Source organism: Duganella guangzhouensis, from assembly GCF_009674535.1.
Classification (GTDB): domain Bacteria; phylum Pseudomonadota; class Gammaproteobacteria; order Burkholderiales; family Burkholderiaceae_D; genus Rugamonas; species Rugamonas guangzhouensis.
On record NZ_WKJK01000014.1, the window covers coordinates 1 to 115,343 of the forward strand.

The window sequence follows — 115,343 nt, forward strand, 5'->3', positions numbered from 1 at the left end:
CGCCTCCCGCGCGCGCGTCGGCGTGGGGCGCCTCGGATGCCGGCGGGCGGGGCGTGTCGCTCATGGCTGCTCCTGGCCAAACAGCGCCAGCGCGCGCAGGCAGGCGCTGCGATGAGCGTCGCCCAGCGCCGGCCCGTAGTCATGCTGGCCCAGCTGAAAGCGATAGGGCAGCGCGCGCTGCTCGGCCTCCAGCACCCAGCCCGTCAGCCGCGACAGTTTGAGCTCCAGCGCCATCGCCACCGGCAGCGCGGCGAAATCCAGCGCCAGCTCGGCCACCGCGCCGCCCTCGAAATGCTTGGTCACCAACTGCCCGCCCAACGCCGGATCAACGCGCGCGATCTGCCGCCACGCCAGATGCCGCATCGGATCGCCGGCCTGATAACTGCGGATGCCGGCAAAATTATCCAGCCCCACCGTGCCATGCCCATCCTCGCTGGCCGCGCCCGACGACGGCAGCGGCGCCGGCGGCGATTCCGGTGCCGGATACACTAGCACCCGCGCATCCGGCCGCCAGTAACTCCAGGCCCGGAACAGCCCCAGCGGAAAACGCGTCACCAGCCGCACCCGTGGCGCCGCCAGCCAGCCGCGCTGCGGCGCCGGCGCCGACAACTGCAGCGTGGCGACCGCGCCCGCCGCCACATCCACTACCTGGCGCGGCTCGCCATCCGCCTGAAAGCCCAGCCACAGCGCATAGCGGTCCTGCCGCGTCGGATTGACCAACTGTAGCGCAAACTGCGCCTGCTCACCGGCAAACACCGGCGGCGCCCGGCCCGGCGCCAGCTGCAGCAAGGCCAGATTACGTGCGGTCAGATACATATCGGCCACCGCGCAGGCGCCGGCAAAAAAGGTCAGCGCAAAGCCCAGCCCCAGACTGTAGTTGATGGCGCCAATCAGCATCACCAGCAACAGCACCGCAAACGCCAGCCCGGCCTTGGTCGGCAGAATGAACACCCGGCGCATGCCCAGCGTCACCGTGCCCGGCTCGCTATCGCGCAACTGAAACAGCCACTTGTCGCGGCCCCGGCGGTACAGCGCTTGTAACGCGGCCACCATGACGTGTCAGACCGGCACCGACTCTTGCAACTGCAACACCAGATCACGGCTGGCCAGCGCCACCCCGTGCGCCGACTTCAGCGGCCGCAACCGGTGCGCGCAGACCGGCACCAGCACCGCCTGCACATCCTCCGGCAACACATGATCGCGCCCCTCCAGCGCGGCCCAGGCGCGCGCCGCCTGCAACAGCGCCAGTGCCGCGCGCGGACTCAGCCCCTCGGCAAACATCCCGTTCTGACGCGAGGCCGCCGCCAGCGCCTGCACATAATCGATCAGCGCCGCCGAGGCGTGAATTTGCCGCAGTCCCTGCTGCGCCTGCGCCAGCTCGGTCGGCGACATCGCCGCCGGCAGCGACTTCAGCAGCACGCGCCGGTCCTCGCCCAGCAGCAGCGCGCGCTCGGCCGCCGCGTCCGGATAGCCCAATGAAAGACACATCAGAAAACGGTCCAGCTGCGACTCCGGCAGCGGGAAGGTGCCGATCTGATGGGTGGGATTCTGGGTCGCAATCACAAAGAAAGGCTCGGGCAGGGCGCGCGTCACACCATCGGCGCTAACTTGCCGCTCCTCCATCGCTTCCAGCAAGCCCGATTGCGTCTTCGGCGTGGCGCGGTTGATCTCGTCGGCCAGCAGCACCTGGGTGAAAATCGGCCCCGGATGGAACACAAAGCCATTCCGCTCGCGCTCATAAATTGAAATGCCGTTGACATCGGCCGGCAGCAAATCGCTGGTGAACTGGATGCGGTTGAAGCGCAAGCCCAGCGAAATCGCCAGCGCATGCGCCAGCGTGGTCTTGCCCACGCCCGGCACATCCTCCACCAGCAAATGACCGCCCGCCAGCATGCAGGTCAGCGCCTGCCGGATCTGCAAGTCCTTGCCGACGATGATCTCGCCCACCTGCCTGGCCACCGCGTGTAAGTTTCTGTACATGTAGGTATGATAGATTAGCGCCTAAGCAGCGATTCTATGCGAGAACGCGCCAGCCGCAGCAAAAAAAAGCAGAGACAACCAAGCATGAGCACAGCCATTTACAGCCATCCCGATTGCCAGCGTCACGACATGGGCGATTGGCATCCCGAATCCCCCGCGCGCCTGCAGGCGATCGCCGACCAGCTGATCGGCTCCCACATCAGCGATTTGCTGGAACACCGCGAAGCGCCGCTGGTGGCGCTGACCGACCTGCAACGCAACCACAGCGCCAACGCCATCGCCATCGTGCGCGACAACGTGCCGGACGAGGGCGACACTTACCCGATCGACGGCGACACCTCGCTCAACGCCTGGAGCTGGCGCGCGGCCCAACGCGCCGCCGGCGCCGCCGTCGCCGCCACCGACGCCGTCATCGACGGCGACATCGCCAACGCCTTTTGCGCGGTACGCCCACCCGGCCACCACGCGCGGCCGGTGGAGCCGATGGGCTTCTGCCTGTTCAACAACGTCGCCATCGCCGCCAAGCACGCGCTGGACGTGCGCGGGCTGGCGCGGGTGGCCATCGTCGACTTCGACGTCCACCACGGCAACGGCACCGAAGAAGCCTTCCTCGACGAACCGCGCGCGCTGATGGTCAGCTTTTACCAGCACCCGCTGTATCCCTACACCGAGCCGCAGCCGATCAGCGACCATCTGGTCAACGTGCCGGTGCCGGCCCACACCAAGGGCGACGTGGTGCGCCAGATCGTCACCGAACAATGGCTGCCGGCGCTGCACGCCTTCAAGCCGGAGATGATCTTCATCTCGGCCGGCTTCGACGCCCACCGCGAGGACGACATCGGCGGCATGGGCCTGGTCGAAGCCGACTACGCGTGGATCACCGAACAGATGATGGCCGTGGCGCGCCAGTACGCCCAGGGCCGCATCGTCAGCTGCCTGGAAGGCGGCTACAACCTGTCCGCGCTGGGCCGCAGCGTGGTGGCCCACGTCAAGGCGCTGGCCGAGCTGTAAGCCCGGCGCCGCCTCTCACTCGGCCGACTTCAGATTGCGGTCGAGGAAGGTGTCCACCTGGCGCCAGAAGTCGATATTGGTGTCATCGTGGCTCCAGCCGTGCCGCTCGTCCGGATAGACCAGATAGGTGACGTTGCGGTTGCCGCGCTGGGCCGCGTCGCGGAAGCGCGAGGCGTGTTCGATCGGCACGCGCCGGTCCTGACCGCCGTGCGCCATCAGCAAGGGCTGCTTCAATTCGGCCGCGCGCTGCAGCGGCGAGGTGCGCGCCAGCTGCGCCGCGTCCTGCTCTGGATCGCCGATCAAGGTGCGCATGCTGTAGTTGCGGTTTTCGCGATTGGCGTCGGAGCGCGCCACCGTGAACATCAGGCCGATGTCGGTGACGCCGGCCCACTCGACGCCGGCGCGGAACAGCGTCGGCTGCTCGATCAAGCCCATCAGCGTGGCATAGCCGCCATAGCTGGCGCCCATGATGCCGACGCGCTTGGGATCGGCCCAGCCCTGCTTGATCGCCCACTGCGCGGCATCGGCCAGATCGTCCTGCATCGCCAGTCCCCATTGCTTCCAGCCGGCGTGATAGTGATCGTAGCCATAACCGGCGCTGCCACGGAAATCCGGCTCGATCACCAGATAGCCGCGCGAGGCCAGGAATTGCGCCTCGGCGTTCCAGTTCCAGTAGCCGCCGCGCAGATACGGGCCGCCGTGCACCAGCACCACCGCCGGCCGTGGCCCGCTGGCCTTGCCGGGTGGCGTGGTCACATAGACCGGAATCTGGCGGCCGTCGCGCGCCGCGTAGCGGTGGAAGTCGCGCAGGCCCATTTGCTTGGGATCGATGTCCGGATGGGCGTTGCCCAGGCTGACCAGCGTGCCGCTGGCGCGGTTGTACAGCAGATAGCTGGTCGGCTTGCGGTCCGAGCCCGATTCCACCAGCAGCACCGGCGTGCTGGCGCAGCCCTGCGCGCAATGCACCTGGTTGATGGCGCCGGGCAGGGCGGCGTTGATCTTGGCCTGCGCCGCCTGCATGGCCGGATCGAACCACACGGTGGTGCCGGCGTCGGCCTGCAGATGCACGCCGGCCAACCGCTTGGTCTCCCAGTCGAGTTCCGCGTGGCCGTCGAAATCGAAGCCGGGAATGGCCAGCACCGGCTCCTTGTCCAGCGTTCGCGTTTGCAGGTTGTAGCGGAACAGCGCCTCGTAGCCCTGATAGCTGGCGCGCACATACAGCGTATCGGCGCCATCGAAGAACAGCGGTTGCCAGCGCGTGGCGCCGGGGCACGGCGTGTTGGCGATTTCAGTCCAGCTGTCGCTGCCCGGCTGGCGGTAATGTGTCATGCAGTGGCCCTGCACCAGCGAGGTGACGATGCGCGGCGTGTCGCTGCCATCCATCACCCAGTGCGAGCTGGAGGCCGGTTGTGTGCCCTCGACCGCCGGCCGCAGCTCGCGGGTGCGGGTGTTGAGCCGGTACAGGCGATTGTGCTGCGGCGCCGGATCGACATGGTTCCACACCAGCTGCGCCACCAGGATATCGTCCGAACCGTCGTGCGTGGCCGCGTAGTACAGATAGTCGGAGGTCAGCGTTTTGTTCTTGACGATCTGGCCCAGCTTTTCCTGCTCGTGGCCCAAGCTGCCGGCGATCAGATGGGTGAAATGCTCGCCGTTGCGATCGACCGCGAATTCATCGTAATTACTCTCGAACTCGAACTGGCGGTTCTTCACCGTGAGGCCGATGCGCTGCTCGTTAATCCAGTGCACCGCGATGATCGGCTCTTCCTTGCTGGCGGTGGTGACCACGTGGCCTTGCGCCGGCGTGGCGCTGTCGCGCACCACCAGCGTTTGGCGGCCGTCCGGCTCTTGCATCACCAGCGCCACCGCGCCGCCCTTGGGCGACAGATGGACCATGCTGATGGCGGGGGAACGGAAGAAACTCTCGGCCGGCGGCAGCTCGGCCGCGACAGCCTGCTGGCACAGCGCGGCCAGCAGCAGGGGAAGATGGAAACGGCGCACAGATATCCTTAAGGTTGCATTTTTTGATAATCTTAAATGCAACCGTGGGGAATTGTCTATGCGCCCGAGGCGCTGCCGTTGACTACTGGCCGTGCACCGCCTGGCCGTTGCGGGCCGACCAGCGGTACAGACCCCAGACGATGGCGATGCCGACGATCAGCGCGATGGTCATGGTGGTGCCTTCGCTCATGCTGTTGGCGATCGCCAGCGGCTCGCCTTTGCCGGACAACACAATCAGCCCGGCCAGCGCGACGTTGAACAGACTCTCGCCGACGATGAAGCCCGACATCACCAGCACGCCAATGCGCTTGGCCGACTCGCCGCCAGCCTTTTTCTCGACCGCGCGTTCGAACAGCCAGCCGGTGACGGCGCCGATCACCACCGGCGTGATCACCGCGCTTGGCAGATAAATCGCCAGACCGACGCCCAGCGGCGGCAGGCTGTATTTGCCATCGCTGGATTTCTTCAGCGCGAAGTTAATCAGCACCAGCGCCAGGCCGATCAGCACCCCGTAGCCCAGCAGATTCCAGTTCAGATTACCGCCGATGACGCCTTTGGCCAGCGTCGAAATCAGCAGCGCCTGCGGCGCCGCCAGCGGCTGGTCCGAGATCGAATCCATATTCGGCGCGCCCTCGAAACCGTTGGCGTGATTCAGCAGCTCCAGCACCGGCGGCACCACGCAGGAACCGGCGGCGACGCCGATCAGCAGGCCAACCTGCTGCTTCCATGGGGTAGCGTTGACCAGCTGACCGGTCTTCAAATCCTGCAGATTATCGTTACCGATCACCGCCACCGCCAGCACCACGGTGGTGACGAACAGCGCGTAAGCGATCAGCGCCTGCGCCACTTCCGGGCCCATCACCGAGCGACCGACCATGCCGACGCTGAGCGCGGCGCCCAGAATGGTCAGAATCGCGATGCCGGACACCGGCGAATTCGACGAGCCAATCAGGCCGGCCATATAGCCGCACACCGCCGCCGCAAAGATGCCGGCGATCAGAATGTAGGCCACGCCGACCGCCACCAGCGGCACCGACAGCGACGCCAGCGGGCCGCCTTGCAGGAAGCTGGCCAGCAGCCAGCCGGCCGGCACCAGCGACAGCAGCGTCACCAGGCCGACGATGAAGATCGGCATATCCATCTCGGTGCGGTCCAGCACCGCGCCATCCAGCTTGGCCTTGCGCGCGGTTTCCATGGCCGACTTCAGGCCACCCAGAATCGGCTTGGCCAGGCCGGCCAGCGTGATGATGGCGGCGATGCCGATCACACCGGCGCCCATCATGCGCACCTCGTTCTTCCAGATGCCGAGCGCGTGGCCGGCGGCGTCGACACCGGCGGCGGCCGGGGTCAGGCTGCTCATCAGCGGCACCAGCACGCCCCAGGCGATCAGCGTACCCACGCCCATCGCCACGCCGACCGTGATGCCCATCAGGTGACCAGCGCCGACCAGTGCCAGCGAGCTTGAAGCACCGATGCCGGTGGCGCCAGCGCCGGTGCGGAAGTAGATCGACACTTCGGCGGCCAGCAGCTTGGCGGCGGCGGCGGCGGCAAACAGCGCCGAGGTCACACTGCCCCAGATCACCGCGCGTAGACCGGCTTTACCTTCGGCCGCGCCGGCGCGCGACGCCATGCCCACCTTCAGCACCTCGGCCGCCGCCACCCCTTCCGGATAGGGCAGGTCGGACTGCGACACCAGCGCGCGCCGCAGCGGCACCGTGTACATCACGCCCAGCACGCCGCCGACGGCGCAGGCGCCGAAGGTCGGCCAGAACGGCACGTGCGCCCACCAGCCGATCATCAGCAGGCCGGGCAGCACGAAAATCACCGAGGCCAGCGTGCCCGCTGCCGAGGCAATGGTCTGGACGATGTTATTTTCCTGGATGGTGGCATCCTTGAAAGCGCTCAGCAGCGCCATCGAGATCACCGCGGCCGGGATCGAGGTGGCGAAGGTCAGACCGACCTTCAGGCCCAGATAGACCTGCGCCGCAGTGAATACCAGCGTAATCAGAATGCCCAGAATAATCCCGCGAAGGGTGATTTCCTTCGGGTTGGACGGTGCAGCTATGCTCATCTTCAGCACTCCGGAGTTGTTGTTTGATTAATCAATGGGGTAAAGCGAGTCATGATAAACGAATCCCGTCCGGGTTAGCAGGTAAAATAGCGGGTTGTCAGAACGATTTTGAAGGTCACAGCATGTCGATACAATGGTACCCAGGGCATATGAACGCCGCCAAGAAGAAGGCGGCGGAACAGATGGAGAACACCGATCTGGTGATCGAAGTGGTCGACGCGCGCCTGCCCGAAGCCAGCACCAACCCGATGGTGGAAGAGCTGCGCAAGTTCCGTCAGCGACCGTGCCTGAAGATCCTGAACAAGATCGACCTGGCCGATCCCGCCGCCACCGCCGCCTGGAGCGCCTACTACAACGCCCAGGAAGGCGTGACCGCCTACGCCATGACCACCAAGAAGCCGGCCGACGTGGCGCGCATCCCGGAGCTGGCCAAGCAACTGGCGCCGCACCGTGGCGTACCGACCAAACCTCTGCGCATCATGATCATGGGCATCCCCAACGTCGGTAAATCGACCTTGATGAACGCCTTGCTGAAAAAGCGCGTCGCCAAAGTGGGCGACGAACCGGCCGTGACCAAGCAGCAGCAAAAACTCTACCTCGACAAAAACACCGTCCTGGTCGACACCCCCGGCATGCTGTGGCCGAAGATCGCGCTGCCGAGCGATGGCCTGATGCTGGCCGCCAGCCACGCCATCGGCTCCAACGCGCTGATCGAAGAAGAAGTGGCCGAATTCCTGGCCGGCGAACTGCTGGTGCACTACCCGGAACTGCTGGTGGCCCGTTACGGCTTCAAAGAGCTTGAAAAGATGGACGCGATCGGCGTGGTCGAAGGCGTCGGCATCAAGCGCGGCTTCCGCCAGAAGGGCGGCGACCTCGATTACGAAAAAGCCGCGCACACCTTCCTGGGCGACTACCGCAGCGGCGTATTAGGCCGCATCTCGCTGGAAACGCCGGAAACGCGCGGCGTACGGCTGGCACAGCACGCCGAAGAAATGGCGCAAAAAGCCGCCGAAAAAGCCGCCATCGCCGAAGAAAAAGCCCGCGCCGCCGCCAACGGCAAACGCGGTACCTGATTAGCCGAGGCGGAAGCTGGTGACGGCGAGGCCGCCCATGAAGGCGTCTTCGTGATACGGCACGCTGGCCGCTTCGTCTTCCGCCGCGCCGGTGACCACCATCAACGGCAGCAGATGCTCTTCGCGCGGATGCGCCATGCGTGCCGCCGGTGCGGATTCCCACTGTTTCAGCTGTGCGCTGCGCTGTTCCGTCGGCAGTGCCATGGTCGCGCGCAGCCAGTCGTCAAACGCGTGCGATGCCGCCGCGCCGGCCGCGTTGAAGGCGCGCAGATTGTGGAAACTCAGCCCGCTGCCGATGATCAGCACGCCTTGCTCGCGCAACGGCGCCAGCAGGCGGCCGACTTCCAGGTGGGTTTGCGGGTCCAGCCCATACTTGAGCGACAGCTGCACGATCGGCACATCAGCCTTCGGATAGACCGGATACATCGCGCTGAAGGTGCCATGGTCAAAGCCGCGTTGCGTATCCAGCACGGCGCGATGACCGCCGGCTTCCAGTAACTGCTGCACCTGCGCCGCCAGCTCGGGCGAACCGGGCGCCGGATACTGCACCTCGTAGGTGTGCGGCGGGAAGCCGCCGTAGTCGTAAATCATCGGCGGCTTGGCCGATGCCGATAGCGTGAAATCGCGGCCTTCCCAGTGCGCGGTGATCACCAGCACGGCTTTCGGCGTGACGCCGAGCTGGCGCGGGATGTCGCGCAGCGAGGCGTCCAGCTTGCCGTACAAGTGGCCGACCTGGTCCATCATGAACGGCCACGGGCCGCCGCCGTGCGACAGGAAATAGGTAGGTAGCTTCATGGTGAGAGTTCCTTTCTACCTTCACTATATGCACTCACTCCTGCGCAATCAATGGGGTAAATATAGATGGATCATATCGAAAATGTGAATGATCTGACTGCGCCCCTTGTCAGGCGTATAATGCGCGGGTCTGGCGCCAGGGAAACACGTAACCCCAGTGTGCTGCCCCCGCAACCGTAACCAGCCCGGATACCGGCCAGACCAGGGGGAAGCTGCAAGCAGCTTCCGTACGCTTCCGATCTGCGGGGACGCAGGGCGGATGTCTTCTTGAAAAGAACGATAACCATGACTGCCTCCATTTCCCGCCCGCGCCTGCTGGCCGCCGCCGTTTCCCTGTGCTTTGCCGCTCCTGTCGCCGCCTTGGCTGAAGATGTCGCCGCGCTGCCCGGCCAGGCCTTGACCTCCGTGGTCGTCACCGGCGCGCGCTTCGACGCCGAACCGTCGCTGGCGCCCATCGGCGCCACCATCATCAGCGCCGACGAGATCCGTCGTGCTGGCGTCAATGACGTCAACGCGGCGATCCGCAAGATCGGCGGTGTCTACGGCCGTCAAAGCCTGGACGGCAGCCCGGACTTCGGTCTCGATCTGCGCGGCTTCGGCACCAACAGCAGCCAGAATGTGGTGATCGTGGTCGATGGCGTGCGCTTGTCGGAAAATGAGTTGAGCAACGCGATCCTGTCGACGATTCCGATCGAGACCGTGGATCACATCGAGATCCTGCGAGGCGGCGCCAGTGTGCTGTACGGTGATGGCGCCACCGGTGGCGTGATCAACATCGTGACCAAGCGTCCGCAGGCCGGCGCGCGCCGCGCCAGTGTGTTTGTCGAGGGTGGCCAGTTCAACGCCGGCGAGTTGCGCGTGTCCGGCGCGCAGGCGTGGGAGGGCTTTGCGGCCGATGCCACGCTGGATAGCCAGCGCACCGACAACTACCGCGACAACAACAAGTTCAAGCAAACCCAGTTCAGCGGCGGCGCGCAGTGGTACGCCAATCAGTTCGACCGCATCGGCTTCCGCTACGAGGGCGCGCGTCAGGACATGCGCTTCGCCGGTTCGCTGAGCGAGGAGCAGTTCCTCGCCAATCCGCGCCAGACGCTGACGCCGGACGATAACGGTTCGGTCGATACCGACCGTCTGACGGTGTTCGGCCAATACCGCCTGTTTGGCCACGACCTGGCGGCCGATCTGTCCTACCGCAAGAAGACGGTGGAAGCGACTTATTACTACGGCGGCCTGGCGTCGCCCGCCACTTACGACAGCAAGCAGTTGCAGTTCTCGCCGCGCGTGCGCAAGCTGGGCGCGATTCACGGCATGGTGAATGAGCTGGTGGCCGGCATCGACTTCATCAAGTGGGAGCGCACCACCGATGCGTCCTTCGCTGGTGTCGCGTATTCCAACGCCGACGCCAACCAGAAATCCAAAGCGCTGTATCTGCGCGACGAGCTGCGTTTCGACGCCGCGCATGAGGGCCGCGTTTCGGCCGGCGTGCGGCGCGAGATCTTCGATCAGGATTACTCGAATCCGCTCGGCTTCGCCGCCTACAACGTGGTGCAGGGCTTGAACGCGTGGGAACTGCAGGCCAGCTATATGCCAGTGCCGCAGCTGACGGTGTTCGGCAAGCTGGGACAGAGCTACCGTGTGGCCAACGCCGATGAAAGCTCGTACACGCTGGTGTTCAACCAGCCGCTGGTGCCGCAGGTGTCGCATGACACGGAGCTGGGCGCCAGCTGGGCCAACGCCGCGCAGAAAATCACCGCGCGCCTGTTCCGCCACAATCTGACCAACGAGATTTTCTTCGATCCGACGCTGCCGTTCGGCGGCGCCAACACCAATTTGGACCCGACCCGCCGCCAGGGCGTGGAGATCGATGCCGAGCAGCGCATCAACGCGGCGTGGAGCGTCAACGCGCACTATCAGCATGTGCAGGCCAAGTTCCGCGACGGCGTCAATGACGGCAAGGAGATGGTGCTGGTGCCGAAGAACACACTGACCGCGCGCATCAGCTGGATTCCGGCCAGCGGCCAGAGCGCCGACTTCGGCGCGCAGTGGGTGGACAAGCAGCGCTACGGCTCGGACTTCACCAACACCTGCTCGGGCGAGATGCCATCCTTCACCACGCTGGACGCGCGCTATGCCCGCAAGTTCGGCCAATGGGAGTGGGCGCTGTCGGGCCAGAACCTGGCGGACAAGCACTACTACTCGCAAGCCTTCAGCTGCAAGGCAGGGATTTATCCCGCTGATGGCCGTCAGCTGAAACTCTCGGCGCGCTACGACTTCTGATGCGTGCCACGCGCAAGCTTGCGGTGACGCTGCTGGCGCTGGCCGGCGCGGCCGGGCAGGGTGCCGCCCACGCGGCGATCACGGTGCAGGATGATGCCGGCAATCGCGTCACGCTGGCGGCGCCGGCGCAGCGCGTGGTGTCGACCGCGCCGCACATCACCGAGCTGCTGTTCGCGGCCGGTGGCGGCGCACGGGTGGCCGGCGTGATGAACTACAGCGACTATCCGGAAGCCGCCAAGCGCCTGCCGGTGATCGGCAGCGACGCCCAGATCGACATGGAACGCCTGCTGGCGCTCAAGCCCGATCTGCTGGTGGTCTGGCAGACCGGGAACACCGAGCGCCAACTGGCGCAGCTGAAAAGCCTGGGCATCCCGATTTTCTACAGCGAGCCGAAAAAGCTGGACGACATCGCCACCAGCCTGACCCGCCTCGGTCAACTGCTCGGCACCGACGCCGCCGCCCAATCCGCCGCGCGCGACTACCGCCAGAAGATCGCCAGCCTGAGCGCCGGCTACGCCCAGCGCGCGCCGGTGCGGGTGTTCTACCAGATCTGGGAAAAGCCGCTGTACACGCTGAACGGCGAGCATATCGTCAGTGACGCGCTACGCGTCTGCGGCGGCCGCAATGTGTTCGCCGGCTTGAAGGTGACCGCACCCTCGGTCAGCACCGAAGCCGTGTTGCAGGAAAATCCAGAAGCCATCATTGGCGGCGAACGGCACGACGGCGAGGGCGGCATCAACATCTGGCGGCCCTACAAGAGCTTACTGGCGGTCCAGCGTGACAATCTGTTCATGCTGGACAGCGAACTGCTGGTGCGCGCCACGCCGCGCATCGCCGATGGCATCGCCGTGCTGTGCGAAAAACTGGAAAGCGCGCGCCGGCACCGTCCTTAAAGCTGGCTTAATACTTGAGCCGAACCAGGTAAAAAGTGGTAATCTCCCCGCGTTCGCTCTCACACTTTTACCTCGAAGGATAGTTATGCGTCTGTTCAGCCTCCTGCGCCCCCTGATTGCCACCGTCGCCTTTATGGCCGCCGCCGCTGGCGCCTCCGCCGCCGACTTCAAGGACGGCGTGGACTTCAACACCGTCACCGGCCCGCGCCCGGACACCGGCAAGAAAGTCGAAGTCCTGGAATTCTTTATGTACCATTGCCCGCACTGCAACGCGCTGGACCCGGCGTTGGCCGACTGGGTTAAAAAGAACGGCGACAAGATCGTCTTCAAACGCATGCACATGGGCGACGACGCCCAGGCCAAAGCCTTCTACACGCTGGAATCGATGAACGCGCTGGGCAACGGCATGCATGAAAAGATCTTCCACGCCATCCACGTCGATCGCAATCGCCTGAACACCGACCAGGCCTTGCTGGACTTCGTGGTCAAGAACGGCGTCGACAAGGCCAAGTACCTGGAAGCCTTCAATTCGTTCGGCGTCCAGACCAAGTTGAAACGCGGCCAGCAGATCGCAAATCAGTATAAACTGGATAGCGTGCCTGCCCTGGTGATCGATGGTCACTACACCACCTCGCCAGCAGTCGCGGGCCATGGCCTGACGTCGCCGGCCGCCGCCCACACCGCCATGTTTGCGGTGGTGGACAGCCTGGTAGCGAAGTCGCTGCAGGAACGCGCCGGCAAGAAGTAATCAAGGAAGGATGGGTAAGAAGATGAAATTTCCACGTAACGAGCGGGAGGAGGCCGAAGCCCAGGTGATGAAGATTTATAAGGAATCTTCGCCGGCGCTGGAGACCCTGTTTGAATGGAGCTACATTAACCATGTGGCGTGGAGCCTTGTTATCGTCTTCTTTGGCCTCATCCTGTGGATGGGCGTGGCGCTGGTGAATGCCGAAAACCAGCGCAATGCGCTGCTGACCAAGCAGTGCGTGGATGCGGTGTTCAAGACTGAAGTGGACCGGAAGTGCCTGCGCACCGTGCACTCGCGTGAACATTGGTGGCAGCACATCACCTACGCGATGTCGAATCTGAGTCCGGAAAAATGAAGCAGGTGCTGCTGGTCACCGGCAGTAGCCGCGGCATCGGCGCCGCCACCGCGCTGCTGGCCAGCCGGCGCGGTTACGCCGTCTGTATCAACTATCACAGCAACGCCGTCGCGGCCGAGCGCCTGCGTGCGCAGATTCAGGCCGAAGGCGGCGAGGCCATTGCCGTGCAGGCCGATGTCGGCATCGAGGCCGACGTGCTGCGCCTGTTCGCCACCATCGACGAAGAACTGGGTCCGCTGACGGCGCTGGTCAACAACGTCGGGGTGCTGGAACAGCAGGGCAAGCTGGCCGATATGTCGGCCGAGCGTCTGCAGCGCGTGTTCAACACCAATATCCTCAGCTATTTCCTGTGCAGCCGCGAGGCCATCAAGCGCATGTCCACCGCGCGCGGCGGGCAGGGCGGCGGCATCGTCAACGTGTCGTCGGGCGCGTCGCGTCATGGCGGCGGCAATGTGTATATCGACTACGCGGCCTCGAAGGGCGCGGTCGATGTGATGACACTGGGTTTGTCGAAGGAAGTTGGGCCGGAAGGGATACGCGTGAACTGCGTGCGGCCGGGGATTATTTATACCGAAATCCACGCCAGCGGCGGCGATCCGGATCGGGTCGACAAGTTGGCGTCCACCGTGCCTCTTGGGCGCGGCGGACAGCCGGAGGAGATTGCCGAGACCATTTTGTGGCTGCTCGGCCCCCAGTCCTCCTACGTCAGCGGCGCGCTGATAGACGCCGCTGGCGCGCGCTAGCGTTTTACGCTAGCTCTGCGAAGCGCTGCTGCAGGTACTGGATCAGCAGCGCGACCCGCGGCGGCTGGTAGCGGTCGCGGTGGTAAAGCAAAGTCAGTGGTTCACTATCGGTGAAGTACTCGTCCAGCACCGTGGCCAGTCGGCCGCAGCGCAAGTCATCCGAAATGTCCAGAATCGATTTGTAGGCATAGCCCTGGCCGGCGAGCGCCCATTTGCGCAGGATCTCGCCATCGTTGCTATGCTGGCCGTTACGCACCCGCACCGAGCGGCGTTCGTCCGCCTCGTCGTTGGTGCAGTAGCGCCATTCCTGCAGCGCGCCGCGCGCCGTCACCAGCACCAGCGTCGGCAGGTTGGCCAGATCTTCCGGTGTGGCCGGGCCGCCGGTTTTGGCGATCAGCGACGGCGCCGCGCACACCACGCGCCGACTCGGTGCCAGCACGCGCGCCACCATGTCGCTATCGGACAGCAGGCCATAGCGCAGCACCAGATCCGGATCGTCCTGAACCATGTTGGAGGCGTTGCCGCTCAAGGTCAGCGTGTACTGGATGTCGGGATGGCGGGCGCGGAATTCTTCCAGCATCGGCAGCAGCACATTGCGGCCAAGGTCGGATGGCGCCGAGATCCGCACCAGCCCATGCACGCTGTCGGTGCCGGCCTGCAGACTGGCTTCCGCCTCCGCCATCAGCGCCATCGCCTGCTCGCTGAAGTGGCGATACAGCTTGCCTTCCTCGGTCAGGCGCAGCTGGCGCGTGGTGCGTTCAAACAGTTTGACCTGCAGCGAGTTTTCCAACCGCTGGATGCTGGCGCTGGCCGCCGCTGGCGACAGTCCTTGTTTGCGGCCGGCGGCCGAGAAGCTGCCCAGTTGCGCCGCTTCGAGGAAGAGTTTAATCAGTTCGCTATCCATGAATCACCACCGTGCAGGTCGTGCCGGCCACCAGCTCCAGGTTGTCCGGCTTTTGATCGATGTGGATGCGCACCGGCACGCGCTGTGCCAGGCGCACCCAGTTGAAGGTTGGGTTGACGTCGGCCAGCAGCTCGCGGCCCAGGCTTGCATCGCGGTCGGTGATGCCGCGCGCGATGCTTTCGATGTGGCCCTGCAGTTGCGCCGCGCCGCTCATCATGTGCACTTCCACCTTGTCGTTCAGTTTCAGCAGCGGCAGCTTGGTCTCTTCGAAGTAGCCGACCACATAGAAGGAATTGGCATCGATCAGCGCCAGCTTGGCGGCACCCACGGCGGCGAAATCGCCGGCATGCACATTCAGGTTGGTGACATAGCCGGTGACCGGGGCGCGCACCACGGTGCGTTCCAGATTCAGCTCCGCCAGCTCGCGCGCTGCCATGGCGGCCTGGTACTGTGCCGACGCGGTGCCGACCGCCGCTTCCGCCGTCTCCTTGCTTTCGGCCGAGACGATCGAGCTATCCAGTCCGGCGCGGCGCTTGGCTTCCTGCGCGCGGCGGCCTTTTTCCACCTGCTGCGAGGCCAGCATCGCCTTCGACTGCGTCAGCGCGTTTTCATAGCGCGCCTTGTCGACCACGAACAGCACATCGCCTTTCTGCACCAGCTGATTGTCGTGTACCAGCACTTCGGTCACGGTGCCGGCGACGTCGGCGCTGATGGTGATGACGTCGGCCTTGACGCGGCCGTCGCGGGTCCAGGCCGATTCCATGTAGTGGTCCCAGGCCGAGCGGCCCATCCACAGGGCCGCCGCCAGCAACAGCATGGTCAGACAGAATCGGAAAATTTTAGATGCGCTCACAGAAGGCTCTCACAGAAAAGTTATTTGTACAGGGTGACCAGCAGGGCGCTGAAAATGCAGACGAACATGCATAGCCGCACCAGCGCCGGGTGCCAGCTGCCGCGATAGGCACCGACGTGGCTCAGCACCGCGTCCAGCACCAGTTGCAGTACGCCGCTAAGCAGAAACACCGGCAGCACGCCGGGCAGCAGCACGCCAAAAAAGTCGATTTCACGCGGCATGGAATTCTCCTGATAGCTGGTCCAGCAAGGACGTGTAGATGGAATGCAGATCGGTCAACGCCGTGTGCAGGCGCGCGCGGCGCTCGGCCTGAGTTTCGTGCAGTACGTCGGGCAGGGCGGCGCGCACCGCCGTGCCGGCATCGAGCACGGCTTGCAGCACTTCTTCGCCGGCCGCGCGCGATGGCGCGTGCAGGTAGGCGGCCAGCAGGCGCAGCACGGTTTCCAGGCTGGCGCGCGCTTCGCCCGCGTGCGAGGCCGCGATCAACTGACGCAGCTCGATCACGGCGTGGCCCAGTTCCAGCAGCGTCAGACCTTGGCGCACCACGGCGCGGGTTTCGGCGTTGGGCGCCGGACCAGCGGCGGCGTTCAGTTGACTTAGCAGATCGCGCACGCGGTTGTCGAAGCGGCGCTTCAAACGATACAGGCGCGCGTCGCACGCCTGCTGCGCTTCGCGCCACAGCGCGGCGGCGACGTGGCCGCGATGGCCCATCGTATGCTCGGGCAGCACCACCTTGAACATCAGCCAGGCCACCACCACGCCCATGGTCAGCGACAGTTCGCTGCCGATGAAGGACTCGACGTCGTAACGCATCATATTGGACGGCACCACCAGCGTGGCCGAGAACATGCCCATGCCGACACCGGTGCCGGCCCAGCGCGGACTGGCGATCAGGTAGGCGGCAAAGGCAAACAGCGGCAGCGCCGCCAGCACCATCGGGTAGAAGCTGTCGGCTTTGGCCACCAGCAGGAATTCGGTGGCGAAGGCCAGCGGCATGCCGGCCATAAAGCCCAGCAGCACGCCCTGCACCATGGCGGTGGGACGCGGCGACGACGACGCCAGCGCGCAGAAAATGGTCGCCATCAGAATGGCGTTGACGGTGGCCGGCCACGCCAGCCAGTACCACATGCCGGCCGTGACCAGCAACGTGACGGCGGCGCGGAAGCCACTGGCGGCGATGATGGCCGGCGGCGTCTTCGGCGAATAGGCGCCGGGATCGCTGACCTGCTGGCGCTTCTGCTGCGCCAGGCCGTGATACAGCGCGGCGAAATCGGCCAGGTTGCTGGCGTAGCGCTCCAGCAGCTCCACCGCCGTGTCGAAGTCGATCTGCTGCGCGCGTTCCAGCGCCGGCGCGGCCGCCAGCTGCGCGCGCGCGGCGGTGATGTCGTCGGCTAGCGTGGTGCGCATTTGCGCCAAGCGTGCCGCCGTCAGGTCTTCACCCAGCGTGCGTGCCATGTGCGCGTACATCGGCTCGACCAGATCCAGCACCGGGCCGCTCCCTGCGGCGCGCAGGCGGTGGCTCAGGCGATGCAGCGTGTAGAAAGTGGTCAGCGCCGTCATGAAGGCGGCGTTGAAGGCGTGCAACTGGCGCGTCTGCGTACGCGAATGGCCGGCCTCAAAGAAAGCGGCGGCGCGGCCTGACTCCAGCGCGGCGATATCGGCCGCGAACTTCAGGTGATTTAACTCGGCCGCTTCCGGCGTGATGCGATGTTCCAGCACGCCGCGACAAAAGTCGATGAAGCCGGCGTAGCGCGCCTGCACGGTGCGCATCACCGCGCGCGAGTGACGGCGTGGGAAGATCACATCGTGTACCACCGCCGAACAGATGATGCCCAGCCCGACCTCGGTCACGCGGGTGACCGCCAGCGTGAACACGCTGGCCGGCGCGTCCACCGCCGGCACCGCGATCATCACCGCCGTATAGCCGGCCAGCACAAAGCTGTAGGACTGCTGGTTGCGGTGCATGGCGGCGCCGCCGGTACACAGCGCCACCCACAGCGCCAGGCCGAGAAACAGCACGGTCGGCGTCTGCGGGAACAGCGCCACCAGCGCCAGCGCTGCCGAACAGCCGATCAGCGTGCCGAGAAAACGGTGGAATGCCTTTTCCAGCACCATGCCGCTGCTGGGCATGGCCAGGATAATGGTGGTGGCCAGCGCGGTGTAGGGAGCGTCGAGACCGAGGCGGAACGCCAGCCACAGTGCGGAGAACGAGGCCAGCATGCACTTGGCGACAAAGATGAAACGTTCGCCTTCGGTGCCGGCCCAGGCGCGGGTTTCGTTGCGCAGCCAGTTGAAGGCTCTCCGCGCCGCGCTGTGGTCCGGGGAGGGCGGGGCGGCGGGAGTAGCGTTCATGGGTAGGGTTCTAGGTTATGGCTTCTAAATTATCCAGCTGCCGTTTCAGCAGCGATTCCAACAGCTTTACTTCTTCCGCGCTGTAGCCGTCATAGGCCCGCGTGGTCTTGTTCCATACTTCCGGCAGCACCTTCTCGGCCAATGCGCGACCGGCGTCGGTCAGCGAAATCATCACGCAACGACGGTCGCCAGGGCGATTGCCGCGTGTGATCAAGCCTTGCGACTCCAGGTCATTGCAGACCCGCGTCAGGTTGGCCGGTTTTTCCATGCAAGCCTCGCCCAGCGTGGACGCGGTCGAGGTCTCATTGTCCGAACCGTACAGCACCGCCAATACCATGTAGCTGGCGTCGACCAGGTCATGCTGCCGCAAGGCGGCGTTGCTCAAATCCTTCATCCGCTTCTGGATGTGGTAAGTCATGCGCACCAGACGCATGGCATCCTCAGGAAACTCCGGTATTCGGCCATGGATATTTTTAAGGCGCTTTCTAGTCGCTTCAAAACTACTCATTGCCACTCCTCTAATATTTTTTCGAAAGGACTCGATTGTACTATTTATGTATCAATCTAAATCCAGTTTTATGCCCCCACCCAACGCAGACATCAACAAGGCGAAGTTATCCAGTTGTTTGCTTGCCACTTGCGCCATCTGCTGCTGTTCATTCAACAAGGTCAGTTGTGCGTTGATCACGTTCAGCGAGTCGGTCAGACCGGACGCGTAGGCTTTTTCCGCCAGTTGCTGCTGGCGCCGCGCCGATGTCAGCGCGCGCTGCGCCAGCTGGTCCTGCTGCTTCACCGAGTCGATTTTCACCAGCGCGCCGGCGACGTCGGACAGCGCCTGGATCACGGTGGCGTTGTACTGCTCCACCGCGATGTCGTAAATCGCGGTCTGGTTACCGAGCTGGCTGCGCAGGCGGCCGCCGTCGAAAATCGGCAGGCTGATGGCCGGCGCGATGCCGCGCGTCTGCGAACCGCTTTCCAGGAAGTGGCCAAAGCCCAGCGACTGCTGGCCGATGAACGCGCTCAGGTTGATGTTCGGGTAGAAGTCCTTTTTGGCCGCGTCGATGCGCGCGCCGGCCGCTTCCACGCGCCAGCGCTGCGCCACGATGTCGGGCCGGCGGCCCACCAGTTCGGCCGGCAGGTCGGCCGGCACGCGGTCGTGGGCCGTGCTCAGGGTCAGCGTTGGCCGGACGATGGTGTCGCCATCGCCCGGTCCCTTGCCGATCAGTGCCGCCAACTGGTTGCGCAGCAGCGCAATGGCTTCGCCATGCTGTTCATGCTCGCGTCGTCCGGCCGGCAGCGTTGTTTCGATGCTGATTACTTCAATATCGCTGGCCAGACCGGCCGCCTTGCGGCGGCGCGTGATCTCCAGGATGCGCTGGCGTTGCGCCAGATTGTCGGTCACGCTGTCCTGCAGCGTGTACTCCAGCGACAGCTGGATGTAGGTGCGGACGATGGAGGTTTCCAGCGTCAGCCGCGCCATTTGCGATTCGGCGGCGGCCAGGTGCACCTCGTCCAGCGCTGCCGCCAGCGCATCGCGATTGCGACCCCACAGGTCCAGATCGTAGGAACCGGATAGCGCGGCATTGTTCATCCACGCGTAGTTCCCTGCGAGCGGTGCGGGGATCGTACTGTGCGCCGCGTACAACTGGCGCGTGCTGCTGGCCGCGGCGTCCACACGCGGTCCGGTGGCGGCCTTGCTGACGCCGGCCAGCGCCTCGGCCTGGCGCACCCGCGCCAGTGCCGCGTGCAGGGTCGGGCTGTCGCTCAATGCGGCGGCCACCAGCTGGTTCAGTTGCTCGTCATGCAGCGCGGCCCACCATTGCGCGTCCGGCCAGGCGATGTTGGCGCTGGCGGCGGTGATCGCGCCGCCGGCATTCAGGTCGGCCGCCTTCAGCTGCGTGGCTTGCGGCTTGACCTTGCCCATGTCGGCACAACCGGCCAGCAGCGCCAAGGCGCACGCGGCGGGCAGCAGCAGATGGCGGAACGAACCCTTCATTGCTTACGACTTAGTGTTGAACCACGTGTTTGCGGGTCTGGGCGACGTCGAAGTCAGCCTCGGTTTCCAACAGGGTGCCGTTTTTGCGGGCTTCCAGGAATTCGGCCTGCACTTCGGCGCGGGTTTTGCCTTTAGGCTGTTCCACCTTGGCGGTCGACAGCGCGCTGGTGGCCACGGTGTTCTGGGCGGCGGCGGTGGCAGTGGTCACGGCCGGAGTGGTGGTCTGCGCGAAGGCGTTGGTCACGGTGGTGGCGGTGGCGGCGATGGCAAAAGCGACGGTAGCGGCGGCGGCCAGCAGTTGTTTGGTAGTTGTGCTCATGATTCTCTCCTTGTTTGATGTCTTAACTATAGGGATGAATAATACATTTGTAAAGTAAAAAATTCCTATGGGCACAATAGTCTTATGCGAATTGGCGCACTGACGTGGTGCTGACGCGGTGTTTTAATGAATTTTTAACAAGGAGGACATCATGGCTGACAGCACTCTGGACCCGGACAACCTCCCGGCCGGCGCCGACCGCACCTTGGGGCGCGGCCATGGCACGCGCGCGCTGGGGCCGAGCGACAACTCCGACAGCGGCAGCGATGTCATCGGCGAGCCGGATAGCGAACTGGATAGCGATACCGATGCGGCAGGCACCGGCGAACGCGCCAGCGTGGCGCGCGAAAATCTGGAATTGGACATCGGCTACGACCACGTCGAAACCATCCCGGTGGTGGATGGCGAATTCAAGGACGTGCTGCCGAACGATACGGCGACGCGCGAAGTGCCGCCGCAGCCGGTGCGCGAAGAGCGCCGCGACTGGTCGCGCAACAGTTGATTAGTTTGCGACGCTCATCACGTCGCTGAGCCAGTCGACAAACACGCGCACGCGCGGCGACAGCTGGCGCGCGTGCGGATATAGCACCGATACCGGCATCGCATGCGGGCGCCATTGCGCCAGCACTTCGCGGAACTCGCCGCTGCGCAGCTGCGTTTCGACGTGATAGCGCGGCAGTTGTACCAGACCGAGGTCGCTGGCGCAGCAGGCCGCATAAGCCTCGGCGGTGCTGACCGACACGCTGCCGGGCAGCACGACGCTGCGCTGCTCGCCATCGACGATGAAATCAAACGGGAACATCTTGCCGCTGCTGGCCGAATAAAAATTCACCGCGCGGTGGCCTTGCGCGCGCAAATCCTCCAGCGTATGCGGCGTGCCATGGCGCTCGAAATAGGCGGCGCTGGCGCAGGTGACCTGCTGCAGCGTGGCGACGCGCCGTGCCACCATGCTGGAGTCGCGCAGCTCGCCCACGCGCAGCACGCAGTCCACGCCCTCGCGCACCAGGTCGACCAGACGGTCGCTCATGCCGATCTCCAGCTCGATGTCCGGATAGCGGGCGAAGAACTCCTGCAATCGCGGCAGCACGTAATGGCGCGACAGGGTGCCCTGCAAATCCACCCGCAGCTTGCCGCGCGGCGCCACGCCACTGTTGCCGAAGCCAGCCTCGGTCTCCTCCACATCCGCCAGGATGCGCACGCAGCGCTGGTAGTAGGCCTGCCCATCCAGCGTCGGGCTGACGTGACGTGTGGTCCGCTGCAGCAGGCGCACGCCGAGGCGCGCCTCCAGCTGCTTGATGGTGTAGGTGGCGGTGGCGGCCGGAATCTGCAAATCCTCCGCCGCCTTGCTGAAGCTTTCCAGCTCGACGATGCGGGTGAAGATGCGCATGGCGTTGAAGCGATCCATTATCTGTGCGACGAGGACCCGGCCCACAGATTGATCGCGCCTTCCTGCGCCAGCTGGTCGATCGCGGCCAGTTCCTCGGCGCTGAAGCTGAGGTTTTTCAGCGCGGCGACGTTCTCGCGGATTTGCGCGGCGTTGCTGGCGCCGATCAAGGTCGACGTGATGCGCTGGTCGCGCAGCACCCAGGCCAGCGCCATCTGGGCCAGCGTCTGGCCACGGCTCTGGGCGATCGCGTTCAGGCCACGCACGCGCTGCAGGTTTTCCTCGCTCAGGTGCGACGCCAGCAGCGAGCCGCCGCCGGGACGGTTGACGCGCGCGTCGTCCGGCACACCGTTCAGGTATTTGTCGCTGAGGATGCCCTGCGCCAACGCGGTGAATGTGATGCAGCCGATGCCCTCGTGACCCAGCGTATCGAGCAGCCCTTCGGTTTCGATCCAGCGGTTCAGCATATTGTAGGACGGCTGATGGATCAGGCATGGCACCTTCCACTCCTTCAGCAGACGTGCCGCCTGCGCGGTCTTCTCGGCCGAATACGACGACACGCCGACGTACAGCGCCTTGCCTTGCTGGACCGCGTGCGCCAGCGCGCCCATGGTTTCTTCCAGCGGCGTATCCGGATCGAAGCGGTGCGAGTAAAAGATATCGACGTAATCGAGGCCCATGCGTTGCAGCGACTGATCGAGGCTGGCCAGCACATACTTGCGCGAGCCGCCGCCCTGACCGTAAGGGCCGGGCCACATATCCCAGCCGGCCTTGGTGGAGATGATCAGCTCATCGCGGTAAGGCTTGAAGTCTTGCTTGAAGTGGTGGCCGAAATTGGTTTCGGCGGAACCGTAGGGCGGGCCGTAATTGTTGGCCAGATCGAAGTGGGTGATGCCGAGATCGAAAGCGGTGCGCAGCATCTCGCGCTGCGAGGCGAGGGTATTGGTATCGCCAAAGTTATGCCACAGGCCGAGCGACATGGCCGGCAGCTTCAAGCCGCTGCGACCGCAGGTGCGGTACTGCATCTCATCATAACGGTGCGGGGACGCGAGGTAAGTCATCAAGAATCTCCATGTGTGGGGGCTGAACGATTATAGTCGGCCAGCTACAACTTCACAGGAGTTTGGTTACGCGCGCCAGCACGCAGTCCCTGATCATCTCCGCCCAGGAAACGTAGCCACTCATCTGCCGCAGTGTAGAGACAATGCGCTTTGCCGGCGCCGTTCCGAGATCTCTGGCTGAGGCGAGAAAGCGGCCATCGCTTTCCAGATCAAATTTTGCCCAGCTCATTATCGAGCTCTGCCAGTATGCGCTTGAAGTCTTCCTCCGTTGTTTCCTTGAAGGCGCGCGTTTCGGCTAGCTTGCGATGTAGCTCGACATCGATTTCGTGTGCGTGCAGCGGGCGTCGCTCAAACACCAGCCCTTTGGGTGGTTTGCCAAGGATAGGTGGCGTTTCGTGTGCGGGTAGCTTTTTCATGATGTCCTCCATCCCACGAACTTATCGTAGCACGTCATCCCGGCTTTGTCGCAGCGCAAACGGGCGGTGGCTCAGCTAGTACTTGCTTGTCACGTGAATTCTGGATAACGTTAATATTCCGACGTAAAAGGGGACGTGGACGTGAAATCGGGCAGACGGAGTTTTCTTCGCAAGGCGGTGGCGGGCGGATTGTATGGCGCGCTGCCGGCGGTGATTCAACAGGCGCTGGCGGTGCCGGCGCACAGTGTCAGCGGCAGTATTCAGGACGTGCAGCACGTGGTGATTCTGATGCAGGAGAATCGCTCGTTCGACCACTACTTCGGCACCCTGAACGGCGTGCGCGGTTTTGGCGACCGCTTCCCGATTCCGCTCCAGGATGGACGCAACGTCTGGCAGCAGCACAATGGCCGCCGCGTGGTGCTGCCGTATCGGCTCGATCAGCAGGCCGGCAATGCGCAGTGCCGGCTCGATCTGCCGCATACCTGGCCGGACGCGCACGCGGCCTGGGACGGCGGCCGCATGGGCTTCTGGCCCAAATATAAAACCGACGCCTCGATGGCCTACTACGGCCGCGAAGAGCTGCCGTTCCAGTTCGCGCTGGCCGAAGCCTTCACCCTGTGCGACGCGTATCACTGCTCGCTGCAGGGCGGCACCAATCCCAACCGGCTGTTCCTGTTCACCGGCACCAACGACCCGGCGGCCGCATGCGGCGGGCCCGCCATCGACAACACCAAGGACGGCATGGGGCCATCGGCCGACGGCTTCACCTGGACCACCTACGCCGAGCGGCTGGAGCAGGCCGGCGTCAGCTGGAAGGTGTATCAGGACATGGCCGATAACTACGACTGCAATCCGCTGGTGCTGTTCCGCCAGTTCCGCGAACAGTACGAAGCTGGCGCCGGCGTGCTGCTGGAGAAGGGGCTCAGTTCGCCGCTGCAGGGCGCCTCGCTGCAAGGGCTGAAGGATGACGTATTGGCTGGCCGGCTGCCGCAGGTATCGTGGATCGTCTCACCGACGCAATACTCCGAACATCCGGAACCCTCGACGCCGGTGCAGGGCGGCTGGTACACCCAGCAAGTGCTGGAGGCGCTGACCGCCAATCCCGAAGTGTGGAGTAAAACCGTATTCCTGCAGATGTACGACGAAAACGACGCCTTCTTCGACCACATGCCGCCGCCGGCGCCGCCATGGCGCAATCGCGACGGCACGCAGTTCGGCAAATCCACCGTGGCGTTTGGGGACGAGTGTCACAGCGATGGCCGCAACTACGGCCTCGGTCCGCGCGTGCCGATGCTGGTGATCTCGCCGTGGAGTAAAGGCGGCTGGGTCAATTCACAGGTATTCGACCACACCTCGGTGCTGCGCTTCCTGGAGCAGCGCTTCGGCGTGCGCGATACCGGCATCAGCGCGTGGCGGCGTGCCGTCTGCGGTGACCTGACCAGCTGCTTCGACTTCGCCGCGCCGGATGCGCGTCCACCGGCGCCGCAGAACCGCAGCAAGGAATGGGCCGACACCGTGCGCGCCGAGCAGCGGCAACTGGGCGGCATCGAAGTGCCGTCGGCGGCCAGGCAGCAATTGCCGCGCCAGGCCGCCGGCGTGCGGCCATCGCGCGCGTTGCCATATCAGCTGCAGGTGAGGGCCGAGGTCACCGGCAATCCCGCCGCGCTGACGCTCCAGTTCCGCAACGAGGGCGGTGTCGGCGCCGTATTCCACGTCTACGACCAGCTGCATCTGGGGCACCGGCCGCGCCGCTACACGGTGGAAGCCGGCAAAGCGCTGGACGATCTGTGGCTGCCAGCGCCGCTGGACGGCGGCCGTTACGACCTGTGGATACTCGGTCCGAATGGCTTCCACCGCCATCTGCAAGGCAGCGTAACCGCAGACCTGAGCGCATCGATGGACAGCCGTGGCGCGCTGGCCTGGGTAGACCTGCGCAACAACGGCAGCGCGCCGTGCACAGTCGAACTACGGCACAACGCCTACCGCACCGATGCGCCGCAAATGCTGGCACTAGCGCCGGGCGCCAGCCACCTATGGCGAATCGACACCGCGCCCCAGCAGCACTGGTACGACATCAGCATCATCAGCACCGACTTCCAGCGCCGCTACGCCGGCCGGCTGGAAACCGGCACCCACAGCATCAGCGATCCCGCTTGAAAAACTCCGGAGTTGGGGTGAAAAAAAAGCCCGCGCGGAGGCGGGCTTTCTTGCTTAGGCTGCCGGTGTCGCTCAGGCGAAGTTGGCGGCAGCGAAGTCCCAGTTGGCGAGCTTGAAGAAGGTCTCGATGAACTTTGGACGTACGTTGCGGTAGTCGATGTAGTAGGCGTGTTCCCACAGGTCGATGGTGATCAGCGCTTTGGCGTCGGTGGTCAGCGGGGTGGCGGCGTTGGAGGTGTTGACGATGTCCAGCGAACCGTCGGCTTTTTTCACCAGCCAGGTCCAGCTCGAACCGAAGTTGCCGACGGCCGATTTGGTGAACTCTTCCTTGAATTTGTCGAACGAACCCCATTTGGCGTTGATGGCGTCAGCCAGCGCGCCTTCCGGTGCGCCTTTGCCGTTCGGGGTCAGGCTGTTCCAGAAGAAGGTGTGGTTCCAGATCTGCGCCGAGTTGTTGAAGATGCCGCCCGACGATTTCTTGACGATTTCTTCCAGCGACAGGTTTTCGAACTCGGTACCTTTGATCAGGTTGTTCAGGTTGGTGACATACGTCTGGTGGTGTTTACCGTAGTGGTATTCCAGGGTCTCTTGCGAAATGGCTGGCGCCAGGGCGTCGATGGCATATGGCAGCGGTGGCAGGGTATGTTCCATTATTCTTCCTTTGTCGTTGAGTGGTGTTGAAACCGGGTCATTTTTGACGAAACGTCCACCATTGTAAAGCGGATGGGCCGTCCCTGCTGGAAATCACCCCGGTTCCGTGTGGATACTATAGCCGCCAACCCGGCCGTCAGCGCACCCGGCGCGTGGTCTCGCGCACGATCAATTCCAGCGGCGGCACCTCGCCGCGCGCCTCGTCGCCGTTGATGATGCGCAGCAGCGCCTGGGTGGCGATGCGGCCGATGTCGTACAGCGGCTGGCGGATGGTGGTCAGCGGCGGCGTGGTGTACGAGGAGCCGGGCAGGTCGTCGAAGCCGACCAGCGAGATGTCGTCCGGCACCCGGATGCCCTTGCGGTACAAGGCCAGCCGCGCGCCATAGGCGCTCAGGTCGTTGGCGGCAAACACGGCGGTGAATTGCTGGTGGGTGTCGAACAGCCGGTTCATGGCCAGCATGCCGCTGGCCTCGTGGTAGTTACCCTCGACGATCAACTGCTCGTCCAGCGGGATGTTGGCTTCCTCCAGCGCGCGCTTGTAGCCGGCCAGGCGCTCGTCGGCGTCGCTGTTGTTGGACGGGCCGGAGATAAAGGCGATCTGACGGTGGCCCAGCTCGATCAGGTGATGCACCGCCAGATAGGCGCCGTATTCATTGTCCATCTTGAAGCCCAGCGCACTGCGGGTTTGCAGCGCGCGGCCGGTCGAGACGATCGGCCGCTGGGTCGAAAAGCGCAGCACGGTGTCATCGTCCATGCGGCCGGACAGCAGGATGATGCCGTCCACCTTGCGCGCCAGCAGCAGCCGCATGCGCTCGGCCTCTTCCTCGGCATTCCAGTGGCCGCTGACGATCACCGACGCAAAGCCAGTGCCCTTGAGGCCGTCGTCGACGCCGCGCAGCGTTTCGTCAAAGAAAGGGGAGGAGATATCCTGCACCACGATGCCGATCGTCATCGAACGGCCTTTTTTCAGCCCCTGCGCCATCTGATTCGGCGCGAAGTTCATTTTCTCGATCGCGGCCAGCACCGCCTGGCGCTTGTCGTCCGAGACCTTGGCGGTGCCGTTGAGGATGCGTGAAACCGTGCTCGGGGACACTCCCGCCTGGCGTGCAACATCCATCAGGGTCGATGGGCCGGAAGAAAGAGGAGTGTCAGCCAAGTTGTTACCTTATCGATGTAGTTATGAAAACCTTTTCTCCGAAGATTACCATATTTTGCCAGCCTCTCCATCAGATGAAGCATTGACTTTCGGGGCATGAGCGTATTTAATGAAAAAGCGGCTTGAAAACGTTTTCATATTATTGCATGAAATCGCGTGAAATATAATGCAGAAACAAGCCCGCATCACCAGAGATAGAACGGAAGAGACATGAAACGCGACGCATTTTCGCACCTCGCGCACGGCCCGCGCATTCTGGCCGACATCGGCGGCAGCAGCGCCAGCTTCGGCCTGGAAACCGCGCCCAACCAGATCGAGGCGATCTGGCTGACCGAGTGCGCCGCCTATCCGACCTTGGGGGCGGCGATGGTGGCCTATCTGTCGCAGCCGGCCACGGTGGCGGCGGGCGGCTACCAGGCGCGCTTTGCCGGCATCGCCATCGCCAATCCGATCGATGGCGACTGGGTCACCATGACCAACCACCACTGGTCGTTCTCGATTGAAGCCGTGTGTTCGCAATTCAGCCTGAAGTCGCTGGTGGTGGTGAACGACTTCACCGCGCTGGCCAGCGCCTTGCCGTATCTGGCGCCGGAGTACAAGCGGCAGATTGGCGGCGGCATCATCCGCAGCGGCGCCACCATCGGTCTGGTGGGCGCGGATGCGGGGCTAGGCGTGTCCGGGCTGGTGCCGGCCGGCGAGCGCTGGATTGCCATCGACAGCGAGGGCGGCCACGCCACCTTCGCGCCGATGAACGAGCGCGAGATCGACATCCTGCGTTACGCGCGGCGCTATCACGAGCATGTGTCGAGTGAGCGGCTGGTGTCCGGCATCGGCATCGCGCTGGTGTACCGCGCGCTGTGCGAGCGGGCGCGGGTCGAGCCGCAGAACCTCAGCACGGCCGAAATCATGGAGCGCGGCATGCACCGGCACGATCCGGTGTGCGAAGAGACGCTCTTGGCGTTTTGCGACATGCTGGGCACGGTGGCCGGCAACGTCGCGTTGACGCTGGGCGCCAAGGGCGGCATCTACCTTGGCGGCCGCACCGTACAGAAGCTGGGCGACTTGCTGGACCGCTCCGGCTTCCGCGCCCGCTTTGAACAGAAGGGCCGCTTCTCAGACTACCTGGCCCACATCCCCACCTACCTCATCACCGAACCCTATCCGACGCTGATCGGCATGTCGGCCATGCTGTCCGCCGCGTAAAACCCGGGGTCAATCCTCCCAAAGCTACACGGGCTCTACCGTAGCGGGACGCTACGGTAGAGCCCGTGTAGCTTTGGGAGGATTGACCCCGGGTTTAGATGGCTTTGGCCTGGGCGCTGCCTTCGGCCAGGCGCAGGTTGATGGTGCTGTCCGGCTTCAGCTGCGACGGTGCGCGCACGACGCTGCCGTGGTCGTCCGTGACGATGGCGTAGCCGCGCTCCAGTGTGCGCTGTGGATTCAGTAATTCCAGTTGTGCAGCTAATGCGCTTAGCGCGTCGCGCTTGTGATGCAGCTGGCGCGCGATGCTGGTGGCGGCGCGGTGCTGCAGGCCGCTTAGCGCGGAGCGGCTGGCGCCGGCGTCGGGCTTGCGTGCGCTCAGGCGGCCGCTCAGGCGTTCCAGTTGATGCCGCGCCTGTGTCAGCGGCGCGCGGTTGGCGTGGGTGAGGGCGGTGGCGTGGGCGCGCAGTTTGTGGCGCTGCTGTTCGATCTGGGCGCCCGGATTCAGCAGCCGGCGCTGGTGGTTGTCCAGTGTCTGCTCGGCGTCGTTCAGGGCGCGCCGCATGGCGCGGCGCAGGTCGATGACGTCGGCTTTCAGTGAGCCGATCCAGTCGGCGCGCGGCGTCGCGGCCAGTTCGGCGGCGGCGGTCGGTGTGGCGGCGCGCAGGTCGGCGGCAAAGTCGCAGATGGTGAAGTCGGTCTCGTGGCCGACGCCGGAAATCACCGGCATGCGGCAGTTGGCCACCGCGTAGGCGACGTCTTCTTCGTTGAACGACCACAGGTCTTCGATGCTGCCGCCGCCACGGCAAACGATCAGTACGTCACACTCATTGCGCAGCGAGGCGGTGTCGATGGCGGCGGCGATTTTCTCGCCGGCCAGTTGACCCTGCACCGGCGTCGGATACAGGATCACTTGCACATGCGGCGCGCGCCGCTGCAGCGCGGTCAGCACGTCGCGCAGCGCGGCGGCCTGCGGGCTGGTGACGATGCCGATCGCGCGCGGGAACATCGGCAGCGCGCGCTTGCGCTCGGGGTGGAACAGGCCGGCCGCGTCCAGCTTTTCCTTCAGCCGCTGAAACGCTTCGAACAGCGAGCCCACGCCGGCGCGGCGGATCGCTTCGACGTTGATCTGGTAATCGCCCCTCGGCCCGTACAGCGTGACCAGCGCCCGCACCTCGACCTTGTCGCCCTCGCGCGGCACGAAGTTGGCGTATTGCGCGCGGCCGCGGAACATCACCGCCCGCACCTGGGCGCCGTCGTCCTTCAGCGTGAAGTACCAGTGGCCCGATGCCGCCCGCGTGAAGTTGGAAATTTCGCCAGATATCCACTGCAAGGGGAAGCTGCGTTCCAGCAGCCGCCCCACCGCCTGGTTGAGCGCGCTGACGCTGATGACGGGGGCGGAATCGTTGCGTTGGTCGAAGTTCATAGATTTCAAAAAAGGAAACTATCCACACTATGTGAGATTGGTCACACAGCGGTCATAGAGCAGGTAAAGCACCAGCTATTATAGGTAGGTCCATGATTTTAAAGGGTAAACATTTCTGCCGTATTTGCGTGCAAAGCGGAAAAGTCCTTATGGATCAAGTACTTTGCCGATGGGGAGGGTGGTTACGCACAAAGTTATCCACAAAAGATGTGTGAAACTTTGGTGACCGATAGGCTTTTTCTTGTTGTTGATTTTATCATGCTCAAAATTTATGCACGGAAAGTATATTGTGACGAATCAATGACTTAATCGGTGCTGTGCACGGTTTCGCACACTTTTATCCACAGAATTTGTGCAAAACTCTGGATTTGTCCACTCGGGGCATGGCTGGGTGAATATGTCTGGCGGTGCATCCGCATGCATTTCACTGCCCTGGTCACCCGGCTAAAACGGCTGCTTTATTTTTACGCATGGCAATTTAGTCCTTGTAAATCAACAGCTTGATTAGCTAAGCGCTTCCTTGCTAACAATCTTATCCACACAAAATGTGCAGAAGTGGACGATAGCAGGAACTTATCGGTCGCGTTTCGGAGCGGGGCGGTGGATAAGCCGGTTTTAAGGGGTGAAACGGGGTAAAAACACGGTTCTGCCAATTTTTTACGCAGGGTAAAAAATCCCTTATAAATCAACGGTATTGGCCATTGCCCAGACCCTTGCTCACAATCTTGTCCACATTAAATGTGAGGAATTCCACAGGCCGCGCAACCCCATTTTGGTTGCGTTATTTTTGCGCACGGGAAAAATATCCTTATGAATCAATGACTTTGTATGAAGGCATGATCTTTGCTCACAATGTTGTCCACAGAATGTGGGCATAACTGGGATAAGCTCACCACCAGCTGCGCGATTTTTGAGCTGCACAAGTATTCTGTTTAAAATCATGTACTTGGCATAAAAGGTCTGAGCTTGCTCACATTATTGTCCACAGAAAATGTTGAGAACTCCACCAGGCACTTGCCGACATCGGCCCAACAAGATACATTGCGCCATTCGGGTGTTTCTATCTACAGGAGTTTGTTTTGCTCGCCATCTTCCAAGCTGCAGGTTGGCCTATCTGGCTGTTGTTGATTGCTTCCATCGTCGCCACCGCCTTGATTATTGAACGCCTGATGTATCTGCGCCGTAGCAAGATCATCCCGCGCAAGCTGCTGGACGAGGTGGTTCAGGTCTATCGCGGCAACCACATCACGCCCGACATCATCGACAAGCTGGAGAAAAGTTCGCCGCTGGGCGTGGTGCTGTCGGCCGCGCTGCGCAATGTGGACGCGCCGCGCGAGGTGATGAAGGAATCGATCGAAGAAGCCGGCAGCGGCGTGGCGCACACGCTGGAGCGCTTCCTCACCACGCTGGGCACGATCGCCTCGCTGGCGCCGCTGATGGGCTTGTTCGGCACGGTGGTCGGCATGATCGAGATTTTCGGTTCGCAGAGCGGCACCGGCTCCAATCCGGCCGCGCTGGCGCACGGTATTTCGGTGGCGCTGTATAACACCGGCTTCGGCCTGGCGATCGCGATGCCGACCCTGGTGTTTTACCGTCACTTCCGCGCGCTGGTGGACAGCTTCATCATCGACATGGAGCAGCAGGCGGTGAAGTTTGTGGATATCGTCCACAGCAAGCGCAAATAAGGGCCGGGTATGAATTTCCGCAAAGGCCAGCGCCGCGAGGATCCGGAGATCAATCTGATCCCGTTTATCGACGTGCTGCTGGTGATCCTGATTTTCCTGATGGTCAGCACCACTTACAGCAAGTTCACCGAGCTGCAAATCACGCTGCCGACCGCTGACGCGCAAAAGGCCACCGACAAGCCGTTCGAGCTGAACGTGACGGTGGATGCCAAGGGCAACTACACCATCAATGGCGAGGCGGTGTCGTTCCGCGACGTCAATGGCTTCGCCGAAGCGATGCGCGAGGCGGCCGGCAAGGGCGGCGACGCCGGCAAGTCGCCGGTGGTGATCGTCAATGCCGACCAGTTCGCCATGCATCAGATGGTCATCAATGTGATGGAAGCGGCGCGTATCGCCGGCTACGACAAACTCACTTTCGCGGCGCAAACCGGTGGCGCAAAATAATTCGTCGGCGCTGGAAGCAACGCTGACGCGTAACTGGCTGCGGCGCGGTCCGCTGGCTTGCGCGCTGTGGCCGCTGTCCCTGCTGTTCCGTCTGCTGAGCGGGCTGCGTGCGGCGCTGTTCCGCGCCGGTGTGCTGAAGTCGTCGCGACTGCCGGTGCCGGTGGTGGTGGTGGGGAATATCTACATCGGCGGCACCGGCAAGACGCCGTTGACGATCTGGCTGGTGCAGGCGTTGCAGGCGGCGGGTATGCGGCCGGGCGTGATTTCGCGCGGCTTCGGCAGTTCGGAGCAGGGTGCGCGTGAGGTGACCGCAGCGTCGACGGCCGCGCAGGTTGGCGACGAGCCGCTGCTGATCCATCAGCGCACTGGCGCGCCGGTGATGGTGGGCCGTGACCGGGCCGCCACCGGCCGCGCGCTGCTGGCCGCGCATCCGGAGGTGGATATCCTGCTGACCGACGATGGCTTGCAGCATTACCAGCTGCAGCGCGACGTCGAAATCATCCTGTTTGACGGCCGTGGCGCCGGCAATGGCTGGCTGCTGCCGGCCGGACCGCTGCGCGAGCCGGTGTCGCGCCGGCGCGATTTCACTGTCATTAATGCGCCGCAACTGACGCCGGCGCTGGCCGCAGCCGTCGGCGCGCGTGCGCCGCTGCAGATGGTGCTGGCCGGCGACGTCGCCGAACAGCTGCGAGATCGCGCCAACCGCCGCACGCTGGCTGAGCTAGCCGAGCTAGCCGACGCGCAGCGCCAGGCTGGCGGCGCCGCGCCGGACGGTTTGCGCATCGCCGCCGCCGCCGGCATCGGCAACCCGGCGCGCTTTTTCACCATGCTGAAAGCGGCCGGACTGCACTTTACAGAGCTGCCTTTACCCGATCATCACGACTTCCAGGACCGGCCTTTTGCCGCCCTGCAGGCCGACTTGATCTTGATGACCGAGAAGGATGCAGTAAAATGTGCGCAAATTGAAGAACTCAGAGACGATCCGCGATTATGGGTCGTCCCGGTAACGGCGCGCATCGACCGCGCGCTGGCCGACCAAATTGTGGAGAAATGTCGTGGACGCTCGATTGCTTGATATCCTGGTATGCCCGGTCTGCAAAGGCCCGCTGGAGTACGATAAAAAGGCGCAGGAAATGATTTGCAAAGGCGACCGCCTGGCTTATCCGATCCGTGACGGTATCCCCATCATGTGGGCCGACGAGGCGCGTACCCTGCAGGACAAGGCGGAATAAGCGTGTCCTTCATCGTCATCATTCCGGCGCGCCTGGCTTCGACCCGGCTGCCGAACAAGCCGCTGGCCGATCTGGGCGGCAAGCCGATGGTGGTGCGCGTGGCGGAGCGCGCCCAGCAGTCCGGCGCGGCCCGCATCATCGTTGCCACCGACCATCAAGACATCCGTGCCGCCTGCGAACAGCACGGGGTGGAAGTGTGCATGACCCGCGCCGACCATCCGTCCGGCACCGACCGCATCGCCGAGGTGGCGCGCACCCTGAACCTGGCGGCCGACGCGGTCATCGTCAACCTGCAGGGCGACGAGCCGCTGATCGATCCAACGCTGCTGCAAGCGGCTGCGGCCCGCATCGGCGCCGAGGTGCCGATGTCTACCTGCGCCCATCCGCTGCACGACGCGGCCGACGCCTTCAATCCGAATGTGGTGAAGGTGGTGCTGGACAAGGCTGGCCGTGCCCTGTATTTCTCGCGCGCGACCATACCGTGGAACCGCGACGCTTTTGCGCAGTCCAAAGACAGCCTGCCAGCCGGCCATGTACCGCTCCGTCACATCGGGCTGTACGCCTACCGCAACGACTTCCTGCAAGCCTACCCGGCGCTGGAAGTGTCGCCGCTGGAAACCATCGAGGCGCTGGAACAGCTGCGCGTGCTGTGGCATGGCTATCCGATTGCCGTGCATGTCACCGACTCGGCGCCGGCCGCCGGCGTGGATACGCCGGAAGACCTGGAACGCGTGCGCCAGCATTACTGATTTTCATCAAAATTCGCGTCAGCGAGTAGTCAGTTACCACTGATATAACGTCTGTGACTGTGCGATATTCATACGGTATATCGCCCTGAAATTGGCGTTGTGGCAGAGTTTTGTGGTAAGTTTCGTACGATCTGACACTAACCAACCATACTCATATATCTGTTTTTAGGAAACTTCATGCGTCTTATTCTGTTAGGAGCACCTGGTGCCGGCAAGGGCACCCAGGCCAATTTCATCAAAGAAAAATACAACATTCCGCAAATTTCCACTGGTGATATGCTGCGCGCCGCCATCAAGGCCGGCACCGAACTGGGTCTGGCCGCGAAGAAAGTGATGGACGCGGGTGGCTTGGTGTCGGATGACCTCATCATCGGTCTGGTCAAGGATCGCCTGACCCAGCCGGATTGCGCCCACGGCTATCTGTTCGACGGCTTCCCGCGCACCATCGCCCAGGCTGACGCCATGAAGGACAGCGGCGTGGCCGTGGACTACGTGCTGGAAATCGCCGTGCCGGACGAGCAGATCATCGAGCGCATCGACGGCCGCCGCTGCCATCCGGCCTCGGGCCGCGTCTACCATGTCAAATTCAACCCGCCTAAAGTCGAAGGCAAGGACGATGTTACCGGCGAAGAGCTGGTGCAGCGCGACGACGACAAGGCCGAGGTGGTGAAGAAGCGTCTGGACGTGTATCACAACCAGACCGAAGTGCTGCTCAGCTACTACAACAACTGGGCGCAGACCGGTGAGCCGGGCGCACCGCAGTACCGTCGCATCGAAGGCGTCGGCCCGGTCGACCAAATTCGTGATGCAGCGTTTGCCGCGCTGTCGAAATAAGCGGTAAAGTAGAGCGGACCGATGGTCCGCTTTTTTTTAGGCCGTTTCAAAAAGACCGCAGCTTCGTTGCGGCGCCTCGCCGTGCATTCGCACTGTCTTCGTCGCCGGCGCCTCGCTGCGATCATTTTGAAACGGCCTAACGCCGGACGCCATCCCATTTTTGAAGTTCTGCAGTTCGCACTTCCGTGTGGTTGTAAAGCTTGATCAACAAAAATAAGGGGACACTATGGCAGGCAGCTTATGGTTTGCAGTTGCGTGCGGCGTTATCGCCGTGATCTATGGCTTATGGTCGCGTAGCTGGATCTTGCGACAGGACGCGGGCAATCCGCGCATGCAGGAAATCGCGCTGGCGATTCAACAGGGCGCCGCCGCCTATCTGGCGCGCCAGTACCGCACCATCGGCATCGTCGGCGTGGTGCTGCTCATCCTCATTGCTGTGCTACTCGACACCAGTACCGCGATCGGCTTTCTGATCGGCGCGGTGCTGTCGGGCGCGTGCGGCTTCATCGGCATGAACGTCTCGGTGCGCGCCAATGTGCGCACCGCGCAAGCCGCGTCCAAGGGCATGAACGAGGCGCTGGATGTCGCCTTCAAGGGCGGCGCCATCACCGGCATGCTGGTGGTCGGGCTCGGGCTGTTGGGCGTGGTGCTGTTCTATCTGTTCCTGGTGGCGGGCGTTGGCCCGGACGCCAATCTGCACAAGGTGATCGAGCCGCTGATCGGGCTGGCGTTTGGCGCCTCGCTGATTTCGATCTTCGCGCGGCTGGGCGGCGGCATCTTCACCAAGGGCGCTGATGTCGGCGCCGACCTGGTCGGCAAGGTCGAAGCCGGGATTCCGGAAGACGACCCGCGCAACCCGGCGGTGATTGCCGATAACGTCGGCGACAACGTCGGCGACTGCGCCGGCATGGCGGCCGACCTGTTTGAAACCTATGTGGTGACGCTGATCGCCACCATGCTGCTGGGTGCGCTGCTGATGGGGGCCATGGGCACCACGGCGGTGGTCTATCCGCTGCTGCTGGGGGCGGTATCCATCCTCGCCTCCATCATCGGCTGCTCGATGGTCAAGGCCAAGCCGGGCAAGAAAATCATGTCGGCGCTGTACACCGGACTGTGGTGGGCGGCCGGGCTGTCGCTGATCGGCTTCGTGGTGGTCACCTGGCAGCTGTGGCCTGATGAAACCATGCGCTACAAGATGATCGGCTGCACCGTGGTCGGCATCGTGCTGACCGGGCTGATGGTCTACATCACCGAGTACTACACCGGCACCGACTTCTATCCGGTCAAGCACATTGCCGAAGCCTCGACCACCGGTCACGGCACCAACATCATTGCCGGCCTGGGCGTGTCGATGAAATCGACCGCGTGGCCGGTGCTGGCGGTGTGCGCCGCGATCCTGATTTCCTACCAGCTGGGCCAGCTGTATGGCGTGGCGATCGCGGCCACGGCGATGCTGTCGATGGCCGGCATCGTGGTGGCGCTGGACGCCTACGGCCCGATCACCGACAACGCCGGCGGCATCGCCGAAATGTCCGGCATGCCGGACTCGGTGCGGGCGATTACCGATCCGCTGGACGCGGTGGGTAACACCACCAAGGCCGTCACCAAGGGCTACGCGATCGGCTCGGCCGGGCTGGCGGCGCTGGTGCTGTTTGCCGATTACACGCACGCGCTGGAATCGGCCGGGCGCAGCATCGCGTTCGATTTGTCGAACCCGATGGTGATTGTCGGCCTGATCATCGGCGGCCTGGTGCCGTACCTGTTCGGCGCCATGGCGATGGAAGCGGTGGGGCGGGCGGCCGGCGCGGTGGTGGTGGAAGTGCGGCGCCAGTTCCGCGACATCAAGGGCATCATGGAAGGCACGGCCAAGCCGGAGTACGACAAGGCGGTCGACATGCTGACTGCGTCGGCGATCAAGGAAATGATCGTGCCATCGCTGCTGCCGGTGGTGGTGCCGGTGCTGGTCGGCATGCTGCTGGGTTCGGCCGCGCTGGGCGGCATGCTGATGGGCACCATCGTCACCGGCCTGTTCGTCGCGATTTCGATGACCACCGGCGGCGGCGCCTGGGACAACGCCAAGAAATACATCGAAGACGGCCACCACGGCGGCAAAGGTTCGGATGCGCACAAAGCGGCCGTGACCGGCGACACCGTCGGCGACCCGTACAAGGACACGGCCGGGCCGGCGGTCAACCCGCTGATCAAGATCATCAACATCGTCGCGCTGCTGCTGGTGCCGTTGTTGCCGGCAGCCGGCTGGCTGGCGGTGTCACCGCCGACGCCGACACTGGCCTCGGCCCCGCCACCGGCCGTGGTGGTGCCAGCCGAAGTGCCGCCGCCACCACCGTTGCGGCCGCAGTAAGTTACCAATTGTATCGGCGGCTTCCCTCCTGGCGTGCATCTGCTAATAATGGAGATGAAGGAGGGAAGCCCATGCACATCATCAAACCCGCCGCGCTGACCGCCGTGTTGCTGATCGGTCTGCTGGTGTGCGCCGATGCCTGGGCCGACAATCCTGAACAGATGTCGGCCGAAGCCTACGCCAAGCTGCCCGTCTGCAAGCTGAACTCGGATGGCACCTCGCTGCAAGTCCAACCCTGCCGCACGGCGCCGGCGCAATCACCGATGCCGCGCCGGCCGGTGCCGCAGATCATCGAACGCCAGCCACAAACCCGCGTCTCACCACAGCCCGCCATGCCGGTGCCGCCAACGCCGCCGGCCACGCCCAGCCTGGCGCGACCACCGGTGCCGATCACCAGCTGCGACGCCGGCGGCTGCAACGGCGCCAACGGCGTACGCTACAACAACACCGGCAATGGCGTGGCCGGTCCCAACGGCAAAGTCTGCACCCGCGCCGGCGCCACCGTCCAATGCTGAATGTCGAGTTCGTGTCCACTTTTGGCCCCACTTCGGGGTCAGACCCCGAAGTGGACATTCGGTCGCGCGCTATTCAATGTCCACTTTCGGGGTCTGACCCCGAAGGTGGACATTGGCTTCGCAGTGGATGGGGAAGTTGACGGAGTTGGCGATGTAGCACTTTTCGTGCGCGGTGTGATGCAGTTGTAGTGCCAGTTCACGGTCACCGGCGGCGATGGTTACGCGTGGACGCAAGACCACGCGCTGCATGCGTTCGTCGTCCATCGTGCCTTCGGCGTGGTCTTCGTAGGCGGTGACGATGATGCCGGCCTCGGCGCACAGGTGCAGATACCACAGCTTGTGGCAGGCCGAGGCTGACGCCACCAGTAATTCTTCCGGATTCCAGCGCGTGGCGTCGCCCCGAAACGCAGGGTCCGACGAGCCGGGAATTGTCTGCTTGCCGGCCGCGCTGATCTCGTGTTCGCGCCCGTAATCCCGATAGCCGGAGGTGCCGCTGCCACGGTTGCCGGTCCATTGCACGGTGAGCTGGTAGTGATGTTCCATTCGAGCCTCCAGTGGTTGAGGATGGAAATAGTACACTGATATGGTATTTTGGTATACCATTTCGACCATGAGCACATCACTGAATCTTGCTGCCGAGCTGCGCGCTCTGATCGCCAGCGGCGCGTTGCCGGACGGCGCCCGGCTGGTCGAGCGCGAGCTGGCCGAGCGCTTTGCCGTCAGCCGCATCCCGTTGCGAGAGGCGATCCAGAAGCTGGCCGCCGAAGGGCTGCTGGAGCAGCATCCCAATCGCGGCGCGGCAGTGCGCACGCTGAGCGTGACCGATATCGAAGAAATCTACAGCCTGCGCATGCTGCTGGAAGGCGATGCCATCCACCGCGCCGTGCAGCGCATGGATGCGGAAACGCTGGCCCGTGTTGAGCTGGTGCACCGCCTGCTGGGCGAGGCCGCCAGCGCCGACAAGCAGGGTGAGTTGAACCGTGAGTTCCACGCCTTGCTGTACGCGCCGTGCGGCAATCAGCGGCAGCTGCAAGCCATCCGCGAACTGCGCGGCCAGGTCGAGCGCTACGAGCGCCTGCAGGCGCGGCTGATGGCTGATACCCCGGCGTTCCAGCACGAGCACGAAGCCATCCTGCACGCCTGCCAGGCGCGCGACGCCGAACGCGCCCGCGCGTTGACGGTGCAACATCTGGCTTCAGCCCAACGCATCATTTTGAAAGCAATCCAATGAAGCACACGCTTTTCCTGTTTGACCTTGACGATACGCTGCTGGACTTCAAAGCTTCCGAGCAGCTGTCTTTCAGCCGTACCTTGCAACAGCTGGGCTACGACGGCGCCACCGACAATCTGTTCCCGCAGTACCAGGCCATCAACCTGGCGCTGTGGCGTGCCTTTGAAACCGGTACGGTCAGCAAGGATTTCCTCAAGGTCGAGCGCTTCCGCCAGACCTTCGCCGCCCACGAGCTGGCGCTGGACCCGGCCACCGCCAGTGCTCTGTATCTGGAAGCGCTGTCCGATACCGTGGTGCTGATCGACGGCGCGCTGGCGCTGTGCCGTCAACTGGCCGCGCACGGCGAGATCGGCATCATCACCAACGGCGTGCAGGCGATTCAGCACCGCCGCATCGCCAGCTCGGGACTGGGCGAGCACATTTCCTTCATCGCCACCTCCGAAGCCTGCGGCCACGCAAAGCCGGACAGCCGTTTTTTCGAATACACCACCGGCATGGCGCGCGCCTTCAGCAAGCCCCACACCATCATCATCGGCGACCGCCTGGATGCCGATATCCTCGGCGCCAACCGCTACGGCATCGACAGTTGCTGGTTCAATCCGGCCAAGCTGCCGAACGACTCGGAAGCCCGTCCCACCTATGAGGTCGCTCGCCTGGATGCGATACCCAACGCCTTGCTATAATACTGACGTTTACGTAAACGTCAAATAACAAGGAGGCAGGCATGCAGATTAAGGACAGCGTATTCATCGTCACCGGCGGCGCATCGGGACTGGGCGCGGGCACGGCGCGGATGTTGGCGGCGCACGGCGGCAAGGTGGTGCTGGCGGATGTGCAGGCCGATGCCGGCCAGGCGCTGGCGGCCGAGCTGCACGGAACTTTCGTGCGCTGCGACGTGACCTCCGAGGCCGACGGCCAGGCGGTGGTGGCGGCGGCGCTGGCGCTGGGCACTTTGCGTGGCATCGTCAATTGCGCCGGCGTGGCGCCGGCCGCCAAGACGGTTGGCAAGGACGGCCCGCATTCGCTGGAACTGTTCCAGCGCGTGGTGGCCATCAATCTGATCGGCACCTTCAACATGGCGCGGCTGGCGGCTGACGCCATGAGCAAGAACGCGCCGCTGGAGACCGGCGAGCGCGGCGTCATCATCAACACCGCCTCGGTGGCGGCGTTTGACGGCCAGATCGGTCAGGCCGCTTACGGTGCGTCCAAGGCCGCCGTGGCCGGCCTGACGCTGCCGATGGCGCGCGACCTGTCGCGCAACGGCATCCGCGTCATGACCATCGCCCCCGGCATCTTCGAAACGCCGATGCTGACCGGTATGCCGCAGGAAGTGCAGGATGCGCTGGGCGCCATGGTGCCGTTCCCGCCGCGCCTGGGCAAGCCGGCCGAGTATGCACAACTGGCGCGGGCCATCATCGAAAACCCGATGCTGAACGGCGAAACCATCCGCCTCGATGGCGCAATCCGCATGCAACCGAAGTAATTTGTGGCGGCGGCCTGTATAATCGGCGCCCATGAATCCTACACTCCTCGGTTACTTATGGGTGGCCCTGGCCTCGGTTGCCAGCGCCGCCGCTACCTTCCTGATCAAGATGTCCAGCCAGGCCGGCGCTGGCATCAGCTTCGCGCGCCTGGCCTGGCTGGGCAGCGCCTGCGGCGCCTACGGGCTTGGTTTTGTCTGCTACGCGTTTGCGCTGGAACGGCTGGCGATCAGTCTGGCTTATCCGGTCATGACCGCGATCACCATCGTGATGGTGACGATGATCGGCACCATGGCGCTGCAAGAGTCGCTGACGCCGGTGAAGGTGTTTGGCCTGCTGCTGATCGGCGCTGGCGCCTTCGTGGTGTCGAGATAGTCCACAAATAAAACAATCTAAACAATTTCGTGTACGATGCCAAAGATCGTCTTTGGAGAGTACATGAAACGTTTGAAGATACTGGCGCTGAGTGCCGCCATCCTCGGCGCCCTGCATGCGCCATCGTACGCGCAGCGCGCCACCACGCCGGATGCGGCGCCGGAAATCGCCACCGGCTATGCCGAAAAAGCCGGCAAGTCCTCGCACAAATTCATGGTGGCGGCAGCCAATCCGCTGGCCACCCAGGCCGGTTATCAGATGCTGAAGCAGGGCGGCGCCGCCATCGACGCGGCGATCGCCATGCAACTGGTGTTGACGCTGGTGGAGCCGCAATCGTCCGGCATCGGCGGCGGCTCTTTCCTGATGTACGCCGACGGCAAGCGCGTGCAATCCTACGACGGTCGCGAAACCGCGCCCGCCACTGCGGACGAACATCTGTTCCAGGACGCCCAGGGCAAGCCGCTGTCGCGCGAAGCCGGCATCGTCGGCGGCCGTTCGGTCGGTGCGCCCGGCGTGCTGCGCATGCTGGAGCTGGCGCACAAGCAGCACGGACGTTTGAAGTGGAAGGCGCTGTTCCAGCCGGCGATTCAGCTGGCGGAAAACGGCTTCGCGGTCAGTCCGCGCCTGAATGCGCTGATCTCGCACGACAAATTCCTGGCGCGCGATCCGGTCGCCCGCGCCTACTTCTACGATGAAGACGGCAAGCCGCGCGCGGTCGGCTACATTCTGAAGAATCCCGAGCTGGCGCGCACGCTGCGTGAAATCGCCGACGGCGGCGCCGATGCTTTCTACAAGGGCCGCATCGCCACCGACATCGCCGCCAAGGTGGCCGCGCATCCCACCAATCCGGGCAAGCTGACCGCCGCCGACATCGCCGGCTATCAGGCCAAGGAACGCGCGCCGATCTGCAGCGATTATAAAAAGTGGACCGTGTGCGGCGCGCCGCCGCCATCGTCCGGCGGCATCGCCATCGCGCAGATGCTGGGTATCCTGGCATACAAGGACATCAGCCCGTACAAGCCGGTGAATGGCCAACTGACGGCGGAAGGCATCCACCTGTTCACCGAAGCCGGCCGCCTGGCTTACGCCGACCGTAACCGCTACGTGGCCGACACCGACTTCGTGCCACTGCCGGGCAAGGGCGTCAGCGCCATGCTGGACCCGGGCTACCTGAAACAGCGCGCGGCGCTGATCGGCGAGCAGTCGATGGGCACCGCCCATTACGGCACGCCGGACAGCATGCAGGTGGCCTGGGGCACCGACAACGCGATCCAGACCCCATCCACCTCGCACCTGGTGGCGGTGGATGCCTATGGCGGCGGCCTGTCGATGACCACCTCGGTGGAAGACGCCTTCGGCTCGCGCCAGATGGTGGATGGCTTCATGCTGAATAACCAGCTGACCGACTTCTCGTTCGACTCGCAGGACACCGACGGCCCGATCGCCAACCGCGTGCAGGCCGGTAAACGCCCGCGCAGCGCGATGTCGCCAACGCTGGTGTTTGACAAGGGCACCCACCAGTTGGTGCTGGCCACCGGTTCGCCGGGCGGCTCGGCCATCATCAACTACGTGGCCAAGGTGCTGGTGGGGACGCTGGACTGGGGGCTGGATGTACAGCAGGCCATCAGCCTGCCCAACCTCGGCAGCCGTAATGGCCCGACCGAGCTGGAAGCGGGACGCGTCAGCCGCGCCGTGGTGGCCGAGTTGAAAGCGCGTGGCCACGACATTCGCGAATTCGAGCAGAATTCGGGCTTGCAGGGGATTCAGCGCCGCACCGTCAACGGCCAGCAGGAGTGGTTTGGCGGCGCCGATCCACGCCGCGAGGGTGTCGTTTTAGGGGATTAATTCTTCCCAAAATGACAAAGACCCTGCTACTCTTGTCGGATGGGTATGCAAAAGAAAACAGGCTTGATCCTGACCGGGGGCGGTGCGCGCGCCGCTTACCAGGTTGGTGTACTGCAGGCGATCTCGGAAATCTTGTGGGAAGAGGGCTGGCCGCCGGCCCGCAATCCGTTCGACATTATCTGTGGCACCTCGGCCGGGGCGATCAACGCCACCGCGCTGGCCTGCCGGGCCGATAACTTCGGCGAGGGCGTGCAAAAGCTGCTGGACGTCTGGCAGAACATCAAGGTCGAGGAAGTCTACCGCGCCGATTCACTGGGCGTGATCCGCTCCGGCGCGCGCTGGCTGTCGCTGCTGTCGTTTGGCTGGCTGCTGCGCAAATGGCGCGCCGCGCCGCCACGCTCCCTGCTCGACAACACGCCGCTGGTCGGCCTGCTGCACCGCATGCTGGACTTGCCACGGCTGGACATGGTGCTGTCCGAAGGGCTGCTGCACGCGTTGGCCGTCACCGCTTCGTCCTACAGCGCCGGCAACCACCTGACCTTTTACCAGACCGCGGCCGATATCGCGCCGTGGGTCCGTACCCAGCGCGTGGCGCTGCAAGACCAGATCGGCGTCGAGCATCTGCTGGCGTCGTCGGCGATTCCGTTCATCTTCCCGGCCACGCCGCTGTTCATGGGCGGCCACCGCGAATACTGCGGCGATGGTTCGATGCGCCAGCTGGCACCGATCTCGCCGGCGATCCATCTCGGCGCCTCCAAGGTGCTGGTGGTGGGCGCCGGCCGCCTGACCGAGCCGGCGCGCAGCGTCGAGGAGCGCAACGCGGCGCGTTATCCCAGCCTGGCGCAGATCGCCGGCCATGCGCTGTCGTCGATCTTCCTCGACGGCCTGGCGGTCGACATCGAGCGGCTGGAACGCATCAACCGCACGCTGTCCATGCTGCCGCCGGAGCTGCTGGAGAAAACGCCATTGAAACCGGTGCAGCTGCTGGTGATCGCGCCGTCCGAACGACTGGACGATATCGCCGTGCGCCACATCGCCAGCCTGCCGGCGCCAATCCGCGCCATGTTGTCCGGCATCGGCGCGACCGAGGCGCGCGGTTCGGCGCTGGCGTCCTATCTGCTGTTCGAATCCACCTACACCTGCGAGTTAATTCGTCTCGGCCAGCGCGACACTTTTGCGCGCAAGAGCGATGTACTGGCCTTCTTTGAATCCTGACCGATGTCGCGCCTGATACGTCTTTGCCGGCGATGGTTGGCGCCGGTTCTGTTGTTGTGGTGCGCGGTGGCGCTGGCCGGCGCGCCACCGCGCACGCTGCGCTTCGAGCAGCTGAGCGTGGAGCACGGGCTGGCGCAGGAAACCGTGCTGGCCATCGCTCAGGACAAGCAGGGCTTCATCTGGCTCGGCACCCAGGCCGGCCTGACGCGCTTCGACGGCTATCGCACCGTCACCTACAAGAGCGCGGTGTCCGACCCGCGCAGCCTGGTCGACAACTGGGTGCGGGTGCTGCACCTGGACCGCTCCGGCCAGCTGTGGGTGGGCACCGACGGCGGCCTCGATCGCTACGACTCGTCAACCCGCACCTTCACCCACTTCCTGCCGCGCGAATCGGCGCAGCGCGGCAACGGCAACCGCCACGTGCGCGCCATTGAGGACGATGGACTGGGCGGACTGTGGATCGCCAGCGCCGACGGCCTGCATCACTTCGACCCGGTCAGCAAGCGCTTCATCAGCTGGCACCACGACGCCGCCGATGCAGGCAGCCTGTCCAACGACCATGTCAACGCGCTGGCGCGCGACGCCGCCGGCCGGCTGTGGGTCGGTACCGCCTCCGGCCTCGACATGCTGCCGCCCGGCGCCACGCGCTTCCAGCACTACGCGGTGGACGCCAGCGGCAACAGCAAGTTCAACTCGGTCACCGCGCTGCAGGTGGATAGCGCGCAGACGCTGTGGGTCGGCACCCAGGGCGGTCTGGAACAATGGCGTTTGCTGGGCAGCGAGCCGCAGCGGCGCCGCCTGGGCGCGCGCGAAGGGCTCAATCCCGGCGCCAATATCACCACGCTGTACGAGGATAGCGAAGCCAATCTGTGGGTCGGTTCGGTGGCCGATGGCTTGTTCCGCTGGATGCCGGCGGAAGAACGCATGGTGGCATATCGCCATCAGGTCAGCGATACCCACAGCATCGCGGACAACCAGGTGTCGGCGCTGTTCCGCGACCGTGTCGGCACCTTCTGGGTCGGCACCTGGAACGATGGCGTCAGCCGGGTCGACATGGGCAGCGGCGGCTTTGCGCGCATCGTGCGCCAGGCCGACGTGCCCAATACCCTGTCCGACAACAAGATCCGCTCCATCGTCGCCGATGGCCATGGCAAACTGTGGCTGGGCAGCGGCGCCGGCCTGAATCTGTATGACCCGGTCAGCGGCGACAGCAAGGTGTGGCGCCACGATGCGCAAAACGCCAACAGCATCAGCGACGATCAGGTGTCGACGCTGTGGCGCGAGAAGAACGGCAATCTGTGGATCGGTGGCCAGGCCGGCGTCAATTACCTCAACCTGGCCACTGGCGCGATCCGCGCGATTTCCTTTGTGCGCGGCGATCCGGCCAGCGACACCATCCGCAACATCGTCGCTGACCGCAGCGGCATTCTGTGGATCGCCTCGCGCGGCGGCCTGCACCGGCTGGACCCGATCACGCTGCAGAGTTCCACCTTCCGCCACGATCCGTCCGATCCCGGCAGCCTGTCGGACAATGTAGTGCGGCCGATCCTGGAAGACCGTCGCGGCCAGCTGTGGATCGGCACCTTCAATGGCCTCGATCTGCTCGACCGCAAGAGCGGCAAGTTCCGCCACTTCCGCCGCGATCCCACCGACCCCTACAGCCTCAGTCACGACGAGGTGCACTACCTGTACGAAGACGCGCGCGGCGCGATCTGGGTCGGCACCGCGGCGGGCCTGAACAAGATGGAAGTGGCGGCCGACGGCAGCATCCGTTTCCGCCGCTACCTGCGCAAGGACGGCATCGCCGACGACGCCATCGCCTCGATCCTGCCGGACGACGCGGGCAATCTGTGGATCAGCACCAATAGCGGCCTGTCGCGCCTCAACGTGGAGACGGGGCTGGTGCGCAATTACAGCGGCGCCGATGGCACCATCGAAGGCGCTTACTTCGATGGCGCCGCGTTGCGCACCGCCGATGGCACGCTGTACTTCGGTGGCTTCAACGGCATCACCGCGTTCGCGCCGGCCGATGTGCGCGAAAACAGCGTGGCGCCAACCGTGGCCATCACCGACTTCCAGATCTTTAACAAGTCGCTCAAGCCGGGGCAGGGCGAACATCCGGACGTACTGAAGACCGCCATCGAACACACCGGCGCGCTGACGCTGACCGAGGCCGATTCGGTGTTCTCGCTGGAGTTCGCGGCGCTGCACTACGCGGCGCCGCAGCGCAACCGCTTCGCCTATCAGCTGCAGGGCTTTGACGAGGACTGGGTGGTGACCGATTCCACCAAGCGCTTTGCCACCTACACCAACCTCGATCCAGGCACCTATGTGTTCCGGGTCAAGGCCGCCAACAAGGACGGCATCTGGAACGACAACGCCGCCACGCTGGAGATCACGATCCAGCCGCCGTTCTGGAAGACCTGGTGGTTCCGCAGTCTGCTGGCGCTGATCGCCATGGGCGGCGCTTACGCCATCTACCACGCGCGGGTGCGCAATATGCGCCGCCAGCAAGTGCGACTGGAACAGCTGGTCGGCTCGCGCACGGCCGAGGTGGAGCACAAGAACCATCTGCTGCAGCAGCAGAAGCATGAACTGGAACGGCGCCGGCTGGAAGCCGAAGCGCAGCGCGCCGAGGCCGAGCAGCGCCGCATCGACACCGAGCGCCAGAAAGAGGAAGTGGAACAGGCGCACCGCAACATCTCGGTGCTGAGCGACCTGGGACGGGAAATGAGCGCCTCGCTGGACATGGAAACCACCATGCAGACGCTGTACCGCCACGTCAACCATCTGATGAACGCGCAGATTTTCGGCATCGGCTTCGTGCGCGAGGACGATGGCGTGATCGACTTTCCGTTCGCCATCGAAGGTGGGGTGCGCACCTTGCCCTATCAGCGCAGCTTGAACGAGCCGAATCAACTGGCGGTATGGTGCCTGAACCACCGCAAGCCGATCTTCATCAACGACTTCGTCAACGAGTACCGCGACTACATGGACGAATCCGGCCTGGCCTCGCTGGCGCCGTGCGTGCGCGAGGACGGCCTGCGTGCGCCGACCGCGCATTCGATGATGTACGCGCCGCTGATCGTCGGCGACAAGGTGGTGGGACTGCTGTCGGTGCAAAGCACGGAGCGCAACAGCTATCAGCGGGTGCACATGGACATGCTGCAGACGCTGGCCTCGCACGCCGCCGCCGGTCTGGAAAACGCGCGCGCCTACCAGCAACTGGAGGAAACCCTGCAAACGCTGCGCCAGACGCGCGACCAGCTGATGGCGCAGGAACGCCAGGTGCGGCTGCACACCGAGGAACTGGCGCTGGCCAACCGCGCCTTGCAGGACAACGAGGAACGGCTGCGCTACGCCAAGCAAAAGGCGGAAGACGCCACGCGTCAGAAATCCGAATTCCTGGCCAATATGAGTCACGAGATGCGTACCCCGCTGGCCGGCGTGATCGGCATGCTGGGCTTTGCGCTGCGCGATGCGCAGCTGACCGCCGGCACCCGCGAGCAGATTCTGCGCGGCCAGGCCAATGCGCAATCGCTGCTGTCGATCATTAACGATCTGCTGGACTTCTCCAAGATCGAAGCGGGCAAGCTGACCATCGAGAATATCGACTTCTCGTTGTCGGCGGCGGTGGAAAATGTGGTCAGCCTGTTCGAGGAGCAGGCGGCCGCGCACAGCGTCGGCTTCAGCCTGGAATTCGAAGACAACCTGCCGCAGTTCGTGGTTGGCGATCCGACCCGCTTGCGGCAGGTGCTGGTCAACCTGGTCGGCAATGCCTTCAAGTTCACGCAGCAGGGCGCGGTGCGCATGCGGGTGGAGCGGGTGCCGGACGACGGTATCGACAACCGCATCCGCTTCAGCGTGCAGGACACCGGCATCGGCATCGAAGCCGACGCCATTCCGCGCCTGTTCCAGCAGTTCGAACAGGCCGACGCCTCCACCACGCGCCGTTACGGCGGCACCGGCCTCGGTCTGGCGATCTGCCGCCAACTGGTGGAGCTGATGGGCGGCAGTATCAACGCTGTCAGCGTGCCGGGTGAGGGCAGCATCTTCATGTTCGAACTGCCGCTGCCTAACGGTGTGCCGCCGCCGGTGGTGCAGCATGTGCCGCGCGAGCCGCATAGTCATCAGCTGAAGGTGCTGTGCGCGGAAGACTTCCCGACCAACCAGATCATCATCCGCATGATGCTGGAAGACCTGGGTCACAAGGTCGACATCGCCGCCAACGGCGCGCTGGCGGTCAAGGCATGCGCGCTGACGCGCTACGACCTGATTCTGATGGACGGCCGCATGCCGGAAATGGACGGCGCCAGCGCCACGCGCCTGATCCGTTCTGGTGGCCCGGATGGCGCGCCGGTGCGCGACCAGGAGCTGATGATTATCGCGCTGACCGCCAACGCCAGCGAGGAAGACCGCAGCCGCTACCTGGCCTCGGGCATGGACGACTTCCTCACTAAGCCGATCGATGAAGACAAGCTGCACTTCCAGTTGAGCCGCGCGATCGAACGTCAGCTGCAGCGCGGCTTCCAGCTGCCGGTGATGCAGCCGCGCCGCAATCCGGCGCTGGGCACGCCGGAGCTGGACAGCATGTTCGGCGTGGCGCCGGCCGCGCTGGAGACGTCGCGCCTGGCGCAGCACAGCGGTGGTTCCAGCGACCTGAAGGCGCGCCTGCGTTCCGCCTTCAGCCAGGACGCGCCGGCCCGGCTGGCGGACCTGGAGCGCGCGCTGGCCGCGCGCGACCGCGACGACGCCAGCCGCCTGCTGCACGGCATGAAGGGCAGCGCCGGCTATCTGGAAGAGCAGGAACTGCAGGCGCTGTGCGGCGAGCTGGAAATCGAAGCGGATCACGGCAACTGGGCAGAAGTCGAGGCGGCCATGCCACAGCTGCGCCGCCTGCTGGCGCAAGCACGCGCGACTAGCACACTGTAAGGCGCATTCTTTTTGTCCAGGACGTTGAAAGTGGTAGTGATTGATGTAAGATCTTCAAAAAGGGCATAAGGAGCCACATGAAAGTTCTGGTTGTGGACGACGATGTCGTCTCACGCATGGTGTTGATGCACCTGATTGATAGCTGCGGCAGTTTCGACATCGTCGAAGCGGAAGACGGCGCCGACGCCTGGCAGCAGCTGGAGGATGGTTTGCGTCCCGCGATCTGCTTCTGCGATCTGCGCATGCCGCGCCTGTCCGGCATGGAGCTGCTGCAGCGCGTGAAGGCGCATGCGGAAATCAGCAGCATGCCGTTCGTGCTGGTCACCTCGGCCAACGACAAGGACACGGTGCAGGAAGCGACCACGCTGGGCACCGCCGGCTTCATCGTCAAGCCGTTCCAGGCGGAGCAGGTGCGGGTGCATCTGGTGGGTTTCCTCGATCAGGCGGCCAGCGGCTACGAACACCAGGCCGAGGCGCCGGCCGACACGCTGCGCCGGCTGGGCATCAACGCCGAGCGCCTGCTGGTCTACCTGAGCGGCTTCCAGAACCAGCTGACCGCCGCCGCCGGCGATATCGAAACCCTGCTGGCCAAGGGCGAGCAGCAGGATGCGCAGACGCGCATCGACCGGCTGCACGCGGGCTGCGTCACGCTTGGACTGCATGGCGCGGCCGCCGTGTTGAAGAACATCGCGCCGGGCCAGCTATCCAACGAGACAGTGCAGGCCGCGCTGTCGGACGTGGTGCGCGCCGTGATTCACCAGGCCGGATTGGTACGACAGGATACCGCCGCCTGAACTACTGCTTGATGTTGAGATAGTTTAAGCTTAAAGTATCTGCTTTGCGGCAGATATGCTGCGGCTATCATCCTCAAGGCGATCATGACCAGACCTCTCACCGCCAGCGCCTATACCGATCATTTCGCCCGTGGCCACCTGCCGCCGCGTGAGTTGTGGCCCGAGCTGCGTTTCGATCTGCCCGAGCTGCAATACCCGGAACGCCTGAATTGCGCCGACCTGCTGCTGGCCACCGGCGCGTCCGATCACCTGGCATTGCGCGGTGCGCAGCATAGCTGGACTTACGCGGAATTGCGCCAACAGGTCGACCGCATCGCTCATGTGCTGCGCGGACCGCTGCGGCTGGAGCCGGGCAACCGCGTGCTGCTGCGCGGCGCGAACACGCCGCTGATGGCGGCCTGCATCCTGGCGGTGATGAAGGCCGGCCTGATCGCCGTGCCCACCATGCCACTGCTGCGCGCGCGCGAACTGGGCGCCATCGCCAACAAGGCCGAGGTCAACGCGGTGCTGTGCGCCGACAATCTGCGCGAGGAGCTGGACAACGCCGAACTGCCGGCCGCAGCCCGCGCCCGCACGCTGTGGTTTGGCGGCTCCGGCGGTTCCGGCGGAGCGGGCTCGCTGGAAGCGCTGATGGCCGAGCAGCCGGCGCGGTTCGACGCGCTGGATACGGCGGCGGATGACGTTTGCCTGATCGGCTTCACCTCCGGCACCACCGGCATCGCAAAAGGCACCATGCACTTCCATCGCGACGTGATGGCGATCTGCGACTGCTTCCCGCGCTCGGTGCTGCAATCGGAGCGGAGCGACATCTTTATCGGCACGCCGCCGCTGGCGTTCACCTTTGGCCTGGGCGGTCTGCTGCTGTTCCCGTTGCGCGTGGGCGCCACCGCTGTGCTGCTGGAGAAGCTGACGCCGGAAACGCTGATCAAGGCGATAGAAACCTACCGCGCCACCGTGTGCTTCACCGCGCCCACCGCGTACCGGCAGATGGCCGCGCTGGCGGCGCAGCACGACCTGTCGACGCTGAAGAAAACCGTCTCCGCCGGCGAAGCGCTGCCGGCCGCCACGCGCGAACTGTGGCGCCAGGCCACCGGCATTCAGATGATAGACGGCATAGGCGCGACCGAACTGCTGCACATCTTCATTTCCGCCGCCGGCGACCAGGTGCGGCCGGGCGCCACCGGCAAGCCTATCCCGGGCTATCAGGCCTGCATCCTCGACTTCCAGGGCAAGCCGGTGGGACCGGGCGTGATCGGGCGGCTGGCGGTGAAAGGCCCGACCGGCTGCCGCTATCTGGCCGATGAACGCCAGCGCGACTATGTGCTCGATGGCTGGAACCTGACCGGCGACGCCTACGAAATGGACGCCGATGGCTATTTCTACTATCGTTCGCGCACCGACGACATGATCGTCTCGGCCGGCTACAACATCGCCGGGCCGGAAGTGGAGGACGCGTTGCTGCGCCATCCAGCGGTGGCGGAATGCGGCGTGATCGGCCGCGCCGACGAGCAGCGCGGGCAGATCGTCGAAGCGCATGTGGTGCTGCGTCCCGGTCATGCAGGCACGCCGGAGCTGGTGGCGCAATTGCAGGAATTCGTCAAAGGGCAGATCGCGCCGTACAAGTATCCGCGCGCGATCCGTTTTATCGAGGCTTTGCCGCGCACTGAAACCGGCAAGCTGCAACGCTTCAAACTGCGCAAATGAAGATGAACATCGTATGCATAGGCGGTGGCCCGGCCGGCCTGTACTTCGCGCTGCTGATGAAGCGGCAGAATCCCGCGTACCAGATCGTGGTGGTGGAGCGCAATCGTCCCTATGACACCTTCGGCTGGGGCGTGGTGTTCTCCGACCAGACGCTGGGCAATCTGGCCGAAGCCGATGCGCCGACCGCGCAGGCGATCGAAGCGGCGTTCAACCACTGGGACGATATCGATGTCTTCTTCAAGGGCGACAAGGTCACCTCGGGCGGTCATGGCTTCTGCGGCATCGGGCGCAAGCACCTGCTCAACATCCTGCAAATGCGTTGCGAGGAACTGGGCGTGCAACTGGTGTTTGAAACCGACGTCACTGACGACCAGGAGCTGGCCGAGCGCTACAACGCCGATCTGGTGATCGCATCCGACGGCTTGAACAGCCGCACCCGCGCGCGCTATGCGGACAGTTATCTGCCACAGATCGAGCCGCGTCATTGCCGCTTCGTGTGGCTGGGCACGCGCAAGAAGTTCGACGCCTTCACCTTCGTTTTCAAACAGACGGAGCATGGCTGGTTCCAGGCCCACATCTACCAGTACGACGCCGACACCTCCACCTTCATCGTCGAGACGCCGGAAGAGGTGTGGCGCGCGCACGGGCTGGCGGACATGAGCCAGGAAGAAGCTATCGCCTTCTGCGAGCATCTGTTTGCCGACCATCTGGATGGCTGTCGGCTGATGTCCAACGCCGCCCACCAGCGCGGCTCCGCCATGTGGATCACTTTCCCGCGCATCGTTTGCCAGCGCTGGGTACACTGGCACGATGCGGTGCCGGTGGTGCTGATGGGCGACGCCGCGCACAGCGCGCATTACTCTATCGGCTCCGGCACCAAGCTGGCGCTGGAAGACGCGATCGAGCTGGCGCGCTGCTTCGGGCGCCATCGCCATGCGCGCGAAGCGCTGGCCGATTACGAGGCGGCGCGCGCGGTAGAAGTTCTCAAACTGCAGAACGCCGCCCGCAATTCGATGGAATGGTTTGAGAACGTAGAGCGCTACAGCGCAATGGAGGCGCCGCAGTTTGCCTACTCGATGCTGACGCGCAGCCAGCGCCTGTCGCACGAAAACCTGCGCCTGCGCGATGCCGCCTACGTGGACGATTACGAGCGCTGGTTCGCGCAACGCGCCGCCGCGCAAGCCGGGGTGGCGGCGCCCGCCAGCACCACGCCACCGATGTTCACGCCTCATAAAGTGCGCGGCCTGACGCTGAAAAATCGTATCCTCGTATCACCGATGGCGCAGTACAGCGCGGTGGATGGCGTGGTGGGCGACTATCACCTGGCGCATCTGGGCGCGCGCGCGCTGGGCGGTGCGGCGCTGGTGTTTGCCGAGATGACGTGTGTGTCGGCCGATGCGCGCATCACGCCATACTGCCCCGGCATGTATGCACCGGAGCATACGCAGGCATGGAAACGCATCGTCGATTTCGTTCATCAGCACAGCGATGCGGCGATCGCGCTGCAATTGGGGCACGCCGGCGCCAAGGGTTCCACGCGCGCCATGTGGGACGGCATCGACCAGCCGCTGGAGCGGGACAACTGGCCGCTGGTGTCTGCCTCGGCGCAGCAGTATCTGAGCGGCGTGTCGCAGACCGCGCGCGCGATGACGACGGCCGACATGGACCGCGTGCAGGCCGACTTCGTGCGCGCCACACTGGCCGCCAACGAAGCGGGCTTCGACTGGCTGGAGCTGCACTGTGCGCATGGCTATCTGCTGTCGTCCTTCATTTCGCCGCTGACCAACCAGCGCGGGGATGAATACGGCGGCAGCCTGGAAAACCGCTGCCGCTTCCCGTTGCGCGTGTTCGCGGCGATGCGCGCCTCGTGGCCATCGCACAAGCCGATGAGCGTGCGCATCTCGGCGCATGACTGGGTGGAGGGCGGCATCACGCCGGACGACGCGGTGCGCATCGCGCGCCTGTTCAAGGCGGTGGGCGCGGACATGATCGACTGCTCGTCGGGACAGGTGAGCAAACAGGAAAAGCCGGTGTACGGGCGCATGTTCCAGACGCCGTTCGCGGACCGCATCCGCAACGAGGCCGGCATCGGCGCAATCGCAGTCGGTTCGATTTACGAGGCCGATCACGTCAACGGCATCATCGCCGCCGGCCGTGCCGATTTGTGCGCGGTGGGGCGTCCGCATCTGGCCAATCCGGCGTGGACGCTGGCGGAAGCGGCGCGCATCGGCTATAAGGCCGTGACGTGGCCCAAGCAGTACCTGGCAGGAAAACATCAATTGGAAAGAAATCATGGAAGATGAAGAACAACTCGACCTCGCCAGCAGGCTGACGCAGGATCACCACCAGTCGCTTAAACTGTGGCTGCGCATGCTGTCGTGCACCGTCAAGATCGAAAACGAAATCCGCACCCGCCTGCGTGCCACCTTCGGCATCACGCTGCCGCGCTTCGACTTGATGGCGCAGCTGGAACGCTACCCGCAAGGGTTGCGCATGGGCGAGCTGTCGAAACGGATGATGGTCACCGGCGGTAATATCACCGGCATCACCGATCAGCTGGAACAGGAAAAGCTGGTGGTGCGCGTGGCCGATCCCAAGGATGGTCGTGCCTACAGCGTCAAGCTGACCGCGGCTGGCCGCAAGGCGTTTGCCATTATGGCGGCCACGCACGAGGAATGGATCGCAGAGCTGCTGCAGGACGTTTCCAGTAACGATAAGGCGCAGTTGATCGAGCTGCTGTCGCAAATGAAGAAACACCTGAACGCGGCGGATGAAAAATGAGTACGCAACCCCAACACTTTTTGTATGAAGTCCGCGACGGCGTCGCCACGCTGACGCTGAATCGCCCCGAACGCAAAAATCCGCTGACCTTTGCATCGTACGCCGAGTTGCGCGACCTGTTTCGCGCGCTGGCGGATGCAAACGATGTCAAGGCGGTGGTGCTGACTGGCGCCGGCGATAACTTCTGCTCCGGCGGCGACGTGCATGACATCATCGGTCCGCTGACCAAACTGGATATGCCAGGCCTGCTGGCCTTCACCCGCATGACCGGCGATCTGGTGAAAGCCATGCGCGCCTGCCCGCAGCCGATAGTCGCCGCGATCGATGGCGTGTGCGCCGGCGCCGGTGCGATGCTGGCGCTGGCGTCCGACATCCGCCTCGGCACCGCGCGCAGCAAGACTGCTTTTCTGTTCACCCGCGTCGGCCTGGCCGGCGCCGACATGGGGGCGTGCGCCTTGCTGCCGCGCGTGATTGGCCAGGGCCGCGCCTCGGAGCTGCTGTACACCGGCCGTTCGATGAACGGCGTCGAGGCCGAGCGCTGGGGGTTCTTCAACAGCGTGCACGAACCGGAAGCACTGTTGGAGGCGGCGCGCGCGTTCGCGCAAGGCCTGGCCAGCGGCCCGACTTTCGCGCACGGCATCACCAAGAAAATGCTGCAGCAGGAATGGAATATGGGCGTGGACGAGGCGATCGAAGCGGAAGCGCAGGCGCAGGCGATTTGCATGATGACGCAGGACTTCCATCGCGCCTACCACGCCTTCGTGGCGAAACAGAAACCGCAATTCGAAGGCAACTAATGAGCGACAAGACTTACCTCGACTGGCCGTTCTTCGCGCCGCATCACGCGCAGCTGGAGCAGGCGCTGGATGCCTGGGCCGCGCGGCACGTGGCGCATGACCACGGTCACGGCGGCGATGTCGACGCCGCCTGCCGCCAGCTGGTGCGCCAGTTGGGCGAGGGTGGCTGGCTGCATCATGCGGTCGGCGACAGCATCGATACCCGCGCCATTTGCCTGATCCGTGAAACGCTGGCGCGTCACAACGGCCTGGCCGATTTTGCGTTTGCCATGCAGGGGCTGGGCTCGGGCGCCATCAGCCTGTTTGGCAGCGAGCAGCAGCGCGCGGCCTGGCTGCCACTGGTGGCGCGCGGTGACGCGATTGCGGCGTTTGCGCTGTCCGAACCGCAGGCCGGTTCGGACGTCGCCGCTATGCAGTGCGCGGCGGTGCGCGATGGCGATGAGTATGTGCTCAATGGCGAAAAGACCTGGATTTCCAATGGCGGCATCGCCGACTTTTACGTGGTGTTTGCGCGCACCGGCGAGCAGCCTGGCGCGCGCGGCATCAGCGCCTTCATCATCGAGGCGGATGCGCCGGGCTTCACGATCGCGGAGCGCATCAATGTCATCGCTCCGCATCCGCTGGCGCGGCTGCGCTTCGATGGCTGCCGCATTCCGGCCGCGCAGCGCATCGGCGAGGCGGGGCAGGGCTTCAAGGTGGCGATGGCCACGCTGGACGTGTTCCGCACTTCAGTGGCCGCCGCCGCGCTGGGCTTCGCCCGGCGCGCGCTGGATGAGGCCATGCAGCGCGTCACGCAGCGCCAGATGTTCGGCCAGCGCTTGGCCGACTTCCAGCTGACCCAGGCCAAGCTGGCCGACATGGCGATCCATATCGACAGCGCGGCGCTGCTGACCTATCGCGCCGCCTGGCAGCGTGACCAGGGCCGCAAGGTGACCAAGGAAGCGGCCATGGCCAAGCTGCACGCCACCGAAAGCGCACAGCAGGTGATCGACGCCGCGCTGCAGCTGTTCGGCGGCCTGGGCGTGGTCAGCGGCCAGCCGGTGGAAAGCCTGTACCGCGAAATCCGCGCGCTGCGCATCTACGAGGGCGCGAGCGAAGTGCAGCAGCTGATCATCGCGCGCGAACTGTTGAAGGAGGCATGATGGAGATCTTGCAACCGCCAGGCTGGGCGCGGCCGCGCGGTTATGCCAACGGCGTGGCCGCCAGCGGCCGCATGGTGTTCGTCAGCGGCATGATCGGCTGGGACGGGCAGGGCGTGTTCCACACCGACGATTTCGCCGGCCAGACCCGTCAGGCGCTGCTCAACATCGTTGCCGTGCTGGCCGAGGCCGGCGCCCGGCCGGAGCACATCGTGCGCATGAGCTGGTACGTGGTCGACAAGCACGAATATGTGGCGGCCTACAAGGACATCGGCGTCGCCTACCGCGAGATCATCGGCAAGCACTATCCGGCCATGACGGCGGTGCAGGTGGCGGCGTTGGTCGAGGAGAGGGCGCGGGTGGAGATCGAGGTGACGGCGGTGTTGCCGGCCTGACCCCGATCCCGGCGCCGGCTTCAGGCCATGAAGCCCAGGTTGCGAGTGCTGAAGTTGAGGATATTCGGGAACACAGTGGGCAACTGGGCGGCGGTGACGCCAAACCAGGTCGCCAGCGTGGCGCCATACTGGTCGACCGAGGTGGTCGGCAAGAGTGCGCCGGAGCCGATATCCAGTTCATGCCCCAGCGTGGTCGGCGGGAAGGTGCCGTAGATGTCCTTGCCCTTGACGGCGCCGCCGATCACAAAGTGATGGGCACCCCATCCATGGTCGGTACCGTCGCCATTGCTGGAGAAGGTACGGCCAAAGTCGGAGGCGGTAAACAGCGTGACTTGCTTGCGCAAATCGACGCCCTGCAGGCTGGCAAGTATGGTGTCGAAGTACGCCACCGCGTGTGCCACCCGCGCCAGCAGGTCCGCTTGCAGGGTTTTCTGGTTGTCGTGGGTGTCGAAGCTGCCCAGGCTGACGTAGAACACCTGGCGTTTCACCCCCAGGTTGTCGCGGCCGGCGATCACGCGCGCCACGGTTTGCAGCTGGACCGCCAGCGGATTGACCGCGGCCACCTTGGTGTTGGGATTGATGTAGGTGCTCGGGTCGGGGACGCCGTTGGCGCCAGCCGGCGCGATCGCGCCGCCCAGGGTCGACTGCGCGGCCAGCGCGCGCCGCATCACGGCGGCATGCTCATTTTCGATCAGATTGCTGCTGGTGCCGGTCACGATCGCGCGCAGCGGATTGGCGCCGGGCGCCACGCCAAACAGGTCGCCATCCATATTCTGTACCGGCACCACGCCGGCGCTGCTGATCTGGTACTGGTTGATGGTGCGGCCGCTGAGGAACAAGGCATTGCCGCCGGCCGACACGCTGGCGAAGCTGGTACTGCTGTTCGAGGCCGCCAGCAGGTCGCCCATGCGGCCGCCCCAGCCAGAGCTGGCGCCTTCGGGCTGCGATGATTGCCACACCGCCTGCTGGTCGTTGTGCGAGAACAGCTTGGGCGGCAACACCGCCGTGCCGGCGACATACTGGGCTTTGGTGGTGGGCTGCACCAGCGTGCCCACGTTGGCAACGATGGCGGCGCGGCCCTGGTCGAACAATTGCTTGAGCGGTGACAGGCTGGGATGCAGCGCGAAGCTGCGGCCGGCCTGGCTGGTGGTCGGTACGATCGGCAGCACGCCGCCGCTCAGGCCCACCGACGGCAGCGCGATCGAACCGCCATCCGCAGTGATGCGGGCCTGGGTGTAGCCGGTCCACGAGCTGCTGTCGGTGGCCAGCACGGTGTTGGCGTGGTCGTTGCCGCCAGTCATAAACAAGCATACCAGTGCCTTGTAATCGCTGGCATCGGCGGCGGCGGCGGCGCTCATCGCCGCCAGATTCAGCGTAAAGGGGGTGACCGCGGCGCCGGTCAGTCCCAGCAGGGAACCCATGAAGCGGCGACGGGAGTGCAGAGTCGTCATGATTACATCCTCACTTTTGTACCAGATATTCGGGGGCGGCCATCGCCAGGAAAACCGCCAGATAAACGCGATTGCGCTTGGCCTTGGCAATCACCGTGCCATTCCAGGGCCGTGGATCCTCGATCACCACGCCATTGATGGCGCTGATGATCTGATTGCGCAACTGGGTCGACATGGCGCCGCCATACAGCAGCAGGTTGATGCGGTCGACCAGGGCTTCCGGCTGCAGGATCAAGGTGTTCTCGGTGGTGTAGTCGGGCTTGATGTCGTTATAGCGACCGAAACCGTATTGCACCGTGTATTGCATGAAGTTCAGGTAACCCACCACTTCCGGCTCCGAGGTGATCTGCATTTCGGGCGCCACCATGCCGGCCGACGCCAGCGCGCTGTTGGGCGGGGTGTACGAAGGGCGATAGAAATTGAACACCGAGGCTGGCCGCATGGTGGTCTGGCCCAGGTTGGTCAACACGTCTTCCATCGGCTGGACCCGGAAATAGCCGGAATCGGACTTGGCGTTGAAGGCGCGCAGCCAGTTGGCCAGCCGCAGGATGGGTTCGCGCAGCTTGGCATTGCTGCCGACGCTGCGCGCCTCGCTATCCAGCAGAATGGCGCGGATCACCGCCTTCATATCGCCGCGCACGCCGCTGCCATTGTTGTTGAAGGCGGCCGCGACCCGGCTGACATAGGCCGGGCTCGGGTTACTGGTGACCAGGCGTTGAATCAGCTGGCGGCCGATGAACGGGCCGACGTTGGGGTGGTTGAACAGGGCATCGAGGGCCTGCTTGAGTTCATCCGCCGCGCTGCCGCCGCCGCTCAACGTGGTGCCGAGGAAGCTTTTCGACGCGCTGGAATGGTAGTTGCCGTAATTCTGCATCGGCGTCACGTCGGCGTTGGCATCGTACTTGGTGCCGTAAAAGCGCAGCACATCCTGGTCGGGGCCGGCCCAGCTCCAGCCGGTAAACACCTTGGCCAGCCCGGCCACGTCGTCATGGGTATAGGTTTCGATGGGCTTGCCGTTGCTGGTCTTGACGCTGCCGTCCTGGTTCAGTTGGTACAGGCCGATGGTCATCAGCTGCATCACTTCACGCGCAAAGTTTTCGTCGGGCAGGCGCTCTCCACTTTCTTTCTGGTTGTGGAGATAGGTCAGGTAGATGCCCATCATCGGATTAGTGGCGACCGCCTGCAGCAGGTCGCGGAAATTGCCGAACGCGTATTTGCCGAGCAAATCGTAATAGTTGGCGACACCGCGCGGATGGACGTAGACATTGCCATCGGCGAAAGAAACCACCATGATCTGCGACAGCGCAAACGCCATCCGCTGGCGCAACTGGTCCTCGCCGAGGCGCGCCTGGCGCCAGAACGATTCCAGGAATTGGTCCACCGAGATCGGGGTATAGGGCGGCATCGGCCTGCCGTCCAGCCAGGCCAGATGGGTGCTTTGCGGCAGCGTGAATTGTTGCTCGATCCAGGCTGGCGCGCCCATGGCGGCGGTGCTGTTGATGCTGTCGATGGTGGGGCCAAAGCTGGCCTGCATCAGGAAGCGCGACGCCTGGGCGGCGGTCATCGCCGGGCTGGCGACGGCGCTGCCCGATACTGTCTGGGCGGCAAGTTGGTTGCGGAGGGCGGTCGGGGCGGTGGCGGCGTTACTGGTGTCCGGGGCGTCGCCGCCACATGCGCTCAGCAGCAGTAGCAGGGACAGCCAGAATCGGGCCGGCAGGTCTCGTAAAGTCATTTCTTCGGGCTCAAGAATTGATAACGGGACCGATTTTAGGGCGATGTGGCCTTGCGGAAAGAATTGAATTTAATGGCGCGCGGCAACATTGATAAATAGTAAGATAGTTGGCCGAAGTTGGCCGAAGTTGCGGCGAAAATGACTGAACTTTTCAGAATGAAAATAGATATTATTTTTCAGAAATGGGAATAAAGTGCAACAAAATATTGTAATTTTTTATTTGTCAAAACTTTATTTTGTTATTTTCCTATGGGGAATTTGCCTGCGGCCGGGCGGCCGCAGGCGGGAGGGCGCTCAGGCGGCGTGGCGGCGGCGCGCCAGCAGCCCCAGTGCGCCCAAGCCAGCCAGCAACATCGCATAGCTGGCCGGTTCCGGCACCGGTGGCGTTTCGCCCGGGAAGGCGGTCAGGAAGGTGTAGTTCACCGCCAGCAGGGTGGCATTCGAGCTGTCGGTTGGCAGCCCCTGCGCGTTGTCCAGGCTGAGCAGGAAACTGTTATCCAGCAGCAACGCCGACACCGCCACATCGGACTGGCCGTGGGTTTGCGTGGTCGGGAAGATCGACGAGCTGAAATCGCCCTGGTAGCTATAGCTGACGGCGTCCCAGTTGTAGTGCTGGCTGACGCCCGCAATCGAGCTGGTCTGGTTGCTGCCCCAGGTCAGGCTGCCGCCCACGTAGTTGGCGTAGTAGGCATCGACATTGTTTTCCGCATGGACCGAGGTGTAGGGCGTGACATCGAAATTGCCGATCAGGCTGGTGCTGACGTCGGCCTTCAGATTGAGGCCGCTGTGGGCGATCGCCACCACTTGCTGTGTGCCGCTGAGGCTGCCGTCAGCCGATAGTTGCAAGCCCAGCCGCAGCTCGTCACCCGAGACGGTGATGGAGCTGTAGACCGAGGCGTCATAATAGAAATCGATATTGGTGCCGCTGACCTTGGTCAGACCGGCCAGATTGACGGTGCCGCTGGGCGTGGCGTGGGCCAGGCTGCCGCTGCCGTACACCAGCAGGCCCAGCGCGATGGCGCGAATCATGTTCATTGCTTCCCTCCCTTTGCTGACTGGATAGTCAGGTGATAGTTTTCGCTTGCAATATTAGCATAATAAAATTGCAAACAAGGAGATCGAAACATGAATAAGTCGCGGGGCGGCCACAGCGGCGGCAGCGTGGTCCCCCCGACTGGAATCGAACCAGTATCCCACGCTTAGGAGGCATGTGCACTATCCATTGTGCTACGGGGAGGACGCGGCGCTGCGCATTATAACGGAGCCGGCGCGCGCCGGGTGGGAGTTTACGGGGCGGCTGCGGCGAGGCAGGCAATACCAAAGATGAGTCCGCCGATCAGCAGGCTTTGCCAGTCCTTGGCGGCAAACACCACCGGATCGTCGTGCATTTCGCCGCGGTGGGTTTTCAGCCAGACGCGGGTGATCCAGTAGGCCATCAGCGGGATCACCAGCCACAGCAACTGAGGCTGGCGATACAGCACCCGCACCTCGGGGCTGTTGATATACAGCGCCAACACCTGGATGGCGCTGAAGCCGCTGGCCGAGCCCAGCGCCAGCAAGACCGGCAAGTCGGCGGTCCGATAGCCGCGCCCGGCGGTTTTGCTTTGCGACTGGCTGAGCAGCAGTTGCAGTTCGGCGTAGCGCTTGACCAGCGCCAGGCTGAGGAAGATGAAGACCGAGAACGACAGCAACCAGAACGAGAGCTCGATGCCGGTGGCGGCGGCGCCCGCCAGGATCCGCAGCGTGTACAGGCCGGACAGCATCATGATGTCCACCACCACCTGGCGCTTGAGGCGGAACGAATAGACCAGCGTGCTGGCATAGTACAGCACCATCACCGCGGCAAAGCTGGGCGGCAGCAGCGCCAGCAGCGCGACCGCCAGGCCCAGGCTCAGCAGCATCAGCGCCACCCCCAGCGGGATCGGCAGCGCGCCCGAGGCGAAGGGGCGATTTTTCTTGCGGTGGTGGGCGCGGTCGGCGTCGATGTCGAGCAGATCGTTGAGTACATACACGCTGGAGGCGCACAGGCCAAAGCACAGGAACGCCTGCAGCGCCTGCATCAGCAGCGCATGCTGGTCCAGCGCGTGGCCCATCGCCAGCGGCACGAACACCAGCAGGTTCTTCAGCCATTGATGGGGGCGCAGCGATTTCAGCGCGGCACGCGCCAGCCGCTGCGGATGGGCGGCAATGATGTTGGCCGGGCCCAGCGCCTGGGCGCCGCGCACGACGCTGGCGGAGGCGTTGGCGACGGCGATGTGACCGGCGTCGCGCCACACCGGCAAGTCGTCGTGGCTGTTGCCCAGATACTCGTAACCACCCTGGCCAAACAAGCGGTTCAGTTCAGCCGCCTTGCGTTCGGCCGACAGGTTGCGGCCATCGGCGTGGTTGGTGGCCACCACCTGGTCGAACAGTTGCAGGTGGGCGGCGATCGCCTCGGCATAGGCCTGCGCGCTGGCGGTGGCCAGCACCACCCGGCGGCCCTGGCTGCGCTGGTTGCGCAGGTAGTCCAGCACTTGGGGGGTGTAGGGCAGCAGCGTGGCATCGATCGGCACCAGCGCCGCGATGCGTAACTTGGTGGCGGCCTTGCCGTGTGCGAGCAGCCAGAACGGCACCAGCAAGGCCTGCCAGAAGTGGTGTTTGAGCAGCAGCAGAAATGACTCGAACAACAGGTCGGTATAGATCAGGGTGCCGTCGCAGTCGACGCACAGCGGCATGGCCGCGAGGTCGACTGCGTGGGCGGGGGCGTTGGTGGCAGGTCGCATGCGGGAGCTCGTGGTTTAATGCGCAGGGGTAAAGGCGCGTGTGGCGGAGAGGGTGGTCTTGTCGTAGCGGCTCATAGTGGCGGCCTGGACATAGATCGGATAATCGGCCACCTCGGGCAGCGCCAGCATCAGCGCCAGCGCATCCTGCGGCCACTGGAAGCGCTTGTCGGTCACGTACAGGCGACGCTGGCCGGCGCTGAGCAGCCAGGCATCGAACGGTCCCAGCTTGACCGGCTGCAGGCGCAGCGCCGGATCGGCGGCCAGCAGCGCCGCCACCACGTATTCGCGGGTGTCGCCCATGAACACCAGGTGTTGCGGCGCGCTGGCGGCCAGGCGCTGGGCCTCGGCGCGGAAGTTGGCTTGCACCGCCTGGTTGGCGCGCTGGTCGAGTGGGAACAGTCCCATCGGCACTTGCTGGGTGGCGCGGCGCACGCCGCCGCTGTCGTAGGCCCACTGGTAGCGGCCGACCACCACCGGCCGCACCGCCTCGGCCAGTCCCTGGTTAAGCAGCACCAGCAGCAGGCCCAGACCCAGCGCCCGCTGCAGGCTGCGCAACTGGTCGCGCCACAGCAGGCCGATCAGCATGAACAGCGCCAGCAGCGGAAACAGGAAGTGCCGCGCCGGCTGCGGATTGGGCAGCCAGAACAGCAGCGAGGGCAGCAGCAGCACCGCCAGCGCCAGCAAGATCAGTCGTGGTGGTGGCGGCGACCGGTGGCGCGCCAGGCGCAGCGCGCCGACGCCGATGGCCGCGATGGTGCCGAGGCCGAGCACCATGACAAACACCACCAGGCCGCGGCCGACCCGGTCGAGGGCGACAAATTTGTTGACAAAGCCCATCAGCGAGCCGCCGGCGCCGCCATGGTCGCTGACATAGGGCCGTTGCAAGACCAGGAATAGCGCAAACGCCAGCACCGGCAGCAGCAGCGCCCAGCCCAGCTCGCGCCAGCAGGCGCGCAGCGGCGCGCCGCGCGCCGCCCAGTACAGCGCCGGCATGAAGGGCAGCGCCAGCGCGATGTCGCCGCGCAGCGTCAGACTGCCGACCAGGCTGATCAGCGCCGCCGCCAGATACAGCGCGCGCTGTGCCGGCGCTGGCTGGTCCAGGCACTGCAGCAACAGCCAGCTGGACAGGAAATACAGCGCGCAAGCGCCGATGAAGGGGTGGCCCGACGCCAGGAACGGCATCACCAGCGGCGAGAACAGGAAGGTCAGGCTGACGAACAGTGCTGCCGGGCCCGGCAGTACCCGGCTCAGCAGCAGGCTCAGGCCCAGCGCGAACAGCAGCGCAAAGCCGAGCCCGACGTAATTGATGACCAGGGTGACGTGATCGGGCGAGCGCAGCTGCTCCGGCGGGATCAGCGCGTGCAGCAGTTCGTAAAAGCCAAAGCTGAACGGCATGCCGTACTGCAGCTCACCGGCGTTGGGCACCCCGGTGACGGCGGCATACACGATGCCCATCACCATGCTGCCCATGTCCGGTTCGCCGAAGGTGAGCCGGTAACCATACACTGCGGTCAGGGCGGCGGAGGCCAGGGCCAGCGCGGCGATCCACCACAAATTTCTTTGTTTCAATTTCTACTCCCCGTATCAAGGCTGGTAGGACGCATTTGTTGCAGTGCGATGGCAGAATACTACTATCAATTTCTACAACAATGATAGTAAATTTTTACTGTTGCACGGCGTCTTATTTCAGCATGCCCGCGGCATTCATGCGCTGATACAGGCGGCGCACGTCCACGGCCAGCACCAGGTCGTCAAATTCGCCGCCGGCGGCGCGGGGATCGTCGGTCGCGGCGCGGCTGAGGAAGTCGGCGCCCTGATTATTGTTGTACTGTTCGTCGCTGTTGGCCAGCCCGTCGTTGCCTTGCGCGATGCCGTAGACGCTGGTGCCCAGATTGCGGCCGCTGGACAGCAGCAGGGCGGCGGCGCACGGGGTGTCGACGCTGCAGTGCTCCTGGCCGGACTGCGGCACGACCGCGCCGCGGCGGTCACGGCCCAGCAGGCGGCGGTCGGCCACGGCCAGCACCGCCGTCACCGGGCTGGTGGTCATCGCGGGCGCCACGCTGTAACGCAGCAATTTCCCCCAGGCATCGCCTGCGGGCAGGCCCAGCGTCACCCACGGCAGATAGCCGCTGCAGGCGGCACCGTCGCTGCAAGCCTGCGCCGCTTCCTGGCCGTCCAGCGCCGACAGCGCCGGGCGCGGTAGCCGGCCATATTGCGCGGCAAACCCCAGCAGCGCCTCGCGCGCTTCGGCCAGCTGGGTCAGCGTCTGCTGCCGACGTTGCAGCTGGTTCGAGCGCTGGCCATAGGCCGCCATCAGCAGGCCGGCGCCGGCCAGGCCGAGCAACAGCAGCAGCAAGATTAAAGCGGCACCGCGCTGATCGCGGCGGCGGGCTGGGCGCGCCATGATTCTCCTGTCGGTAAGCCAGCTTGGACACCGGCATTGCCCCGATGCTAGCCGATCGCCCAGGAAAAGGCCAGTCGGGCATCCAGTCCTTGGTGGCACACAGGGCTTGTCGGTACAATAGAGGTTTCCACCTGTGGTGCGCCCGCCGGGCGCCATTTCCCTTCCAATTCTATGGCAGTCATTTCCCTCTCCTCTGCGCAGCTGGCGTTCGGCCACGTGGCCTTGCTGGACCACGCGGAATTTTCGCTGGAGGCCGGCGAGCGCGTGGGCCTGATCGGCCGCAACGGCACCGGCAAATCGTCGCTGCTGAAAATCCTGTCCGGCCAGTTCAAACTGGATGATGGCCTGCTGGTGATGCAGCAAAACCTGAATATCGTCTATGTCGAGCAGGAGCCGGTGTTCGCGCCCGACATGACGGTGTACGACGCGGTGGCCAGCGGCCTGGGCGAACTGCCGGCGCTGCTGAAGGAATACGATGGCTTGACCGCGAGTTTCGGTCAGGGCGACGATGACGCGCTGATGGCGCGCATGCACGATATCCAGCAGGTGCTGGATAGCGCCGATGGCTGGAATCTGGCCAACAAGGTCGAGACCGTGCTCGGGCGCTTGAACCTGCCGGGCGATTTGCCGATGCGGGCCTTGTCGGGCGGCATGCAAAAGCGGGTGGCGCTGGGGCGCGCGCTGGTGTCGGCGCCCGACGTGCTGCTGCTGGACGAGCCGACCAACCATCTGGATTTCAGCGCGATCGTGTGGTTGGAGGGCTTGCTGCGCGATTTCCGTGGCAGCGTGCTGTTGATTACCCACGACCGCAGCTTCCTCGACAATGTGGCCACCCGCATCATCGAGCTGGACCGTGGTCAATTGCTGTCCTATCCCGGCAATTTTGCCGCGTATCAGGTCCGCAAGGCCGAGCAGTTGGCGGTCGAGGCGGTGGAAAATGCCAAGTTCGACAAGGTGCTGGCGCAGGAAGAGGTGTGGATCCGCAAGGGCGTCGAGGCACGCCGTACCCGCAACGAGGGCCGGGTGCGGCGGCTTGAGCGCTTGCGCGAGCAGCGCGTCGCGCGCCGCGATCAGCAGGGTCAGGTGCGGCTGGAAGTGGCCACCGGCGAGCGCTCGGGCAAGATCGTGGCGGAACTGGAGCAGGTCAGCAAGTCGTATGGCGAGCGCGCCATCGTCAGCGACTTCAGCGCCACCCTGCTGCGCGGCGACAAGATCGGTTTGATCGGCCCGAATGGCGCCGGCAAGACCACGCTGCTCAAGCTGATCCTGGGCGAGCTGGCGCCGGACAGCGGCAGCGCGCGCCTGGGCACCAAGCTGCAGGTGGCGTATTTCGACCAGATGCGGGCCCAACTCAATGAGTCGGCCAGCCTGGCCGACACCATTTCGCCCGGCAGCGACTGGGTCGAGATCAATGGCCAGAAAAAGCATGTGATGAGTTATCTGGGCGACTTCCTGTTTGCGCCCGAGCGCGCGCGCTCGCCGGTCAAGTCCTTGTCCGGCGGCGAGCGCAACCGGCTGTTGCTGGCGCGTCTGTTCGCCAAGCCGGCCAATTGCCTGGTGCTGGACGAGCCCACCAACGACCTCGATATCGAAACCCTGGAACTGCTGGAAGAATTGCTGGAGGAGTACACCGGCACCGTATTCCTGGTCAGCCACGACCGTACCTTCCTGGATAACGTGGTGACCCAGGTCATCGTGGCCGAGGGCGATGGCCAGTGGCGCGAATTCGTCGGCGGTTACAGTGACTGGGAGCGGGTGCGGGCGACGGCGCCGCTGGCGTCACCCAAGGCCGCGCCCAAGGTGGCGGCGGCCGCGGCGGCGGTGTCCAAGCCCGAGCCGTCGCCCAAGGCGCGCAAGCTGAGTTTCAAGGAACAGCGCGAGCTGGACGAGTTGCCGCAGCGGATAGCCGCGCTGGAAGACGAGCAGAGCGCGCTGACGGTGCAACTGTCCGACCCCGACTTCTACAAAAAACAGGCGGCCGAGGCGCGTCGCGTGCATGACCGGATCGCGGCGATCGAGCAGGAATTGCTGGCGGTGCTGGAGCGTTGGGAGCAGATCGAGGCGCGCGCGGGCGGCTGATTGCGCACTGCAGCAAAAGACACTTGCGGCTCGCAACCGTTGTGATTAGAATCGTAGCGTTTATTAACCTGACGACAAGAGAATGCGAGCCAGTCTGATGCCGCCTCACGCCTGGCCGCGCATAGCGCCGTTTGCTGCTTACATGGCGTTTGTGGTGCTGGCGGACCTGTTGGCGCGCGCCGGCTGGGCGGCGCCATCGTTGTTGTGGCTGTATCCGCTCAAAATTGCCGCCGTGGTGGTGCTGTTGCTGTGCTATCGGCGCCATTATGCCGAGCTGGCGGCGGGGCGCCCGCGCTGGCGTGAGTTATGGCTGGCATTGGCCGCTGGCGTGCTGGTACTGGTGTTGTGGCTGCATCTGGATGCGGACTGGATGGTGATGGGGACGTCGCCAGGCTACCAACCGCTGGAGCAGGGACGCCTGCATTGGCCCTTGCTGCTGGTGCGGCTGGCCGGCGGAGTGCTGGTGGTGCCACTGATGGAAGAGCTGTTCTGGCGCTCGTTTCTGCTGCGCTGGATCAGCGCGCCGGATTTTCTGGCGCAGTCACCCGCCGCAGTGACGCTGCGCGCCTTTGTTGTGGCAGCGCTACTGTTTGGTGTCGAGCATCAGTTATGGCTGGCCGGCGTGGTGGCGGGGGCGGTTTACTCTGGTCTGTACATGTACAGCCGTAATCTGTGGACGCCGATCCTGGCCCATGCGATTACTAACGGTGGGCTGGGGCTATGGATAATTGCGACTGGGAACTGGACTTACTGGTAATATTGTCAAATATTTCGCAGATTAAACTAAAGACATACAACAATGTTGATTTTTATGCCAGAAAATAAAAGGCTAACACAGCGCGCGCCGCGGGCGCGCGGTCCGGTCTTGGCGCTGCTGGGTGGGCTGATTAGCTTGCCGTGTCATGCCGCGCTCAGCGATACCTTCCAGCCCTACGTCTCGGCGGCTTATGCGTATGACGACAACTTGCTGCGCTTGCCTGAAAACTCGGTTTACGGGCCGGTCCAGAGCGATACCATTCGCTCGGTCATCGCCGGGCTGTCGTTTGAGCGTCCGGTCGGGCGGCAAGTCTTCAGTGGCTCGGTGCAGGCCAGCAAAGTGTCGTTCAACCACTTTAGCCAGCTGGACTATACGGGAAAAGATGCTAGCTTGCAATGGCAGTGGCAGTTGGGCAATCGTTTGTCGGGCACGGCCGGTGCCAGTTATTCGGAAACCCTGGTGCCGTTCACCGATTACCACAGCGCCGACCAGAACTTGCGTACCCGCCGTGGCGACTATGTCAGCGGGGCCTGGCGTTTCCTGTCGGATTGGCAGGTGCGCGGGCGCTATAGCAAGGACCGCTTTAGTTACGACCTGCAATCGCAGCGCTCGCTGGACCGGGATGAGACCAACGGTGTGATCGGGGTCGACTATCTGGGCAGCAACGGCAGCAGTGTCGGTCTGCAGTTTACGCGCCAGAAGGGCGATTATCCTCACCCGGTGGTGTTGTTGGGTTATTCCTTCGATCCCAGCTATACCCAGGATCAGGTGCAGCTGAAGGTGCTGTGGAATCTGGGGGCGACCCAGCTGGAGTTCCTGGGCGGCCACGCGCGCCGTTCACACCAGGTGCTGGCCGAGCGCGACGCCAGCGGCAGCAACGGCCGTGCCACGGCTAACTGGGCGGCGCTGGGCGCGCTCAGCTTCAACGCCAGCCTGTGGCGTGAATTCTCCGCGTTCGAGGGCGGTACCGTCAGCTATTCGCTGAACAAGGGCGCCAGCGTCGGCGCGACCTGGGTGCCGACCGCCAAAATCAAGACCGAGCTCAAGTATCGTCACGAGCGGCGCGAATTCCCGGGGCTGGTGTCCGGCGCCAGCGTGCTCGATGGCAGCGACTTGACCCGTGGCGCCGTGGCCAGCGTGCAATATTCGCCGCGCAATAATATGCAGCTGACGCTGTCGGCCACGCACGATACGCGTAGCGCCACCAGTGGCATCAGCAGTGCCTACCGGGCCAATGGGGCGTCGCTTAGCGCGACCGTCCAGTTCTAAGGCGGCGCCGCATGACAGTTAATGACCTTCCGCTGATTTCGTTTTTTCAACGCGTGTTCGATCCGCTGGTGATCATGGGCATGCTGTACGTGGTGACCTTGTTGAGCGGTTATCCGTTCAACGGTTACACGCTGGTGTTGACGATACTGGCCTTCTTCATCTCCAACGAGGTATATCAGAACCTTGATCCCTACCGCACCTGGCGCAGCGGCCGCATGGGGGCGTATGTGGCCGACGTCATCATGGGGTGGGTGCTGACCGTCGGACTGCTGGTGGGGCTGGGCTGGATCAGTGGTCTGAGCGCGCATTTCCATGGCGACGTGATCCTGGTCTGGTTCATTACTACCCCGATCGTGCTGTTGACCACGCACATGGCGGTGCGCCGCCTGGGTGGCGGGCCGAACAAGGGACGCGAGGTGCGCTCGGTGGTGATTGTCGGCGCCAACGATCTGGGGCTGCGCTTTGCCGCCAAGATCGAGCACAGTCCGCACTTGCTGTTGTCGATCAGTGGCTTTTTCGACGACCGCGCGGAAGACCGGCGGCCAGCGCAACTGGCGCATCCGATGCTGGGCAAGATGAGCGACATCGCCGCTTATGTGCGCGAGCACCACGTCAAGATGATTTTCATCAGCCAGCCGATTTCGGCGCAGCCACGCATCCGCGCCTTGCTGGACGAGTTGCAGGATACCACCGCCTCGGTGTACTTCCTGCCGGATATCTATGTGTTTGACTTGATGCAGGCGCGTTTTGACACCGTGTGCGGCATGCCGGTGGTGGCGATCTGCGAGTCGCCATTTACTGGCATGAACGCGATGGTCAAGCGCGTCAGCGACATTGTGATGGCGCTGATCATCCAGATCATGCTGCTGCCGATCATGCTGGCGATTGCCCTCGCGGTCAAACTCAGCTCGCCGGGGCCGGTGATTTTCCGTCAGCGCCGTTATGGTCTGTACGGCGAGCAGATCATTGTTTACAAGTTCCGCTCGATGACGGTGGCCGAGGATGGCGCCAAGGTGGTGCAGGCTACCAAAAATGACCAGCGGGTAACCCGGGTCGGCGCCTTCCTGCGCCGCAGTTCGCTGGATGAGCTGCCGCAGTTTATCAATGTGCTGCAGGGGCGCATGAGTATCGTCGGCCCGCGCCCGCACGCGGTGGCGCACAACGAGCAATATCGCAAGTTGATCAAGGGTTATATGCTGCGTCACAAGGTCAAGCCCGGCATCACCGGCTGGGCCCAGGTGAATGGCTTGCGCGGCGAGACCGAGACGCTGGACAAGATGGAGGCGCGGGTGCGCTACGACCTCGATTACCTGCGCAACTGGTCGCTGTGGATGGATGTGTGGATTGTATTGCGTACGGTTAAGGTGGTTTTAAGCCGCGAAAACGCGCACTGATTTATTGTACTTTTTACACGCTGCTTTACTTTATTGACAATTCGCAGCTTGCCTAGCATACTACGTAGCGGGCTGCATAAGTCAGTAGTTTTGTTACTTTTTTTACGCATGTTGTGCAACCCTTTCCCGTCTATGCCACGCTGGCCTGATGCGTGGTGCCAGTGTGCGGGGCGCTTTTAAAGGAATGACCTTGAAATATTTCGATCTTCGGAGGGTGTTAAAACCCCGTCAGGCCCGTATCGTTGGCCCGCTGCTGCTGCTGGCGCTGTTGTCCGCTTGTGGCGAGAGCAAAGAGAAAAAGCCGGGCCAGAGCCTGGCCCGCGTCAACGGCGAGGAAATCACCGTGTTGCAGCTGAATGAGGAATTGCAGCGCGCGCGCGTGCCGGCGCAACAGCAGGAAACCGCCACCCAGCAATTGCTGGAGTCGCTGATCGACCGTCAGCTGCTGCTGTCGGCCGCCGCCAAGGACAAGCTGGACCGCGACCCCAAGGTGTTGCAGGCGATCGAGCGCGCCAAGGCGGTGATCGTGGCCCAAGCCTATCTGCAGAAAGTGGTGGGCACGCCGGCGCAGCCGACCACCCAGGAAGTGGCGGATTATTACGAAAAGAACCCGCAACTATTTGCCAAGCGCAAGCAGTTTGACACCCGTCAGTTGATGCTGGAAACGGCCAGCCTGGACGACGCCGCCAAAGCGGCGGTCGACAGCGCCAAATCGCTCGATGACGTCGCCGCCTGGTTGGATAGCCACCATGTCAAGTATGGCCGCAACGCGGTGCAGCGCAGCTCGACCGATCTGCCGCCGCAACTGGTCAGCAAGCTGGAGCAGATGAGCAAAGGCCAGCTGTTCATCGTGCGCGAGGGCGCCAACAGCGTCATCGTGGCCCTCAACGATGTCAAGGATGCGCCGCTGTCGCTGGAGGCGGCCGGCCCGCAAATTCAACAATTCCTGAGCAACAAGCGCAGCAAAGATCTGGCCGACGCCGAGATCAAGCGCCTGCGCGCGGCCGGGCAGATCGAATACCTGAATCGCAAGCCAGGCGAGGCGGCACCGGCCGCCAGCGCGCCGGCGGCATCCACCGCGGTGACGCCGGCCGCCGGGGATGGAGCGACCGAGCGTGGTGTTGCCGGTTTGAAGTAAGCCAATTTTAATCTCAGTAGGAGCAGGGCAGATGAAGCGATTTATGCGTTGGGCGGCAGGAGTGGTGCTGGCGGTCGGAATGGGAGCCGCCGGCGCGCAGGATACGTTGCTGGGGGCGGGCGACGTGGTCAAGGTGACGGTGTTTAACAATCCTGATCTGGCGGTGGAAACCCGCATCAACGAGTCGGGCGTGGTGTCCTTCCCGCTGATTGGTCAGGTGACGGTGGGCGGCTTGTCGACGGCGGCGGCGGAAAAGAAAATCGCCGGTCTGCTCGACAGCGGCGGCTTTGTGCGCAATCCGCAAGTGAATCTGCTGGTGACGCAGTTGACCAGCCAGCAGGTGTCGGTGCTGGGCCAGGTTAACCGCCCCGGCCGTTATCCGCTGGAAGGCCGGCGCAATCTGCTCGATCTGCTGGCCCAGGCCGGCGGCATCTCTGCCGATGGCGGCGACACCGTGGTGCTGATCCGCAAGCAGGGCGGCCAGTCGACCAAGGAAATCGTGGACGTGGTCGGCATGGTGCGCAGCGGCGCGCTGGAGCGCAATCTGGAGCTGTCCGCCGGTGACGTGCTGTACGTCGAGCGCGCGCCGCACTTTTACATCTATGGCGAAGTGCAGCGTCCGGGCGCGTTCCGTCTGGAGCGTCAGATGACGCTGGTGCAGGCGCTGTCGACCGGTGGTGGTCTGACCGTGCGCGGTACCGAACGCGGCATCATCATCAAGCGGCGCGATGCCAGCGGCAAGCTGGAGAACATCAAGGCCAAGCATGATGATTTGCTGCAAAACGACGACGTGGTCTACGTCAGCGAAAGCCTGTTCTGATCGTCATTGCGCCAGACTCCCGCAGTCTGGCATTATCTGTTTAACGTGAGAGTACAGTCATGAATCTGTCCCAATTTCTCCTGATACTGCGCGCGCGCCGCCGTATCATCCTGATTACCCTGCTGCTGACCGTGGTCACCACCGTGGTGGTCAGCCTGCTGCTGCCGAAAACCTACAAGGCCAGCGCTTCCGTGTTACTCAATGCCAAGGGCCTGGACCCGCTGACCGGCGTCAGCGTGCCGGGCCAGCTGTTGCCCGGCTATATGGCGACCCAGGTCGATATCATCACCAGCAAGAATGTCGCGCTGCGGGTGGTGGATCGCCTGAAACTGGCCGACAACCCGACCGTGCAAGCGCAGTTCCAGGACGCCACTGCTGGCCAGGGTACGGTGCGTGACTGGCTGGCCGATCTGCTGCTGCGCAAGGTGGATGCCGTGCCTGGCCGCGAAAGCAGTGTGGTCGAAATCAGCTTCAAGGGCTCCGACCCGCAATTCGTGTCGGCGGTGGCGAATGCCTTTGCCGAGGAATATCAGCGCCTGAGCATCCTGCTCAAGGTCGAGCCGATGAAGAAGGCGTCGCAGTATTTCGATGGCCAGATCAAATCCTTGCGTGACAGCCTGGAAATCGCCCAGGGCCGCTTGTCCAAGTACCAGCAGGAAAATGGCATCGTCAGCGTCGATAACCGTCTGGATGTCGAATCGAATCGCCTGAACGACCTGTCGGCGCAGCTGGTGATGGCGCAGGGACAGGCGATCGAGGCGGCCTCGCGCCAGCGCATGGCCAGCGGCGACGCCGGCCAGTCGCCGGACGTGGCCAACAACTCGCTGATCCAGAATCTGCGCGTATCGCTGGGTAACGCCGAATCCAAGCTGGCCGAAGTGGGCCAACGCCTGGGCAAAAACCACCCGCAATACCTGAGCGCGCAGGCGGAAGTGGACAAGATGCGCAATGAACTGAATGCGCAGATCAAATCGGTGTCCGGCTCGGTGGGCAACAACGCCCAGATCATGCGTCAGCGCGAGGCGGAAATCCGCGCCGCCCTGGCGGTGCAGAAAAGCCGCGTGCTGGAGCTGAACCGTACCCGCGACGAGCTGAACGTGCTGATGAAGGATGTGGAAAGCGCCCAGCGCGCGTTTGACGCGGCCTCGCTGCGCTCCTCGCAGACCCGGATCGAAGGCCAGTCGGAACAGGCTGATATCGCCATCCTGAATCCGGCCTCGGCGCCGACCGAGGCCACCAGCCCGAAACTGGTGCTGAACACCGTGCTGTCGGTGGTGCTGGGCGGCATGCTGGGCGTCGGCCTGGGCTTGTTGGCCGAGATGATGGATCGCCGCGTCCGCGCCGAAAGCGACCTCAGCGAAACGCTGGGCGTGCCGGTGTTTGGTGTCATCGACTGGAAGGAAAACAAGGTCTCGTCGCGTACCCTGGGCAAACCGTTTACCGCGCGCCGCGTGCGCTTGAATTAAGTGAAGGATGCATCCATGAATTCTCCAGCCGTTTCGATCGCGCCTACGGCGCCAGCCCCGGGCGACTCCAGCATAGGTGGTATCCTGCTGGCCTCCGGTAAAATTACGCCCGAGAATGCCGAGCGCGTGCTGCGCATGCAAAAAGATCTGGGGATCCGCTTTGGCGAGGCCGCCCAGCGCCTCGGCCTGATCAGCGAAGCCGACATTCAGCAGGTGCTGGCGCGCCAGTTTGACTATCCCTATCTGCAGGCCGGCGAAAAACGCTATTCGGACAAGCTGCTGGCGGCCTACCAGCCATTCAGCCCGCAGGTGGAAAAGCTGCGCGCGGTGCGCAGCCAGCTGATGTTGCGCTGGTTTGCTCGCGGCCGCAAGGCACTGACCGTGATCGAGGTCAGCACCGGCGACGGCGCCCCGATGTTTACCGCCAATCTGGCGGTGGTGTTTTCCCAACTGGGTGAACGCACGCTGCTGGTGGACGCCAATCTGCGCGAGCCCAGCCAGCTGGCCACGTTTGACCTGAGCGCGCGTCCCGGCCTGTCCGACGTGCTGGCCGGCCGCGCCGACAGCGGCGCGGTGACCAAGATCGACAGCTTTGTCTCGCTGTCGCTGCTGGGGGCCGGCACCGTGCCGCCGAACCCGCTGGAACTGCTGAGCCGCCAATCTTTCACCTCGCTCAATGCCGAGCTGGAGGCCGGCTATGACGTGGTACTGTACAACGTCGCCCCGTTCGCGCTGGGCGCGGACGCGTTGGCGGTGGCCGCGCGCACCGGCGGCGTGTTGCTGGTGGCGCGTACCAACCAGACCCCGCTGGCCGACGTCAGCCAGATCATTGAGGAAGTCACCAGCAGCGGCATCGAAGTGGTGGGCGCTGTCATGGTCGATTATTGATGATGAGTAGCGTGCATCCTGCCGCCGTGAGTGAGGCCGCGCCAGCCTGGCAGCGCGGTCTTGCGCTGTACTGGCCGCTCGTGCTGGGCATGCTGGCCATGTACCTGCCGACCCAGTACGACCTGTGGACCGGCATTTGGCTGACCGAGGGCTATGCCCACGGCCCCATCATTCTCGGCCTGGCCTGCTGGCTGCTGGCACGCCAGTGGCCACAGATGCTGGCCGCCGGCGGTCAGCCGGCAAGCGCCGGCTGGTGGCTGGCCGGTTTTGGTTTGCTGCTGTATGTGCTGGGGCGTTCGCAATCGATCCTGATGTTCGAGATGGCCTCCGGCGTCGTCATGTTCTGCGCCATTCTGGTGCTGGTGTGCGGCTGGCGCGCGTTGCGGGTGCAATGGTTCCCGGTGTTTTTCATGTTCTTTATGCTGCCGCTGCCATCGGCCATCGTCGATTCGGTCACCATGCCGATGAAAATGGCGGTGTCGTTTGCCACCGAGCAGTTGCTGTTCCTGGCCAACTATCCGATTGCCCGTTCCGGCGTGATCCTGCAGATCGGCCAGTACCAACTGCTGGTGGCCGATGCCTGCGCCGGCCTGCAGACGCTGCTGACGCTGGAATCGCTGGGGCTGTTCTATCTGAACGTGGTGCGCCACACCTCGCCGTTGCGCAATATCAGTCTGGCGCTGTTGATCATTCCGATTTCGTTTACCGCCAACGTGATCCGCGTGATGACGCTGACGTTGATTACTTATTACTTTGGTGATGCCGCCGGTCAGGGTTTCCTGCACGGCTTCGCCGGCATGGTGTTGTTTGTCAGCGCGCTGGTATTGATCATCAGCATAGACTCGCTGCTGCATTACTGGGTACGGCGGCGCGGCGTCAAGGGGGCGGCATGATTATGCGCAAGCAAGTGTTGTTGCTGGTGCTGATGCTGAGCGCCTCCGGCCTGGCCGAGGCGCTGTATCCGCGTCACAAGATTTCCGAGCAGGGACCGAAGGTGGAACTGGAAACCATGTTGCCGAAGCAGTTCGGCAACTGGAAAGTGTTGCCGAACTCCGGCGCCCAGATCGTCAATCCCCAGACCGAGGAACTGATTCACCGCATCTATACGCAAACGCTGTCGCGCACCTATGTCAATCCGCGCGGCGAGGGCGTCATGCTGACGGTGGCCTATGGCGCCGACCAGAGCGATGGCCTGGCGCTGCATTATCCGGAAAACTGTTATCCGGCGCAGGGCTTCGCGCTGGTCAGCAGTGACAAGGCGAGCTTGAACACCGGCTATGGCGAGATCGCGGTCAAGCATGTTTTCGCGCGGTTGGGAAGCCGCTCCGAGCCGGTGACCTACTGGGCGACGCTGGGCAACACGGTGGTGCGCGGCGCCATCCAGACCAAGCTGACCCAACTGAGTTACGGATTCCAGGGGCAGATTCCCGATGGCTTGCTGTTCCGCGTCTCGTCGCTGAACGAGAGCCCGGAAAGTGGTTATCAATTGCAGGCACAGTTCGTGCAGGACTTGATGGCGGCAGTGACGCCGCATAACCGTTTGAAGCTGGCTGGATTACAGGGCGCCAGCGGAAAGTAAAACAACATGTCCACACGTTTCGGAGCAGGGCGCGTCAAGCGCAGCCTGTTACATTTTTTCGCCGGTAAGGTGGCCTCGGCGGTCGGGGGACTGACCGCCGTGCTGATGGTGGTGCACGGCCTGACGGTGCGGGAATTCGCCGCTTATTCGGTGCTGGTCGGGCTGGTCGAGATGTTTACCGCCGTCTCCGGCCTGGGCTTGCAGCACGTGGTGCTGCGCTACGTCCCCGAACTGTATGCGCGCTACCAGCAGCATGCGCTGCGCCAATTGGTCGGCCTGGCCTGCGCGTTGCGCAGCGTGCTGTTGTTCGTCCTGTTGAGCCTGGCCTGGTGGCTGGCGCCCGTGCTGGCGGGCTGGATTGGCCTGGGCGACCTGGTCGACGCCTTCCGCGTGTTCCTGCTGGTGGTGGGTTTCCGCTCGCTGAACCAATTCCTGTCGATGATCCTGGAATCGATGTTGCACCAGGGGATATCGCAACTGGCGTTTTCGCTGGTGGCGCTGGGCCGTTGCTGGGGCATGATGTGGCTGACCGGGTTCAGCTCCATGAACCTGCTGAACGTCATCTGGGTAGAGTGTGTATGTGAAATCGTCGCTACCATTATCATGCTGGTCGGTATCGTCCGCAGCGTGCGGCACGGGGTGGCCGACGGCCATGAGGGCGATCAGGCCGACGACGATCCACACTGGTTGCGTCATCAGCGCCCGGTGCTGGTGAAGTTTGCCGGCTGGGCCTATCTGCAGCACTTGGCGACGCTGCCGTTTGGCGGCACCACCAACCGCCTGGTGGGCGGCGCCATGTTCGGCAGCATGACCATGGCCAGCTTTGGCTTCGCCTTGTCGATTTATGACTATGCCAAGCGCTATCTGCCAACCCAGTTGCTGATCGGCCTGATCCGTCCGGTGGTGGTGGCGCGGTATGCGACCACCGGCAGTTTCACGCGCGCGGCGGAATTGTGCGAGCAGGCCATGCAGTTCAACCTGGTGCTGCTGGCGGCCATGCTGGCGGCGCTGGCGGTGAGCGGGGATGAATTGCTGGGGATGATATCCAACGGCAAGTATATGGAGAGCAGTGTCATCATGCTGGCGACGTTGCTGGTGGTGCTGGTGCTGGAAACCCAGCGCGTGGTGCTGGATGTGCTGACGCAGATGGTCAACCATTATGAAATTCTGGTGTCGACCAATCTGTTCCTGTCGAGCTCGGTAGTGGGGGGGATCGTCGGGTATGCGTGGCTGGGCGCGCTGGCTTTTCCGCTGGCCAACCTGGCTGCGCTGGTGATCGCCATCTGGCGTACCGACCGTACGCTGGCTGGCATGGGATTTGTCTATAAGCATGACTGGACTGGTGCGGGCTGGTCTCTGATGAGTTTGCTGATCTCGACAGCGGCGGGGCGCCTGGCGCGCTACGCCGGCCTGGACTGGGTCAGCGCCCTGATCGTGGCCATGCTGGTGTTTGCACTGTTCTTCGTCAAATTGCAATTGAAACCAACACTGGGCTTTGCCCGTGACATGATCGGTAGTAAACAGAGTAAAGGATAAAGCATGCAAGTAGGTATCTTAACGATGCACCGGGTCTTGAACTATGGCTCGTTCATGCAAGGCTATGCGTTGAAGAGCGTTATTGAGTCCTTCGGCCACGATGTGCGCTTCATGGATTTCCAGAACGGCCAGCCGCGCCATCGCGGCCAAAAGGTGGAAATGCCCACTCTGGCCAACAAGCTGAGCAAGATTCCCGGGGCGCTCAGCGATATCGCCGGCACGGTGCGCAAGCGCCTGTTCCGTCACAAGTTCAACACCTATTTCCGCGACACGTGCTGGAACATGCTGGGCGTGCCTGAGCAACCCAACTATAGCCTGCGCGCCGATGCGGTCGTGATCGGCAGCGACGAGGTGTTCAACTACACCCAGAACCACTCGTTTGGCTACGTGCCGGCGCTGTTCGGCCATGGCATCGAGGCGCCGCTGATCCTCAGCTACGCCCCTTCGGCCGGCTACGCCAACTGGACCGATGCCCAGGCCGACGGCATCGCCGACGAGCTGCGCAGCGGCTTGCAGCGCTTGAGCCATATCTCCGTGCGCGACGAAAATACCCGACGCCTGGTCGAACTGTGCACCGGCAACAATCCAACGCTGGTGGTGGACCCGACGCTGATCTACGATTTCGATCATCTGCTGCCGGCCGAGCCGGTGGTGCAGGGCCGCTACATGGTGGTGTATGCCTATGAGGGCCGGATGGATTCGCCGCAGGAGATCGAGACCATCACCGCGTTCGCCCGCAAGCACGGCTTGAAACTGGTCACCGCCGGTTCCTACCACGGCTGGTGCGACGAAAACCTGGTGGTGTCGCCGTTTGAACTGCTGCGTCTGTTCAAGGACGCCGAGTACGTGGTGACCGACACCTTCCATGGCAGCATCTTCGCCATGAAGCATGGCCGCCAGTTCGCCACTTTCCTGCGCGGCGACAATCCGCTGGGCAGCAATGCGAACAAGGTCAGCTTCCTGCTGCACCAGTTGGGCATGCAGTCGCGCATCGTCAGCGACCTCTCCAAGCTGGGCCCGGTGCTGGAAACGCCGGCGCCGTACGACGACTACCGCGCGCGCTGGGAGCCGCTGCGGGACAGCTCGCTGGCTTACCTGCGCAATGCGCTGACTTGAGGATTGCCATGTCGATCAAAAAACTGATCTTGCGCTATGCGCCCGGCGGCGTGCGCCGCACGCTGCGCGATGTGTACTTTGCCAGCAAGCTGGTGCCGGGCCATCTGTATGATTACCGTCGGTTCCTGGCCCATGCCGGCTTGAACAAAAGCCGCAATGCGCAGGCCGAGCGCGCCGCGCGCATCACGCTGTACTACCACCAGGTGGAAAAAGGCATGAGCCTGGCCGAGCCGCGGCTGAATTTCGGCAAGCCGATCATCGAGTCGCTGTTTTCCGAGCTGGAGGGGTTCCTGCGCGATTACGGCGTTGCCGCGCCGGCCACCACCGGCATTGCCGCGCTGATCAGCTACATCGATTTCCACCAGCGCCACGGCGAGCAGGCGCAGCATGTGCGCGAGCCGCTGGCGAAGCTGCTGGCGCGGCACGGCCTCAGCATGGAACAGGCGCGCGACTGGAGCGGCGGCACCTTGCCGACCAGCCGCGCCGAAATCGAACAGGCCCGCCATGGCGGCTTCAAGAGTTTCTTCGAGTCGCGCCACAGCATTCGCCAGTTCAGCGGCGGCGTGGTGGCGCCGGACGATTTGCGGCGCGCGGTGGAAACCGCGCAAAAGACGCCGTCGGTGTGCAACCGCCAATCGTGGCAGGTGCACGCGTTCAGCCAGCCGGAGCAAATGGCGCGGCTGTTGCAGATCCAGAGCGGCAGCCGCGGCTTTGGCGAGCAGGCGTCGGCGGTGCTGGTGGTGACCTCGGACTTGCGTAGCTTCCTCGGCGTGGCCGAGCGCTATCAGGCCTGGATCGACGGCGGCATGTTTGCCATGTCGCTGTGCCTGGCGCTGCACGACCTCGGCTACGGCAGCTGCTGTCTCAACTGGTCGAAAGAACCGGATGCGGACAAGGCGCTGCGCGCCGCCGCCGGCATCGAACCTTACCAGCAGATCATCATGCTGCTGGCGGTGGGCACCTTGCCGGAACAGTTCAGCGTGGCGCGGTCATATCGGCCGCCGGTGGACCAGGTGCTGGTGCTTCATTAATTCTGATTGATTTGCGAAAGAGCTGATATGGCTGATACCGATCTGGCGCCGCTGCGGGTGGCGTCGCGTGTTATGGGCGGAGGCGCATCATGATGGCCGCCAAGCTGCGCCAGCGTTGGGCCGGCGCCAGCGGTGCCCGCCGGCCGGCGCGACGCTTCAACTGGGGCGGGCTGCTGCTGGTGTTCGGTGGCGGCCTGATGGCGGTGTTTTTCGGACTGTTGTCGGTCACCGAAAATCCGATCCTGATCGGTGCCGGGGTGGCGCTGGTGCTGGGGCCGCTCATGCTGCTCAAGCCGGACCTGACGGTGTGGATCATCCTGGTGGTCGGTTTCCTGATGGGGATTTTGTCGGCCAGCCAGCAGCTCAGCAAGCTGGCCTGGATCGTATCGATGCTCAGCACGCTGCTGCTGTTGCCGGCGCTGGTCAATCTGATGTGGAGCAAGGAGCGCCGCTTGCCGGGCTTCATGCAGCTGGCCTTGGGCTTTCTGTTTTACAGCCTGTTCGTCAGCGCGGTGAACTGGTATTCGCTGGCCGAGTTTGTCGGCGGCTTCAAGCACTACTTCCAGACCTTCGGCTTCATGCTGGCGCTCACCTTGATTGTGTTCACGCCCGCGCAATTTACCCGTTGGCGCAAGTTTCTGCTGATCGCAGGCTTGCTGCAATTCCCGTTCGCGCTGTACGAGCTGTTGATTCTGGTACCGATGCGCGGCGGTATTGCGCTGTCCAGCGAGACCACCGACGTCGTCGCTGGCACCTTTGGCGCCAACCTGCAAGGTGGCAGCCCGAACTCGGTGATGGTGATTTTCCTGCTGATCGTCCTCGGTTTCCTGGCCGCGCGCTGGCGCGCCGGAATGTTGAGTAATCGTGCCTTTTATATCCTGGGCTTTATTTGCCTGCTGCCGCTGGGGATGGGCGAAACCAAGTTCGCCGTGGTGGTGCTGCCCATGGTGGGCCTGAGCGTGTTGCGCGTCGACCTGATGCGCCATCCCGTGCGTTACCTCCCCACTGTGATGGGGATCGTCGCGGTGACGATGGTGCTTGGTTATATCTATGTGGTGCTGATGATGCATAGCACGCTAAGCGAAGTGATTGAGTCGACGATGCGGTATAACGTGGGCAATCAGAGCTACTCGCATGCCATGCTACTGAACCGTAGCAGCTCCATCACTTTCTGGTTCCAGCAACAGAGTCTGGAGAATCCTATCAGCTTCCTGATCGGTAATGGTCTGGGTAGTTCCTTCACCTCGTCGGTGACGGTGTCCGGCCACATGGGCGTGCATTACGCGCACTACGGCATCAACCTGACCGCGCTGTCGACCATACTGTGGGATTGCGGCATCATTGGCGCGGTGATGTACAGCGGCATCTTCATTGCAGCCTGGTTTGCGGCGGGCCGTCTGTATCACGCGGTGGACGACGCGGCGACCAAGGCCGATGCGCTGGCGATCCAGGCGGCGAACACTTTGTTCATGTTCAGCCTGATTTATTCGGATTCGATCGTCAACCTGGTATCGATGGAGCTGGTGTATTCGGTGGTGTTGGGCTACCTCGGCTTCCTGATGAATCAGCATGGCCTGCTTGGCGCCAAGACCAAGGTCAAGACCGTGGCCGCGCGCGCATCGGTGGGTTATGCCAAGTAAGCACGTTCGCCTTTTGTATTTGACGGCCGAACAGTGGCCGACCTTCCGCGCTGACCTGATTGCCCTGTTCGGCAAATACTTGCCACGCAACGGCGTCAGCAGCGATCTTGCCACCGAGCTGGACGCGGCCAGCGGCCAGCAGACCGTGCCGGTCTGGCCCGCTGGCGAGGCCTTGCTGTGCAAGGTACCCGCCAGCCGCGCCGGCCAATATTTCGCCAAATGGTGGCACCAGGTGCGGGTATTGGTGACGGCCGACGCCAAACGCTATGACGCGATCCAGGTGCGCGACCTCGGGCTGACCGCCTGGTTTGGCCTGATTGCCGCCCGCTGCAAGGGGCTGCAGTTTTACTACTGGCTGTCCTACCCGCAATCGGAAGGGCAGGTCGACCGCGCCCGCGCCCGTGGGCCACGGGCCGGCATGCGCTATTGGTTCCCGCTGATGCAGGGCACGTTCGGGCGCTGGTTGCTGTACCGGGTGGTGCTGCCACGCGCTGACCATGTGTTTGTACAAAGCGCGCAAATGCTGGAGGACGTGGCCGCTGAAGGCGTGCCGCGCGAACGCATGACGGCGGTGCCGATGGGCGTCGACCTGGAACTGGCGCAGGCGGCACAGCTGGCGCCGGCACAGGATCCGCGCCTGGATGGCCGCCGCGTGATCGCCTACCTTGGCACGCTGGACCGGGTGCGCCAGATCGAAATCCTGTTCCAGATGCTGCTGCAAGTGCGCGCCCAAGTGCCCGATGTGCTGCTGGTGCTGGCCGGCGACACCGAGGATGCCGAACACCGCGCCTGGCTGCAGGAACAAATCCGCCAACTGGGCGTGCAGGACCAGGTTTTGTGGCTGGGCTGGCTGCCATCCAGCCAAGCCTGGGCCTATATGCGCCGCGCCGAGATCGGCCTGTCGCCATTCCCGCGCAGCTTCCTGCTGGATAGCGCGTCGCCGACCAAGGCCATCGAGTACATGGGACTGGGCATGCCGGTGGTGGCCAACGACAACCCCGATCAGCAGCAAGTCATCACCGAAAGCGGCGGCGGCCTGTGCGTGCCGCTGCAGAGCGCCGCATTTGCCGAGGCCGTCGTCAGCCTGCTGAACGACCCGGACACCCGGCGCCGCATGGGCGAGCAGGGGCGCGCCTACGTGGCCGCGCGGCGCGGCTACGATAGCCTGGCGCAGCAGGTGGCGGCCGTTTATCACCGTCTATCAGCAAGGAGCGCGGCATGAAGCGTCTGTTATGCACATGGTTGTTGGCCAGCGCGCTGCCGCTGGCGCACGCCGAGCCGGTCTGGCTGCCGTTGCGCGACCCTTCGCTGATGATACAGCCCGGCAGTATTCTGGATTTCTCGGCGCTGGCGCCTGGCGCCGCGCCGCTGGCCCAGCTGCAGGCCGATGGCGGTGGTCATCTGGTGCGCCAGGACGAGCCCGGCAAGCCGCGGCGCTTCCTGATGGCCTCGCTGGGCTTTAGCGCGGCCACCGGGTATTTCCCCGACCACGCGGCAGCGGAACGCTATGTGCAGCAGATCCGCCTGCGCGGCTACAACATGATCCGTTTGGACTTCGTCGAAGACACCTTGATCCAGGGCCGCAGCGCCGACTTCGACTTCAATCCCGAGCAACTGGATCGTTTTCATTATTTGCTGGCGGCGCTCAAGCGTGAGGGAATTTACTTCATGCTGAATGGTCTGAGCTCGGACAACGGTGCCTATGGCAATCTGCAAAAGCGCTGGGAAAACCAGCGGCAGGCCAAGTTGCGCGTCTACTATGACCCGGAAGCGCAGCAGCACTGGAAGAAACTGATCGACCGCATGCTGGGCACAGTCAACCCGTACACCAAACTCAGCACGCTGGCCGATCCGGCGCTGGCGGGACTGATCGTGGTGAACGAGGGCGGTCTGGAATTCGTCAACCGTGGCGGTAGCACGCCGGAATTGAAGCAGGCGTTCGCCGCCTGGCTGAAACAGAAATATGGCGGTACGGCGCAACTGGCCAAAGCATGGAACGGTGAATTGAAGGCCGGCGAGAATCTCGACGGCAGTCCACCCGCGTTTCCCAAGACGGATGCCTGGACCAGCCGGCGCATGGCCGACACCCAGCGCTTCTACGTCGAACTGGAAAAGTCCACCAGCGCGTGGATGACCCAGTATCTGCGCCGGGCCGGCTACAAGGGGCTGATCACCGCCTACAACAACTGGCTGTCGCCGGCGGCCCACTTGGCGCGTGCGCAATACGACTGGATCGACCTGCATAACTATTTCTCCGAACCCACCGGCTTCGTCTCGTCCGGCTCGAAGATATCGCAGGACAGCATGTTGGCGGGCGGCGCCAAATACATTGTCGAACTGGCCGCCGGCCAGCAATTGGGCAAGCCATACACGGTGTCCGAATTCGGCCAGGTGTTCTGGAACAAATATCGCCGTGAAAGCAGCCTGGCATTGCCGGCATACGCCGCGCTGCAGGGCTGGGACGTCATAGCGCAGCACGGCGGCGCTTTGGTGCTCAGCTACGCCGAAGCGGGCGGCCGCAAGGACCGGATCTATCCCTTCATGGTGGCCACCGATCCGGTCAACCGCGCGACCGAAACCCTGGCCGCCTTGCTGTACCTGCGCGGCGATGTCGCGGAGGCGCGCAACACCGTGGCCATTCCGCTCGACCCCGGCTTCATCTACGACGACAACGCATTCTACGGCAACATTCCGCCCGACCTGTCGCGTCTGGCGCTGGTGTCGCGCATTGGCCTGGAATGGCGCGAGCAACCTGTCGCGCGCGGCCTGTACACGGCGCAAAGCGCGCCCGGCGATACCGCGCTCAAGCTGAGCGGCAAACCGGCCCCGGTCACGCCTGACCCCGGCCTGGCATCGCAGGCGGCCAAGCTGGCCAGCAGCGTGGCCGGGCCGCTGGCGGGCCGCATCGATCGCTTGCCGCAATTGGCGCAGCGCCGTCTGGACGAGCGCGTGCAGACCCTGCGCAAGGGCGGCTTGCTGAGCCGCGACAATGACACCGATCCGGGCGCGGGCCTGTATCAGAGCGACACCGGCCAGTTGCTGTTGGACAGCACACGGCGCCGCATGACGGTGATCACGCCCAAAACCGAGGGGGTGGTGTTTGACGTGCCGGAAGCCGTGAGCTTGAACAAGCTGAGCGTCTCCGACGCCGACGGCCCGGCACTGGTGGCGGTCGCTGCAATGGACCAGCAACCGCTGGCCTCCAGCAAGCGCATGCTGGTGGTGTTGGCGAGCGACGCCCGTAACACCAATATGCGCTTCAGCGACGCCGCCGAGACCACGCTGGCCGATCTCGGCACCGGCCCGGTGCAGATCGAGGCGCGGCGGGTCCGGCTCAAACTACAGAACAGCCACGCTGCCACGCTGCGGGTGTACGCGGTCAATCTGCGCGGTCAGCGCGGTGACCTGATCGCGGTGCAGCGCAGCGGCGACAGCATCAGTTTCCTGCTCGATACCGCCGCCCTGAAGCAAGGCCCAACCACCTATTTTGAAGTGACCGCAGAAGAATGAAACAGACCTCCATCGCCATCGTGGTGCCAGAATTGCTGCCGGTGCCGCCCGTTCAGGGCGGCGCGGTCGAGCACTGGGTCGACGAGGCCTCCGTGCGCATGGCCGGCACGCATCGCATCACCGTGGTATCGCGTCCGGCCGGCGATGCCGCGCGCCCCGGGGTGTCCTATATCGGCATTCCGTGGACGCCGCTGGAGCGCTGGTTTCACCGCATCAAGGAGCAGGTCACCTGGCGCAATCCGCTGCGCTATTTGGCCAAGATTCAGAACGTGTATTCGTACGGCCGGCGGGTGGCGCAAGCGGTGGCGCCATTTGACGTGGTGTACCTGCACAACGAACCCAATATTCTGCTGTTTCTGAAGCGGCGCCCGGGGCAAAAGATCGTGCTGCACATGCATAACGATCACCTGTCGATGAAGCTGTTCCGGCCGTTCTACCGGCGCGCGCTGGCCAAGGCCGACGTGGTGCTGTGTGTCAGCGACTATATTCGCCGCCAGGCGGTGGCCCATTTTCCCGAATATGCGTCACGTTTCCAGGTGCTGTTCAACTCCACCGATCCCGAGGTGTTCCAGCCCTATCCGGACGCCGCCGCCCAGCTTGACGGTCTGGTCAAACTGGAGCGCGGGCACCGCTATCTGCTGTACGTCGGGCGCCTGAATCCGGTCAAGGGCGTGCATGTGCTGATCGAGTCGTTTGCCGAGATCCGCCGCCGCCATCCGGACGTGCGCCTGATCATCACCGGCTCGTCGTTCTTTGGCGGCGCCGCTCGCACCGACTACGAACGGCAGCTCGAGGAACTGGCCAAGCCGGTCAATGACGCGATTGTGTTTACCGGCTTCCTGCCGCACGACAAGCTGCGTTACCTGTATTCGGCGGTGGACATGATTGTGCTGCCGTCGGTGTGGCAGGATCCGTGTCCGCTGGTGGTGCTGGAAGCCATGGCGTCGGGCACCTTGCTGGTCAGTTCCGCCGTGGGCGGCATTCCGGAAGTCATGGAACCGCAGGTGAATGGCGTACTGGTGCCGCCGGGCGATGCGGCAGCGCTGGCCCGCGCCGTGGGCGATGCGCTGGATGCGCCCGAGGCCAGCGCCAGCATGGCGCAGGCGGCGCGCGCCAAGATCGTCCGTGGCTACACCTGGGAGCGCCTGGTCAACGAACTTACTGCCACCTTTGATGGATTGAAATGATCGCGATAGTCTACCCGCAGTTTTACGGCGTTGGCGGCATTGCCCGCTACCTCGACTCTTACCTTGCCAATCTGCCCGAAGGCCATCCCGGCATCATCCTGATCACCGGCGATGAACACCGTGACGCGCGCAGCTATCCGGGCGTGCGCATCATCCACGTGCCATTCCGCTCCAGCCGCCTGAACCTGTTCAGCTGGGGCTGGGCGGTGCGCAAGCTGCTGCTGGACCTGCACCGCGCCGGCACCATCTCCTGTGTCAACTTCCACTGGCCGCCGCTGATTCCGGGCCTGATGCTGCCGAAATCGATCCCGCTGGTGCTGACCGCGCACACCACTTATCTCGGCATGTCGGGCCAGTTTTATCCGACCCGCCATTTCGACAGCCAATGGAGCGCGCGTTCGCTGGCGGTCAAGATGTGGATGGAGCGCCGCATTTTCCGCCAGGTCGACAAGGTGATCGCACTGACCGAGCAGGGGCGGCAGGAAGTGCTGCGCTATGGCTTCCAGGGGCCGGTGGATGTGATTCCCAACGGCGCCGACGTGCGCAAGTTCGAGCCCGATGCCAGCCAGGCCAAGGACATCGACGTGCTGTTTTGCGGCCGCATCGAACGCCGCAAGGGCAGTGGCGCCATGGTGGAACTGTGCCGTCAGCTGGTGACGGCCAAACCCGATATCCGCATCTGCATCGTTGGTTATGGCGATGACGACGCCTGGGTCGGCGAGCAGCTGGCGCCGCTCAAGGCCAATGTCACGCTGACCGGCAAGGTGCCGTTCGAGCGCATGGTGGGCTACTACAACCGCAGCCATGTCTATGCCTCGGGTTCCTATTACGAAGGCTTGCCCGGCACCTGTCTGGAAGCGATGGCGATGCACCTGCCGGCGGTGGTGTGGGACTTCCTGTTCTACCGCGGCCTGGTGGTCGACGGCGAAACCGGCCTGCTGGCCGCGCCAAACGACTACGCCACCATGGTGCGCCACATTGTCGGCCTGCTGGCCGATCCGCAACGCGCGGCGGCGATGGGGCTGCGTGGCCGTGCGCTGTTGGAAAACGACTATGCCTGGAGTGGTCTGGCGCGTCAGCTGATCGACGCCACCGCCGTGCCGGAGGCGGCATGACACGTCCGATCCGGGTCATGATGCTGGGACTGCGCGGCTTTCCCGGCGTGCAGGGCGGGGTCGAAACCCATGCCGAGCACTTGTGTCCGCTGCTGGCCGAGCGCGGCTGCGAGGTGACGGTGCTGGTGCGCACGCCGTACCAGCAGCCGACCACCGGGCCGGTATGGCGCGGCGTGCATTTCGTGTCGCTGTGGGCACCGCAATCGAAAGGTCTGGAAGCCATCCTGCACAGCATGCTGGGCGTGCTCTACGCGGCGATCAAGCGGCCCGACATTCTGCATATTCAGGCCATCGGCCCGGCCATTGTCACATTGCCGGCGCGCCTGTTGGGCTTGCGCGTGGTGGTGACCCATCACGGTCCGGATTACGACCGTCAGAAGTGGGGCGGCTTTGCCCGCTTCGCGCTGCGCACCGGCGAACGCTGGGGCATGCGCTGGTCGCGCCAACGCATCGTCATCTCCCAGGTGATTGCCGATCTGGTACGCCGTAAGCATCAGCGTGACAGCGCGCTGATCCCGAATGGCGTGCGCTTGCCGGTGTTGACGGATGAGTCTGATCATCTGCGGCCCTTCGGTCTGGAGCGTGGCAAGTATGTGGTGCTGGTCAGCCGTCTGGTGCCGGAGAAGCGTCACCTGGATTTGATCGCGGCGTTCAAGGCCGCCGCGCTGCCGGGCTGGAAGCTGGTCATCGTCGGCGGCTCCGATCATCCGGATGAGTATGAGCGCCAAGTGCGGGATCAGGCCGCGCAGACGCCGGGCGTGGTCTGCACCGGTTTGCAAACCGGCGCGGCGCTGGCGCAGTTGTACCAGCACGCCGGCATCTTCGTGCTGCCGTCATCGCACGAGGGTTTGCCGATTGCGCTGCTGGAAGCCTTGTCTTACGGCTTGCCGGTGATCGCCAGCGACATCCCCGCCAATCTGGCGGTGGGCTTGCCTTCCGATCACTATTTCCCTTTAGGTCAGATTGCCGCGCTGGCGGCCCGCCTGCAGTACTGGTCGACGCAGCCCGCTGGCGCCGAGCAGGTGGCGGCGCGCCGGGACTGGGTCAGCGCGCGCTTCGACTGGCCTGTGATCGCGGACAGCACGGTCGCGGTTTACCAAAGCGCAATAACGGGCTGAACAGGTGTTGCGCGGACGTCGGCCCGTCCACTTTCAACTAGTTTCTCCGTCTAATTGGATGTAGACTCTCAGCAATTATAGTTCTGCCGCTGACGCTGGCAGCCAGTGATCTGTTGAGTGTCAAATGCAAGTTAAAACAGATCGACACGCGGACTGACCTGTGGGGTCGGAGCGACGTTTCTCACGCAATTTGGCTGTTACTGAGCCTTAATTGTTCTATGCTGAGATGTCACAGCGCCATGTATCTCTACGTGAATCGTTAGTTCCCCACTTCATTGCCGTGCGATCTAAAAGGAGTTTCATAATGAAAAAAATTGCCTGCCTAGTGCTTGCCACTTTGCCGTTGAGCACGATGGCCGCAGACACTTGGCTTCCGGTAAAAGACGTGAATCTGATGGTTGACCAGGGCAGCATTCTGGACTTCAGTTCGATCTTGCCCAACACCGCCATCACCGACTATCTGACTGTCAACACGGCCGGCCAGATCACGACCTCGCTGGCCCCGACGGTGCCGAAGCGCTTCTTGATGGCGTCGCTGGGTTTTGGCGGTGCAACCGGCGGCGTGCCTGACCACGCCACCGTGGATCTGTACGTTACACAGTTGAAGCGCGCGGGCTACAACATGGCGCGCCTGGACTTCCAGGATGACATGCTGATGAGCGGGCGGCTGACCGACTTTGATTTCAATCCGACGGTGGTTGACCGCATCCAATATCTGCTGTATGCGCTGAAAAATGCCGGCATTTACTATGTGCTGAACGGTCTGAGTTCGGAAAACGCCGCTTACGGCAACATTCCACAGCGCTGGCTCAACAGCAAGAACGCCAAGCTTCGCATGTACTATGACACCACCATGCAGGATCACTGGAAAAAGATGGTGACCCTGATGTTGGCGACGCCTAATCCGTACAACAATAAAACTCCCATCTTCGCTGACCCAGCTTTTGCAGGGCTGATTCTCGTCAATGAAAGCAGCCTGCCATATCTCAATCGCGTTGATCCCGCCACTCTCGACCCGCTGCGTCCCAAGTATCTCGCTTGGCTCAAATCGAAATACGTTACCACCTCGGCACTCTCGGCAGCGTGGGGCACCAAACTGCTGAGCACTGAGTCATTCGAAACCAGCATCGGCTTCGTGCGCAATGATTCGGGCGTCAGCGCCCGTATGGCTGACCAGCAGGCATTCTTTTTCTCTTTGGAAAAAGAAGTCACCGCCATGATGACGACCCATGTGCGTGCGGCCGGCTTCAAAGGATTGATCACTGCATACAATAACTGGCTGTCTCCTGCCGAACAGTTCAATCGTGCTCAACTGAACTGGGTTGACATGCACAACTACTTCTCCGAACCTACTAATTTCAATAGCCCAGGTTCGGTTATCAAGCAGGATAGTTTGATGACCAGTGGAGCGCAGTATATTGCCGAGTTGGCGGTGAGCCGTCAGTACGGCAAGGCGTTTACGGTGTCGGAATATGGCCAGGTATTTTGGAACAAATTCCGGCGTGAATCAGGCTTGGCAGTGCCAGCTTATGCCGCTTTCCAGGATTGGGGTGTGATTGCCCAGCACGCCTATGCCAAAACCTTGAGCTATACCGAAACGGGCGGACGCAAAGACTCAATCTATCCTTACATGGTGGGGCCAGACCCGATTTCTCGCGCCTCCGAAACGCTGGCAGCCTTGTTGTACCGCCGTGGCGACGTCGCTCCCGCCCTGCGCAGGGTAGGCATCAGCTTTGATGAATCCTACTCGTTTGTCAACAGCTCTTCCTATGGTGCGATTTCCGGCGATATGCGTCGTTTGGCGCTGGTGGTTGGTGTTGGCCTGGATTATAAGGGACAGAAACAAACAACCCAGGTCAACGGCAAGTACATTTACGATGCCACAATTCAGCCGGGGAATAACAACCTCTGGAAGACAGGCGCGCTGACCACTGCGCTGTTGTCCACCGATCTGAGCAAAACCGGCGTGTACGAGGACGACCTGTTCAATAATCGCGTTACCGCCTTGCGTAAGAATAGCTTGCTGGCGACAGATAAGCAATATAACACGACGGTAGGTCTGTACCGGACCGATACCGGCGAGCTGACGCTGGACGTAACCCGCCGCCGCATGACGGTGATCACGCCGATGACGGAAGGGATAGCGTTTACTACGCCGGAACAGATTACCCTCGGTCAGTTGCGTGTCGAAGCCGCCGACGGCCCGGCCATGGTGTCGGTCTCCGCGCTGGATGGCGCGCCATTGAGCAGCAGCAAGCGCATGCTGGTGATCATGAGCTCGGATGCCCGCAACACCGGCATGACTTTCAGCGATTCGGCGGAAACCACGTTGCTGACGCCCGGCACCGGGCCGGTCACCATGTTGGCGCGCTCGGTCACGCTGGTGTTGAAGAACACCAACGCCACCGCGCTGAAAGTGTATTCCGACACACTGCGTGGTCAGCGCGGCGACTCGATCGCCGTGACCCAGGTCACTGGCGGCATCAGCTTCACGCTGGACACCTCAAAACTGAGCCACGGTCCAACCACTTACTTCGAGATTGTTACGCAGTAATTAAAAAGGCGCCTCCGGGCGCCTTTTTTTATGCCATGTAAATGTGAACTATGTTCTAGTAAATATTTCATTTGCATCCATTGTGCGCTCGTTACTTTTGTTAAAATAGTACGGTTGCCGCGCCGCCCACAGGGGAGGCGGCACAACGATCAAGCGAGTCTTAACAGGGGAGTGCGAAATGCAAATTTTGGTAACTGGCGGCATGGGCTACATAGGCTCGCACACGTGCATAGAATTGAGCAAGGCGGGGTACGAGGTGGTCATTGTCGACAACCTCAGCAACAGCAAGGCGGCGGTGCAGGGACGCATGGAACACATCGCCGGCAAGAAATTCACCTTCATCCAGGCCGACATCCGCGACCGTGCCGCGATGGAAGCGGTGTTCGCCCAGCACGCGATCGACGCGGTGATTCATTTTGCCGGCTTGAAAGCGGTGGGCGAGTCGGTCGCCGAGCCGCTGCGCTATTACGACAATAATTTCAGCGGCAGCGTGGTGCTGTTTGAAACCATGGCCAAATTCCAGGTCAAGTCGCTGATCTTCAGTTCGTCCGCCACCGTATACGGCGATCCGGCCTCGGTGCCGATCCTGGAAAACTTCCCGCTGGCCGCCACCAATCCCTACGGCCGCAGCAAGCTGATGATCGAAGACATGCTGCGCGACGTGGCGCGCGCCGATGACAGCTGGCGTATTGCGCTGCTGCGCTATTTCAACCCGGTGGGCGCCCATGAAAGCGGCCTGATCGGCGAAGATCCCAACGGCATTCCCAACAACCTGATGCCGTTCGTGGCCCAGGTGGCGGTGGGCCGTCGCCCCCAATTGTCGGTCTTCGGCAGCGACTATCCCACCCCGGACGGCACCGGCGTGCGCGACTATATTCACGTGGTCGACCTGGCGGTGGGCCACGTCAAGGCGCTCGACAAGCTGGCGTCGGCGGCCGGCGTTTACACCTACAATCTCGGTACCGGCCAAGGCAATAGTGTGCTGGAAATGGTGCGCGCGTTTGAAGCGGCCAGCGGCAAGGCGATTCCGTTCCAGCTGGTGGCGCGCCGCCCTGGCGATATTGCCGCCTGCTACGCCGACGTCAGCCTGGCCGAGCGTGAACTGGGCTGGAAGGCCGAGCGTGATTTGCTGCAGATGTGCGCCGATTCCTGGCGCTGGCAAAGTACCGGTTGCACCGAATAAATGGAAGGATGTGCAGCACACTTACATAGCGCGTCCACAATGATGTGTTTATGTTATGCTATTCAATATTGCACTGCACAATCTTTACCGAAAAATCACACTGTTATGGAGTAATGTAGATGAAAGCGATGATTTTGGCCGCCGGCAAGGGCACAAGGGTCCGTCCGCTAACCTATGATTTGCCCAAACCCATGATCCCGATTCTGGGTAAGCCGGTGATGGCTTACCTGATCGAGCATCTGGAGAAATACGGCATTAAGGACATCATGGTCAATGTCAGCTATCTCCATGAAAAGATCGAGGATTACTTTGGCGAGGGCCATCAGTTCGGGGTCCAGATCGGTTACTCGTTCGAGGGCTATACCAATGACGCCGGCGAAGTCGTGCCGCAGCCGCTGGGTTCGGCGGGCGGCATGAAGAAGATCCAGCAGTTTGGCGGCTTCTTTGACGACACCACCATCGTCATGTGTGGCGATGCGCTGATCGACCTGGACCTGAAATCGGCGTTGTTCGAACACAAGCGCAAGGGCGCGATCGCCTCGGTCATCACCAAGGAAGTGCCGTGGGACAAAGTGTCCAGTTATGGCGTGGTGGTCACCGAAAAAGATGGCCGCATCAAGTCGTTCCAGGAAAAGCCGGCGCAGCAGGATGCGCTATCCAACTACGCCAGCACCGGCATCTATATCTTCGAGCCGGAAGCGCTGGACCTGATTCCACCCAACGTCAGCTTTGATATTGGTTCCGACCTGTTCCCGCTGCTGGCGGAGAAGGGGCTGCCGTTCTACGCGCAGACGCGTCCGTTCAACTGGATCGACATCGGTACCGTGGCCGACTACTGGGAAGTTTGCCAGAGCGTGCTGATGGGCGAGGTGGCGCACCTGGACGTGCCCGGCATCCAGATCAACGAAGGCCTGTGGGTCGGGTTGAACACCAGCATCGACTGGAACAACACGCGCATTGAAGGCCCGGTGTACATCGGCTCCGGCACCCGCGTCGAGGCCGGCACCACCATCATCGGCCCGACCTGGATCGGCCACGGCAGCCATATTTGCTCGGGCGCGGTGGTGAACCGCTGCGTACTGTTCGAATACACCCGCGTGTTACCAAATGTTTCGATGAACGAAAAGATAGTTTTCAAGGACTATAGTGTCGACCGCGCCGGTCAGATGAGCCACGTATCCGAAGTGGACCCGGATGCATGGGCCAACGCGCGGGATCGTCGCAACAAGCGGCGTACCGCGACGGCAGTTGTAACCACAGAGTTAGCCACGGAAGAGATTTGAGAGTATGAAGATTTACCCCGTCATCCTGTCCGGCGGTGCCGGCACGCGCTTGTGGCCGTTGTCGCGTGCGGCACTGCCCAAGCAGTTGTTACCGTTGGTGACAGAGAACACCATGTTGCAGGAAACCTTGCTGCGCTTGCAGGGCTGCGCCGGCCTGATGGCGCCGCTGATTGTGTGCGGCAATGAACATCGTTTTCTGGTGGCGGAACAGTTGCGGGAAGCTCGTATCACACCACACAGCATTTTGCTGGAGCCGGTGGGCCGCAACACGGCGCCGGCGGTGGCGGTGGCGGCCCATGTGCTGCAAGCGCTGGACCCGGACGCCGTGATGCTGGTTTTGCCCGCCGACCATGTGATCGAAAAGGTGGAGGCATTCCATCAGGCGATTGCGCAGGCGGCGGCGCTGGCGGCCGATGGCGCGCTGGCCACTTTTGGCATCGTGCCGGACGCACCGGAAACCGGCTATGGTTACATCCGTAGCGGCCAGCCGGTGGGCGCGGCCGGGTTACGGGTCGAGCGTTTTGTCGAAAAGCCGGACCGCGCAACCGCCGAAGGCTTTGTGGCGGCCGGCGATTATTTCTGGAACAGCGGCATGTTCATGTTCCGCGCCGACAGCTATCTGCGCGAACTGGCGCAGTGGCAGCCGGCGATTGCCCAAGCCAGCGAGGCGGCGGTGCGTCTGGCCTACCGCGACCTCGATTTCTGCCGTCTGGACGAGGCCGCGTTCACGTCCAGCCCGTCGGATTCGATCGACTATGCGGTGATGGAACACACCAGCCAGGCGGTGGTGGTGCCGGCCGACATCGGCTGGAGCGACGTCGGCTCGTGGTCGGCATTGTGGGAAACCCAGGCCGCCCACGGCGAAGCCAACGTGGTGCGCGGTGATGTCTATCTGGACGATGTCAGCGGTTCGCTGGTGCGCGCCGAAAGCCGCATCGTGGCCGCGGTCGGGCTGCGCGACATCGTGATTGTCGAGACCGCCGACGCGGTATTGGTGGCGCACAAGGATCAGGTGCAGCGCGTCAAGCATATCGTCGAGCACCTGAAGGACAAACAGCGCACCGAGCACTTGTACCATACCCGGGTTTACCGTCCGTGGGGCAGCTACGAGGGCATCGACGTGGGCGACCGGTTCCAGGTCAAGCGCATCACGGTCAATCCCGGCGGCAAGCTGTCGCTGCAGATGCACCACCATCGCGCCGAACACTGGGTCGTGGTCAGCGGCACCGCGCGCGTCACCTGTGGCGACGCGGTGACCCTGCTGACGGAAAATGAATCCACCTACATTCCGATCGGCATGACCCATCGGCTGGAAAACCCGGGCAAGTTGCCGCTGCACCTGATCGAGGTGCAATCCGGCAGCTATCTGGGCGAGGACGACATTGTCCGTTTTGAGGATGTATATCAGCGCGCCTGACGGCGGTATAATCGGCTAACGGCGCCGCTGCGGCGCCGCGATTTTATCCACTACCGATAGCGACGCGACTCTTGCGATTCCTCTTCCTTCTGCTTGCGGTGACCTGGCTGGCCACCGCTCCCGCCCACGCGCAGGGGCCGCGCGTGGCGCTGACCGCCGCCCAGCTTGCCGTGGTCATCAACGATGACGAACCCAATAGCGTAGAGCTGGGCGAATACTACCGCAAGGCGCGGGCGATTCCGGCCGCGAACATGATCCATGTGCGTATTCCGGGCCGGCCGCGCAAGCTCGACGCCGAGAAATTCGACGCGCTCAAGGCCCAGATCGATGCCAAGCTGGGACCGGAAATCCAGGCGGTGTTGATGGTGTGGACCGCGCCGTACGCGGTGGAGTGTAATTCGCTGACGGCGGCCTATACGCTGGGCCTGGATGCTGGCTTGTGCAGCAATAGCTGCAACCCCAGCAAGCCCAGTCCGTATTTCAATGCGCTGTCGCGCCAGCCCATGAGCGACTTCAAAATGCGCATTTCGATGCAATTGCCGACCGAGTCGGTGGCGGCCGGCGAGGCGTTGATCGACCGCGGTGTGATTGCCGGTTTTGCCCAACCGGCGGCGACCGCCTATTTTCTGCAGACCAGCGATGCCGCCCGCAGCAGCCGCGCCCGCAACTTCCCGCGCTCCGGTGTGTTAGCGCAGAAAAAGCTGACCGTGAAAACCATGCAGGCAGACAGCCTGGAACACGTGAGCGACATCATCGTGTACCAAACCGGCCGCGATTTCGTGCCCAAGCTGGAAACCCTGAAATTTCTGCCCGGCGCCTTGGCGGACCATTTGACCTCGCTGGGTGGCGACCTGCTGGGCGGCTATCAAATGAGCAGCCTGAAGTGGCTGGACGCGGGGGCCACGGCGAGCTACGGCAGCGTCAGCGAACCCTGCAATTACTGGCAGAAGTTCCCGCACTCGACCGTGTTACTGACCCAATACCTGCGCGGCAACACCGCCATCGAGGCGTATTGGAAGAGTGTGGCCTGGCCGGCGCAAGGGGTGTTTATCGGCGAACCGCTGGCGGCCCCTTATGTGCGCTGACGTCGGCCGCGCACGGCCAGCGCCAACAGGCCGACCAGCAGCATCAGCAGCGACGAAGGCTCGGGGACTTCCGGCGCCGCAGTCGTATGTTCGACCCAGCTCCGCTTGTCGTCTTGCCGCCGCATTGCGCTGAGCCACATGCCATGTTCCCAGCCATCGCTTTGGCGCTGGCGTAAAGCCGCCATCAGCACCTCGTCGTCGTAAGCCAGCCCGAACGCCAACGCCTGTTCAGTTTCCTGCGCGCGCTGGCGATTCCACTCAATCACGTCATCCAGTTGGCTGAAATCCGGTTTGACCGATTCTTCCTCATTATTGGCCACATCGGTATCTTTGTCCGCATCGTCCATTTTGCACGGATCAAACAGGGCGTCGAAGTTGGTTTTGCGGCCAGTTGGGGCGCCGGGTGTCGTGAGCAGCGGCTGATCGCCAGCCGCTTGCGCTTGCCGATCCTCGGTCAGCGCGCACGTGCGCTGCGGCGCCGCCTTGCCGGCCGCCGTTGCGGTTGCCCCGACATCCGATCCGAACCACAGGCAACACAGCATGAGTGAACGGGGTAAGGACTTCATATGGACTCCAGCGGTGGCGGGTACGCCACCAGGCATCACTTGCCAATAATTGTTTTTTGGAAATTTATATTTCTATGAAATAAGTATAGCAGCTGCTGCCTGAATTGCCAGTACAATATCTTTTGGGAAATTCCCTGAGTGCCGTTAGTCCGAACGGACCAATGTGATGTCATTAAGACGTCAACGACGCTGATTAATATGCAAATTGCAAGTCTCCAAACCAATTTGTCTATTTTTCAGGATCGTCATGTACACACTTCCCTCTGTTTCCGTTCCCGGCCGTCGCACGGTGATGGCCGCTGCGCTGTTGGGCGCATTGGTTGCGCCAGCATTTGCTGATTCGTCGGTTGTCATTAGCCAGGTGTATGGCGGCGGCGGCAACAGCGGCGCCAAATACAAAAATGACTTCATCGAACTGTTTAACCGCAGCGCCACGGCGGTCGACATCACCGGCTGGAGTGTGCAATATGCTTCCGCGACCGGCACCAGCTGGAGTGTCACCAAGATCACCAAGAGCACCGTGCTGCAGCCAGGCCAGTATTATCTGGTGGCGGAAGCGGCCGGCTCCGCTGGTACCGACGAGCTGCCCACCGCCGATCTGAGCGGCACGCTGGCGCTGAGCGCCACCACCGGCAAGGTGGCGCTGGTCAACAGCACCACCGCGCTGTCCGGCGCGGCACCCGTGGCCGGCACCTTTGTCGACCTGATTGGGTTTGGCACGGCCGGCTACTTTGAAGGCAGCGCCGCCGGCACCTTGAGCAACACCACGGCCGCCCTGCGCGCCAACGCCGGTTGCACGGATACCGACAACAACGCCAACGACTTTGTTACCAGTGGCGCGCCGACTCCGCGCAACACCGCCACCGCGCTGAACGTTTGCGGCGCGCCGGCGCAACCACCGATCGTGCCGACTTGCCCGGCCAACCTGTCGCTGGCGTATGGCATCAACGGCAGCGCCGACCTCAGCGCCACCGACACCGACGGCATCGTCAACAGCGCGGTGATCACCTCGACCGCCGTACCGGGCATCAGCCTGTTGAACTTCCTGGCCGCGTCGGCGGTGGGCGGCACCGCCACCGCCAACCTCAGCGTTGCCAGCACGGTGCAGGCCGGCACCTATCCGATCGCCATCAAGTTCGGCAATGACCAGGGCCAGGAAGCCAGCTGCGCGATCAGCGTCAGCGTCGCCGCGCCGGCCGCGGTCAGCCACAGCATTCCGCAAATCCAGGGCGAGGGCGATACCAGCCCGTATGCCGGCACCATCCAGACCACCGAGGGCGTGGTGACCGCCAAGGTCGCGTCCGGTTTCTTCATTCAGGATGAAGCTGGCGACGGCAATCCACTGACCTCGGACGGCCTGTTCGTCTACACCACCGCCGCCAATATCGGCACCGTGCAGATCGGCGACCGCATCCGCATCAGCGGCAGCATCGCCGAATACACGCCGACCGGCGCCACCCGTTCGTACACCGAAATGCAAAGCGTGACCGCGATCACCAAGCTGGCCGGCGGCATCAGCATTGCGCCAACCAATATCCAGCTGCCGTTCGCCAATCTGGGCCAGGTCGAAGGCATGCTGGTGCGCTTCCCGCAAGCGCTGACCTTGTCGCAGCTGGAGTACCTGGGCACGCGCGGCGAGATCACGCTGTCGTCGGGCCGACTGGAAATCGCCTCCAACCACTACCGTCCGGGCACCACCGAGGCGATCGCGCAGGCCGCCGCCAACAAGATCAACCAGATCATCCTGGACGACGGCATCTTCGTCACGCCGACCACCATTCCGTACCTGGGCGCGGACGGTTCGCTGCGCGCCGGCGACACCGTGTCGAATCTGACCGGCGTGGTGGACTTTGGCGCGACCGGCGGCGGCGGCGCCGGCTTCAAGCTGCAACCGACCATCGCCCCGGTGTTCTCGCAGGATAATCCGCGCACCGATCCGCCAGCGCTGGCGGCCGGCAACATCAAGGTGGCCAGCGCCAACGTGCTGAACTACTTCACCACCTTCACCGACGGCACCGATGTCGAGGGCAACACAGGCCAGGGCTGCTCGCTGGGGAGCTCGGTCGCCAAGAGCAACTGCCGTGGCGCCGACAACCTGAACGAGTTCAACCGCCAGAGCGCCAAGATCGTTGGCGAACTGAAAGCCATCAACGCCGACGTCTACGGCCTGATGGAAATTCAGAACAGCGGCGAGTACACCGTCACCAAGCTGGTCGACCTGCTCAATGAAGCGATCTCGCCGGGCACCGGCCTCAAGACTTACGCGGTGGTGCCGAAGCCCGCCGCCACCGGCACCGACGCCATCCGCGTCGCCATGATCTACAAGCCGTCCTCGCTGACGCTGGTGGGCGGCGCGCTGACCGACGCCGATAGCATCAACAACCGTCCGCCGATGGCGCAGACCTTCCAGGCCGCCAACGGCGCCAAGTTCTCGCTGGTGGTCAACCACCTGAAGTCGAAGGGCAGCTGCCCGACCGATGGCAGCAAGGACACCGACCAGGGCGACAGCCAGAGCTGCTGGAACGCGACCCGCGTCAAGCAGGCTCAGCGTCTGACCGGCACCTTCGTGCCGCAAGTGGTGTCCGCCGCCGGCGACGCCAAGGTGCTGCTGATCGGCGACTTCAACTCCTACGGTTACGAAGATCCGATTGCCGCCATCACCGCCACCGGCTTCGTCAACCAGCTGGAGCGCTATGTGCGCGGCGGCGGCAATATGCCGTACTCCTTCGTCTACAACGGCGAAGTGGGTTACCTCGACCACGCACTGGCCAGCGCCGCGCTGAGCCCACAAGTGGTGGATGCCGCCGAATGGCATAACAACGCCGACGAGCCGACCGTGCTGGACTACAACACCGACGGCAAGCCGGAAGACAAGTACACCAGCGCGCCATACCGCGCCTCCGACCACGATCCGGTGGTGATCAGCCTCAACCTGCAAGCGCCGTACAGCGATGTCAGCAGCAGCGTCAAGGCGGTCAGCTCGGGCCTGGTCTATGCTCGCCTGACTGGCCAGTGGAGCGGCACGCTGAGCATCACCAACACCAGTGGCGCCGCCATCACCGGCCCGCTGCAGATCGCGCTGAACGGTTTGCCGAGCGGCGTCACGCTGGTCAACGCCAGCGGCAGCCACAGCGGCGTGCCTTACCTGACCGCCAATACCAGCAGCCTGGCGGCCGGCGCGACCTTGACGGTCACGGTGAACTTCACCAAGACCGGCACGGCGGCGATCAGCTACACCCCTCAAGTCTTCAGCGGCACTTTTTAAGGATAGATGAATATGTTTAACACCCTGACCCTGCGCCGCAGCCTGCTGGCCCTGGCCCTGACCGCCGCCGCCAGCCTGGCCTACGCCGACACCACTTACCAGATCTCGCTGGACACCTCCAGCTTCAGCGGCACCGGCTGGATCGACCTGCAATTCAACCCCGGCAACCTGGCGTCCACCACGCTGGCCTCGGTGACGCTGACCGACTTCGTCGGCTTCGGCGACAGCAGCACCGCGCTGATCAACGGCGCCGTCAGCGGCTCGCTGGCCACTGGCTACACCATCAGCAACACCGATGCCAGCGGCTGGAACGACCTGTTCCATGAAGTCAACTACAACGGCGGTACCATTTCGTTCACCGTCACCTTCAGTGGCCTGGCCGATGCGTCGCAGAGCTCGTCGCAGTCGGTGTTCTCGGTCTCGCTGATGAACTCGGATGCGACCGCCTACCTGGGCACCACCGACGCTTCCGGTTCGCTGGTGGCGCTGAACTACAGCGCCGGCCTCACCGACGGCAGCGGTAGCGTGGCGGCGACGCCACTGGTCAACAGCATCCCGTCCAGCGTGACCGCAGTGCCGGAACCGTCCAGCTGGGCGATGCTGGCCGGCGGCCTGGCCTTGCTGGGGCTGGCACGCCGCCGTAAGCAAGCGTGAGTCGCTCCACTTGAGCATGCGAAAGCGCCCTGCGGGGCGCTTTTTTGTTCATAGCACAATCTGTGAAGCTTTTACTTTTGGCTACGCGATTTGCTGCATTAAAGTACAATAAACGAGGTGATGTTTCATTTTTGATAGCATTGCATTTTTTTAAAAAAACAGCATGCTTCGTCTCCTCAAACGATACCCGACGACGCGAACGTAGATATTTCAGAGAACGGACCTAAGAATGGTTGCTCAAATTCAAGAAAAGCATAGATACGAATATCTGGATGCGTTACGCGGAGTGGCGGCTCTAGCAGTCTGTTTTCATCATATTTTTGGTTATATATATAAAGCTGGCCAGATGGATGAGGGGTTTAATACATTTGTAAGAACATCAATTCTTGAAGTATTTGATTTTGGTAGATTTGGTGTGGTTTTATTCTTTCTGATCAGCGGATTCATCATACCGACCAGCCTACGGCCAGGCACCACTTTGAAGAAATTTACGATTACGCGTATCTTCAGGCTTTATCCGGCTTTTTGGGCGGCCTGCCTGTTGATCTTTGTTTCCGCTCCATATTTGGGTGACTCAACCGTTAGCGTTAAGGGGCTTTTCGCAAATCTGACCATGGTGCCGAAGTTCTTCCATGAGCCAGAGATTAGTGGAGTGTTTTGGACCTTGTTTGTTGAAATAATGTTTTACTTTTGTTGCGCCGTTCTATTTCAACTTAGTTGGTTGGAAAACCCACGTGTAATTGGCGGAGTCGCGCTTGTTCTGGGCTTGATTACGCCGCTAGCCGTTCTGTTAAACCATTTGGTGCACCTGAATATGGCAATTCGCTTTATTCCATTCCACCTTTCATTCTTGTTCGTGGGCAGCATTTTTAGATTGGCTATCGTTAAGAAGGATAATCAGGCAAAAATAATCAGTGCATTTCTAGTGATTTTTATAATTTTTACTGTGCCTTTGACTTGCGGGTTATTCTTCAATGTGCCAGAAGCCCTTGCAACCGATTTTGTCATGCACGGTGCTTTACCTACTACGGCCTCTTATTTCATTGCAATAGCTATTTTCTTGATAGTTATAATTTCGAAACCTAAGTTGGGAAGTTTTTTAAGTGAGCAAGGAAAAATCAGCTACTCATTGTATTTGCTGCATATGCTATGCTTTGTGACTGTTTATAAAGTTATCCAACCAACAACCTTGGTTTCATGTTTTGAATACATTATTGTCAGTGCACTTCTGGCATTTTCTGCCGCAAAACTGTCTTATAAGTTCATCGAGTCGCCTGCAATTTCGTTGGGGCGCATGGTAGTGTCCGAACGCCGTATTAGTCAGGCGTGAGTCCCTGCAATGTGAGAAGGCGAACGGAAGCTGGGCAGCCTGGTTGAATTTCTTGAAGGTTTTTGTTGATCATTTATATGATAAAGATATAAATCCGTCATTGAAATCATATTAGTAAAGCCACATTGCTTAATGCATAGTGTTTCCTTCTCTAAAGGGAACCACCATGCCAGCCGCCCATATCCTCGTAATAGAAAGCACGCCCGCGATCCAGGAGTTGATAGCGCTAAACCTGGGTATGGCCGGCCACCAGATCAACCGCGCGGCCGATGCCGAGAGCGCCATGTTGATGCTGGAAGACCAGCTGCCCGACCTGCTGCTGCTGGACTGGAACCTGCCCGGCCAGTCCGGTCTGTCGCTGGTGCGCCGCCTGCGCGCACAGTCGCGCACGCGCAGCTTGCCAATCATGATGGTGACCGCGCGTTGCGGCGAGCCGGACAAAATCATGGCGCTGGAAAGCGGCGCCGACGATTACATGACCAAGCCGTTCAGCCCGCGCGAAATGGTGGCGCGGGTACACGCCTTGCTGCGCCGTGGTCAGCCGGCCGGCGGCGCCGACGCGCCGGTGCAACTGGCCGGGTTGCGGCTTGACCCCGGCACCCAGCGCGTCACCGCCGGCGCGCGCGAGCTGGCGCTGGGCCGGGTCGAATTCAAGCTGTTGAACTATTTGATGAGCCATCCCGAGCGCGTACACAGCCGCGCCCAACTGTTGGACCAGGTCTGGGGCAGCGCCGTCTTCCTGGACGAGCGCACGGTCGACACCCATGTCGGCCGGCTGCGCAGCGCGCTGCAGCCCAGCGGCTACCAACAGCGCATCGAGACCGTGCGCGGCAGCGGTTACCGCTTCGTGGCGGCACCGGCCTAAGCGATGGAACAGTTAGTCATCTTGAGCAAGCTGGAGCAGGAATACCTGCTGCACGCGATCGAAGCCGCGCTGCCGCTACAGGACGCGCGCCAGTTCTTCCTTTGGACCCAGGGCCAGCTGCAGGCGCTGCTGCCGCACCAGATCATGGTGTGCCTGCAGTTTGGCGCCCAGGACGAGCTGCAGCATGTCGAATGTCTGCACAGCACGGTGCTGGAGGCCGGCCTGCGCGCACGCTTGAGCAGTCGCGACGACGGTTTGGCGCTGCGCCTGGCCCGGCACTGCCGCCACGCCGGCCGCCTGCCGGCCATGCTGGACGCCGGTCCCGGCGCCGATCCGCTGAAAGCAGGGCAGGGGCTGGCGCCGTTTCAGGGCGAGTTGCGTGAGCTGGGGCTGGACAACCTGCTGCTGCATGGCAGTGAACGCTTGCCGGGTGGTGCCACCTTCTTCGTGCTGTTTGGTCTGCCGCATCGGCCACGGCCGCGCCAGGCCTACTTCCTGCAACTGCTGCTGCCGTATCTGCATGTCAGTCTGCAGCGCATCAATCGCCAGCAGGCACAGGCGCGGGTCGGCACGCTGGCGCGTCCGGTCAGCGCACGCGAGGCTGAAATCCTGCACTGGGTGCGCGAGGGCAAGAGCAATGAAGAGATCGGCCTGATCCTGGGCATCAGCGGCCTGACCGTTAAAAACCATTTGCAGCGGTTGTACCGCTTGCTGGATGTGTCCAACCGCGCCCAGGCGATCGCACGCGGCATGGCGCTGCAACTGTTCGATCGCGCGCCACTGCCGCTGGCGCGCGCCGCATAAAAAAAGCCGCACACCGAAGTGTGCGGCTGGAACAACTTCCCCTTTAAACCTGGCTTACAGCGCGCTGTTGCGTTTGGTCGTGTGCGCGGCGCCGCGTGCCAGCGGTACCGGGCTGTTGGTCTCGATCAGCAGCACGGTGGTGGCGGCGGTGGCGCCGCTGGTATCCAGGAACTGGATGCCGCCCAGGTAGCGTTGGCCGCTGGCCAGGCCGGACCAGGTGGCGCCCACGGTGGCGGTGCCGCCCGCGTACACCTGGCTCGGCAGCATGGCCTTCAGGCTGCCGCCGGTGTCGGTCCGGCTGACCACCACCGATGACAGGTTGAAGTTGGTGGAGAGGCCGTCGGCCGCCGCGTAACCGATCACGCACAGCTTGTAGTTGCCGGCCGCCGGCGCGTTCAGCAGGATGGCTTCGTTGGAGCCGCCGGTACCGCTGGAGCCGACCAGCGCGCCAGTGCTGTCCAGCAGGTACAGGTCGAGGTCATCGCTGCCATCGCCGGACGAGGTGTCGCTGTCAAACAGCTCGAACGAGGCCGCCACGGTGTTGGCCGGGAAGGTGAACGGAATCACCTTGGCGCCGGCGGTGTTGCCGTTGCAGGCGGTTTGCAGCTGTGCCACGGTCTCCGGTGGCGTCACGATCTGCGCCACGTTCTGCAAGCTACCCTTGGTGATGGGCTTGAGGCCGCCCGTGGCCGAGTTCATGCGGCCGGCAAAGCCGGTGGTCACGGTCAGCAGCGAGTTGCCGGTGGCCTTGGTGCTGTACACGCCCGCTGGCGCGGTGACCGGCTTGCCGCTGCGCGCGGTCAGCGGGATGCGCACCACGTGGCTGCTGTCGGTCCAGGTGACGTCGCCAAACTGCCACACATTGTCGGCCGCCGTGCTGCGCGTCAGCGACACCGTGTAGGTCTTGGTCTGGCCCGGCTCCAGCGTCAGCGTGGCGGGGGACAGCGTGGTGGTGTAGCCGCTCAGCGTGGCCTTGCCGCTGTAGGTGGCGGCGCTGGTGCCGACGTTGGTCACGCTGCGCGTCACGCTGGTGGTGCCGAGCACGTTGTTGAGCGTGATTGACGGCAGGTTCAGCGCCTGGCCCTGGATCGCGGTCACGCCGCTGCACTCGGCAGTGACGCCGGCGCCGCACAGGTATTTCTTGTAGTCGGTCGCACCGAGGTCGTACACCAGGCCGGGATCGCTGGCGCCGGCGCTGTTGTAGGCCTTGCCGTCGGCCGGATGGATCACCGTGCCGAACGGGTTGATGTGGCCGGCGCCCTGGGCAAACGGCAGGATGCCGCGCAGGTTGCCGCTCTGGGCGTCAGGGAAGGTCGGGGTGGCGCTGGTCATCAGCGCCGACTTGATGGCGGCAGGCGACCAGCCGGTGTGCTGCTGGCGCAGCAGCGCGGCGACACCCGCCACGTGCGGGCTGGACATCGAGGTGCCCTGGTACAGATTCCAGGCCGCCGGCGGCACCAGCGTGCCGCTGTTGACCTCGGCCTGCTGGGCCGGCGTCAGTTCCGGCGTGACACCGGCCAGGATGTCGACCCCGGGCGCGGTAACGTCCGGCTTCAGGGTGTTGCCATCGACCCGGTTCGGGCCGCGCGACGAGAAGTCGGCGATCACCGGCGCCGCCACCGAACCCACCGAGTTGACGAAGTGGCTGAGGCTGGCGGTGGCGCCGCTGCTGGCCGCGTAGGTTTTGATCAGCGCGCCGTCGGCGGCGCTGACGTGCACCGTCGGCACCGAGTGGATTTCCGCCACCAGGCCGCCGCCATTGTCGACCATCACCATGCCGACGCCGCCGGCTTCCAGCACCGCCAGGCTCTTGTCGACGCGGGCATTGGTGCCGCGCAGACAGGTGACCACCTTGCCGGCCACTTTGTCCGGGTCCAGCGCCCAAGCGCCGCCGTTGGTACCCTTGCTGTAGCACAGCTGGGCGGCGCTGGCGCTGGCGCCGGCCGCGACCGCGTCTTCCGAGCGGATGATGGCGGTGGCCGGCAGCGCGTTGACGTTCAGCGAGGCGCCGCTGTAGGTGGCGCCGTTGCCGAGCCCGACATCGCCCTTGAGGAAGCGGTTATGGGTCGAGGCTGCCACGGTGGTCAGCCACGGGCCGATGTGGTTGACCTGGTTGTCGGGGCCGTCGTTGCCGGCCGAGGCGGCGACGAACACGCCGGCGTTGGCGGCGTGCAGGAAGGCTTGCTCGACCGGGTCGTTGACGGTGGTGCCGCCGCTGATCGAGTAGTTCAGCACATCGACGCCATCGATGATGGCTTGTTCGATCGCTGCCGCGCTGTCCGAGGCCCAGCAACTGTTCTTGCCGCCGGTGGCGTCGGTGGCGTCGTTATAGGTCCAGCACACTTTGTACATGGCGACCCGCGCGCGCGGCGCCATGCCGGACACATTGCCCATGCCGATGCCGCTCAGCGTGGCCGGCACGTTGTTGTTGCCGGCCGCCGTGCTGGAGGTGTGGGTGCCGTGGCCGCCGTGGCCCAGCGTGCCGCCGATCGAATCGCGCGGCGAGATGAAGTCGCTCCAGTGCAGCGTGTTGGTGGTCTGGTCAAAGCCCTGCTTGAAGTAGCGCGCGCCGATCAGCTTGTTGTTGCAGTTGGCCACCGTGAAGCCCTGGCCGACCTGGCAGGTACCCTTCCATTTGGCGGGCGGCGCGGTGTAGTTCAGCGCCGCGCTCTGATCGAAGGTGGGCACGTCGTTGGCCACGCGGTCGGCGTAGGATGGGTTTTCCGGCCAGATGCCGCCGTCAATGATGCCGACGATGATGTTCTCGCCGGCCTTGGATTTGCCGCCCAGCTGTGCCCACAGGCCGTTGGGGCCGTCCAGGCCGAGGAAGGTCGGGGTGTAGTTGGTGACCAGTTGGCGCGGTTCGTCGGCGCTGATGCTGGCGACGCCGCTGTTGGCTTGCAGCGTGCGTACTTCGGCGTCGGTCAGCAGCGCGGTAAAGCCGTTCAGCGCCACCTTGTACTCGTAGATCACCGGCGCCGCCGCCACTGTGGCTTTGACGCTTTCCTGTTTCTTGACCAGGTAGTCGCTGTACAGGCTGACGGCGGTGCTGTCGAGGTCGAGGCGCTGGCCGGCCGCCGGCTGGGTCGCCGCCAGGCCGCTGACGCCGCCGCTGTAGGACGCGACCGGCTTGTCGGCCAGTTGCACGATGTAGGGCCGGCGCACGTCGTCGGCCTGGGCCAGTGGCGCCGCAGCCGCCATCAGCACAGTGATGGCGGCGCAAATTGGATGCAGTTTCATGGGTATCTAATCCTCGGTGGCGGTTTCAGGCGGAACGGCGACGACGGCGCGCGGCGGCGGCCAGGCCCAGCAGGCCGGAGCCATACATCAGCCAGGTTTCGGGTTCCGGTACCGCGGTGGTGTAGATGTTGTCGATCGCGAACTGGCTGGTGTTGCTGTCGAAGGCGGTGCAATTGCCGCCGCCGGCCGGGCAAGTGAAACCGAAGATCAGCACTTCGCTGAACTTGGCGGTGGAGAAGGCGCCGCTGGTGAGGTAGTGGCCGAATTCGAAGCCGTCGCTGCCGGGACCGTCCAGCACATAGGTCTGGGTCAGGTAGCCGCTGCCGTCGGCCAGGAAGCCCTGGATGCGGATCAGGCCGGGATAGGTTGGATAGGTGCCGCTGTCGTAGGCGCCGACAAAGCTGGCGTCAAACGACTTGATGCTGAAGCTCTGGCCGGTGGTGTGGAAGATGTCGATCACGCCGCTGTCGAGGTTGACCAGGTAGCGGCTGGGATTGGAGTCGGCGGTGGGGCAGGCCAGGTTCCAGCACGAGGAGTCGCTGCCCTGGACGAAGGCGCCCACCAGGTCGCCTGGCTGGGCATACACCGAATTGCTGAAGGCGCCGACGTAAAAGCCGTTGGAGACGTAGATGTCAGGTTGGTTCAATGGTCCGATCGGGTCGTAGCTCCCGATCAGGTTGGTGGGGACGCCTTCAAAATCGATGATGGTGTCGGCTCGCGCCGCCGGCAGGATGGCGCATGCCAGCGCGACCGCGCCGGCCAGTTGGGTCAGGCGGCGGCGTGCACGCCCGCTGACCGGTTTATCAGCTTGCTGCAGATGGTTCATTTCTCTTTGCCCTTTTCTAGTCTCGCGGCGGTTCACGCACGCTTGTAGTTGTCGACAGTCTCCGGAGTGAGCCGGATTGCCAATCAGTCTAGCCATAATTGAAATTAAGTGATGCAAATGACATCGTCGATAATTTAATTTTTATCAATGGTTTCCAACATATATTCAGTTTCAAGAGTGAAGTTAAAGCTCATCAGGTGGTGTGTGGAAAAGCAACGTTGTATGTGCGGCACATACAAAAAAGCGGTTTTCAGCTAGAGTCCCGCGCCTGCGTCATAGGGCGGTAACTTTCAAGGTGTATAACGAAAAAGATTGTCGGCGTGGCAAACTGCTGGTAGCCTCTGTCACTTGGCGCACAGGTTCCACACCGGGGAAAGAGGAGTAGTTTGTGGCAAAGAAATGTGTAGGTAGAGCAGGGCGCGCGGCGCGTGGATTTACCCTGCTGGAGTTGCTGGTGGTGATCGTTATCATCGGCCTGCTGGCGGCCTATGTGGGGCCGAAATATTTCTCCCAACTGGGCAAGTCGGAAGTCACCATCGCCAAGGCCCAGATTGAGGCGTTTGAAAAATCGCTGGACACTTACCGTCTCGACGTCGGCCGTTATCCGACCACCGAGGAAGGCTTGAACGCGCTGCTGGTCGCCCCGGCCAGCGCCGGCGCCAAGTGGAACGGTCCTTACCTGAAAAAGGGCGTGCCGCCGGATCCGTGGGGCCACCCTTACCAGTACAAGGCGCCCGGCAGCAAGGCCGAATTCGACATCATCTCGCTGGGCCGTGACGGTCAGCCGGGTGGCAGTGGCGAAGACGCCGACATCAGCTCCCAATAATCCACCCTGCCATGCAGTTCGATGTCCGCACCCTGTCGGCCGAGATGGTGATCTCGCATCTGGTGATCGATGGCCGCGATGAAGCGGACGCGCGTCGCCAGGTCGAGGCGCGCGGGCTGTTCGTCAGCGCCATCACGCCGGTACGGGCCGGTTTACCAGGCCGTCGCGGCAAGCGCCGCGCTTTGTCGCTGGTGCTGTTCAGCCAGGAGCTGCTGGCGCTGCTGACCGCCGGCCTGGGCATCGTTGAAGGGCTGGAAGCGCTGCTGGAAAAAGAAGCCAATCCGGCCACGCGCGGCGTGCTGGAACGGCTGTTGGCCGGACTGCGCGAAGGCCAGCGCTTTTCCGCCGTGCTGGCCGAGCAGCCGGATTTGTTCCCGCCGCTGTATGTCGGCATCGTCAAGGCCGCCGAGGGCACCTCGGATCTGCCACGCTCGCTGGCGCGCTTCATCGATTATCAGCAGCGCATCGATCTGGTGCGCGCCAAACTGGTGTCGGCCGCGATCTATCCCTGCATCCTGCTGCTGGTCGGTGGCGGCGTGTCGCTGTTCCTGATCGGTTATGTGGTGCCGCGCTTTGCCGAGGTTTACCAAGGCGCCGGCCGCAACCTGCCATGGCTGTCGCAACAGATGCTGAACTGGGGCCAGTTCGCCGGCGCCCATACCACGCTGCTGTTGGCCGGCATCGCCGCCGTGCTGACAACGCTGGTGCTGGGCATGCGCCAGCTGTTGGCCAATGGCGGCATGGCGCGCCTGCTGGGCAAGCTGCCCGGTATCGGCGAGCGGGTGCGCATCTACGAACTGTCGCGGCTCTACCTGACGCTGGGCATGCTGAGCGAAGGCGGCATCACCATCGTGCACGCGATCGAAACGGTGCAGGGCATGGTATCGGCCGGCATGCGCCAGCAATTGCAGAACGCGCGCGCCGAAGTGGAGGCGGGCATGCCGCTGTCGACCGCCTTTGATGCCAGCGGCCTGACCACGCCGATCTCGCTACGCATGCTGCGGGTGGGCGAACGCACCGGCGACATGGGGCCGATGCTGACCCAGTCGGCGGCGTTCTACGACGGTGAAATCAGTCGTTGGATCGAGCGCTTCACGCGCACTTTCGAGCCGCTGCTGATGGCGGCCATCGGCCTGGTGGTGGGCGCCATTGTGGTGCTGTTGTACATGCCGATCTTCGATCTGGCGGGAGATATGTCATGACGGTGATCGATACCGCACTGCTGGCGCGCGCGCGTCATCTGCGCCAGCAATCCAAGCGCGCGCTGGTGGAGGAACTGGAAGCGCTGACCGGCACCGAACCGCGCCTGCTGGTGCAGGCGCTGGCGCAGCCGTTCGGCATGACGGTGCTGGAGACGGTCGACATGCTGGCCTATGAGCCGGCGTGGGATTTGCTGCCGCTGTCGCAGGCGATGGCGCGCGCCTGCGTGCTGCTGCGCGCGCATGACGGCATGGTGGTGGGCGTGATCGCCGATCCGTTCGATCTCGATCTGCAAACCTGGCTGGGCACGCAGGCGCGCGCCACGCCGGCCGCGCCGCTGGCCACGCGGCTGGCTTTGCAGGCCGACATCCAGGCATACCTGTCCAAGCAGGAGGAGTCTGCGCGTGCCACTGACACACTGCTGCCCGGCGCCAGCGAGGGACGGCGCGATGGCAAGACGGCGGCGGTGCTGTCGTTTGCCTCGGTGTCGGAGGGCGCCAGTCCGGCGGTACGGCTGGTGAATTCGACGCTGTACGATGCGCTCAAAGCCGGCGCTTCCGACATCCACCTGGAAAGCACGGCTGGCGGGCTGGCGGTCAAGTACCGTGTCGACGGTGTGCTGGATCACGCCACCGCCGTTAACGGTATCGACGTGGCGGAGCAGATCATCTCGCGCATCAAGGTGCTGGCGGAGCTGGATATCGCCGAGCGCCGCATTCCGCAGGACGGCAGCTTCCGCGTCGAGTCGGGCGGGCGCGAGATCGATTTGCGGGTGTCTATCATGCCGAGCATACACGGCGAGGACGCGGTGATCCGTATCCTCGACAAGCGCGCCATGATTGAAGCCTACGGTTCACTGACGCTGGAGGCGCTGGGCTTCGACGCACCCTCGCTGGCCACGCTGCGCACGCTGGCACAAGAGGCGTATGGCATGCTGCTGGTGACCGGTCCTACCGGTTCCGGCAAGACCACCACGCTGTACGCGGCGCTGACCGAGATCCACAACGGCCGCGAAAAAATCATCACCATCGAAGACCCGGTCGAGTACCAACTGCCCGGCATTCTGCAGATTCCAGTCAACGAGAAAAAGGGGCTGACCTTCGCCAAGGGCTTGCGCTCGATCCTGCGCCACGATCCGGACAAGATCATGGTGGGCGAGATCCGCGACCGCGAGACGGCGGAAATCGCCGTGCAGTCGGCGTTGACCGGCCACCTGGTGCTGACCACGGTGCACGCGAATAATGTGTTTGACGTGTTTGGCCGCTTCACCCACATGGGCATCGATCCGTATGCGTTCGTGTCGGCGCTGAACGGCATCTGGGCGCAGCGCCTGATCCGCATCAACTGCCCGCACTGCGCCACCGAGTACACTCCGGACGATCATGAACTGGCCAGCGTTGGCATGACGCGCGCCGATGCGCATGAGTACCGCTTCATGCAGGGCAAAGGCTGCGGCGACTGTCGAGGCACCGGCTACAAGGGACGCCGCTCGATCGCCGAGATCCTGACGCTGAATGACGAGATTCGCGAACTGATCGTCGACAAGCGACCGATCCGCCAGATCAAGCAGGCGGCGTATGAAAACGGCACGCGCAGCCTGCGCCAGGCCGCGCTGGAACTGGTCAAGCGTGGCGGCACCACGCTGGCGGAAATTAAACGGGTGACTTTGCATGCGTAGAGCGATCGGACAATCACTGCGCATCGACATCGCGCCGCATGCGGTCAGCGTGCAGCTGGCCAGCCGCTGGTCGCTTGGACGTCGCGCGGCGTCCGCTGCCGAGGGCTCGGTGCTGGCCGCGCAGACCATCGCGCCATCCGCCGACCATCCGTTCGACGCCATCGCCAACGCGCTGCGCGCGCTGCTGGGCGAACTGGATGTTAAAGGGTGGCCGGTCAGCTTCCTGCTGGCCGATGAATTGACGCGCATGTGGCGCGTGACGCCACCGCCCGGCGCTGCCCGCATGGCCGATCTGGAAGCCGCCGCCGGTCTGCGCTTCCAGTCGCTGTACGGCGAACCACCCACCACCTGGCAACTGTCTGCCGATTGGAGCGCCACCCAGTCCTTCTTCACCGCCGCCGTGCCGCGCATCTTGCTGGCCGCACTTGGCAAAGTAGCGCAGGACTGCAAGTTGACCATCGTCGCGATCGAACCACGTTTCGTGCATGCCTGGAACCGCAGCCGGCGCGGCCTTAAAGCCGGCGCCTGGTTCGGCCACGTGCACGACAACCTGCTGACATTGGCCGCCACCGAAACCGGCGGCAAACAACTGCGCGCCATCCGTGCCATGCCGATCCCGCACGGCGCCGATCAGCACTGGCTGACGCAAACCCTGCAACGCGAAGCGCTGCTGCTGGACATGGAAGCCCCAGCGCTGCTGCAAGTGCACGGCAATGCCCCGGCCAACTGGACCCAGCCGACCAGCAGCGCCGCCCACATCCCCTGCACGCAGCTGACATGAACATCGACTTCGCCCCGCGCAGCCTGCGCCGTACCCTGTTCCATTTGCACCCAGCCGTGCTGGCGCTGGCCGGCGTTGGCCTGCTGTTGTGCGCCGGCGCCGCCGTCGTTGGCTGGAAACTGCTGGAACAGCAGCGCGAACGCCAGCACCAACTGCAGCACTTGCGCGAACGCGTCGCCGCGTTGACGGCAAGGCCGCAGGAAGTGGCGCGCATCGCCATTCCCGAAGCGCAGGCGGCCTTCGTCAATGGCGCCATCATGCAACTCAACCTGCCATGGCGCGAACTGCAGGACGCCGTGCTGGCCGCCACGCCGCGCACCGTGGCGCTGCTGGCGATGGAGCCCGATCCGCGCAAGCGCATCCTGAAAATCACCGCCGAGACTAAAAACAGCGACGACATGGTCGACTACATCGCCGCGCTGAAAGAGCAGGAGAGCTTCAGCGGCGTGGTGCTGACTCGCCACGAAATCAACGAGCAGGACCCCAACCGCCCGCTGCGGTTCCAGCTGGAGGCGACATGGCTCGCGCGCTGAACAACATCAACCTTGCCGCATTGCTGCTGCGTGCCCGCATCGCGGTGCAGCGTGTCGGCGTGCCGGCCTGCGTGGCGGTAGCGCTGTGCGTGGCCGGCGTGGCCGCGTGGGCCTGGCTGCTGCCGCAGCGCGCCGCGCAGCAGAAGGTGATGGACCAGCCGCTGCCGGCGCCCGCCACGCTGGTGACGGCGCCACCACCGCCGTCCGCTAACCAGAATCTGGCCGAGTTCTACCAAGTGCTGGGTGAGCAGCGCTACGCCGAGCAGCAGGTGAAAGTGCTGTTCGACCTCGCCGCCAAATCCAGCCTGGTGCTGAATCAGGGCGAATACAAAAACGCTTACGACAAGGCCAGCCGCGTCAGCACCTATCAGATCATCCTGCCGGTGAAGGGGCAGTACCAGGCCATCTGGCAGTTCGCCATGCAGGGCTTGCGCGAGATGCCGTTCGCGTCACTGGATGAAGTGGCGTTCCGCCGCGAGACCATTGCTGAACCGGCGGTGGAAGCACGGCTGCGTTTCACCCTTTACCTGAAGGATGGCGCGCCATGAAACCCTATCAGATCGTGATGGTGCTGGCGCTGGTGGGCGCGGCCGGGCTGGTACTGTTTGGCGATAACTCGCCCGCCAGCGGCATCGCGGAACCGGTGGCGCGCGCGGCCGGCGCAGGCGCGCAGGGTGCCGCCGATGGCCGCGTTGCGGATACCGCCACCGTTAGCACGCCATCCGCGCCATCCGCGCCATCTCGCGGCGCCGCGCGCGACGGCAAGCCCTCGATCGAGCCGGAAATCCTGCGCTTGACGCCACGCGCCACGCTGGTGGGCGACGCCGGTGATGCCACCTTCGCGGCCGGCGAGGGCGTCTTCATGGGCCAGAACTGGAACCCGCCGCCGCCACCGCCGCCGCCGCCATCGAAAACCCCGCCGCCGCCACCGATGGCGCCACCGATGCCGTTTATCTATCTCGGCAAGGCACTGGCGGATGGCGCGTGGGAAGTCTATCTGGCGCGCGGCGACAAGACCTACTCGGTGCGGCTGCAAACCGTTATTGATGGTACTTACCGCGTCGAGCGCATCGCGCCACCGCTGATGTCCCTGACCTATCTGCCTTTGAATCAGCAACAACAGATGAATATTGGAGTTCTTGAGTGATGGCTAGCTCCCTGAAAAATATCGGCCGCTGTGCCTTGCTGGCCATGGCGCTGAGCGGCTGCGCCGCCCAAATGGCCTTCCGCGACGGCAATGACCTGATCGCGAAAAACCAGATCGAGGCGGGCCTGGCCAAATACCAGGAAGCCGTGCGCGCCGAACCTGGCAACGCTGAATACCGTTCCGTCTTCCTGAGCGCGCGCGACCGCGCCACCTTGCAGGTGCTGGACAAGGCTGAACGCGATCAGGCCGAAGGCCGCACCGTGCAGGCGGAGCAGGGCTTCCGCCGCGTGTTGGCGATCGATGGGCAGAACGAGCGCGCCGTCAACGGTCTGCGCGCGCTGGAACGCGACAGCCGCCAGGCGCGCCAGCTGGATCTCGCCGCGCAATTGCTGAACAGCGGCCAGTACGAACTGGCGAAGCAGAAGCTCAACGCCATCCTCAGCGAAACCCCGGCCAACGAGAAGGCGCGCCTGATGCTGCGCGAAGCGGCCGACAAGACCGCCGCGCCGGCGGTGGAATCGGGCCTGGCGAAAAGCTACAAGCAGCCGATCAGCATCGAATTCCGCGACGCGCCGCTGAAGCAGGTGTTCGAAATCATCTCGCGCCGTTCGGGTCTGAACTTCGTGTTCGACAAGGACGTGAAGACCGACCAGAAAACCACCGTCCTGCTGAAGAACAGCACGGTGGAATCGGCGATCTACTTCCTGCTGCTGACCAACCAGCTGGAACAGCAGGTCATGGACGCCAACACCATCCTGATTTATCCGAACGTGGCGGCCAAGATCAAGGAATACCAGGAGATGACGGTGAAGACCTTCTTCCTGGCCAATGCCGAGGCCAAGCTGGTGGCCAACACGCTGAAGACCATTCTCAAATCGCGCGACGTGGTGGTGGATGAAAAACTCAACCTGCTGATCGTGCGCGACACGCCGGAAGCCATCCGCTTGGCCGAACGCCTGATCGCGCTGCAGGACACGGCGGAAGCGGAAGTGATGCTGGAGGTGGAAATCCTCGAAGTGAAGCGCTCCGCGCTGACCGATCTGGGCGTGGTATGGCCGACCGGCCTGACCTTCGCGCCGATCGCCAGCTCCACCAGCGGCACCATCACCATCAATGATTTGCGTAATCTGAACGGCAACACCATCGGCGTCACCGGCGCCACCATGGGCATCAACGCCAACAAGAACGCCGCCGATTCCAACCTGCTGGCCAATCCGCGCATCCGCGTGCGCAACAAGGAAAAGGCCAAGATCGTCATTGGCGACAAGCTGCCGGTGATTACTTCCACCGTCTCCGGCGTCAGCGGCTTTGCCAGCGATTCGGTGACCTACGTCGACGTCGGTCTGACGCTGCAGGCCGAGCCGACCATCTACCTGAATAACGAAGTGGCGATTCGCATGCAGCTGGAGGTCAGTAACCTGGTCAGCACCGTCACCACCAAGAACGGCACCACCGCCTATCAGCTGGGTACGCGCCAGGCGTCCACCATGTTGCAGCTGAAGGATGGCGAAAACCAGGTGCTGGCGGGGCTGATTAACAATGAAGAGCGCAACTCGTCCAACAAGGTGCCCGGCTTTGCCGAGCTGCCGGTGGTGAGCCGCCTGTTTGGCAGCCAGCGCGACGACAATCAGAAGACCGAGATTGTGCTGTCGATTACGCCGCATCTGATCCGCAACGTGCAGCGTCCGGAAGCCTCGGCCGCCGAGTTCTCGGCCGGTACCGACGCCAGCTTCCGCCGCCGTCCGGATCTGACGCCGCGCACGCCGGTCGCGCCAGCGGGCC

The 115,343-nt window shown here is 63.5% G+C and carries 97 protein-coding genes, 1 tRNA gene and 1 riboswitch (1 of these 99 running past the window's edge); of the genes, 69 read left to right on the forward strand and 29 right to left on the reverse strand.

Translation table 11 applies throughout. From position 1 onward, the window contains the following. Positions 1-60: 60 nt before the first annotated feature. Both GJ699_RS23485 and GJ699_RS23490 read right to left on the reverse strand, forming a co-directional pair. Positions 61-1,053 carry a DUF58 domain-containing protein gene (locus GJ699_RS23485; protein ID WP_154380918.1) on the reverse strand — a complete coding sequence of 331 codons (993 nt, stop codon included), beginning with the start codon at positions 1,051-1,053 and terminating at the stop codon, positions 61-63. A gap of 6 nt (positions 1,054-1,059) precedes the next feature. Then, positions 1,060-1,980 carry an AAA family ATPase gene (locus tag GJ699_RS23490; RefSeq protein ID WP_154380920.1) on the reverse strand — a complete coding sequence of 307 codons (921 nt, stop codon included), beginning with the start codon at positions 1,978-1,980 and terminating at the stop codon, positions 1,060-1,062. A gap of 84 nt (positions 1,981-2,064) precedes the next feature. On the opposite strand from GJ699_RS23490, the gene GJ699_RS23495 reads away from it, so the two are divergent. Then, positions 2,065-2,991 carry a histone deacetylase family protein gene (locus tag GJ699_RS23495; RefSeq protein ID WP_154380922.1) on the forward strand — a complete coding sequence of 309 codons (927 nt, stop codon included), beginning with the start codon at positions 2,065-2,067 and terminating at the stop codon, positions 2,989-2,991. 15 nt (positions 2,992-3,006) lie between these two features. On the opposite strand, the gene GJ699_RS23500 is transcribed toward GJ699_RS23495, so the two are convergent. Both GJ699_RS23500 and GJ699_RS23505 read right to left on the reverse strand, forming a co-directional pair. Beyond that, complete coding sequence (locus GJ699_RS23500) at positions 3,007-4,992, reverse strand: alpha/beta hydrolase family protein (protein WP_371867647.1); 1,986 nt, start codon at positions 4,990-4,992, stop codon at positions 3,007-3,009. A gap of 82 nt (positions 4,993-5,074) precedes the next feature. Beyond that, positions 5,075-7,063, reverse strand: a complete 1,989-nt coding sequence (locus GJ699_RS23505; protein ID WP_154380924.1) for an OPT family oligopeptide transporter — start codon at positions 7,061-7,063, stop codon at positions 5,075-5,077. 149 nt (positions 7,064-7,212) lie between these two features. Here GJ699_RS23505 and ylqF point away from each other — a divergent pair, with 149 nt between their 5' ends. Next, the gene (gene ylqF, locus GJ699_RS23510; protein ID WP_229262279.1) at positions 7,213-8,136 is read left to right on the forward strand and encodes a ribosome biogenesis GTPase YlqF; all 924 of its coding nucleotides are present in this window, start codon (positions 7,213-7,215) and stop codon (positions 8,134-8,136) included. On the opposite strand, the gene GJ699_RS23515 is transcribed toward ylqF, so the two are convergent. Continuing rightward, positions 8,137-8,931, reverse strand: a complete 795-nt coding sequence (locus GJ699_RS23515) for a DODA-type extradiol aromatic ring-opening family dioxygenase (RefSeq protein WP_154380928.1) — start codon at positions 8,929-8,931, stop codon at positions 8,137-8,139. It abuts the gene before it with no gap. A 114-nt stretch (positions 8,932-9,045) separates the two neighbouring features. Continuing rightward, positions 9,046-9,146: riboswitch (cobalamin riboswitch) on the forward strand. Positions 9,147-9,216: 70 nt separating this feature from the next. Between GJ699_RS23515 and GJ699_RS23520 the strand changes: the two genes are divergently transcribed. The 5 genes from GJ699_RS23520 to GJ699_RS23540 all read left to right on the forward strand — a co-directional run bounded on the left by GJ699_RS23520 (position 9,217) and on the right by GJ699_RS23540 (position 13,947). After that, positions 9,217-11,208, forward strand: a complete 1,992-nt coding sequence (locus GJ699_RS23520) for a TonB-dependent receptor (RefSeq protein WP_154380930.1) — start codon at positions 9,217-9,219, stop codon at positions 11,206-11,208. Further along, positions 11,208-12,101 (forward strand): cobalamin-binding protein, encoded by an 894-nt coding sequence (locus GJ699_RS23525; protein ID WP_154380931.1) that lies wholly within the window; start codon positions 11,208-11,210, stop codon positions 12,099-12,101. Before GJ699_RS23520 ends, GJ699_RS23525 begins: the two co-directional genes overlap by 1 nt. Before the next feature lie 85 nt (positions 12,102-12,186). After that, positions 12,187-12,849, forward strand: coding sequence for a thiol:disulfide interchange protein DsbA/DsbL (locus GJ699_RS23530; RefSeq protein ID WP_154380933.1), 663 nt, complete (start codon positions 12,187-12,189; stop codon positions 12,847-12,849). 22 nt (positions 12,850-12,871) lie between these two features. After that, the gene (locus GJ699_RS23535; RefSeq protein WP_154380935.1) at positions 12,872-13,204 is read left to right on the forward strand and encodes a hypothetical protein; all 333 of its coding nucleotides are present in this window, start codon (positions 12,872-12,874) and stop codon (positions 13,202-13,204) included. Next, the gene (locus GJ699_RS23540; protein WP_154380937.1) at positions 13,201-13,947 is read left to right on the forward strand and encodes an SDR family oxidoreductase; all 747 of its coding nucleotides are present in this window, start codon (positions 13,201-13,203) and stop codon (positions 13,945-13,947) included. The genes GJ699_RS23535 and GJ699_RS23540 overlap by 4 nt, the downstream gene beginning before the upstream one ends. Before the next feature lie 4 nt (positions 13,948-13,951). Here GJ699_RS23540 and GJ699_RS23545 read toward each other — a convergent pair whose 3' ends face one another. The 7 genes from GJ699_RS23545 to GJ699_RS23575 are packed head-to-tail and all read right to left on the reverse strand — an operon-like array spanning position 13,952 to position 20,371. Continuing rightward, positions 13,952-14,851, reverse strand: coding sequence for a LysR family transcriptional regulator (locus GJ699_RS23545; RefSeq protein ID WP_154380939.1), 900 nt, complete (start codon positions 14,849-14,851; stop codon positions 13,952-13,954). After that, a complete protein-coding gene (locus tag GJ699_RS23550) occupies positions 14,844-15,704 on the reverse strand; it encodes an efflux RND transporter periplasmic adaptor subunit (protein WP_371867648.1) in 861 nt (286 codons plus the stop codon). The genes GJ699_RS23545 and GJ699_RS23550 overlap by 8 nt, the downstream gene beginning before the upstream one ends. A gap of 20 nt (positions 15,705-15,724) precedes the next feature. After that, positions 15,725-15,925, reverse strand: coding sequence for a DUF1656 domain-containing protein (locus GJ699_RS23555; protein ID WP_154380941.1), 201 nt, complete (start codon positions 15,923-15,925; stop codon positions 15,725-15,727). Beyond that, positions 15,915-18,056, reverse strand: coding sequence for an FUSC family protein (locus GJ699_RS23560; RefSeq protein WP_154380943.1), 2,142 nt, complete (start codon positions 18,054-18,056; stop codon positions 15,915-15,917). The genes GJ699_RS23555 and GJ699_RS23560 overlap by 11 nt, the downstream gene beginning before the upstream one ends. Positions 18,057-18,066: 10 nt before the next feature. Beyond that, complete coding sequence (locus GJ699_RS23565) at positions 18,067-18,564, reverse strand: MarR family winged helix-turn-helix transcriptional regulator (protein WP_154380945.1); 498 nt, start codon at positions 18,562-18,564, stop codon at positions 18,067-18,069. Between the two features lie 51 nt (positions 18,565-18,615). Beyond that, on the reverse strand, positions 18,616-20,052 hold the full coding sequence (locus tag GJ699_RS23570; protein WP_154380947.1) for an efflux transporter outer membrane subunit: 1,437 nt from the start codon (positions 20,050-20,052) through the stop codon (positions 18,616-18,618). A gap of 10 nt (positions 20,053-20,062) precedes the next feature. Next, entirely contained in the window at positions 20,063-20,371 is a 309-nt protein-coding gene (locus GJ699_RS23575) for a DUF4148 domain-containing protein (protein WP_154380949.1), read from the reverse strand. A gap of 151 nt (positions 20,372-20,522) precedes the next feature. Here GJ699_RS23575 and GJ699_RS23580 point away from each other — a divergent pair, with 151 nt between their 5' ends. Further along, entirely contained in the window at positions 20,523-20,873 is a 351-nt protein-coding gene (locus tag GJ699_RS23580) for a hypothetical protein (RefSeq protein WP_229262266.1), read from the forward strand. Here the strand turns inward: GJ699_RS23580 and GJ699_RS23585 are convergent, their stop codons facing one another. The 3 genes from GJ699_RS23585 to GJ699_RS23595 all read right to left on the reverse strand — a co-directional run bounded on the left by GJ699_RS23585 (position 20,874) and on the right by GJ699_RS23595 (position 23,232). Further along, entirely contained in the window at positions 20,874-21,776 is a 903-nt protein-coding gene (locus tag GJ699_RS23585; protein ID WP_154380951.1) for a LysR family transcriptional regulator, read from the reverse strand. Further along, a complete protein-coding gene (gene mgrA / locus GJ699_RS23590; RefSeq protein ID WP_154380953.1) occupies positions 21,776-22,816 on the reverse strand; it encodes an L-glyceraldehyde 3-phosphate reductase in 1,041 nt (346 codons plus the stop codon). The genes GJ699_RS23585 and mgrA overlap by 1 nt, the downstream gene beginning before the upstream one ends. Positions 22,817-23,025: 209 nt before the next feature. Continuing rightward, complete coding sequence (locus GJ699_RS23595; RefSeq protein WP_154380955.1) at positions 23,026-23,232, reverse strand: hypothetical protein; 207 nt, start codon at positions 23,230-23,232, stop codon at positions 23,026-23,028. A 135-nt stretch (positions 23,233-23,367) separates the two neighbouring features. Between GJ699_RS23595 and GJ699_RS23600 the strand changes: the two genes are divergently transcribed. After that, positions 23,368-25,389 (forward strand): phosphocholine-specific phospholipase C, encoded by a 2,022-nt coding sequence (locus GJ699_RS23600; RefSeq protein WP_371867649.1) that lies wholly within the window; start codon positions 23,368-23,370, stop codon positions 25,387-25,389. 72 nt (positions 25,390-25,461) lie between these two features. Here the strand turns inward: GJ699_RS23600 and sodB are convergent, their stop codons facing one another. Further along, positions 25,462-26,040, reverse strand: a complete 579-nt coding sequence (gene sodB / locus GJ699_RS23605) for a superoxide dismutase [Fe] (RefSeq protein WP_154380957.1) — start codon at positions 26,038-26,040, stop codon at positions 25,462-25,464. Positions 26,041-26,176: 136 nt separating this feature from the next. Continuing rightward, complete coding sequence (locus tag GJ699_RS23610; protein ID WP_308495533.1) at positions 26,177-27,196, reverse strand: LacI family DNA-binding transcriptional regulator; 1,020 nt, start codon at positions 27,194-27,196, stop codon at positions 26,177-26,179. 210 nt (positions 27,197-27,406) lie between these two features. On the opposite strand from GJ699_RS23610, the gene glk reads away from it, so the two are divergent. Continuing rightward, entirely contained in the window at positions 27,407-28,399 is a 993-nt protein-coding gene (glk, locus tag GJ699_RS23615) for a glucokinase (RefSeq protein WP_154380959.1), read from the forward strand. Between the two features lie 94 nt (positions 28,400-28,493). On the opposite strand, the gene xseA is transcribed toward glk, so the two are convergent. Then, a complete protein-coding gene (xseA, locus tag GJ699_RS23620; protein WP_154380961.1) occupies positions 28,494-29,822 on the reverse strand; it encodes an exodeoxyribonuclease VII large subunit in 1,329 nt (442 codons plus the stop codon). 1,079 nt (positions 29,823-30,901) lie between these two features. Here xseA and GJ699_RS23625 point away from each other — a divergent pair. The 8 genes from GJ699_RS23625 (at position 30,902) to GJ699_RS23660 (ending at position 37,643) form a co-directional block, all read left to right on the forward strand. After that, a complete protein-coding gene (locus tag GJ699_RS23625; protein ID WP_154380963.1) occupies positions 30,902-31,507 on the forward strand; it encodes a MotA/TolQ/ExbB proton channel family protein in 606 nt (201 codons plus the stop codon). A gap of 9 nt (positions 31,508-31,516) precedes the next feature. Further along, positions 31,517-31,951 carry an ExbD/TolR family protein gene (locus GJ699_RS23630; RefSeq protein ID WP_154380965.1) on the forward strand — a complete coding sequence of 145 codons (435 nt, stop codon included), beginning with the start codon at positions 31,517-31,519 and terminating at the stop codon, positions 31,949-31,951. Then, the gene (gene lpxK / locus GJ699_RS23635) at positions 31,938-33,026 is read left to right on the forward strand and encodes a tetraacyldisaccharide 4'-kinase (protein ID WP_371867650.1); all 1,089 of its coding nucleotides are present in this window, start codon (positions 31,938-31,940) and stop codon (positions 33,024-33,026) included. Before GJ699_RS23630 ends, lpxK begins: the two co-directional genes overlap by 14 nt. Further along, positions 33,007-33,183, forward strand: coding sequence for a Trm112 family protein (locus tag GJ699_RS23640; RefSeq protein WP_008446346.1), 177 nt, complete (start codon positions 33,007-33,009; stop codon positions 33,181-33,183). Before lpxK ends, GJ699_RS23640 begins: the two co-directional genes overlap by 20 nt. Before the next feature lie 2 nt (positions 33,184-33,185). Next, positions 33,186-33,932: a 3-deoxy-manno-octulosonate cytidylyltransferase gene (kdsB, locus tag GJ699_RS23645; RefSeq protein ID WP_371867651.1), complete on the forward strand. Its 747-nt coding sequence runs from the start codon at positions 33,186-33,188 to the stop codon at positions 33,930-33,932. A gap of 177 nt (positions 33,933-34,109) precedes the next feature. Next, complete coding sequence (adk, locus tag GJ699_RS23650; RefSeq protein WP_154380967.1) at positions 34,110-34,766, forward strand: adenylate kinase; 657 nt, start codon at positions 34,110-34,112, stop codon at positions 34,764-34,766. A 226-nt stretch (positions 34,767-34,992) separates the two neighbouring features. Next, entirely contained in the window at positions 34,993-37,128 is a 2,136-nt protein-coding gene (locus tag GJ699_RS23655) for a sodium-translocating pyrophosphatase (protein WP_154380969.1), read from the forward strand. Positions 37,129-37,199: 71 nt separating this feature from the next. Beyond that, positions 37,200-37,643 (forward strand): hypothetical protein, encoded by a 444-nt coding sequence (locus tag GJ699_RS23660; protein WP_154380971.1) that lies wholly within the window; start codon positions 37,200-37,202, stop codon positions 37,641-37,643. A gap of 69 nt (positions 37,644-37,712) precedes the next feature. Here GJ699_RS23660 and GJ699_RS23665 read toward each other — a convergent pair whose 3' ends face one another. Beyond that, the gene (locus GJ699_RS23665; RefSeq protein ID WP_154380973.1) at positions 37,713-38,186 is read right to left on the reverse strand and encodes an OsmC family protein; all 474 of its coding nucleotides are present in this window, start codon (positions 38,184-38,186) and stop codon (positions 37,713-37,715) included. 67 nt (positions 38,187-38,253) lie between these two features. Here GJ699_RS23665 and GJ699_RS23670 point away from each other — a divergent pair, with 67 nt between their 5' ends. From GJ699_RS23670 to GJ699_RS23735, 14 genes are all read left to right on the forward strand, one after another. Next, positions 38,254-38,874 carry a GntR family transcriptional regulator gene (locus tag GJ699_RS23670; RefSeq protein ID WP_229262267.1) on the forward strand — a complete coding sequence of 207 codons (621 nt, stop codon included), beginning with the start codon at positions 38,254-38,256 and terminating at the stop codon, positions 38,872-38,874. Next, positions 38,871-39,557: a YjjG family noncanonical pyrimidine nucleotidase gene (locus GJ699_RS23675; RefSeq protein WP_154380977.1), complete on the forward strand. Its 687-nt coding sequence runs from the start codon at positions 38,871-38,873 to the stop codon at positions 39,555-39,557. The genes GJ699_RS23670 and GJ699_RS23675 overlap by 4 nt, the downstream gene beginning before the upstream one ends. A 41-nt stretch (positions 39,558-39,598) precedes the next feature. Continuing rightward, a complete protein-coding gene (locus GJ699_RS23680; protein WP_154380979.1) occupies positions 39,599-40,357 on the forward strand; it encodes a 3-hydroxyacyl-CoA dehydrogenase in 759 nt (252 codons plus the stop codon). 31 nt (positions 40,358-40,388) lie between these two features. Continuing rightward, positions 40,389-40,730: an SMR family transporter gene (locus GJ699_RS23685; RefSeq protein WP_154380981.1), complete on the forward strand. Its 342-nt coding sequence runs from the start codon at positions 40,389-40,391 to the stop codon at positions 40,728-40,730. Between the two features lie 63 nt (positions 40,731-40,793). Continuing rightward, on the forward strand, positions 40,794-42,575 hold the full coding sequence (ggt, locus tag GJ699_RS23690) for a gamma-glutamyltransferase (RefSeq protein WP_154380983.1): 1,782 nt from the start codon (positions 40,794-40,796) through the stop codon (positions 42,573-42,575). Between the two features lie 39 nt (positions 42,576-42,614). Further along, positions 42,615-43,790 carry a patatin-like phospholipase family protein gene (locus tag GJ699_RS23695; RefSeq protein WP_154380985.1) on the forward strand — a complete coding sequence of 392 codons (1,176 nt, stop codon included), beginning with the start codon at positions 42,615-42,617 and terminating at the stop codon, positions 43,788-43,790. Between the two features lie 3 nt (positions 43,791-43,793). After that, positions 43,794-48,722 (forward strand): two-component regulator propeller domain-containing protein, encoded by a 4,929-nt coding sequence (locus GJ699_RS23700; protein WP_154380987.1) that lies wholly within the window; start codon positions 43,794-43,796, stop codon positions 48,720-48,722. A 77-nt stretch (positions 48,723-48,799) separates the two neighbouring features. Then, positions 48,800-49,516, forward strand: a complete 717-nt coding sequence (locus tag GJ699_RS23705; protein WP_154380989.1) for a response regulator — start codon at positions 48,800-48,802, stop codon at positions 49,514-49,516. A gap of 84 nt (positions 49,517-49,600) precedes the next feature. Beyond that, positions 49,601-51,220, forward strand: coding sequence for an AMP-binding protein (locus GJ699_RS23710; protein ID WP_154380991.1), 1,620 nt, complete (start codon positions 49,601-49,603; stop codon positions 51,218-51,220). Positions 51,221-51,222: 2 nt separating this feature from the next. Beyond that, entirely contained in the window at positions 51,223-53,523 is a 2,301-nt protein-coding gene (locus GJ699_RS23715; RefSeq protein ID WP_154380993.1) for a bifunctional salicylyl-CoA 5-hydroxylase/oxidoreductase, read from the forward strand. Further along, entirely contained in the window at positions 53,513-54,001 is a 489-nt protein-coding gene (locus GJ699_RS23720) for a MarR family winged helix-turn-helix transcriptional regulator (protein ID WP_154380995.1), read from the forward strand. Before GJ699_RS23715 ends, GJ699_RS23720 begins: the two co-directional genes overlap by 11 nt. Further along, entirely contained in the window at positions 53,998-54,798 is an 801-nt protein-coding gene (locus GJ699_RS23725; RefSeq protein WP_154380997.1) for an enoyl-CoA hydratase family protein, read from the forward strand. Before GJ699_RS23720 ends, GJ699_RS23725 begins: the two co-directional genes overlap by 4 nt. Beyond that, complete coding sequence (locus GJ699_RS23730) at positions 54,798-55,940, forward strand: acyl-CoA dehydrogenase family protein (protein ID WP_154380999.1); 1,143 nt, start codon at positions 54,798-54,800, stop codon at positions 55,938-55,940. Before GJ699_RS23725 ends, GJ699_RS23730 begins: the two co-directional genes overlap by 1 nt. After that, complete coding sequence (locus GJ699_RS23735; RefSeq protein ID WP_154381195.1) at positions 55,940-56,332, forward strand: RidA family protein; 393 nt, start codon at positions 55,940-55,942, stop codon at positions 56,330-56,332. Before GJ699_RS23730 ends, GJ699_RS23735 begins: the two co-directional genes overlap by 1 nt. Positions 56,333-56,352: 20 nt before the next feature. Here the strand turns inward: GJ699_RS23735 and GJ699_RS23740 are convergent, their stop codons facing one another. The 7 genes from GJ699_RS23740 to GJ699_RS23770 all read right to left on the reverse strand — a co-directional run bounded on the left by GJ699_RS23740 (position 56,353) and on the right by GJ699_RS23770 (position 64,681). Further along, positions 56,353-57,783, reverse strand: a complete 1,431-nt coding sequence (locus tag GJ699_RS23740) for a DUF1501 domain-containing protein (protein ID WP_154381001.1) — start codon at positions 57,781-57,783, stop codon at positions 56,353-56,355. A 10-nt stretch (positions 57,784-57,793) separates the two neighbouring features. Further along, entirely contained in the window at positions 57,794-59,515 is a 1,722-nt protein-coding gene (locus GJ699_RS23745) for a DUF1800 domain-containing protein (protein WP_154381003.1), read from the reverse strand. Positions 59,516-59,809: 294 nt separating this feature from the next. Further along, entirely contained in the window at positions 59,810-60,550 is a 741-nt protein-coding gene (locus tag GJ699_RS23750; protein WP_154381005.1) for a PEP-CTERM sorting domain-containing protein, read from the reverse strand. A gap of 127 nt (positions 60,551-60,677) precedes the next feature. Then, positions 60,678-60,752, reverse strand: a tRNA-Arg gene (locus tag GJ699_RS23755). A gap of 49 nt (positions 60,753-60,801) precedes the next feature. Then, positions 60,802-62,277, reverse strand: coding sequence for a UbiA family prenyltransferase (locus tag GJ699_RS23760; protein ID WP_154381007.1), 1,476 nt, complete (start codon positions 62,275-62,277; stop codon positions 60,802-60,804). Positions 62,278-62,292: 15 nt separating this feature from the next. Further along, positions 62,293-63,846: a hypothetical protein gene (locus GJ699_RS23765; RefSeq protein ID WP_154381009.1), complete on the reverse strand. Its 1,554-nt coding sequence runs from the start codon at positions 63,844-63,846 to the stop codon at positions 62,293-62,295. A gap of 112 nt (positions 63,847-63,958) precedes the next feature. Beyond that, a complete protein-coding gene (locus tag GJ699_RS23770) occupies positions 63,959-64,681 on the reverse strand; it encodes a hypothetical protein (protein ID WP_154381011.1) in 723 nt (240 codons plus the stop codon). A 171-nt stretch (positions 64,682-64,852) separates the two neighbouring features. On the opposite strand from GJ699_RS23770, the gene GJ699_RS23775 reads away from it, so the two are divergent. The 24 genes from GJ699_RS23775 to GJ699_RS23890 all read left to right on the forward strand — a co-directional run bounded on the left by GJ699_RS23775 (position 64,853) and on the right by GJ699_RS23890 (position 95,846). After that, positions 64,853-66,760, forward strand: a complete 1,908-nt coding sequence (locus GJ699_RS23775; RefSeq protein ID WP_154381013.1) for an ATP-binding cassette domain-containing protein — start codon at positions 64,853-64,855, stop codon at positions 66,758-66,760. An 82-nt stretch (positions 66,761-66,842) separates the two neighbouring features. Beyond that, entirely contained in the window at positions 66,843-67,517 is a 675-nt protein-coding gene (locus tag GJ699_RS23780; RefSeq protein WP_229262269.1) for a CAAX prenyl protease-related protein, read from the forward strand. A gap of 54 nt (positions 67,518-67,571) precedes the next feature. Continuing rightward, positions 67,572-68,786, forward strand: a complete 1,215-nt coding sequence (gene epsL, locus GJ699_RS23785; RefSeq protein ID WP_154381015.1) for an XrtB/PEP-CTERM-associated polysaccharide biosynthesis outer membrane protein EpsL — start codon at positions 67,572-67,574, stop codon at positions 68,784-68,786. Between the two features lie 11 nt (positions 68,787-68,797). After that, entirely contained in the window at positions 68,798-70,180 is a 1,383-nt protein-coding gene (locus tag GJ699_RS23790; protein WP_154381017.1) for an undecaprenyl-phosphate glucose phosphotransferase, read from the forward strand. A 214-nt stretch (positions 70,181-70,394) separates the two neighbouring features. Next, entirely contained in the window at positions 70,395-71,318 is a 924-nt protein-coding gene (locus GJ699_RS23795; RefSeq protein ID WP_371867652.1) for an EpsD family peptidyl-prolyl cis-trans isomerase, read from the forward strand. A 31-nt stretch (positions 71,319-71,349) separates the two neighbouring features. Further along, on the forward strand, positions 71,350-72,138 hold the full coding sequence (gene epsE / locus GJ699_RS23800) for a polysaccharide export protein EpsE (protein ID WP_154381021.1): 789 nt from the start codon (positions 71,350-71,352) through the stop codon (positions 72,136-72,138). Between the two features lie 59 nt (positions 72,139-72,197). Next, positions 72,198-73,604 (forward strand): chain length determinant protein EpsF, encoded by a 1,407-nt coding sequence (gene epsF, locus GJ699_RS23805; RefSeq protein WP_154381023.1) that lies wholly within the window; start codon positions 72,198-72,200, stop codon positions 73,602-73,604. 15 nt (positions 73,605-73,619) lie between these two features. Continuing rightward, positions 73,620-74,492, forward strand: a complete 873-nt coding sequence (epsG, locus tag GJ699_RS23810; protein ID WP_154381025.1) for a chain length determinant protein tyrosine kinase EpsG — start codon at positions 73,620-73,622, stop codon at positions 74,490-74,492. Next, entirely contained in the window at positions 74,492-75,385 is an 894-nt protein-coding gene (gene xrtB, locus GJ699_RS23815; RefSeq protein ID WP_229262270.1) for an exosortase B, read from the forward strand. The genes epsG and xrtB overlap by 1 nt, the downstream gene beginning before the upstream one ends. Further along, positions 75,382-76,071, forward strand: a complete 690-nt coding sequence (gene epsI, locus GJ699_RS23820) for an exosortase-associated protein EpsI, B-type (RefSeq protein WP_229262271.1) — start codon at positions 75,382-75,384, stop codon at positions 76,069-76,071. The genes xrtB and epsI overlap by 4 nt, the downstream gene beginning before the upstream one ends. A 6-nt stretch (positions 76,072-76,077) precedes the next feature. Continuing rightward, positions 76,078-77,607 (forward strand): lipopolysaccharide biosynthesis protein, encoded by a 1,530-nt coding sequence (locus GJ699_RS23825; RefSeq protein WP_154381027.1) that lies wholly within the window; start codon positions 76,078-76,080, stop codon positions 77,605-77,607. Positions 77,608-77,610: 3 nt separating this feature from the next. Further along, the gene (locus GJ699_RS23830; RefSeq protein ID WP_154381029.1) at positions 77,611-78,723 is read left to right on the forward strand and encodes a polysaccharide pyruvyl transferase family protein; all 1,113 of its coding nucleotides are present in this window, start codon (positions 77,611-77,613) and stop codon (positions 78,721-78,723) included. A gap of 8 nt (positions 78,724-78,731) precedes the next feature. Continuing rightward, complete coding sequence (locus GJ699_RS34710; protein ID WP_229262272.1) at positions 78,732-79,754, forward strand: nitroreductase family protein; 1,023 nt, start codon at positions 78,732-78,734, stop codon at positions 79,752-79,754. Positions 79,755-79,843: 89 nt separating this feature from the next. Next, positions 79,844-81,394 carry a hypothetical protein gene (locus tag GJ699_RS23840; RefSeq protein WP_154381031.1) on the forward strand — a complete coding sequence of 517 codons (1,551 nt, stop codon included), beginning with the start codon at positions 79,844-79,846 and terminating at the stop codon, positions 81,392-81,394. A 19-nt stretch (positions 81,395-81,413) separates the two neighbouring features. Further along, a complete protein-coding gene (locus GJ699_RS23845) occupies positions 81,414-82,616 on the forward strand; it encodes a glycosyltransferase family 4 protein (protein WP_229262273.1) in 1,203 nt (400 codons plus the stop codon). Then, positions 82,613-84,904, forward strand: coding sequence for a glycoside hydrolase family protein (locus GJ699_RS23850; protein WP_154381035.1), 2,292 nt, complete (start codon positions 82,613-82,615; stop codon positions 84,902-84,904). The genes GJ699_RS23845 and GJ699_RS23850 overlap by 4 nt, the downstream gene beginning before the upstream one ends. After that, on the forward strand, positions 84,901-86,091 hold the full coding sequence (locus tag GJ699_RS23855; RefSeq protein ID WP_154381037.1) for a glycosyltransferase family 4 protein: 1,191 nt from the start codon (positions 84,901-84,903) through the stop codon (positions 86,089-86,091). The genes GJ699_RS23850 and GJ699_RS23855 overlap by 4 nt, the downstream gene beginning before the upstream one ends. Next, positions 86,088-87,206: a glycosyltransferase family 4 protein gene (locus GJ699_RS23860; RefSeq protein WP_154381039.1), complete on the forward strand. Its 1,119-nt coding sequence runs from the start codon at positions 86,088-86,090 to the stop codon at positions 87,204-87,206. The genes GJ699_RS23855 and GJ699_RS23860 overlap by 4 nt, the downstream gene beginning before the upstream one ends. After that, positions 87,203-88,324, forward strand: coding sequence for a glycosyltransferase family 4 protein (locus GJ699_RS23865; RefSeq protein WP_229262274.1), 1,122 nt, complete (start codon positions 87,203-87,205; stop codon positions 88,322-88,324). The genes GJ699_RS23860 and GJ699_RS23865 overlap by 4 nt, the downstream gene beginning before the upstream one ends. A 304-nt stretch (positions 88,325-88,628) precedes the next feature. Then, entirely contained in the window at positions 88,629-90,878 is a 2,250-nt protein-coding gene (locus GJ699_RS23870) for a hypothetical protein (RefSeq protein ID WP_154381041.1), read from the forward strand. A 178-nt stretch (positions 90,879-91,056) separates the two neighbouring features. Then, the gene (gene galE / locus GJ699_RS23875) at positions 91,057-92,061 is read left to right on the forward strand and encodes a UDP-glucose 4-epimerase GalE (protein ID WP_154381043.1); all 1,005 of its coding nucleotides are present in this window, start codon (positions 91,057-91,059) and stop codon (positions 92,059-92,061) included. Positions 92,062-92,180: 119 nt separating this feature from the next. Further along, positions 92,181-93,344: a nucleotidyltransferase family protein gene (locus GJ699_RS23880; protein WP_154381045.1), complete on the forward strand. Its 1,164-nt coding sequence runs from the start codon at positions 92,181-92,183 to the stop codon at positions 93,342-93,344. Between the two features lie 4 nt (positions 93,345-93,348). Beyond that, positions 93,349-94,761: a mannose-1-phosphate guanylyltransferase/mannose-6-phosphate isomerase gene (locus GJ699_RS23885; protein WP_154381047.1), complete on the forward strand. Its 1,413-nt coding sequence runs from the start codon at positions 93,349-93,351 to the stop codon at positions 94,759-94,761. A gap of 71 nt (positions 94,762-94,832) precedes the next feature. Continuing rightward, on the forward strand, positions 94,833-95,846 hold the full coding sequence (locus tag GJ699_RS23890) for a TIGR03790 family protein (protein WP_308495534.1): 1,014 nt from the start codon (positions 94,833-94,835) through the stop codon (positions 95,844-95,846). Here GJ699_RS23890 and GJ699_RS23895 read toward each other — a convergent pair. Further along, positions 95,834-96,412, reverse strand: a complete 579-nt coding sequence (locus GJ699_RS23895; protein ID WP_195763637.1) for a PEP-CTERM sorting domain-containing protein — start codon at positions 96,410-96,412, stop codon at positions 95,834-95,836. The genes GJ699_RS23890 and GJ699_RS23895 overlap by 13 nt on opposite strands. Before the next feature lie 247 nt (positions 96,413-96,659). On the opposite strand from GJ699_RS23895, the gene GJ699_RS23900 reads away from it, so the two are divergent. From GJ699_RS23900 to epsA, 5 genes are all read left to right on the forward strand, one after another. Then, entirely contained in the window at positions 96,660-99,677 is a 3,018-nt protein-coding gene (locus GJ699_RS23900) for an ExeM/NucH family extracellular endonuclease (protein WP_154381051.1), read from the forward strand. Between the two features lie 12 nt (positions 99,678-99,689). After that, positions 99,690-100,331 (forward strand): NF038129 family PEP-CTERM protein, encoded by a 642-nt coding sequence (locus GJ699_RS23905; RefSeq protein ID WP_195763638.1) that lies wholly within the window; start codon positions 99,690-99,692, stop codon positions 100,329-100,331. 229 nt (positions 100,332-100,560) lie between these two features. Beyond that, positions 100,561-101,661: an acyltransferase family protein gene (locus GJ699_RS23910; RefSeq protein ID WP_154381055.1), complete on the forward strand. Its 1,101-nt coding sequence runs from the start codon at positions 100,561-100,563 to the stop codon at positions 101,659-101,661. A 166-nt stretch (positions 101,662-101,827) separates the two neighbouring features. Beyond that, entirely contained in the window at positions 101,828-102,526 is a 699-nt protein-coding gene (locus tag GJ699_RS23915) for a winged helix-turn-helix domain-containing protein (protein ID WP_154381057.1), read from the forward strand. A 3-nt stretch (positions 102,527-102,529) separates the two neighbouring features. After that, entirely contained in the window at positions 102,530-103,330 is an 801-nt protein-coding gene (gene epsA, locus GJ699_RS23920; RefSeq protein WP_154381059.1) for an XrtB/PEP-CTERM-associated transcriptional regulator EpsA, read from the forward strand. 54 nt (positions 103,331-103,384) lie between these two features. Here epsA and GJ699_RS23925 read toward each other — a convergent pair whose 3' ends face one another. Both GJ699_RS23925 and GJ699_RS23930 read right to left on the reverse strand, forming a co-directional pair. Continuing rightward, positions 103,385-106,570, reverse strand: a complete 3,186-nt coding sequence (locus GJ699_RS23925) for a S8 family serine peptidase (RefSeq protein WP_154381061.1) — start codon at positions 106,568-106,570, stop codon at positions 103,385-103,387. A gap of 25 nt (positions 106,571-106,595) precedes the next feature. Then, positions 106,596-107,396 (reverse strand): NF038120 family PEP-CTERM protein, encoded by an 801-nt coding sequence (locus GJ699_RS23930; protein WP_154381063.1) that lies wholly within the window; start codon positions 107,394-107,396, stop codon positions 106,596-106,598. Positions 107,397-107,784: 388 nt separating this feature from the next. Between GJ699_RS23930 and gspG the strand changes: the two genes are divergently transcribed. The 8 genes in view from gspG to GJ699_RS23970 are tightly spaced (at most 11 nt apart) and all read left to right on the forward strand, a layout consistent with a single transcriptional unit that may run on beyond the window. Beyond that, complete coding sequence (gene gspG, locus GJ699_RS23935) at positions 107,785-108,222, forward strand: type II secretion system major pseudopilin GspG (RefSeq protein ID WP_371867653.1); 438 nt, start codon at positions 107,785-107,787, stop codon at positions 108,220-108,222. Positions 108,223-108,233: 11 nt separating this feature from the next. Continuing rightward, positions 108,234-109,424: a type II secretion system F family protein gene (locus tag GJ699_RS23940; RefSeq protein WP_154381065.1), complete on the forward strand. Its 1,191-nt coding sequence runs from the start codon at positions 108,234-108,236 to the stop codon at positions 109,422-109,424. Then, on the forward strand, positions 109,421-111,100 hold the full coding sequence (locus GJ699_RS23945) for a GspE/PulE family protein (protein WP_154381068.1): 1,680 nt from the start codon (positions 109,421-109,423) through the stop codon (positions 111,098-111,100). Before GJ699_RS23940 ends, GJ699_RS23945 begins: the two co-directional genes overlap by 4 nt. Further along, on the forward strand, positions 111,093-111,881 hold the full coding sequence (locus GJ699_RS23950; protein ID WP_154381070.1) for a hypothetical protein: 789 nt from the start codon (positions 111,093-111,095) through the stop codon (positions 111,879-111,881). The genes GJ699_RS23945 and GJ699_RS23950 overlap by 8 nt, the downstream gene beginning before the upstream one ends. After that, entirely contained in the window at positions 111,878-112,414 is a 537-nt protein-coding gene (locus GJ699_RS23955; protein ID WP_154381072.1) for a hypothetical protein, read from the forward strand. The genes GJ699_RS23950 and GJ699_RS23955 overlap by 4 nt, the downstream gene beginning before the upstream one ends. Further along, positions 112,399-112,962: a hypothetical protein gene (locus GJ699_RS23960; protein ID WP_154381074.1), complete on the forward strand. Its 564-nt coding sequence runs from the start codon at positions 112,399-112,401 to the stop codon at positions 112,960-112,962. The genes GJ699_RS23955 and GJ699_RS23960 overlap by 16 nt, the downstream gene beginning before the upstream one ends. Further along, positions 112,959-113,561 carry a hypothetical protein gene (locus GJ699_RS23965; protein WP_154381076.1) on the forward strand — a complete coding sequence of 201 codons (603 nt, stop codon included), beginning with the start codon at positions 112,959-112,961 and terminating at the stop codon, positions 113,559-113,561. Before GJ699_RS23960 ends, GJ699_RS23965 begins: the two co-directional genes overlap by 4 nt. After that, positions 113,561-115,343: the 5' portion of a secretin GspD/PilQ domain-containing protein gene (locus tag GJ699_RS23970; protein ID WP_154381211.1), read on the forward strand. It continues 206 nt past the right edge of the window; only the first 1,783 of its 1,989 coding nucleotides appear in the window; the start codon lies at positions 113,561-113,563; the stop codon falls past the right edge of the window. The genes GJ699_RS23965 and GJ699_RS23970 overlap by 1 nt, the downstream gene beginning before the upstream one ends.

What these genes read in the sequence shown, in the direction of transcription:
- GJ699_RS23910 (WP_154381055.1), top strand. Translation starts at nt 100,561, where the DNA reads ATGGTTGCTCAAATTCAAGAAAAGCATAGATACGAATATCTGGATGCG.
- GJ699_RS23730 (WP_154380999.1), top strand. Translation starts at nt 54,798, where the DNA reads ATGAGCGACAAGACTTACCTCGACTGGCCGTTCTTCGCGCCGCATCAC.
- GJ699_RS23865 (WP_229262274.1), top strand. Translation starts at nt 87,203, where the DNA reads ATGACACGTCCGATCCGGGTCATGATGCTGGGACTGCGCGGCTTTCCC.
- epsI (WP_229262271.1), top strand. Translation starts at nt 75,382, where the DNA reads ATGATTATGCGCAAGCAAGTGTTGTTGCTGGTGCTGATGCTGAGCGCC.
- GJ699_RS23960 (WP_154381074.1), top strand. Translation starts at nt 112,399, where the DNA reads ATGGCTCGCGCGCTGAACAACATCAACCTTGCCGCATTGCTGCTGCGT.
- GJ699_RS23585 (WP_154380951.1), bottom strand. Translation starts at nt 21,776, where the DNA reads ATGGATCGCTTCAACGCCATGCGCATCTTCACCCGCATCGTCGAGCTG.
- GJ699_RS23825 (WP_154381027.1), top strand. Translation starts at nt 76,078, where the DNA reads ATGTCCACACGTTTCGGAGCAGGGCGCGTCAAGCGCAGCCTGTTACAT.
- mgrA (WP_154380953.1), bottom strand. Translation starts at nt 22,816, where the DNA reads ATGACTTACCTCGCGTCCCCGCACCGTTATGATGAGATGCAGTACCGC.
- GJ699_RS23670 (WP_229262267.1), top strand. Translation starts at nt 38,254, where the DNA reads ATGAGCACATCACTGAATCTTGCTGCCGAGCTGCGCGCTCTGATCGCC.
- GJ699_RS34710 (WP_229262272.1), top strand. Translation starts at nt 78,732, where the DNA reads ATGTCGATCAAAAAACTGATCTTGCGCTATGCGCCCGGCGGCGTGCGC.
- GJ699_RS23515 (WP_154380928.1), bottom strand. Translation starts at nt 8,931, where the DNA reads ATGAAGCTACCTACCTATTTCCTGTCGCACGGCGGCGGCCCGTGGCCG.
- galE (WP_154381043.1), top strand. Translation starts at nt 91,057, where the DNA reads ATGCAAATTTTGGTAACTGGCGGCATGGGCTACATAGGCTCGCACACG.
- sodB (WP_154380957.1), bottom strand. Translation starts at nt 26,040, where the DNA reads ATGGAACATACCCTGCCACCGCTGCCATATGCCATCGACGCCCTGGCG.
- epsL (WP_154381015.1), top strand. Translation starts at nt 67,572, where the DNA reads ATGCCAGAAAATAAAAGGCTAACACAGCGCGCGCCGCGGGCGCGCGGT.
- GJ699_RS23855 (WP_154381037.1), top strand. Translation starts at nt 84,901, where the DNA reads ATGAAACAGACCTCCATCGCCATCGTGGTGCCAGAATTGCTGCCGGTG.
- GJ699_RS23725 (WP_154380997.1), top strand. Translation starts at nt 53,998, where the DNA reads ATGAGTACGCAACCCCAACACTTTTTGTATGAAGTCCGCGACGGCGTC.
- GJ699_RS23695 (WP_154380985.1), top strand. Translation starts at nt 42,615, where the DNA reads ATGGGTATGCAAAAGAAAACAGGCTTGATCCTGACCGGGGGCGGTGCG.
- GJ699_RS23520 (WP_154380930.1), top strand. Translation starts at nt 9,217, where the DNA reads ATGACTGCCTCCATTTCCCGCCCGCGCCTGCTGGCCGCCGCCGTTTCC.
- GJ699_RS23655 (WP_154380969.1), top strand. Translation starts at nt 34,993, where the DNA reads ATGGCAGGCAGCTTATGGTTTGCAGTTGCGTGCGGCGTTATCGCCGTG.
- GJ699_RS23710 (WP_154380991.1), top strand. Translation starts at nt 49,601, where the DNA reads ATGACCAGACCTCTCACCGCCAGCGCCTATACCGATCATTTCGCCCGT.
- glk (WP_154380959.1), top strand. Translation starts at nt 27,407, where the DNA reads ATGAAACGCGACGCATTTTCGCACCTCGCGCACGGCCCGCGCATTCTG.
- ylqF (WP_229262279.1), top strand. Translation starts at nt 7,213, where the DNA reads ATGAACGCCGCCAAGAAGAAGGCGGCGGAACAGATGGAGAACACCGAT.
- GJ699_RS23735 (WP_154381195.1), top strand. Translation starts at nt 55,940, where the DNA reads ATGGAGATCTTGCAACCGCCAGGCTGGGCGCGGCCGCGCGGTTATGCC.
- GJ699_RS23895 (WP_195763637.1), bottom strand. Translation starts at nt 96,412, where the DNA reads ATGAAGTCCTTACCCCGTTCACTCATGCTGTGTTGCCTGTGGTTCGGA.
- GJ699_RS23830 (WP_154381029.1), top strand. Translation starts at nt 77,611, where the DNA reads ATGCAAGTAGGTATCTTAACGATGCACCGGGTCTTGAACTATGGCTCG.
- GJ699_RS23900 (WP_154381051.1), top strand. Translation starts at nt 96,660, where the DNA reads ATGTACACACTTCCCTCTGTTTCCGTTCCCGGCCGTCGCACGGTGATG.
- epsF (WP_154381023.1), top strand. Translation starts at nt 72,198, where the DNA reads ATGAATCTGTCCCAATTTCTCCTGATACTGCGCGCGCGCCGCCGTATC.
- GJ699_RS23495 (WP_154380922.1), top strand. Translation starts at nt 2,065, where the DNA reads ATGAGCACAGCCATTTACAGCCATCCCGATTGCCAGCGTCACGACATG.
- GJ699_RS23750 (WP_154381005.1), bottom strand. Translation starts at nt 60,550, where the DNA reads ATGAACATGATTCGCGCCATCGCGCTGGGCCTGCTGGTGTACGGCAGC.
- GJ699_RS23545 (WP_154380939.1), bottom strand. Translation starts at nt 14,851, where the DNA reads ATGGATAGCGAACTGATTAAACTCTTCCTCGAAGCGGCGCAACTGGGC.
- GJ699_RS23715 (WP_154380993.1), top strand. Translation starts at nt 51,223, where the DNA reads ATGAACATCGTATGCATAGGCGGTGGCCCGGCCGGCCTGTACTTCGCG.
- epsE (WP_154381021.1), top strand. Translation starts at nt 71,350, where the DNA reads ATGAAGCGATTTATGCGTTGGGCGGCAGGAGTGGTGCTGGCGGTCGGA.
- GJ699_RS23565 (WP_154380945.1), bottom strand. Translation starts at nt 18,564, where the DNA reads ATGAGTAGTTTTGAAGCGACTAGAAAGCGCCTTAAAAATATCCATGGC.
- GJ699_RS23840 (WP_154381031.1), top strand. Translation starts at nt 79,844, where the DNA reads ATGATGGCCGCCAAGCTGCGCCAGCGTTGGGCCGGCGCCAGCGGTGCC.
- GJ699_RS23940 (WP_154381065.1), top strand. Translation starts at nt 108,234, where the DNA reads ATGCAGTTCGATGTCCGCACCCTGTCGGCCGAGATGGTGATCTCGCAT.
- GJ699_RS23665 (WP_154380973.1), bottom strand. Translation starts at nt 38,186, where the DNA reads ATGGAACATCACTACCAGCTCACCGTGCAATGGACCGGCAACCGTGGC.
- GJ699_RS23740 (WP_154381001.1), bottom strand. Translation starts at nt 57,783, where the DNA reads ATGACGACTCTGCACTCCCGTCGCCGCTTCATGGGTTCCCTGCTGGGA.
- GJ699_RS23485 (WP_154380918.1), bottom strand. Translation starts at nt 1,053, where the DNA reads ATGGTGGCCGCGTTACAAGCGCTGTACCGCCGGGGCCGCGACAAGTGG.
- GJ699_RS23535 (WP_154380935.1), top strand. Translation starts at nt 12,872, where the DNA reads ATGAAATTTCCACGTAACGAGCGGGAGGAGGCCGAAGCCCAGGTGATG.
- GJ699_RS23580 (WP_229262266.1), top strand. Translation starts at nt 20,523, where the DNA reads ATGGCTGACAGCACTCTGGACCCGGACAACCTCCCGGCCGGCGCCGAC.
- GJ699_RS23490 (WP_154380920.1), bottom strand. Translation starts at nt 1,980, where the DNA reads ATGTACAGAAACTTACACGCGGTGGCCAGGCAGGTGGGCGAGATCATC.
- GJ699_RS23595 (WP_154380955.1), bottom strand. Translation starts at nt 23,232, where the DNA reads ATGAAAAAGCTACCCGCACACGAAACGCCACCTATCCTTGGCAAACCA.
- ggt (WP_154380983.1), top strand. Translation starts at nt 40,794, where the DNA reads ATGAAACGTTTGAAGATACTGGCGCTGAGTGCCGCCATCCTCGGCGCC.
- adk (WP_154380967.1), top strand. Translation starts at nt 34,110, where the DNA reads ATGCGTCTTATTCTGTTAGGAGCACCTGGTGCCGGCAAGGGCACCCAG.
- GJ699_RS23775 (WP_154381013.1), top strand. Translation starts at nt 64,853, where the DNA reads ATGGCAGTCATTTCCCTCTCCTCTGCGCAGCTGGCGTTCGGCCACGTG.
- GJ699_RS23945 (WP_154381068.1), top strand. Translation starts at nt 109,421, where the DNA reads ATGACGGTGATCGATACCGCACTGCTGGCGCGCGCGCGTCATCTGCGC.
- GJ699_RS23760 (WP_154381007.1), bottom strand. Translation starts at nt 62,277, where the DNA reads ATGCGACCTGCCACCAACGCCCCCGCCCACGCAGTCGACCTCGCGGCC.
- GJ699_RS23685 (WP_154380981.1), top strand. Translation starts at nt 40,389, where the DNA reads ATGAATCCTACACTCCTCGGTTACTTATGGGTGGCCCTGGCCTCGGTT.
- GJ699_RS23660 (WP_154380971.1), top strand. Translation starts at nt 37,200, where the DNA reads ATGCACATCATCAAACCCGCCGCGCTGACCGCCGTGTTGCTGATCGGT.
- GJ699_RS23675 (WP_154380977.1), top strand. Translation starts at nt 38,871, where the DNA reads ATGAAGCACACGCTTTTCCTGTTTGACCTTGACGATACGCTGCTGGAC.
- epsA (WP_154381059.1), top strand. Translation starts at nt 102,530, where the DNA reads ATGGAACAGTTAGTCATCTTGAGCAAGCTGGAGCAGGAATACCTGCTG.
- GJ699_RS23925 (WP_154381061.1), bottom strand. Translation starts at nt 106,570, where the DNA reads ATGAAACTGCATCCAATTTGCGCCGCCATCACTGTGCTGATGGCGGCT.
- GJ699_RS23630 (WP_154380965.1), top strand. Translation starts at nt 31,517, where the DNA reads ATGAATTTCCGCAAAGGCCAGCGCCGCGAGGATCCGGAGATCAATCTG.
- GJ699_RS23745 (WP_154381003.1), bottom strand. Translation starts at nt 59,515, where the DNA reads ATGACTTTACGAGACCTGCCGGCCCGATTCTGGCTGTCCCTGCTACTG.
- GJ699_RS23870 (WP_154381041.1), top strand. Translation starts at nt 88,629, where the DNA reads ATGAAAAAAATTGCCTGCCTAGTGCTTGCCACTTTGCCGTTGAGCACG.
- GJ699_RS23905 (WP_195763638.1), top strand. Translation starts at nt 99,690, where the DNA reads ATGTTTAACACCCTGACCCTGCGCCGCAGCCTGCTGGCCCTGGCCCTG.
- GJ699_RS23965 (WP_154381076.1), top strand. Translation starts at nt 112,959, where the DNA reads ATGAAACCCTATCAGATCGTGATGGTGCTGGCGCTGGTGGGCGCGGCC.
- xseA (WP_154380961.1), bottom strand. Translation starts at nt 29,822, where the DNA reads ATGAACTTCGACCAACGCAACGATTCCGCCCCCGTCATCAGCGTCAGC.
- GJ699_RS23525 (WP_154380931.1), top strand. Translation starts at nt 11,208, where the DNA reads ATGCGTGCCACGCGCAAGCTTGCGGTGACGCTGCTGGCGCTGGCCGGC.
- xrtB (WP_229262270.1), top strand. Translation starts at nt 74,492, where the DNA reads ATGATGAGTAGCGTGCATCCTGCCGCCGTGAGTGAGGCCGCGCCAGCC.
- GJ699_RS23700 (WP_154380987.1), top strand. Translation starts at nt 43,794, where the DNA reads ATGTCGCGCCTGATACGTCTTTGCCGGCGATGGTTGGCGCCGGTTCTG.
- GJ699_RS23705 (WP_154380989.1), top strand. Translation starts at nt 48,800, where the DNA reads ATGAAAGTTCTGGTTGTGGACGACGATGTCGTCTCACGCATGGTGTTG.
- GJ699_RS23680 (WP_154380979.1), top strand. Translation starts at nt 39,599, where the DNA reads ATGCAGATTAAGGACAGCGTATTCATCGTCACCGGCGGCGCATCGGGA.
- GJ699_RS23555 (WP_154380941.1), bottom strand. Translation starts at nt 15,925, where the DNA reads ATGCCGCGTGAAATCGACTTTTTTGGCGTGCTGCTGCCCGGCGTGCTG.
- epsG (WP_154381025.1), top strand. Translation starts at nt 73,620, where the DNA reads ATGAATTCTCCAGCCGTTTCGATCGCGCCTACGGCGCCAGCCCCGGGC.
- GJ699_RS23915 (WP_154381057.1), top strand. Translation starts at nt 101,828, where the DNA reads ATGCCAGCCGCCCATATCCTCGTAATAGAAAGCACGCCCGCGATCCAG.
- GJ699_RS23790 (WP_154381017.1), top strand. Translation starts at nt 68,798, where the DNA reads ATGACAGTTAATGACCTTCCGCTGATTTCGTTTTTTCAACGCGTGTTC.
- GJ699_RS23885 (WP_154381047.1), top strand. Translation starts at nt 93,349, where the DNA reads ATGAAGATTTACCCCGTCATCCTGTCCGGCGGTGCCGGCACGCGCTTG.
- GJ699_RS23575 (WP_154380949.1), bottom strand. Translation starts at nt 20,371, where the DNA reads ATGAGCACAACTACCAAACAACTGCTGGCCGCCGCCGCTACCGTCGCT.
- GJ699_RS23720 (WP_154380995.1), top strand. Translation starts at nt 53,513, where the DNA reads ATGGAAGATGAAGAACAACTCGACCTCGCCAGCAGGCTGACGCAGGAT.
- GJ699_RS23770 (WP_154381011.1), bottom strand. Translation starts at nt 64,681, where the DNA reads ATGGCGCGCCCAGCCCGCCGCCGCGATCAGCGCGGTGCCGCTTTAATC.
- GJ699_RS23955 (WP_154381072.1), top strand. Translation starts at nt 111,878, where the DNA reads ATGAACATCGACTTCGCCCCGCGCAGCCTGCGCCGTACCCTGTTCCAT.
- GJ699_RS23530 (WP_154380933.1), top strand. Translation starts at nt 12,187, where the DNA reads ATGCGTCTGTTCAGCCTCCTGCGCCCCCTGATTGCCACCGTCGCCTTT.
- GJ699_RS23540 (WP_154380937.1), top strand. Translation starts at nt 13,201, where the DNA reads ATGAAGCAGGTGCTGCTGGTCACCGGCAGTAGCCGCGGCATCGGCGCC.
- GJ699_RS23505 (WP_154380924.1), bottom strand. Translation starts at nt 7,063, where the DNA reads ATGAGCATAGCTGCACCGTCCAACCCGAAGGAAATCACCCTTCGCGGG.
- GJ699_RS23880 (WP_154381045.1), top strand. Translation starts at nt 92,181, where the DNA reads ATGAAAGCGATGATTTTGGCCGCCGGCAAGGGCACAAGGGTCCGTCCG.
- GJ699_RS23930 (WP_154381063.1), bottom strand. Translation starts at nt 107,396, where the DNA reads ATGAACCATCTGCAGCAAGCTGATAAACCGGTCAGCGGGCGTGCACGC.
- GJ699_RS23850 (WP_154381035.1), top strand. Translation starts at nt 82,613, where the DNA reads ATGAAGCGTCTGTTATGCACATGGTTGTTGGCCAGCGCGCTGCCGCTG.
- GJ699_RS23860 (WP_154381039.1), top strand. Translation starts at nt 86,088, where the DNA reads ATGATCGCGATAGTCTACCCGCAGTTTTACGGCGTTGGCGGCATTGCC.
- GJ699_RS23780 (WP_229262269.1), top strand. Translation starts at nt 66,843, where the DNA reads ATGCGAGCCAGTCTGATGCCGCCTCACGCCTGGCCGCGCATAGCGCCG.
- GJ699_RS23950 (WP_154381070.1), top strand. Translation starts at nt 111,093, where the DNA reads ATGCGTAGAGCGATCGGACAATCACTGCGCATCGACATCGCGCCGCAT.
- GJ699_RS23560 (WP_154380943.1), bottom strand. Translation starts at nt 18,056, where the DNA reads ATGAACGCTACTCCCGCCGCCCCGCCCTCCCCGGACCACAGCGCGGCG.
- GJ699_RS23570 (WP_154380947.1), bottom strand. Translation starts at nt 20,052, where the DNA reads ATGAAGGGTTCGTTCCGCCATCTGCTGCTGCCCGCCGCGTGCGCCTTG.